General features: G+C 69.8%; 105 protein-coding genes and 4 tRNA genes (2 of these 109 only partly in view). 26 read left to right on the top strand and 83 right to left on the bottom strand.

The genetic code is table 11. The annotated features are described in order from the left end of the window. From pyk to F6A08_RS11570, 32 genes are all read right to left on the bottom strand, one after another. On the bottom strand, positions 1 to 83 hold the beginning of the coding sequence (pyk, locus tag F6A08_RS11415; RefSeq protein ID WP_017202130.1) for a pyruvate kinase. Its footprint begins 1,366 nt before the window's first position; only the first 83 of its 1,449 coding nucleotides appear in the window; its start codon is at positions 81 to 83; its stop codon lies beyond the left edge, outside the window. A gap of 57 nt (positions 84 to 140) precedes the next feature. Then, positions 141 to 1,607 (bottom strand): glutamate synthase subunit beta, encoded by a 1,467-nt coding sequence (locus F6A08_RS11420; protein WP_151459491.1) that lies wholly within the window; start codon positions 1,605 to 1,607, stop codon positions 141 to 143. Next, a complete protein-coding gene (gene gltB / locus F6A08_RS11425; protein ID WP_100248731.1) occupies positions 1,600 to 6,123 on the bottom strand; it encodes a glutamate synthase large subunit in 4,524 nt (1,507 codons plus the stop codon). The genes F6A08_RS11420 and gltB overlap by 8 nt, the downstream gene beginning before the upstream one ends. Before the next feature lie 143 nt (positions 6,124 to 6,266). Beyond that, complete coding sequence (lgt, locus tag F6A08_RS11430; protein WP_017202133.1) at positions 6,267 to 7,295, bottom strand: prolipoprotein diacylglyceryl transferase; 1,029 nt, start codon at positions 7,293 to 7,295, stop codon at positions 6,267 to 6,269. Positions 7,296 to 7,305: 10 nt separating this feature from the next. Continuing rightward, a complete protein-coding gene (gene trpA, locus F6A08_RS11435; RefSeq protein WP_017202134.1) occupies positions 7,306 to 8,109 on the bottom strand; it encodes a tryptophan synthase subunit alpha in 804 nt (267 codons plus the stop codon). Further along, positions 8,106 to 9,398, bottom strand: a complete 1,293-nt coding sequence (gene trpB, locus F6A08_RS11440) for a tryptophan synthase subunit beta (protein ID WP_225855841.1) — start codon at positions 9,396 to 9,398, stop codon at positions 8,106 to 8,108. Before trpB ends, trpA begins: the two co-directional genes overlap by 4 nt. Continuing rightward, on the bottom strand, positions 9,398 to 10,171 hold the full coding sequence (gene trpC, locus F6A08_RS11445) for an indole-3-glycerol phosphate synthase TrpC (RefSeq protein WP_151459492.1): 774 nt from the start codon (positions 10,169 to 10,171) through the stop codon (positions 9,398 to 9,400). The genes trpB and trpC overlap by 1 nt, the downstream gene beginning before the upstream one ends. Beyond that, positions 10,171 to 10,401, bottom strand: a complete 231-nt coding sequence (locus F6A08_RS11450; RefSeq protein WP_017202137.1) for an HGxxPAAW family protein — start codon at positions 10,399 to 10,401, stop codon at positions 10,171 to 10,173. The genes trpC and F6A08_RS11450 overlap by 1 nt, the downstream gene beginning before the upstream one ends. Positions 10,402 to 10,448: 47 nt before the next feature. Then, positions 10,449 to 11,036, bottom strand: coding sequence for a Trp biosynthesis-associated membrane protein (locus F6A08_RS11455; RefSeq protein WP_124895544.1), 588 nt, complete (start codon positions 11,034 to 11,036; stop codon positions 10,449 to 10,451). Then, positions 11,033 to 11,422 (bottom strand): phosphoribosyl-AMP cyclohydrolase, encoded by a 390-nt coding sequence (hisI, locus tag F6A08_RS11460; protein ID WP_225855814.1) that lies wholly within the window; start codon positions 11,420 to 11,422, stop codon positions 11,033 to 11,035. The genes F6A08_RS11455 and hisI overlap by 4 nt, the downstream gene beginning before the upstream one ends. Then, positions 11,419 to 12,180, bottom strand: coding sequence for an imidazole glycerol phosphate synthase subunit HisF (gene hisF, locus F6A08_RS11465; RefSeq protein ID WP_151459493.1), 762 nt, complete (start codon positions 12,178 to 12,180; stop codon positions 11,419 to 11,421). The genes hisI and hisF overlap by 4 nt, the downstream gene beginning before the upstream one ends. Further along, positions 12,180 to 13,022, bottom strand: a complete 843-nt coding sequence (gene hisG, locus F6A08_RS11470; protein WP_017202141.1) for an ATP phosphoribosyltransferase — start codon at positions 13,020 to 13,022, stop codon at positions 12,180 to 12,182. Before hisG ends, hisF begins: the two co-directional genes overlap by 1 nt. A gap of 38 nt (positions 13,023 to 13,060) precedes the next feature. Next, a complete protein-coding gene (locus tag F6A08_RS11475; RefSeq protein WP_017202142.1) occupies positions 13,061 to 13,324 on the bottom strand; it encodes a phosphoribosyl-ATP diphosphatase in 264 nt (87 codons plus the stop codon). Then, positions 13,321 to 14,001: a ribulose-phosphate 3-epimerase gene (rpe, locus tag F6A08_RS11480; protein WP_124895545.1), complete on the bottom strand. Its 681-nt coding sequence runs from the start codon at positions 13,999 to 14,001 to the stop codon at positions 13,321 to 13,323. The genes F6A08_RS11475 and rpe overlap by 4 nt, the downstream gene beginning before the upstream one ends. A 4-nt stretch (positions 14,002 to 14,005) precedes the next feature. Beyond that, positions 14,006 to 15,487 carry an RsmB/NOP family class I SAM-dependent RNA methyltransferase gene (locus F6A08_RS11485; protein ID WP_151459494.1) on the bottom strand — a complete coding sequence of 494 codons (1,482 nt, stop codon included), beginning with the start codon at positions 15,485 to 15,487 and terminating at the stop codon, positions 14,006 to 14,008. Next, positions 15,484 to 16,404 carry a methionyl-tRNA formyltransferase gene (gene fmt, locus F6A08_RS11490; RefSeq protein ID WP_151459495.1) on the bottom strand — a complete coding sequence of 307 codons (921 nt, stop codon included), beginning with the start codon at positions 16,402 to 16,404 and terminating at the stop codon, positions 15,484 to 15,486. Before fmt ends, F6A08_RS11485 begins: the two co-directional genes overlap by 4 nt. A gap of 18 nt (positions 16,405 to 16,422) precedes the next feature. Further along, entirely contained in the window at positions 16,423 to 18,381 is a 1,959-nt protein-coding gene (locus F6A08_RS11495; protein WP_151459496.1) for a primosomal protein N' family DNA-binding protein, read from the bottom strand. Between the two features lie 16 nt (positions 18,382 to 18,397). Further along, positions 18,398 to 19,591 carry a methionine adenosyltransferase gene (gene metK, locus F6A08_RS11500; protein ID WP_151459497.1) on the bottom strand — a complete coding sequence of 398 codons (1,194 nt, stop codon included), beginning with the start codon at positions 19,589 to 19,591 and terminating at the stop codon, positions 18,398 to 18,400. 88 nt (positions 19,592 to 19,679) lie between these two features. After that, entirely contained in the window at positions 19,680 to 19,934 is a 255-nt protein-coding gene (gene rpoZ, locus F6A08_RS11505; RefSeq protein ID WP_017204385.1) for a DNA-directed RNA polymerase subunit omega, read from the bottom strand. A gap of 65 nt (positions 19,935 to 19,999) precedes the next feature. Then, positions 20,000 to 20,911, bottom strand: coding sequence for a guanylate kinase (gene gmk, locus F6A08_RS11510; protein ID WP_017204384.1), 912 nt, complete (start codon positions 20,909 to 20,911; stop codon positions 20,000 to 20,002). Then, the gene (gene pyrF / locus F6A08_RS11515; RefSeq protein WP_151459498.1) at positions 20,904 to 21,749 is read right to left on the bottom strand and encodes an orotidine-5'-phosphate decarboxylase; all 846 of its coding nucleotides are present in this window, start codon (positions 21,747 to 21,749) and stop codon (positions 20,904 to 20,906) included. The genes gmk and pyrF overlap by 8 nt, the downstream gene beginning before the upstream one ends. Beyond that, positions 21,746 to 25,033 carry a carbamoyl-phosphate synthase large subunit gene (gene carB, locus F6A08_RS11520; protein ID WP_151459499.1) on the bottom strand — a complete coding sequence of 1,096 codons (3,288 nt, stop codon included), beginning with the start codon at positions 25,031 to 25,033 and terminating at the stop codon, positions 21,746 to 21,748. Before carB ends, pyrF begins: the two co-directional genes overlap by 4 nt. Next, positions 25,033 to 26,253: a glutamine-hydrolyzing carbamoyl-phosphate synthase small subunit gene (carA, locus tag F6A08_RS11525; RefSeq protein ID WP_151459500.1), complete on the bottom strand. Its 1,221-nt coding sequence runs from the start codon at positions 26,251 to 26,253 to the stop codon at positions 25,033 to 25,035. The genes carB and carA overlap by 1 nt, the downstream gene beginning before the upstream one ends. After that, positions 26,250 to 26,762 carry a PH-like domain-containing protein gene (locus F6A08_RS11530; RefSeq protein ID WP_017204380.1) on the bottom strand — a complete coding sequence of 171 codons (513 nt, stop codon included), beginning with the start codon at positions 26,760 to 26,762 and terminating at the stop codon, positions 26,250 to 26,252. The genes carA and F6A08_RS11530 overlap by 4 nt, the downstream gene beginning before the upstream one ends. Then, positions 26,759 to 28,063 (bottom strand): dihydroorotase, encoded by a 1,305-nt coding sequence (locus tag F6A08_RS11535; protein ID WP_017204379.1) that lies wholly within the window; start codon positions 28,061 to 28,063, stop codon positions 26,759 to 26,761. Before F6A08_RS11535 ends, F6A08_RS11530 begins: the two co-directional genes overlap by 4 nt. Beyond that, on the bottom strand, positions 28,060 to 29,025 hold the full coding sequence (locus tag F6A08_RS11540; protein ID WP_017204378.1) for an aspartate carbamoyltransferase catalytic subunit: 966 nt from the start codon (positions 29,023 to 29,025) through the stop codon (positions 28,060 to 28,062). Before F6A08_RS11540 ends, F6A08_RS11535 begins: the two co-directional genes overlap by 4 nt. Next, positions 29,022 to 29,552, bottom strand: a complete 531-nt coding sequence (pyrR, locus tag F6A08_RS11545; RefSeq protein ID WP_151459501.1) for a bifunctional pyr operon transcriptional regulator/uracil phosphoribosyltransferase PyrR — start codon at positions 29,550 to 29,552, stop codon at positions 29,022 to 29,024. The genes F6A08_RS11540 and pyrR overlap by 4 nt, the downstream gene beginning before the upstream one ends. An 84-nt stretch (positions 29,553 to 29,636) precedes the next feature. Next, the gene (locus F6A08_RS11550; protein WP_151459502.1) at positions 29,637 to 31,214 is read right to left on the bottom strand and encodes a Rieske 2Fe-2S domain-containing protein; all 1,578 of its coding nucleotides are present in this window, start codon (positions 31,212 to 31,214) and stop codon (positions 29,637 to 29,639) included. A gap of 81 nt (positions 31,215 to 31,295) precedes the next feature. Beyond that, a complete protein-coding gene (locus F6A08_RS11555; protein ID WP_151459503.1) occupies positions 31,296 to 34,253 on the bottom strand; it encodes a DEAD/DEAH box helicase in 2,958 nt (985 codons plus the stop codon). 47 nt (positions 34,254 to 34,300) lie between these two features. Further along, complete coding sequence (nusB, locus tag F6A08_RS11560) at positions 34,301 to 34,711, bottom strand: transcription antitermination factor NusB (protein ID WP_124895555.1); 411 nt, start codon at positions 34,709 to 34,711, stop codon at positions 34,301 to 34,303. A gap of 3 nt (positions 34,712 to 34,714) precedes the next feature. Beyond that, positions 34,715 to 35,275 (bottom strand): elongation factor P, encoded by a 561-nt coding sequence (efp, locus tag F6A08_RS11565; RefSeq protein WP_017204373.1) that lies wholly within the window; start codon positions 35,273 to 35,275, stop codon positions 34,715 to 34,717. Positions 35,276 to 35,388: 113 nt separating this feature from the next. Then, positions 35,389 to 35,742, bottom strand: a complete 354-nt coding sequence (locus F6A08_RS11570) for a hypothetical protein (protein ID WP_151459504.1) — start codon at positions 35,740 to 35,742, stop codon at positions 35,389 to 35,391. 205 nt (positions 35,743 to 35,947) lie between these two features. On the opposite strand from F6A08_RS11570, the gene F6A08_RS11575 reads away from it, so the two are divergent. Further along, entirely contained in the window at positions 35,948 to 36,259 is a 312-nt protein-coding gene (locus F6A08_RS11575; protein ID WP_151459505.1) for a hypothetical protein, read from the top strand. Between the two features lie 13 nt (positions 36,260 to 36,272). Here the strand turns inward: F6A08_RS11575 and aroQ are convergent, their stop codons facing one another. From aroQ to F6A08_RS11630, 11 genes are all read right to left on the bottom strand, one after another. Further along, positions 36,273 to 36,707, bottom strand: coding sequence for a type II 3-dehydroquinate dehydratase (gene aroQ / locus F6A08_RS11580; protein WP_151459506.1), 435 nt, complete (start codon positions 36,705 to 36,707; stop codon positions 36,273 to 36,275). Next, positions 36,704 to 37,792, bottom strand: coding sequence for a 3-dehydroquinate synthase (gene aroB / locus F6A08_RS11585; protein ID WP_017204369.1), 1,089 nt, complete (start codon positions 37,790 to 37,792; stop codon positions 36,704 to 36,706). The genes aroQ and aroB overlap by 4 nt, the downstream gene beginning before the upstream one ends. Beyond that, positions 37,789 to 38,307 (bottom strand): shikimate kinase, encoded by a 519-nt coding sequence (locus F6A08_RS11590; protein ID WP_151459507.1) that lies wholly within the window; start codon positions 38,305 to 38,307, stop codon positions 37,789 to 37,791. The genes aroB and F6A08_RS11590 overlap by 4 nt, the downstream gene beginning before the upstream one ends. After that, positions 38,291 to 39,520, bottom strand: coding sequence for a chorismate synthase (gene aroC / locus F6A08_RS11595; RefSeq protein WP_017204367.1), 1,230 nt, complete (start codon positions 39,518 to 39,520; stop codon positions 38,291 to 38,293). The genes F6A08_RS11590 and aroC overlap by 17 nt, the downstream gene beginning before the upstream one ends. A gap of 58 nt (positions 39,521 to 39,578) precedes the next feature. Continuing rightward, positions 39,579 to 40,409 carry a shikimate dehydrogenase gene (locus F6A08_RS11600; protein WP_151459508.1) on the bottom strand — a complete coding sequence of 277 codons (831 nt, stop codon included), beginning with the start codon at positions 40,407 to 40,409 and terminating at the stop codon, positions 39,579 to 39,581. Then, positions 40,396 to 41,886: an endolytic transglycosylase MltG gene (gene mltG / locus F6A08_RS11605; RefSeq protein WP_151459509.1), complete on the bottom strand. Its 1,491-nt coding sequence runs from the start codon at positions 41,884 to 41,886 to the stop codon at positions 40,396 to 40,398. Before mltG ends, F6A08_RS11600 begins: the two co-directional genes overlap by 14 nt. A gap of 2 nt (positions 41,887 to 41,888) precedes the next feature. Further along, positions 41,889 to 42,362 carry a Holliday junction resolvase RuvX gene (gene ruvX / locus F6A08_RS11610; RefSeq protein ID WP_151459510.1) on the bottom strand — a complete coding sequence of 158 codons (474 nt, stop codon included), beginning with the start codon at positions 42,360 to 42,362 and terminating at the stop codon, positions 41,889 to 41,891. Then, positions 42,359 to 45,019, bottom strand: coding sequence for an alanine--tRNA ligase (gene alaS, locus F6A08_RS11615; protein WP_151459511.1), 2,661 nt, complete (start codon positions 45,017 to 45,019; stop codon positions 42,359 to 42,361). Before alaS ends, ruvX begins: the two co-directional genes overlap by 4 nt. A 55-nt stretch (positions 45,020 to 45,074) precedes the next feature. After that, the gene (locus F6A08_RS11620) at positions 45,075 to 45,263 is read right to left on the bottom strand and encodes a hypothetical protein (RefSeq protein WP_017202147.1); all 189 of its coding nucleotides are present in this window, start codon (positions 45,261 to 45,263) and stop codon (positions 45,075 to 45,077) included. 111 nt (positions 45,264 to 45,374) lie between these two features. Next, positions 45,375 to 46,004, bottom strand: a complete 630-nt coding sequence (rpsD, locus tag F6A08_RS11625) for a 30S ribosomal protein S4 (protein WP_017202148.1) — start codon at positions 46,002 to 46,004, stop codon at positions 45,375 to 45,377. Positions 46,005 to 46,185: 181 nt separating this feature from the next. Further along, complete coding sequence (locus F6A08_RS11630) at positions 46,186 to 47,541, bottom strand: replication-associated recombination protein A (RefSeq protein WP_151459512.1); 1,356 nt, start codon at positions 47,539 to 47,541, stop codon at positions 46,186 to 46,188. A gap of 100 nt (positions 47,542 to 47,641) precedes the next feature. Between F6A08_RS11630 and F6A08_RS11635 the strand changes: the two genes are divergently transcribed. Beyond that, on the top strand, positions 47,642 to 47,932 hold the full coding sequence (locus F6A08_RS11635) for a hypothetical protein (protein WP_151459513.1): 291 nt from the start codon (positions 47,642 to 47,644) through the stop codon (positions 47,930 to 47,932). 16 nt (positions 47,933 to 47,948) lie between these two features. Here F6A08_RS11635 and F6A08_RS11640 read toward each other — a convergent pair whose 3' ends face one another. Beyond that, positions 47,949 to 49,187, bottom strand: a complete 1,239-nt coding sequence (locus F6A08_RS11640; RefSeq protein ID WP_151459514.1) for an NAD(P)/FAD-dependent oxidoreductase — start codon at positions 49,185 to 49,187, stop codon at positions 47,949 to 47,951. Positions 49,188 to 49,474: 287 nt separating this feature from the next. On the opposite strand from F6A08_RS11640, the gene F6A08_RS11645 reads away from it, so the two are divergent. Then, a complete protein-coding gene (locus tag F6A08_RS11645; RefSeq protein ID WP_151459515.1) occupies positions 49,475 to 50,398 on the top strand; it encodes a formate/nitrite transporter family protein in 924 nt (307 codons plus the stop codon). A gap of 66 nt (positions 50,399 to 50,464) precedes the next feature. On the opposite strand, the gene F6A08_RS11650 is transcribed toward F6A08_RS11645, so the two are convergent. From F6A08_RS11650 to nirB, 5 genes are read right to left on the bottom strand one after another with little or no spacing between them, the layout of a single operon-like run. Next, positions 50,465 to 51,142 carry a sirohydrochlorin chelatase gene (locus F6A08_RS11650; protein WP_151459516.1) on the bottom strand — a complete coding sequence of 226 codons (678 nt, stop codon included), beginning with the start codon at positions 51,140 to 51,142 and terminating at the stop codon, positions 50,465 to 50,467. Further along, complete coding sequence (locus tag F6A08_RS11655; protein ID WP_124895567.1) at positions 51,139 to 52,269, bottom strand: uroporphyrinogen-III synthase; 1,131 nt, start codon at positions 52,267 to 52,269, stop codon at positions 51,139 to 51,141. Before F6A08_RS11655 ends, F6A08_RS11650 begins: the two co-directional genes overlap by 4 nt. Further along, positions 52,266 to 53,501, bottom strand: coding sequence for a uroporphyrinogen-III C-methyltransferase (cobA, locus tag F6A08_RS11660; protein ID WP_151459517.1), 1,236 nt, complete (start codon positions 53,499 to 53,501; stop codon positions 52,266 to 52,268). Before cobA ends, F6A08_RS11655 begins: the two co-directional genes overlap by 4 nt. Continuing rightward, positions 53,498 to 53,854, bottom strand: coding sequence for a nitrite reductase small subunit NirD (gene nirD / locus F6A08_RS11665; RefSeq protein WP_151459518.1), 357 nt, complete (start codon positions 53,852 to 53,854; stop codon positions 53,498 to 53,500). Before nirD ends, cobA begins: the two co-directional genes overlap by 4 nt. Continuing rightward, entirely contained in the window at positions 53,851 to 56,430 is a 2,580-nt protein-coding gene (nirB, locus tag F6A08_RS11670; protein ID WP_151459519.1) for a nitrite reductase large subunit NirB, read from the bottom strand. Before nirB ends, nirD begins: the two co-directional genes overlap by 4 nt. Before the next feature lie 211 nt (positions 56,431 to 56,641). Between nirB and F6A08_RS11675 the strand changes: the two genes are divergently transcribed. Continuing rightward, a complete protein-coding gene (locus F6A08_RS11675; protein ID WP_192576756.1) occupies positions 56,642 to 57,994 on the top strand; it encodes a DUF349 domain-containing protein in 1,353 nt (450 codons plus the stop codon). Positions 57,995 to 58,058: 64 nt separating this feature from the next. Beyond that, complete coding sequence (locus tag F6A08_RS11680; protein ID WP_164479553.1) at positions 58,059 to 58,610, top strand: type IV toxin-antitoxin system AbiEi family antitoxin; 552 nt, start codon at positions 58,059 to 58,061, stop codon at positions 58,608 to 58,610. Here the strand turns inward: F6A08_RS11680 and F6A08_RS11685 are convergent. The 8 genes from F6A08_RS11685 to F6A08_RS11720 form a co-directional block, all read right to left on the bottom strand. After that, a complete protein-coding gene (locus F6A08_RS11685; RefSeq protein ID WP_017202159.1) occupies positions 58,597 to 60,849 on the bottom strand; it encodes a RelA/SpoT family protein in 2,253 nt (750 codons plus the stop codon). The two genes, F6A08_RS11680 and F6A08_RS11685, sit on opposite strands and share 14 nt — an antisense overlap. A gap of 68 nt (positions 60,850 to 60,917) precedes the next feature. Beyond that, positions 60,918 to 61,907 carry a protein translocase subunit SecF gene (gene secF / locus F6A08_RS11690; RefSeq protein WP_026049721.1) on the bottom strand — a complete coding sequence of 330 codons (990 nt, stop codon included), beginning with the start codon at positions 61,905 to 61,907 and terminating at the stop codon, positions 60,918 to 60,920. Continuing rightward, complete coding sequence (gene secD / locus F6A08_RS11695) at positions 61,907 to 63,655, bottom strand: protein translocase subunit SecD (RefSeq protein ID WP_124895573.1); 1,749 nt, start codon at positions 63,653 to 63,655, stop codon at positions 61,907 to 61,909. The genes secF and secD overlap by 1 nt, the downstream gene beginning before the upstream one ends. A 55-nt stretch (positions 63,656 to 63,710) precedes the next feature. Beyond that, complete coding sequence (locus F6A08_RS11700) at positions 63,711 to 64,112, bottom strand: preprotein translocase subunit YajC (RefSeq protein WP_420846039.1); 402 nt, start codon at positions 64,110 to 64,112, stop codon at positions 63,711 to 63,713. Positions 64,113 to 64,183: 71 nt separating this feature from the next. Continuing rightward, complete coding sequence (gene ruvB / locus F6A08_RS11705; RefSeq protein ID WP_017202163.1) at positions 64,184 to 65,209, bottom strand: Holliday junction branch migration DNA helicase RuvB; 1,026 nt, start codon at positions 65,207 to 65,209, stop codon at positions 64,184 to 64,186. Further along, a complete protein-coding gene (gene ruvA, locus F6A08_RS11710; RefSeq protein ID WP_017202164.1) occupies positions 65,202 to 65,822 on the bottom strand; it encodes a Holliday junction branch migration protein RuvA in 621 nt (206 codons plus the stop codon). The genes ruvB and ruvA overlap by 8 nt, the downstream gene beginning before the upstream one ends. A 9-nt stretch (positions 65,823 to 65,831) precedes the next feature. Next, entirely contained in the window at positions 65,832 to 66,416 is a 585-nt protein-coding gene (gene ruvC, locus F6A08_RS11715) for a crossover junction endodeoxyribonuclease RuvC (RefSeq protein ID WP_151459520.1), read from the bottom strand. Positions 66,417 to 66,461: 45 nt separating this feature from the next. Then, positions 66,462 to 67,223, bottom strand: a complete 762-nt coding sequence (locus F6A08_RS11720) for a YebC/PmpR family DNA-binding transcriptional regulator (RefSeq protein WP_151459521.1) — start codon at positions 67,221 to 67,223, stop codon at positions 66,462 to 66,464. A gap of 126 nt (positions 67,224 to 67,349) precedes the next feature. On the opposite strand from F6A08_RS11720, the gene F6A08_RS11725 reads away from it, so the two are divergent. Both F6A08_RS11725 and F6A08_RS11730 read left to right on the top strand, forming a co-directional pair. Next, complete coding sequence (locus tag F6A08_RS11725; protein ID WP_151459522.1) at positions 67,350 to 68,714, top strand: pyridoxal phosphate-dependent decarboxylase family protein; 1,365 nt, start codon at positions 67,350 to 67,352, stop codon at positions 68,712 to 68,714. An 81-nt stretch (positions 68,715 to 68,795) separates the two neighbouring features. Beyond that, a complete protein-coding gene (locus F6A08_RS11730) occupies positions 68,796 to 69,722 on the top strand; it encodes an aminoglycoside phosphotransferase family protein (protein WP_151459523.1) in 927 nt (308 codons plus the stop codon). Positions 69,723 to 69,754: 32 nt separating this feature from the next. Here the strand turns inward: F6A08_RS11730 and pdxT are convergent, their stop codons facing one another. Continuing rightward, positions 69,755 to 70,366 carry a pyridoxal 5'-phosphate synthase glutaminase subunit PdxT gene (pdxT, locus tag F6A08_RS11735; RefSeq protein ID WP_151459524.1) on the bottom strand — a complete coding sequence of 204 codons (612 nt, stop codon included), beginning with the start codon at positions 70,364 to 70,366 and terminating at the stop codon, positions 69,755 to 69,757. Beyond that, positions 70,356 to 71,246: a pyridoxal 5'-phosphate synthase lyase subunit PdxS gene (pdxS, locus tag F6A08_RS11740; RefSeq protein WP_017202170.1), complete on the bottom strand. Its 891-nt coding sequence runs from the start codon at positions 71,244 to 71,246 to the stop codon at positions 70,356 to 70,358. Before pdxS ends, pdxT begins: the two co-directional genes overlap by 11 nt. Before the next feature lie 89 nt (positions 71,247 to 71,335). Between pdxS and F6A08_RS11745 the strand changes: the two genes are divergently transcribed. Together F6A08_RS11745 and pdxY are read left to right on the top strand one after the other, a co-directional pair. Continuing rightward, complete coding sequence (locus tag F6A08_RS11745) at positions 71,336 to 72,643, top strand: aminotransferase class I/II-fold pyridoxal phosphate-dependent enzyme (RefSeq protein WP_164479554.1); 1,308 nt, start codon at positions 71,336 to 71,338, stop codon at positions 72,641 to 72,643. A gap of 46 nt (positions 72,644 to 72,689) precedes the next feature. Beyond that, positions 72,690 to 73,541 carry a pyridoxal kinase PdxY gene (gene pdxY, locus F6A08_RS11750; protein WP_151459525.1) on the top strand — a complete coding sequence of 284 codons (852 nt, stop codon included), beginning with the start codon at positions 72,690 to 72,692 and terminating at the stop codon, positions 73,539 to 73,541. Positions 73,542 to 74,025: 484 nt separating this feature from the next. On the opposite strand, the gene F6A08_RS11755 is transcribed toward pdxY, so the two are convergent. The 3 genes from F6A08_RS11755 to F6A08_RS11765 form a co-directional block, all read right to left on the bottom strand. Beyond that, on the bottom strand, positions 74,026 to 74,568 hold the full coding sequence (locus F6A08_RS11755) for an HIT family protein (RefSeq protein ID WP_151459526.1): 543 nt from the start codon (positions 74,566 to 74,568) through the stop codon (positions 74,026 to 74,028). 27 nt (positions 74,569 to 74,595) lie between these two features. Beyond that, positions 74,596 to 76,536, bottom strand: coding sequence for a threonine--tRNA ligase (thrS, locus tag F6A08_RS11760; protein ID WP_225855842.1), 1,941 nt, complete (start codon positions 76,534 to 76,536; stop codon positions 74,596 to 74,598). A 121-nt stretch (positions 76,537 to 76,657) separates the two neighbouring features. Next, positions 76,658 to 77,017, bottom strand: coding sequence for a YnfA family protein (locus F6A08_RS11765; protein ID WP_026049723.1), 360 nt, complete (start codon positions 77,015 to 77,017; stop codon positions 76,658 to 76,660). A 50-nt stretch (positions 77,018 to 77,067) separates the two neighbouring features. Here F6A08_RS11765 and F6A08_RS11770 point away from each other — a divergent pair, with 50 nt between their 5' ends. Then, on the top strand, positions 77,068 to 77,466 hold the full coding sequence (locus F6A08_RS11770) for a DoxX family protein (protein WP_151459528.1): 399 nt from the start codon (positions 77,068 to 77,070) through the stop codon (positions 77,464 to 77,466). Positions 77,467 to 77,557: 91 nt separating this feature from the next. After that, on the top strand, positions 77,558 to 78,913 hold the full coding sequence (locus F6A08_RS11775) for a cryptochrome/photolyase family protein (protein ID WP_151459529.1): 1,356 nt from the start codon (positions 77,558 to 77,560) through the stop codon (positions 78,911 to 78,913). 208 nt (positions 78,914 to 79,121) lie between these two features. Here the strand turns inward: F6A08_RS11775 and F6A08_RS11780 are convergent. The 3 genes from F6A08_RS11780 to F6A08_RS11790 form a co-directional block, all read right to left on the bottom strand. Next, positions 79,122 to 79,193, bottom strand: a tRNA-Val gene (locus F6A08_RS11780). 26 nt (positions 79,194 to 79,219) lie between these two features. Next, positions 79,220 to 79,290: transfer RNA gene (locus tag F6A08_RS11785), tRNA-Cys, on the bottom strand. Positions 79,291 to 79,344: 54 nt separating this feature from the next. Further along, a tRNA-Gly gene (locus tag F6A08_RS11790) sits at positions 79,345 to 79,417 on the bottom strand. Between the two features lie 151 nt (positions 79,418 to 79,568). Between F6A08_RS11790 and F6A08_RS11795 the strand changes: the two genes are divergently transcribed. After that, a tRNA-Val gene (locus tag F6A08_RS11795) sits at positions 79,569 to 79,644 on the top strand. A gap of 32 nt (positions 79,645 to 79,676) precedes the next feature. Here F6A08_RS11795 and F6A08_RS11800 read toward each other — a convergent pair. From F6A08_RS11800 to F6A08_RS11810, 3 genes are read right to left on the bottom strand one after another with little or no spacing between them, the layout of a single operon-like run. After that, the gene (locus F6A08_RS11800) at positions 79,677 to 81,341 is read right to left on the bottom strand and encodes an alpha-amylase family protein (protein ID WP_017202177.1); all 1,665 of its coding nucleotides are present in this window, start codon (positions 81,339 to 81,341) and stop codon (positions 79,677 to 79,679) included. Then, the gene (locus F6A08_RS11805; protein WP_124895583.1) at positions 81,338 to 82,303 is read right to left on the bottom strand and encodes a TIGR03885 family FMN-dependent LLM class oxidoreductase; all 966 of its coding nucleotides are present in this window, start codon (positions 82,301 to 82,303) and stop codon (positions 81,338 to 81,340) included. The genes F6A08_RS11800 and F6A08_RS11805 overlap by 4 nt, the downstream gene beginning before the upstream one ends. Beyond that, entirely contained in the window at positions 82,272 to 83,477 is a 1,206-nt protein-coding gene (locus tag F6A08_RS11810; RefSeq protein WP_017202179.1) for a PQQ-dependent sugar dehydrogenase, read from the bottom strand. The genes F6A08_RS11805 and F6A08_RS11810 overlap by 32 nt, the downstream gene beginning before the upstream one ends. Positions 83,478 to 83,607: 130 nt before the next feature. Between F6A08_RS11810 and F6A08_RS11815 the strand changes: the two genes are divergently transcribed. Next, complete coding sequence (locus tag F6A08_RS11815) at positions 83,608 to 84,033, top strand: GIY-YIG nuclease family protein (RefSeq protein WP_017202180.1); 426 nt, start codon at positions 83,608 to 83,610, stop codon at positions 84,031 to 84,033. Between the two features lie 114 nt (positions 84,034 to 84,147). Then, positions 84,148 to 84,330: a hypothetical protein gene (locus F6A08_RS11820; protein ID WP_124895586.1), complete on the top strand. Its 183-nt coding sequence runs from the start codon at positions 84,148 to 84,150 to the stop codon at positions 84,328 to 84,330. 58 nt (positions 84,331 to 84,388) lie between these two features. On the opposite strand, the gene F6A08_RS11825 is transcribed toward F6A08_RS11820, so the two are convergent. From F6A08_RS11825 to zapE, 4 genes are all read right to left on the bottom strand, one after another. Beyond that, entirely contained in the window at positions 84,389 to 84,775 is a 387-nt protein-coding gene (locus tag F6A08_RS11825; protein ID WP_017202182.1) for an SPW repeat domain-containing protein, read from the bottom strand. Between the two features lie 71 nt (positions 84,776 to 84,846). After that, on the bottom strand, positions 84,847 to 85,431 hold the full coding sequence (locus F6A08_RS11830) for a type II toxin-antitoxin system PemK/MazF family toxin (protein ID WP_017202183.1): 585 nt from the start codon (positions 85,429 to 85,431) through the stop codon (positions 84,847 to 84,849). Between the two features lie 20 nt (positions 85,432 to 85,451). Beyond that, positions 85,452 to 86,690: an ammonium transporter gene (locus tag F6A08_RS11835; protein WP_124895588.1), complete on the bottom strand. Its 1,239-nt coding sequence runs from the start codon at positions 86,688 to 86,690 to the stop codon at positions 85,452 to 85,454. 134 nt (positions 86,691 to 86,824) lie between these two features. After that, positions 86,825 to 87,862 carry a cell division protein ZapE gene (zapE, locus tag F6A08_RS11840; RefSeq protein ID WP_017202185.1) on the bottom strand — a complete coding sequence of 346 codons (1,038 nt, stop codon included), beginning with the start codon at positions 87,860 to 87,862 and terminating at the stop codon, positions 86,825 to 86,827. Positions 87,863 to 88,007: 145 nt separating this feature from the next. Here zapE and F6A08_RS11845 point away from each other — a divergent pair, with 145 nt between their 5' ends. Beyond that, positions 88,008 to 88,901 (top strand): sulfurtransferase, encoded by an 894-nt coding sequence (locus F6A08_RS11845; RefSeq protein ID WP_017202186.1) that lies wholly within the window; start codon positions 88,008 to 88,010, stop codon positions 88,899 to 88,901. An 18-nt stretch (positions 88,902 to 88,919) separates the two neighbouring features. Further along, complete coding sequence (locus F6A08_RS11850; RefSeq protein ID WP_017202187.1) at positions 88,920 to 89,351, top strand: SufE family protein; 432 nt, start codon at positions 88,920 to 88,922, stop codon at positions 89,349 to 89,351. Here the strand turns inward: F6A08_RS11850 and F6A08_RS11855 are convergent. After that, entirely contained in the window at positions 89,335 to 90,489 is a 1,155-nt protein-coding gene (locus tag F6A08_RS11855) for an alpha/beta hydrolase family protein (RefSeq protein ID WP_017202188.1), read from the bottom strand. The genes F6A08_RS11850 and F6A08_RS11855 overlap by 17 nt on opposite strands. A gap of 25 nt (positions 90,490 to 90,514) precedes the next feature. Here F6A08_RS11855 and F6A08_RS11860 point away from each other — a divergent pair, with 25 nt between their 5' ends. From F6A08_RS11860 to F6A08_RS11875, 4 genes are all read left to right on the top strand, one after another. Then, entirely contained in the window at positions 90,515 to 91,096 is a 582-nt protein-coding gene (locus F6A08_RS11860) for a DUF3000 domain-containing protein (RefSeq protein ID WP_017202189.1), read from the top strand. Next, positions 91,089 to 92,282, top strand: coding sequence for a ribonuclease D (locus tag F6A08_RS11865; protein WP_151459530.1), 1,194 nt, complete (start codon positions 91,089 to 91,091; stop codon positions 92,280 to 92,282). The genes F6A08_RS11860 and F6A08_RS11865 overlap by 8 nt, the downstream gene beginning before the upstream one ends. 72 nt (positions 92,283 to 92,354) lie before the next feature. Beyond that, positions 92,355 to 93,560: a thiolase family protein gene (locus F6A08_RS11870; protein ID WP_151459531.1), complete on the top strand. Its 1,206-nt coding sequence runs from the start codon at positions 92,355 to 92,357 to the stop codon at positions 93,558 to 93,560. Between the two features lie 8 nt (positions 93,561 to 93,568). Continuing rightward, on the top strand, positions 93,569 to 95,713 hold the full coding sequence (locus tag F6A08_RS11875) for a 3-hydroxyacyl-CoA dehydrogenase NAD-binding domain-containing protein (RefSeq protein ID WP_151459746.1): 2,145 nt from the start codon (positions 93,569 to 93,571) through the stop codon (positions 95,711 to 95,713). Positions 95,714 to 95,825: 112 nt separating this feature from the next. Here F6A08_RS11875 and F6A08_RS11880 read toward each other — a convergent pair whose 3' ends face one another. The 3 genes from F6A08_RS11880 to F6A08_RS11890 are packed head-to-tail and all read right to left on the bottom strand — an operon-like array spanning position 95,826 to position 99,979. Next, positions 95,826 to 97,457: a GMC oxidoreductase gene (locus tag F6A08_RS11880; protein ID WP_151459532.1), complete on the bottom strand. Its 1,632-nt coding sequence runs from the start codon at positions 97,455 to 97,457 to the stop codon at positions 95,826 to 95,828. After that, positions 97,450 to 98,355 carry a YegS/Rv2252/BmrU family lipid kinase gene (locus F6A08_RS11885; RefSeq protein WP_017202194.1) on the bottom strand — a complete coding sequence of 302 codons (906 nt, stop codon included), beginning with the start codon at positions 98,353 to 98,355 and terminating at the stop codon, positions 97,450 to 97,452. Before F6A08_RS11885 ends, F6A08_RS11880 begins: the two co-directional genes overlap by 8 nt. A 1-nt stretch (position 98,356) precedes the next feature. Further along, complete coding sequence (locus F6A08_RS11890) at positions 98,357 to 99,979, bottom strand: FAD-binding oxidoreductase (RefSeq protein WP_225855815.1); 1,623 nt, start codon at positions 99,977 to 99,979, stop codon at positions 98,357 to 98,359. 20 nt (positions 99,980 to 99,999) lie between these two features. On the opposite strand from F6A08_RS11890, the gene F6A08_RS11895 reads away from it, so the two are divergent. From F6A08_RS11895 to F6A08_RS11905, 3 genes are all read left to right on the top strand, one after another. After that, a complete protein-coding gene (locus F6A08_RS11895) occupies positions 100,000 to 100,578 on the top strand; it encodes a TetR/AcrR family transcriptional regulator (protein WP_017202196.1) in 579 nt (192 codons plus the stop codon). Further along, positions 100,575 to 102,026 carry a glycerol-3-phosphate dehydrogenase/oxidase gene (locus tag F6A08_RS11900; protein WP_017202197.1) on the top strand — a complete coding sequence of 484 codons (1,452 nt, stop codon included), beginning with the start codon at positions 100,575 to 100,577 and terminating at the stop codon, positions 102,024 to 102,026. The genes F6A08_RS11895 and F6A08_RS11900 overlap by 4 nt, the downstream gene beginning before the upstream one ends. A gap of 136 nt (positions 102,027 to 102,162) precedes the next feature. Next, positions 102,163 to 102,858: an SPFH domain-containing protein gene (locus F6A08_RS11905; protein ID WP_017202198.1), complete on the top strand. Its 696-nt coding sequence runs from the start codon at positions 102,163 to 102,165 to the stop codon at positions 102,856 to 102,858. Positions 102,859 to 102,889: 31 nt separating this feature from the next. Here the strand turns inward: F6A08_RS11905 and dxs are convergent, their stop codons facing one another. The 5 genes from dxs to dut all read right to left on the bottom strand — a co-directional run bounded on the left by dxs (position 102,890) and on the right by dut (position 109,759). Beyond that, entirely contained in the window at positions 102,890 to 104,830 is a 1,941-nt protein-coding gene (dxs, locus tag F6A08_RS11910) for a 1-deoxy-D-xylulose-5-phosphate synthase (RefSeq protein WP_151459533.1), read from the bottom strand. Between the two features lie 156 nt (positions 104,831 to 104,986). Continuing rightward, complete coding sequence (locus F6A08_RS11915; protein ID WP_017202200.1) at positions 104,987 to 107,821, bottom strand: aconitate hydratase; 2,835 nt, start codon at positions 107,819 to 107,821, stop codon at positions 104,987 to 104,989. 153 nt (positions 107,822 to 107,974) lie between these two features. Next, positions 107,975 to 108,709, bottom strand: a complete 735-nt coding sequence (locus F6A08_RS11920; RefSeq protein WP_017202201.1) for a DUF3159 domain-containing protein — start codon at positions 108,707 to 108,709, stop codon at positions 107,975 to 107,977. Continuing rightward, on the bottom strand, positions 108,706 to 109,293 hold the full coding sequence (locus tag F6A08_RS11925; protein WP_124895596.1) for a DUF3710 domain-containing protein: 588 nt from the start codon (positions 109,291 to 109,293) through the stop codon (positions 108,706 to 108,708). Before F6A08_RS11925 ends, F6A08_RS11920 begins: the two co-directional genes overlap by 4 nt. Continuing rightward, positions 109,286 to 109,759, bottom strand: a complete 474-nt coding sequence (gene dut, locus F6A08_RS11930) for a dUTP diphosphatase (RefSeq protein WP_026049727.1) — start codon at positions 109,757 to 109,759, stop codon at positions 109,286 to 109,288. The genes F6A08_RS11925 and dut overlap by 8 nt, the downstream gene beginning before the upstream one ends. 12 nt (positions 109,760 to 109,771) lie before the next feature. Here dut and F6A08_RS11935 point away from each other — a divergent pair, with 12 nt between their 5' ends. Continuing rightward, positions 109,772 to 110,236, top strand: a complete 465-nt coding sequence (locus tag F6A08_RS11935) for a DUF3093 domain-containing protein (protein WP_017202203.1) — start codon at positions 109,772 to 109,774, stop codon at positions 110,234 to 110,236. A 79-nt stretch (positions 110,237 to 110,315) separates the two neighbouring features. Here F6A08_RS11935 and F6A08_RS11940 read toward each other — a convergent pair whose 3' ends face one another. Then, positions 110,316 to 110,609 carry a DUF4193 domain-containing protein gene (locus tag F6A08_RS11940; RefSeq protein ID WP_026049728.1) on the bottom strand — a complete coding sequence of 98 codons (294 nt, stop codon included), beginning with the start codon at positions 110,607 to 110,609 and terminating at the stop codon, positions 110,316 to 110,318. Positions 110,610 to 110,807: 198 nt separating this feature from the next. Here F6A08_RS11940 and sepH point away from each other — a divergent pair, with 198 nt between their 5' ends. After that, positions 110,808 to 111,857, top strand: coding sequence for a septation protein SepH (gene sepH / locus F6A08_RS11945; RefSeq protein ID WP_017202205.1), 1,050 nt, complete (start codon positions 110,808 to 110,810; stop codon positions 111,855 to 111,857). Positions 111,858 to 111,887: 30 nt separating this feature from the next. Here sepH and F6A08_RS11950 read toward each other — a convergent pair whose 3' ends face one another. Beyond that, a complete protein-coding gene (locus tag F6A08_RS11950; protein ID WP_026049729.1) occupies positions 111,888 to 113,009 on the bottom strand; it encodes an alkaline phosphatase family protein in 1,122 nt (373 codons plus the stop codon). 44 nt (positions 113,010 to 113,053) lie between these two features. On the opposite strand from F6A08_RS11950, the gene F6A08_RS11955 reads away from it, so the two are divergent. After that, on the top strand, positions 113,054 to 113,654 hold the start of the coding sequence (locus F6A08_RS11955; RefSeq protein WP_017202207.1) for a DNA gyrase/topoisomerase IV subunit A. Its footprint extends 1,841 nt past the window's final position; only the first 601 of its 2,442 coding nucleotides appear in the window; the start codon lies at positions 113,054 to 113,056; its stop codon lies beyond the right edge, outside the window.

Genomic DNA, 113,654 nt, shown 5'->3' on the forward strand with positions numbered 1-113,654 from the left:
ACCCCCGCATCGATCAGTGCGCGCACCGTCTCATAGGTGGAGGTGGCGGGGCCCAGGGTGGCGACGATTTTCGCGCGTCTCAAAGATTGCTCCAGGGTAGAAGTGGGGGATGTAGATCAGGCGACGGTGCCGGCCTCAGCCTACGCGGGCTGGAGTCCGATCGCGACATCGCTGGGGCGCACCGGCTCCGGAAGCACGGTCGTGCCCATGAGGAACCGGTCGACGTTGGCGGCGGCCGCGCGGCCCTCGGCGATGGCCCAGACGATGAGCGACTGGCCGCGCCCTGCGTCGCCGGCGACGAACACGCCGGGGACCGTCGACTCGTACGACGCGTCGCGCCGGAACGAACCGCGCTCGGTCACCTGCGGACGCGTGTCCTCGGTGTACCCGTCCTGCTCCGGGCCGGTGAAGCCCATCGCGATCAGGACGAGGTCCGCGGGGATCTCGCGCTCGGTGCCGCTCTTCGGGACCCGACGTCCGTCGACGTACTCGGTCTCGGCCACGCGCAGGGCGCGGACCTCTCCGACCTCGTTCGCGAGGAACTCGACCGTGGACGCGAGGAACACCCGCTCCCCGCCCTCCTCGTGCGCGGAGGAGACCTCGAAGAGGGTCGGCATCATCGGCCACGGCTGGTGGTCAGGACGCGCGTCCCCCGGCTGCTTGCCGATCGCGAGGTTGGTCACGCTGAGCGCGCCCTGTCGGTGCGCCGTGCCGATGCAGTCCGCACCGGTGTCGCCGCCGCCGATCACGATGACGTGCTTGCCCTCGGCCGAGATCTGGTCGGGCACCTTGTCCCCCGCGACCGCGTGGTTGGACTCGACCAGGTACTCCATGGCGAAGTGGACGCCGTCCAGGTCGCGTCCGGGGATCGAGAGATCCCGCGGGACGGTCGAGCCCGTGGCGATGACGACCGCGTCGTAGCGGGCACGCAGGTCGGGCCAGGAGATGTCCTTGCCGATCTCGACGCCGGCGCGGAAGCGCGTGCCCTCCTCCTGCATCTGGCGAAGACGCGACTCCAGCTGGGCCTTCTCCATCTTGAAGTCGGGGATGCCGTAGCGGAGCAGCCCGCCGATCCGGTCGTCGCGCTCGAAGACGGCGACGGTGTGCCCCGCGCGCGTCAGCTGCTGCGCGGCGGCGAGCCCGGCAGGACCCGATCCGACGACGGCGACCGTCTTGCCGGTGAGGCGCTCCGGCGGCTCCGGCTCGACCCAGCCCTTGGCGAAGGCCTCATCGATGATGGAGACCTCGACCTGCTTGATCGTGACCGGCGGCTGGTTGATGCCGAGGACGCACGAGCTCTCGCAGGGCGCCGGGCACAGCCGCCCGGTGAACTCCGGGAAGTTGTTCGTGGCATGCAGCCGCTCGATGGCGGCGCGTCCTTCGCCGCGCCAGGTCAGATCGTTCCACTCCGGGATCAGGTTGCCCAGGGGGCATCCCTGATGGCAGAACGGCACCCCGCAGTCCATGCAGCGCCCCGCCTGACGGCGGAGGACCTGCTTGTCGCCCGGCTCGTAGACCTCTTTCCAGTCCATGATGCGCACCGGCACCGGACGTCGTGCGGGAAGCTCCCGCTCGGTCACCTTCAGAAAGCCTTTGGGATCAGCCACCGGTCACCTCCAGGATGCGGTTCCACACGATGTCGCCGTCGGGGTCGATCCCCTCGGCCAGCGCCTCCTCGCGCATGCTCCGCACAGCGGCGAAGTCGCGAGGGAGCACCTTCACGAACTCGGACGCGCTCTCCTCGAAGCTCTCCAGGAGAGCGGAGCCGCGCGGTGAGGCGGTGCGCTCGACGTGCGTGAGCAGCAGGCTCCGCAGCACCTCGAGATCCGCGCGGTCGAGCGGTTCGAGCCGGAGCTCTCCACTGCCGAGCGACTGCGCGTTGACCTTGCTCGGGTCGAGCGCGTGCACGTACGCCACTCCCCCGGACATGCCGGCGCCGAAGTTGCGGCCGGTCGAGCCGAGGATGACAGCCAGGCCACCGGTCATGTACTCGAGCGCATGGTCTCCCACGCCCTCCACGACCGCGGTGGCACCCGAGTTGCGCACGAGGAATCGCTCACCGACGACGCCGGACAGGAACATCGTCCCCGAGGTCGCCCCGTATCCGATCACATTGCCGGCGATGACGTTCTCGTGCGGCGCAATCGACGACCCGCGCGGCGGACGGACCGTGATGTCGCCACCGGAGAGGCCCTTGCCGACGTAGTCGTTCGCATCGCCCTCGAGCCGCAGGATGATGCCGGGCGGCAGGAACGCGCCGAGCGACTGCCCGGCGGTCCCGTGCAGCGTGACGTCGATCGTGCCCTGCGGCAGACCTGTCGCACCGTGGCGGGAGGTCACCTGGTGGCCGAGCATGGTGCCGACGGCGCGCTCGGTGTTCGCGATCGGCAGCTCGACGACCACGGGTTCGGCGTTCAGCAGGGCGCTCTTGGCGATGTCGATCAGCTGCACGTCGAAGTGCTTCTCGAGCTCGTGATCCTGCGACCGGGCGTTGCGACGCGCCTCGCCGGCCGGGAACGCCGGCCCCTCCAGCACGGGGCTCAGGTCGAGTCCCTCGGCCTTCCAGTGCTCGACCGCGGCGTCGACCTCGATGAGGTCCGCACGGCCGATGATCTCGTCGAGGGAGCGGTACCCGAGCTCCGACAGCAGCTCGCGCACCTCCTCGGCGATGAACTCCATGAAGTTCACGACGAACTCGGGCTTGCCCGTGAACCGGTCGCGCAGGACCGGGTTCTGGGTGGCGACGCCGACCGGGCACGTGTCCAGGTGGCACACGCGCATCATGATGCAGCCGCTGACCACGAGCGGAGCGGTCGCGAAACCGAACTCCTCCGCTCCGAGCAGGGCGCCGATGACGACGTCGCGCCCGGTCTTGAGCTGACCGTCGACCTGCACCACGACGCGGTCGCGCATCCCGTTGAGCATGAGCGTCTGCTGCGTCTCCGCGAGACCCAGCTCCCAGGGGGTGCCGGCGTGCTTGAGCGAGTTCAGCGGGCTCGCACCCGTGCCGCCGTCGTGGCCGGACACCAGGATCACGTCGCTGAGCGCCTTGGCGACGCCTGCGGAGACCGCGCCGATACCGGACTGGCTGACCAGCTTGGTGTGGATGCGCGCCTCGGGGTTCGCGCGTTTCAGGTCGAAGATGAGCTGCTTGAGGTCTTCGATCGAGTAGATGTCGTGATGCGGCGGCGGTGAGATGAGTCCGACGCCCGCCGTAGCGTGGCGGGTCCGCGCGACCCAGGGGTACACCTTCGTCGGCGGCAGCTGACCGCCCTCACCGGGCTTGGCACCCTGGGCGAGCTTGATCTGGATGTCGTCCGCCTCGGTGAGATACAGGCTCGTGACGCCGAACCGTCCGGACGCCACCTGTTTGATCGCGCTGCGCCGCTCGGGGTCGACCAGCCGGTCGGGGTCTTCGCCGCCCTCACCGGTGTTGGACTTGCCGCCGATGCGGTTCATCGCGATCGCCAGCGTCTCGTGCGCCTCCTTGGAGATCGAGCCGTAGCTCATGGCTCCGGTCGAGAAGCGCTTGACGATCGCCGACACCGGTTCGACCTCGTCCAGCGGGACGGGCTTGCGGGTGCCGGTCCGCAGCTGGAAGAGGCCGCGCAGCGTCTTCAGCTCCGCCGCCTGCTCGTCCACGAGCCTGGTGTACTCGCGGAAGATGTCGTACCGGCGGGTGCGGGTGGAGTGCTGCAGCTTGAACACCGTCTCCGGGTTGAACAGGTGCGGCGAGCCGTCACGACGCCACTGGTACTCGCCACCGGTCCAGAGCCGCTCGTGCGCGCGTGCCGCGGCGTCCTCCGGATAGGCGTAGTCGTGGCGCGCCTGGTTCTCGGCGAAGATCTCCTCGATCCCGATGCCGCCGAGCTTGGACTCGGTGCGCGTGAAGTAGGCGTCGATGAACTCCTGGCTGAGACCGATCGCCTCGAACACCTGGGCTCCCGCATACGACGACACGGTCGAGATGCCCATCTTCGACATGATCTTCAGCACGCCCTTGCCGAGCGCGTAGATCAGGTTCTTGACGGCCTTCTCCGGCGAGATGCCGGTGATGTAGCCGGTGCGCACGAGGTGCTCCACCGTCTCCATCGCGAGATACGGGTTCACCGCGGAGGCGCCGTAGCCGATCAGCGTCGCGACGTGGTGGACCTCGCGCACGTCTCCGGCCTCGACGATCAGACCGACCTTCATCCGGTTCTCGCGGCGGATGAGGTGGTGGTGGATCGCGGAGACCATGAGCAGCGACGGGATCGGGACGAGATCCTTGTTCGAGTCGCGGTCGGACAGGATGATGAACTCCGCGCCGTCCTCGATGGCCTGATCGACCTCGGCGCACATCTCGTCCAAGCGGCCGGCGAGAGTCTGAGGGCCGGCGTCGAAGTGGTACAGACCACGGATCGTCGCACTCGACCTTCCCGGCATCGCCTTGTCGATGTGCCGGATCTTCGCGAGCTCGTCGTTGTCGATCACGGGGAAGTCGAGCGACACCGTGCGTGTGTGCTCGGGACCCCAGGACAGCAGGTTGCTCTCCGGCCCGAGACCGAGCTTGAGGCTGGTGACGACCTCTTCGCGGATCGAGTCGAGCGGCGGGTTCGTCACCTGCGCGAACTGCTGGGTGAAGTAGTCGAACAGCAGCCGTGGACGCTTGCTGAGCACGGCGATCGGCGTGTCGGACCCCATCGCGCCGAGCGGCTCGACACCCGTCTGCCCCATCGGGGTCAGCAGGATGCGCACCTCCTCCTCCGTGTAGCCGAAGGTGCGCTGACGACGCGTGATGGATGCGGGCGGGTGCACGATGTGCTCGCGCTCCGGAAGGTCGGCGAGCCGCACGGCGCCGGCGTCGAGCCATTCCTGCCAGGGGTGCATCGTCGACAGCTCGCGCTTGATCTCCTCGTCCTCGACGATGCGACGCTGCGAGGTGTCGACCAGGAACATCTTGCCCGGCTGCAGCCGACCCCGACGCTTGATGCGCTCCGGCTCGAAGTGCAGGACTCCGGTCTCGGAGCCGATCACGACGAGGCCGTCGGTCGTCTCGGTCCAGCGCCCCGGGCGCAGACCGTTGCGGTCGAGGGTCGCGCCGACGAGGGTGCCGTCGGTGAAGATGAGGGCGGCCGGACCGTCCCACGGCTCCATCTGGTTGGAGTGGTACTCGTAGAACGAGCGCAGCTCGGGCGTGATGTCCGCCTGCTTCTCGTAGGCCTCGGGGACCATCATCATGATGGCGTGCGGCAGGCTGCGCCCGGTGAGCGTCAGCAGCTCCAGCACCTCGTCGAACGAGGCGGAGTCGCTCGCACCGTCGGTGCAGATCGGCAGCAGCGGCGTGATGTCGCCGAGCAGCTCGGACTCGAGCTGGGACTGTCGCGCCCGCATCCAGTTGCGGTTCCCGCCGACCGTGTTGATCTCACCGTTGTGCGCGAGCATCCGCAGCGGCTGCGCGAGCGGCCACGACGGGAAGGTGTTCGTCGAGTAGCGGGAGTGGACGACGGCCAGCTCGGAGGCGAAGCGCTCATCCTGCAGGTCGGGGTAGAACGGCTCCAACTGGAGCGTCGTGACCATGCCCTTGTAGCCGAGGGTGCGGCTCGACAGGGAGACGAAGTAGGCGCCGAGCTCGTGGCCGGCGCGCTTGCGCAGGCGATAGGCGACGCGGTCGAGGGCGATCCCGGTGAGCGGGGCCTCGGAGTGCGTGGATCCGCCGGCGCTGACGAACAGCTGCTCGAAGGCGGGACGGGCCTCATCGGCCAGCTTGCCCAGGTTCTCGTTGGCCGTGGGCACTTCGCGCCAGCCGAGGACCCGGAGCCCCTCTGAGCGGGCGATCTTCTCGATGCCGGCCTTCTGCTGGCGGCGCTCGCTCGAGTCGCGGGGCAGGAAGGCGAGTCCTGCGGCGTACTCCCCCACGGGCGGCAGTTCGAAGCCGGTGACCGCGCGGAGGAAATCGTCGGGCATCTGGGTCAGGATGCCGGCACCGTCTCCGGTGCCCGCGTCGGAGCCGATGGCCCCGCGGTGTTCCAGGTTGCGCAGGGCCTCGAGGGCCAGCGCGATGATGTCGTGCCCGGCTTCGCCGCGCAGCGTCGCGACCATGGCCAGGCCGCAGGCGTCCTTCTCGAACGCCGGGTTGTACATGCCCTGCTTCGGGGGGTATGCGCCGGAGGCGCCGTAAGGGGGCTGGAAGTACACCAGTTACCGTCCTCAGATCTTCGAGTGAAACCCGGGGACGTCGTCGGCCCGCTCGTTCAGTGCAATGGTTCTCCCGCCGCGAGGCGGCGTTATCGGGAGCCGTCCTCGCTCGTGGGAGCAGTGCTTGTGGCGGTGGCTCCTGCGGTGACTTCATCGGTCGGAGGCTCGCTCACGTCCACGAAATCAGAGGGATTGTCCTGCGATTGTACATCAGCGTCGGACAGGGTCTTCTCACGCCCGGGCTGGTACGGCGAGGGCTCGAGCCCGGGGTGGCGCCGCGTCTGGACGATCAGGATCACGATGCCGACCACGACGCCGAGGATCGCTGCCCACACGTTGCTGCGCAGGCCGAGGATGATCTCGCTCGGGTCGATGCGGATCGACTCCCAGACGATGCGTCCGGCGCTGTACCAGATGAGGTAGACCGCGAACAGACGCCCCCACTGGAAGAAGAGCTTGCGTCCCAGCCACAGCAGCACGAGCACCCCGAGACCGTTCCAGAGGACCTCGTAGAGGAAGGTCGGGTGGAACAGGGTGCCCTCGGGAAGACCGGGAGGGAAGGCGGAGTTGTCCGAGGGGATCTCCAGCCCCCAGGGCAGGTCGGTCGGCAGGCCGAAGAGCTCTTTGTTGAACCAGTTGCCGAAACGGCCCATGGCCTGGGCGAGCAGGAGTCCGGGCGCGAGTGCGTCCGCGAAGGTCCAGAAGCGGATGCCCGTCCAGCGGCAGCCCAGGTACGCGCCGATCGCGCCGCCGATCAGGGCGCCGAAGATCGCGATGCCGCCCTCCCAGATGGCCCACACCGAGCCAGGCTCGAACGGGTTCCAGGTGTTCCTGCCCTCGCCGAAGTAGAAGTTCGGGTGGGTGAGCACGTGGAAGATGCGCGCGCCGATGATCGCCAGCGGCACGGCCAGGATCGAGATGTCGATCACGACCCACGGCTCCGCCCCGCGCTTGGTGAGGCGTCGGTTGGTCAGCAGCGTCGCCGCGATGATGCCGGCGATGATGCACAGCGCGTAGATGTGGATGCGGATGCCGGGCCACACGTCGAAGTAGGAGACGGGCGGGCTCGGGATGCTGGCGAGCACGCCGGTGACGGTGCTGTGGAGCGCGAGTGACATGAGTGCGATTCTAGTTCTCGGTATCGGGGCGTGCCGACGCGGTGCCGGCGGCCAGGGTTCGGGTGACGTCGGCGAGGGCTTCCACCCCGCCGTCGCGGAGAGCGCGGACCAGGGCGGTTCCGACGATCGCGCCGTCGGCGTACTCGGAGACGCCGGCGATCTGCTCGGCGGTGGAGATCCCGATACCCACACAGGCCCGTCGGGCACCGTGCGCGCGCAGGCGACCGACGAGGGTGCGGGCGGCGCGGTCGAGTTCGGCCCGCTCCCCGGTGATGCCCATGGTCGAGACCGTGTAGACGAACCCGGTGGACGACTTCACCACCAGATCGAGGCGTTCATCCGACGAGGTGGGGGCGGCGAGGAACACGCGGTCCAGGCCGGTCCGCTCGCTGGCGGCGATCCACTCCGCCGCCGCGTCAGGCGTGATGTCCGGCGTGATGAGTCCGGCTCCCCCGGCGGCGAGCAGATCGTCGGCGTAGCGGTCGACGCCGTATTGCATCACGGGGTTCCAGTACGTCATGACGAGGACCGGGACGTCGGTCGCCGCCGTGATCGCGCGGATCGCGGTGAACAGATCGGCCATCCGGAATCCCGCGGCGAGAGCCTTGGTCGTCGCCTCCTGGATGATCGCGCCGTCCATCACCGGGTCGCTGTACGGCGGGCCCAGCTCGATGATGTCGACGCCGTTCTCCGCGAGGGCGATCGCCGCCTGGATGCTCGTCTCCAGGTCGGGGAAGCCGACGGGGAGGTAGCCGACGAAGGCGCTGCGACCGGCGTCCTGCGCCTTCTGGATCGCCTGTTCGATGCGGCTCACAGCTGCGGCTCCCCCTTCGATGCCGACGCCTCGGCGTCGCTCTCCTCGGACACGTCATGCGCGAGAGCGGCCTCGTCGTAGAGCTCGAAGTACCGAGCGGCGGTGTCCATGTCTTTGTCTCCGCGACCCGAGAGGCAGACGGCGATCAGTCCGTCCGGCCCGAGCTCCCGGCCGATCCGGAGCGCTCCGGCGAGGGCGTGGGCGGACTCGATCGCGGGGATGATCCCCTCGGTCCGGCTGAGCAGGCGCAGCGCCTGCATCGCCTCGTCGTCGGTCGCCGGGATGTACTGGGCGCGTCCGATGTCGGCCAGCCACGAGTGCTCGGGGCCGACGCCGGGATAGTCGAGACCGGCGGAGATCGAGTGCGACTCGATGGTCTGACCGTCCGCGTCCTGCAGCACGTAGGTCTTCGCGCCGTGCAGGACACCGGGGCGTCCGCGCTCGATCGACGCCGCGTGCTTCTCGGTGTCGACGCCGTCACCGGCAGCCTCGACGCCGTAGAGCGCGACGCCCTCGTCGTCGAGGAAGGCATCGAACATGCCGATGGCGTTGGAGCCGCCGCCCACACAGGCGACGACCGCGTCGGGAAGGCGTCCGACCTCATCGAGCAGCTGTGCCCTGGCCTCTTCGCCGATGATCTTCTGGAAGTCGCGGACCATCGCCGGGAAGGGGTGCGGGCCGGCCGCGGTGCCGAAGATGTAGTTCGTCGTCTCGACGGATGCCACCCAGTCGCGGTACGCGTCGTTGATCGCGTCCTTGAGCGTGCGGGACCCGGAGGTGACCGCCACGACCTCGGCGCCGAGCAGGCGCATCCGGGCGACGTTGAGCGCCTGGCGCTCCGTGTCGACCTCGCCCATGTAGATCGTGCAGTCCAGTCCGAACAGCGCCGCAGCCGTCGCCGTCGCGACGCCGTGCTGACCGGCGCCGGTCTCGGCGATCACCCGCGTCTTGCCGAGGCGCTTGGTGAGCAGCGCCTGGCCCAGGACGTTGTTGATCTTGTGGGATCCGGTGTGGTTCAGGTCCTCGCGCTTGAGGAAGATCCGGGCGCCGCCCGCGTGCTCCGCGAAACGCGGGACCTCGGTGATCGCCGAGGGGCGCCCCGCGTACGACGACAGCAGATGAGCGAGCTCGCCGCGGAACGCCGGATCGACGATGGCGTCCTCGTAGGCGGCTGTCAGCTCGTCGATCGCCGCGATCAGGGATTCGGGCATGTACCGCCCGCCGAATTCGCCGAAGAAGGGTCCGTGCTGATCGCGCAGACTCACCTCGCCGTGGTCGGTGGCTCGCATCATGCCTCCAGGAAGCTCTTGAGGGTGGCGACGGGATCGCCCGTGACCAGGGCCTCGCCGATCAGGACGACGTCGGCTCCGGCCGAGCGGTAGTGCGTGACGTCGGCGGGTGTGAGCACCGCGGACTCGGCGATCTTGATCGCGGTGTCCGGGATGCGCTCGACCAGTCGCCCGAACAGATCGCGGTCGAGCTCGAGCGTCTTCAGGTCGCGCGCGTTCACGCCGATCAGGGGGGCGCCGAGGTCGATCGCCGCCTCGAGCTCATCGGCGGAGTGCGTCTCGACGAGCGGGGTCATGCCCAGCTCGGTGATGAAGCCGAACAGGTCCCGCAGGACGGCCGGTTCGATGCCCGCCACGATGAGCAGCACCAGGTCGGCTCCGGCCGCGCGGGCCTCCAGCACCTGGTAGCGGGTCGCGATGAAGTCCTTGCGCAGGACGGGCAGCGAGACGCGGGCGGTGACGGCTTCCAGGTCGGCGAGGCTGCCGCCGAAGCGGCGCTCCTCGGTCAGGACGCTGATCGCGGAGGCACCGCCGATCTCGTACAGAGACGCCTGCAGCGCGGGATCGGGGATCTCCGCGAGAGCACCGCGGGAGGGAGAGGCGCGCTTCACCTCGGCGATGATCTTCACGCGATCGGCCGGTGCGAGGGCGGCGAGGGCGTCCTTCGCGGCAGGACGCGCGAGCGCCTGCCTCTCGACATCGGCCAGCGGGCGCGACAGAGCACGACGCTCGGCGTCTGCGACTGCGCCGGCCGTCAGGTCGGCGAGGACCATTAGTGCGCCTTCGGAGCGTACTTCGGACCCTTCACGCCGTAACCGGCCTTGGAAAGCACCCAGCCCACGATCGCGCCGATCGGGATGAGGGCGACGGACACCCAGACGAGAGCCGGCTGCTCGAAGCAGAACGCCACGGTCGCCGCCGCGAAGCCGACGAGCATGATGATGACGGCGGTCCAGGCTGCAGGCGAGTGTCCGTGGCCGGGGTCGGCGATGGGGTTGGTCATGTTCTCCTCCGGGGGACGGCGTGCAGTTCGGGTTCAGTCTATCGGGGTCAGCGCGTGGGATCGGTTCCGCGCGACAGCTCGTCCCAGGAATCGACCGCATCGACGGGGCCGTCGTGCGGCGTCTCGGCATGATCGGTGCGGTACCGTCGCCCGCCGGCCTTCCACCCGCGCCAGGTCACCAGCACCAGGATGGCGGCGGCGAGCAGGATCACCCAGCCCCCGAGCGCGATGTACGGCCACGCGGAGGGGACGATGGAGGCGACGACCTCGTGCGTGGCGTCGCTCCCGGCCAGACCGGTGACCTCCGTCACGGTCGCGGCGACCGCATCGAACGGTTCGGCGATCAGCAGCTGCAGCGTCGACCAGCCCAGGAACAGGGCGGTCGCCGCCGCGAGCACGCCGAAGACGAGGCGCACCGCCTTGCCGGCGATGGACATCGCGGCGCCGAGCGCCAGCACCGCGAGACTCAGCGGGGCGAGGAGCACCAGGGCGGAGGCTCCGGGCACCAGGATCGCCTCGCCCGCGTCGACCCGTTCGACCGTGAGCCACGTCTGCGTCGACGAGATGATGCCGATGGCACCCGCCAGGAGAAACCCGGAGACCGAGAGCGCGCGGCCGCGCCGAGCGATGGTCATGGCTGATCCGTCCCCTCGACCGCACCCAGGTCGGTCGTGTCGAAGCAGGTGCGCGTGCCCGTGTGGCAGGCAGGACCGGTCTGGGCGACCAGCAGCAGGATCGCATCGCCGTCGCAGTCGAGACGCGCCTCGTGCACCACCTGGATGTGCCCGGATGTGTCGCCCTTGCGCCAGTACTCCCGGCGCGAACGCGACCAGTACGTGGCTCGCCCGGACGTGAGGGTGCGCCGGAGCGCCTCCTGATCCACCCAGGCGAGCATCAGCACCTCGCGCGTGTCCCACTGCTGCACGATCACCGGGGCGAGGCCGTCGGCGTTGAACGCGACCTGTGCGATGCGCTCCTCCACGGAGCCGGCCGGATCCTCGGACATGTCCTTCGCGTTCATCGGACCACCACACCTTCCGCGCGGAGCGCGTCCTTGACGTCGCCGACCGTGAGCGCCCCCGTGTGGAACACACTCGCGGCGAGCACCGCATCCGCGCCCGCCTTGATCGCGGGCGCGAAGTCCGCGGCGCGACCGGCTCCGCCTGAGGCGATGACGGGCACGGAGGCCGCCTCGCGCATGAGACGCACGAGTTCGAGGTCGAACCCGTCGCGCGTGCCGTCCGCGTCGATCGAGTTCACGAGGAGCTCTCCCGCGCCGCGCTCGGCCGCCTCGCGGGCCCAGTCCAGCGCATCCAGCATGGTCTGGGTCCGACCGCCGTGCGTCGTGACGACGAATCCGGAGTGCGTGGTCGGCGCGCGCTTCACGTCGAGCGACAGCACGAGCACCTGCGCACCGAAGCGATCCGCGATCTCGCCGATCAGCTCGGGGCGCGCGATCGCCGCGGAGTTCACCCCGACCTTGTCCGCCCCGACGGAGAGCAGGCGGGCGACGTCGTCGACGCTGCGCACTCCCCCGCCGACGGTCAGCGGCACGAAGACCTGCTCGGCGGTGCGCTGCACGACGTCGTACGTCGTGGCTCTGGCATCGACCGTCGCGGTCACGTCGAGGAAGGTGATCTCGTCCGCGCCCTGCGCGGCATAGTGCCTGGCCAGTTCGACGGGGTCGCCCATGTCGCGCAGGTTCTCGAAGTTGACGCCCTTGACGACGCGGCCCTCAGCCACGTCCAGACACGGGATGACGCGGCTGGCGAGCGTCATCACAGCCTCGCGTTGTGGATCGCGGTGACGAGGATCGCCCGCGCGCCGAGCGCGTAGAGGGCGTCCATCACCGGATTGACCCGCGCGCGGGCCACCATGACGCGGACGGCGACCCATTCCGGATCGCGCAGCGGAGACACGGTCGGCGACTCCACGCCCCCCGCGATCTTCACGGCGTCGTCGAGGAGAGCGACAGGGAGGTCGTAGTCGATCATCACGTACCGGCGGGCGACCATGACGCCGCGCAGACGACGCAGCAGCGTCTCGGCTCCGTCGGCGTCCGCGGGGCCGGCGATCAGGACGGCCTCGGACTCGAGGATCACGGGGCCGAACACCTCGAGGCCCGCCTGCCGGAGCGTCGTCCCCGTCTCCACGACGTCGGCGACCGCATCGGCGACGCCCAGCTGCACGGCGGACTCCACGGCGCCGTCGAGGGGCACCAGATCGACGGCGATGCCGCGCTGATCCAGAAAGGCGTCCACGAGGCCGGGATACGAGGTCGCGATGCGCAGGCCGTCGAGCTCCTGCACGTCGGTGTAGCGTCCGGTGGGCGCCGCGAACCGGAACGTGGAGCCGGCGAAGCCGAGCGCCTCGATCTCCCTGGCACCAGGCATCCGCGCGTCCAGCAGCAGGTCACGACCCGTGATGCCGACGTCGATCGCGCCGGAGCCGACGTAGGTGGCGATGTCCTTGGGACGGAGGAAGAAGAACTCGACGTCGTTCTCGGCGTCGATCACATGGAGGGTCTTCGGGTCGCGTCTACCGGCGTAGCCGGCCTCGGCGAGCATGTCGGCGGCGGTCTCGGAGAGCGAGCCCTTGTTGGGAACGGCGATGCGCAGCATGGATGGCTTTCAGTTCGAGGAGATCGGAACGGAGCGCATCACAGATGTCGGTAGACGTCCTGCAGGCTGAGCCCCTTCGCGAGCATCATCACCTGCACGTGGTACAGCAGCTGCGAGATCTCCTCCGCGGCCGCCTCGTCGGACTCGTACTCCGAGGCCATCCACACCTCGGCGGCCTCTTCCACGATCTTCTTGCCGATCGTGTGCACGCCGCCGTCGAGCTCGGCCACGGTCCCCGATCCCTCAGGACGGGTCTCGGCCTTGACGCTGAGCTCGGCGAACAGCTCGTCGAAAGTCTTCACGATTCCAGGCTAGCGGCTCTGGCGAGGTCTCTGAGCCGGGAGACGGCCGCCTCGACGTCGTCGGCGCCGTAGATCGCCGAACCCGCCACGAACGTGTCGGCCCCCGCCTCGGCGGCCATCCCGATCGTCCGGTCCGAGATCCCGCCGTCGACCTGCAACCAGACCTGCGACCCCCGCCGCTTGGCCTCCTCGGCGAGAGCGCGCAGCTTGGGCATCGTCTCCGGCATGAACCCCTGCCCGCCGAAACCGGGCTCGACCGTCATCACGAGGATCTGGTCGAACTCGTCGAGGACCTGATAGAGCCCCTCGACAGGTGTCGCCGGCTTGACGGCGACACCGGCCCTGGAGCCGATGTCCCGGAGCCGTCGCGCGAGGGACACGGGATCGGCGGCTGCCTCGAGATGGAACGTCACGCTCGCGGCTCCGAGCTCCGCGTAGTCCGGCGCCCAGCGCTCGGGATCGGTGATCATCAGGTGGACGTCCAGCGGGATGGGGCTGGTCGCCTGGATCCGCTCGACCATCTGCGTGCCGAAGGTGAGGTTGGGCACGAAGTGGTTGTCCATGACGTCGACGTGCGCGAAGTCCGCCGTCGCGATGCGGGCGAGGTCGGCCTGCATGTTCACGAAGTCGGCGGCGAGGATGCTGGGGTTGATGCGCGGGGCGGGGGGCAGTTCCACGGTCCTAGTCTTCCTTCCCTGAGGCGTTCACGGGCTCGACGCGCTTGAGCAGCGCCAGGAACATCGCATCGGTGCCGTGGCGATGCGGCCACAGCTGCGCGCTGCCGGTGCCGGCGCGGCCTTCGTCCGCCAGATCGATCGGCGAGCGGGAGACGTCGGCGATCGTGGCGCGCGCGTCGAGCTCGACGATGTCGGAGCGGCCTCGGAGCACCTCCTGCACCACGCCGGTGGTCTCCGCGAGATGAGGCGAGCACGTCACGTAGGCGACGATCCCGCCCGGGGCGAGCGCGTCGAGGGCCGCGGACAGCAGGTCGGTCTGCAGCGGCACCAGCTCGGCGACATCGGCCGGCGACTTCCGCCACCGCGCTTCCGGGCGCCGTCGCAGCGCACCCAGACCGGTGCAGGGGGCATCGACGAGGATCCGGTCGAACTCGCCGGGGCGAGAAGCCGCGAGCTCGCGACCGTCCTGCTCGTGCACGACGATCTCACCGGGGACGGCGCGCAGAGCCTTGCGGACGAGACGCGCGCGCACCGGGACGATCTCGTTCGCCTCGAGAGTCGCCCCGTGCTGCCGGGCGATCGCGGCCAGCAGCGCCGTCTTCCCACCCGGCCCGGCACAGAGATCGAGCCACCGCTCCCCTGCGCCGATCGGGGAGGCTGCCGTCAGCGCCAGCGCGACCAGCTGGGATCCTTCGTCCTGCACCCGGATCGTGCCGCCGGAGGCCTCGACCGGGCCGCGGGGGTCCCCGCCGGGCGACGCGAACGCCGTCGGAGCGTACGGGAGCCGGGGCTCTCCCGGGTCGGCGAGACCAGGAAGTGCGACGAGAGTCACCTCGGGCGAGGCGTTGTCGGCTTCGAGCAGCGACTCCAGCTCCTCGCCGCGCCCTTCGGCGATCAGTGCCCGACGCAGGGCCCTGATGACCCAGACCGGATGCGCCGAACGGAGGGCCAGACGCTCGTCGTCGGACCGCGCCTGATCCTCGATGCGGGCCTGCCAGGTCTGCTCCGAGTCCCGCGTGATGCGGCGGAGGACGGCGTTGGTGAAGCTCGCGGCACCCCGTCCGGACACCGTCGCGACGAGGTTCACCGACTCGTTCACCGCCGCATGCGGGGCCACGCGCGTCGCGAGCAGCTGATGCACGGCGAGGCGCAGCGCGTCGAGGACGGCCGGATCGATGCTGTCGGTCGTGCGGTCGGCCGCCGCGGCGATGATCGCGTCGTACGTCCCCAGCCGCCGCAGCGTCCCATAGGTGAGCTCGGTCGCCAATGCGGCATCCTGTGCGTTCAGGCGCGCCTCGGCGATGGCCGGCGGAAGCACGAGGTTCGCGTAGGCATCCGTCTCCGACACAGCCCGCAGCACGTCGAAGGCGACGCGTCGAGCCGGCTGGACCGTGCGGGTCTGGCCGCGCTGCTCCGCGCGTCGTCCTTCGTGGGTCTTCCGTCCCTGCGCCCGAGGCGCTCGGCGTGTCCGGTCTTCGTTCCTCATGATCCCGCCCTCAGGTCGTCCGCGCCGCGCTGACCACGCCACCAGTCGACCGCGTTCATCGCCGCACGGCCGGCCGGCTGGACCCGCGTCACCGCGAGCGGTCCGGATGCGGTGCCGATCAGCACGGCCGACTTCGTCCCGCGGAGCTGCCCGGGAGCGAGCGGCTCCGCATCCGCTGCCGGCGCGGCCTCGAGCACCTTCAGGGACTGCCCGCCCACCGTCGTGTGCGCGCCCGGCTCCGGCGTGACGCCGCGGAACCGCGCGTACACGGCGTCGAGCGGCAGGTTCCAGTCCAGAAGGCCGTCGCCGTGGGAGAGCTTGCCGGCGAACGTCGGCTCTCCCGTCTGCGGCGCAGCTGCCGCTGTGCCGTCGGCGATCGCGGCGACCACATCGGCGGTGAGGTCCGCGCCGTCGGCGGCGAGGATCTCGAGGGCCTCCCCGGCGGTGGCCGTGTCCGGGACCGCGACGACCCGCCGGGCGAAAACGTCGCCGGCATCGAGCTCGGCGACGAGCTGGAAGACGCTCGCACCCAGCTCGCGGTCGCCCGCGATCAGGGCGCGCTGCACGGGAGCGGCGCCTCGCCACGCCGGCAGCAACGAGAAGTGCAGGTTGATCCAGCCCGAAGCGGGCACGGAGAGCAGGGGCTCACGGACCAGCCCGCCGTAGGCGACGATGACCCCCAGATCCGGCTGCAGCGCCGCGATCTCCGCCGTCGCGGCGTCGTCGAGCCGCGCCGTCCTGATGATCGGCAGGCCGAGTTCGACGGCGGCCTGCGCCACGGGCGACGGCGTCAGCACGCGCTTGCGGCCGAGCGGCGCATCGGGGCGCGTCACGACGGCGACGATCTCGTGAAGCGTGGCCAGACGGCGGAGGGTGGGCACGGCAGCAGCGGGCGTGCCGGCGAAGACGAGGCGCATGAAGGTTCTCCGGAAGGGTCAGAGCTCTGGATCGAGGATATCGAGACGAACCGAGAGAGTGCTCTTCGTCGCGCGGCCGCGCGCTCGCCGGCCGCTCACGGCTTCCGCGACGACGGCGGCGCGCAGCGCTGTCGCCACCCGGGGGCCCGCGCCGTAGTCGAACCGCACGAGAGCCCGCACCCGCGGGGGCACGTCGTCGGAGTCGACGGGGACGGGACCGAGCACGGCGTCCGGAGGGAGGCTGAGCTCGTCGAGGGCCGCGAGAGCCCGACCGACCGCGGGCACCGAGCCCTGCACGAGCGCGACCCTGGTCGTCGGCGGCATGTGCAGCGGCGCCCTGCTCTCGAGCTCCGAGCGGGCGTAGGCGGAATGATTCCACGTCGCCAGCGCCTTCGCGACCGCGCCGTTCACGCCGACCAGGTGGATCGGCGCTCCCGGGGCCGCGAGAGCAGCCGCGTTCGACCACCAGCGCAGGCACGACTCGCCGATCCGCAGGTCAGGGGCTTGCAGCATACGGGGACCGTCGAGCAGCACCACCGCGCGGTATCCGCCCTCGGCGAGCGGCTCCGCTCCCCTGGTCGCGACCACGAGTGCGGGCTTGCCGCCCACGCGCTCGACGGGATGCGCGCCGTCGGCGACGATCACGCGCACGCCGGGGAACGCCCGTCCCAGCTCGTCCGCGGTGCGTTCACTCCCCGACGATGCGAGGCGGACCTTCGTGGAGGAGCACACGGGGCAGGACCAGGAGCTCGCGCCGCGTCCGCACCACCCGCAGACGGGCACGGCTCCACGGTGTCGGGCGCCCAACGGGCCGCCGCAGTGCGCACACCGCGCCGGCGCCCGGCACTCCGCGCACACCAGGGAAGGCGCGAAACCCGGACGGGACACCTGGATGAGGACGGGCCCCTCGGCCGCGGCGTTGCGAGCGGCGAGGAAGGCCGAGGATGGCATGCGCTGGGCGGTCGGCTGCTCCATCTCCTGCGGAGTGCTCAGCAATACGCGCGGGAGGATACGACGCGCCGCCCTGACGTCGCGCAGCCACCCGATCTCCACCAGACGCTCCACCTCGGTCGTGCGGGTGTGCCCCGCGAACAGCAGCGCCGAGCCCTCGAGCTCCCGGCGGACGAGTGCGGCATCACGCGCGTGGACGTACGGAGCGAGCGGCTCGCCGAGCAGCGAGTCGCCGTCGTCCCAGATCGCCACCAGACCCGCACGCACGGGAGCGTAAACCGCGGACCGGTTGCCGACGACGATGCACGGCGCATCCTCGAGGGTGCGCAGGAAGGCGCGGTAGCGGTCCGGATTCGTCTGGCGGGAGTCGTGCCGAACGATCGCCTCGGCCGGGACGAGCGACGCGAGAGCGGCGAGCAGACGGTCCAGATCGCGATGATCCGGCACCACGAGGATCGACGACTTCCCCGCAGCGAGCATGCGCGCCGCCGTGGCTCCGAGCAGGCGCGTCCAGCCAGGCACGTCGTCGGAGAGCTGCGGGATCGCCTCGACGGCCGCACGACCTCCCTCGTCGAGCACCTCGTCCAGCCCGTCGTACGTGCCGGTGATCTCTGCGGCTGCCGCGAGTGCGTCCACAGAGGGGACGACCGCGGACGCGTCGGCGGTCCAGGCCTTCTCGACGCGCACCTGGCGTTTGGGGATCACGAGCCGGAGAACGTCCGAGGCCGAGCCGGCCGCCCGATCCGCGACCCGCCGCGCAAGGGTGTGCAGGCGCTCCGGGAGTACGGGCACAGGCGACACCACGCTCTCGACCTCGGACAGGGGGCGGTCGGCATCATCCTCGGTGTCGATGTCGACGATGTAGCCGTCGATCACCCGTCCGGCCGTGCGCAGCGGGACGCGCACGCGCACGCCGCGATCCACCTCGCCGAGCTCGGCGGGAAGCGCGTAGTCGAACAGACGGTCGAGCTGCGGCAGGGGCGAATCGAGGAGCACGCGCGCGATGCGCCGGCTCTCCGGGGACATCAGGACCGCGGCCCCATCAGAGCCCGGCAGCGCGGCGCAGCTCTTCGATGCGGTCGGTGCGCTCCCAGGTGAAGTCCGGCAGCTCGCGTCCGAAATGACCGTACGCGGCGGTCTGGGCGTAGATCGGGCGCAGGAGGTCGAGCTGCTCAATGATCGCCTGCGGACGCAGGTCGAACACCTCGGTGATCGCGCGCGTGATGGCCTCGTCGGACACCTTGCCGGTGCCGAACGTCTCGACGTAGAGCCCGACGGGACGCGCGACGCCGATCGCGTAGGCGACCTGCACCTCGAGCCGGTCGGCGAGCCCCGCGGCCACCGCGTTCTTCGCGACCCAGCGCGTCGCGTAGGCGCCGGAGCGGTCGACCTTCGACGGGTCCTTGCCGCTGAAGGCGCCGCCGCCGTGACGTGCCGCACCGCCGTAGGTGTCGATAATGATCTTGCGCCCGGTGAGTCCGGCGTCTCCCTTGGGACCGCCCGTGACGAAGGGTCCCGCGGGGTTGATGTAGTAGGTGACGTCCGCGAGGTCGAGGCCGGTCGTCTCGAGTACGGGATCGATCACGTGCTCGCGCACCTGCGCCTGCAGCTCGCGCTGCGAGATGTCGGGATGGTGCTGGGTGGAGACGACGACCGCGTCGATGGTCTTCGGTGTGAAGCCCTCGTAGCCCAGTGTCACCTGGGTCTTGCCGTCCGGACGAAGGAAGGGCAGCGCTCCGCTGCGGCGCACCTCTGTCAGCCGCTCCGCGATGCGGTGGGCCGTCCACGCCGCCATCGGCATCAGCTGCGGGGTCTCGTTGGTCGCGAAGCCGAACATGATGCCCTGGTCTCCGGCGCCGAGGCCGTCGAGCGGGTCGACGGATGAGCCGTCGCGGTGCTCCTGCGCGCTGTCGACCCCGTGCGCGATGTCGGTCGACTGCTCCCCCACCGAGACGCTGACTCCGCAGGAGTCACCGTCGAAGCCGGTCTCGCTCGACGTGTAGCCGATGCCGTTCACGACCTGTCGGACGATCGTGGGGATGTCGACGTATGCGTCGGTGCGGATCTCACCGGCGACGTGGACGAGTCCGGTGGTGACCAGCGTCTCCACGGCGACGCGAGAACCGCGGTCCTTGGCCAGGAGTCCGTCGAGGATGCTGTCCGAGATCTGGTCGCAGATCTTGTCCGGGTGCCCTTCGGTGACGGACTCGGACGTAAACAGACGCAGGGCGCTCATCGGTACTCCAGAACGGGATGGACAGAGGGAGGGTGTGAACCCATTCTGGACCGCGCCTCCGACAGGGCGGGAGGCGCGGTCTCGAATATCACTCCGCGTGACGCAGGCGGAGCTTGTCCTCGTTGATCTCGTGCAGCGCGATGGTGAGCGGCTTGTCCTCGACGGACGAGTCCACGAGCGGGCCCACGTTGTCGAAGAGGTTTCCCTCGTGCAGGTCGGAGTAGTAGTCGTTGATCTGACGGGCACGCTTGGCGGCGTAGATCACGAGCTCGTACTTCGAGTCGACGCGGTCGAGCAGGTTGTCGATGGGGGGATCGATGATTCCGTTGTTGTGTCCGGCCATGGTGAGACCTCCAGATCAGGCGACGTGATCGTCGCGAAGACGGTGCGATAGGCGCGCGAAGACGCTCAGCGCGCAGAGCTTGAAGACAATTCTACGACCTCGCGGGCCGCGGTGGCGACGTCCTCGTTCACGATGAGGTGGTCGAACTCGTTCTGCGAGGCGAGTTCCACCTTGGCGGTGCGCAGCCGACGAGCCCTCTCCTCGGCGTCCTCGGTGCCGCGCCCGACCAGGCGGTGCACGAGTTCGTCCCAGCTCGGCGGCAGCAGGAAGATGAGCGTGGCCGCCGGTTCTGCGGCACGCACCTGGCGCGCGCCCTGCAGGTCGATCTCCAGCAGCACGGTCTTGCCCTCCGCCAGAGCGGCGTCGATCGGCGCGCGAGGAGTGCCGTAGCGCGATCGGTTGTGCACGACGGCGTACTCGAGCAGCTCGCCCTCGGCGATCAGCCGATCGAACTCCGCATCGTCCACGAAGTAGTAGTGCACACCGTCCACCTCGCCCGGTCGCGGCGGTCTGGTCGTCGCCGACACCGACAGGTGGATCTCCGGATTGTGCTCGCGGATGTGGGCCGCGACCGTTCCCTTGCCCACGGCGGTCGGGCCCGCGAGGACGAGGAGGCGGCTGCGCGCACCACGGGGCGACGGCACGGGGAATCGGCTGTCGAGCCACTCCTCGAGCACACGGCGCTGACGGGCGCCCAGCCCGCCGAGACGCTTCACCGGGGAGATGTGCAGCTCCTCCAGCACGCGGTCGCGCTTTCCCGCGCCGATCGCGGGAAGAGCCAGGAGGAAGTCGGTGATGCGCATCGAGCCCTCGACCGAGTCGGGGTCGGCCGACGCACGGTGCAGGACGGTCTGCGGGGTCACCACGCGCATCGTCAGGTCGCGCTTGATCGACGCCCTCGCGCGGCGACGCTCGACGGCGCGGCGGGCGGCCGCGGCCCTGTCGACCTCGGGGACGGTGCGGCGGACGTCAGACATGTGCCACCTCGCGGTACTCGGCTGCGCGGGCGGAGACGACTCCCGCGAGATCGGCTGGCCCTGCGGCGAGGATGCTGCGGCTCTCGTTCGCGATGACCGCCTCGGACAGCGCGCCGAACCGGCCGCGCAGGTCGGCGGGACGCGCCCCCTGGGCTCCGAAGCCGGGCGCCAGGATCGGCGCGAGCGGTGCGAACGGGGCGATGCCCGCTTGCGTCCATTCGACCGTGGCGCCGATCACGAAGCCGAAGCTGCCCCATTCCTCGGCACGCGACCGTGCGGCGTTGCGCTGCGAGACCTCGGCGATCACCTGCGCCGACACGGTCTCCGATCGGGGATCGGTCGAGCGCTGGATCGAGGCGGCCTCGGGGTTGCTGGTCGCGGCGAGCACGAACAGGCCCTTCCCGTGCTGCTCCGCGAGGGTGAACGCGCCGTCGAGCGCGCCGACCCCGAGATACGGGTTCACCGTGAGGGCGTCCGCTTCCAGGGGCGAGCCGGGGGTGAGCCACGCCTTGGCGTAGTCGTCCATGGTGGAGCCGATGTCCCCGCGCTTCGCGTCCGCGATCACCAGGAGGTCGGCAGCCCGCGCGGCGGCGAGCACGTCCTCCAGTGCGGCGATGCCGCGAGATCCGAACCGCTCGAAGAACGACACCTGCGGCTTCACGAACGCCGCACGCCCGGCCGCCGCCTCGACCACGCGCAGGCCGAAGTCGCGGACTCCCCCGGCATCGTCGCGCAGACCCCAGTCGGCGAGCAGGGCGCCGTGCGGGTCGATGCCGACGCAGAGCGGACCCGCTCCGCGCAGTGCGGAGCGGACCCGTTCTCCGAAGCGTGCGGTCACAGTGCCGCCTTCCGGTCCAGTGCGTACTCCTGCAGACTCTTCACCTGGAAGCCCTCGTGGGCGGCGTCCATCCCGCTCACGGCAGCGCCGAGCACGGCGATGGTCGTGAAGAGCGCCTTGTCCGCGGCGACGGCCGCGGCGCGGATCTCGTAGCCGTCCGCTCGAGCCGCCCCGCCGGAGGGGGTGTTCACGACGATGTCGATCGCGCCCTCGTTGATGAGGTCGACGATGTTCTTCGCGCCGCTCTCCTGCGTCTCGCTGTACTTCTCCACGACCGTGACGGCGATGCCGTTGCGCGAGAGGATCTCCGCCGTCCCCTCGGTGGCGACGATCGTGAAGCCGAGCTGCTGCAGTCGGTGCGCCGGCAGGATGACCGCCCGCTTGTCGGAGTCAGCGACCGAGATGAAGACGGTCCCCGACGTCGGCATGCCTCCGTAGGCCGCCGCCTGGCTCTTCGCGAACGCCGTCGGGAAGTCGCGGTCGATGCCCATGACCTCGCCGGTCGAGCGCATCTCCGGGCCGAGGACCGAGTCGACGGTCTTGCCGTCCGCGGTGCGGAAGCGCTTGAACGGGAGCACGGCCTCTTTGACCGAGACCGGGGCGTCCAGCGGGACGCGGGAGCCGTCCTGCTCCGGCAGCATGCCCTCGGCCCGCAGCTCGGCGATCGTCGAGCCCGTCATCACGCGGCTCGCGGCCTTCGCCATCGGGATGCCGAGCGCCTTCGACACGAAGGGGACCGTGCGGCTGGCGCGCGGGTTCGCCTCGATCACGTACAGCACGCCGGCGCTGATCGCGAACTGCACGTTCAGCAGTCCGCGCACGCCGACGCCCTCGGCGATGGCCAGGGTGGCCTCGCGGACGCGGTCGACGTCGGTGCGGCCGAGCGAGACCGGCGGCAGGGTGCAGCTGGAGTCACCCGAGTGGATGCCCGCCTCCTCGAGGTGCTCCATGACGCCGCCGATGAACAGGTCGGTGCCGTCGTAGAGCGCGTCGACGTCGAGCTCGATGGCGTCGTCCAGGAAGCGGTCGACCAGAAGGGGCTTGCCCTCCTCGATGACGACCTCGCCGGCGGTGCGGACGAAGTAGTCGCGCAGCGAGGCGGTGTCGTACACGATCTCCATGCCGCGGCCGCCGAGCACGAAGCTCGGCCGCACCAGGACCGGGTAGCCGATCTCCTCCGCGATGCGGACGGCGCCCTCGACGTCGATCGCGGTGCCGTTGCGCGGGGCGAGCAGCCCGGCATCGTCGAGCAGCCGCGAGAAGAGCTCGCGCTCCTCGGCGAGGTCGATCGCCTCCGGGCTCGTCCCCAGCACCCTGTATCCGGCCGCCTCGATGCCCTTGGCGAGTCCGAGCGGGGTCTGTCCGCCGAGCTGGCAGACGACACCGAGGATCGTGCCGCTGGCCGCCTCGGCATCGAGCACCTCCAGCACGTCCTCGAGCGTCAGCGGCTCGAAGTACAGGCGGTCGGACGTGTCGTAGTCGGTCGAAACCGTCTCCGGGTTGCAGTTGACCATGACGGTTTCGAACCCGGCGTCGGACAGCGCGAACGAGGCGTGGACGCACGAGTAGTCGAACTCGACGCCCTGGCCGATGCGGTTCGGGCCCGATCCGATGATGACGACCTTGGTGCGCTCCGATGGGGCGACCTCGGTCTCGGCGTCATAGCTGGAGTAGTGGTAGGGCGTGAGAGCCGGGAACTCGCCGGCGCAGGTGTCGACCGTCTTGTAGACCGGACGCACACCGAGCGCGTGCCGGACTCCGCGGACCTCCGCCTCGGTCTCGCCGCGCAGCTGAGCCAGCTGTGCGTCCGAGAAGCCGTGCTCCTTGGCGTAGCGCAGGGTGGCTGCGTCCAGTTCCGGTGCGGTGCGGACGATCTCGGCGACCTCGTTGATCAGCACGATCTGGTCGAGGAACCAGGGGTCCATGGCCGTCGCGTCGAACGCCTGCTCGACGGTGGCGCCCTTGCGCAGCGCCTGCTGCAGCGTCACGATCCGTCCGTCCGTCGGAGTCTTCGCGATCTCGAGCAGCTCCTCCACGGAACGCTCCTCCGGGCCCCAGTGGAAGCTCGAACCGCGCTTCTCCAGCGAGCGGAGGGCCTTCTGCAGCGCCGTCGCGTAGTTGCGCCCGATCGCCATCGCCTCGCCGACCGACTTCATGGTCGTGGTCAGCGTCGCATCGGCGGCCGGGAACTTCTCGAACGCGAAGCGCGGCACCTTGACGACGACGTAGTCGAGCGTGGGCTCGAAGCTGGCAGGGGTCACGCCGGTGATGTCGTTCGGGATCTCGTCGAGACGGTAGCCGAGCGCCAGCTTGGCGGCGAGCTTCGCGATCGGGAAGCCCGTGGCCTTCGAGGCGAGGGCGCTGGAACGCGAGACGCGCGGGTTCATCTCGATCACGATGATGCGCCCGTTCGACGGGTCGACCGCGAACTGGATGTTGCAGCCGCCGGTGTCGACGCCGACGGCGCGGATGATGTCGATGCCGATGTCTCGCATCTTCTGGTACTCGCGGTCGGTGAGGGTGAGCGCCGGGGCCACCGTGATCGAGTCGCCCGTGTGCACGCCGACCGGATCGACGTTCTCGATGGAGCAGACGACGACCGTGTTGTCGGCCGTGTCGCGCATGAGCTCGAGCTCGTACTCCTTCCAGCCGAGGATCGACTCCTCCAGGAGCACCTCGGTGGTCGGCGAGTCGCGCAGGCCGGCGCCGGCGATCCGGCGCAGGTCCTCCTCGTCGTAGGCGAAGCCGGAACCGAGGCCGCCCATCGTGAAGCTCGGCCGGACCACCAACGGGTAGCCGAGCTCGTCGGCGGCGGCGAGCACCTCGTCCATCGTGTGCGCGATGCGGGAGTCCGCCACGTCGGCACCGGCGTCGAGGACCAGCTGCTTGAAGATCTGACGATCCTCGCCCTTGTTGATCGCCTCGAAGTTCGCGCCGATGAGCTCGACGTCGTACTTCTCGAGGATGCCGTGGTTGTGCAGCTGGATCGCGGCGTTCAGCGCGGTCTGTCCGCCGAGCGTCGGCAGGATCGCGTCGGGACGCTCCTTCGCGATGATCGTCTCGATGACCTGCCAGGTGATCGGCTCGATGTAGGTCGCGTCGGCGAAGTCGGGATCCGTCATGATGGTCGCCGGGTTGGAGTTGACCAGGATGACCCGGACGCCCTCCTCGCGCAGCACACGGCACGCCTGGGTGCCCGAGTAGTCGAACTCGCACGCCTGACCGATGACGATCGGACCGGAGCCGATGACGAGGACGGAGTTGATGTCGTCGCGCTTGGGCATTACTTTGCGTCTCCCTGGGTGGGTCCCTGCGCCTCGACGGGCGCGGCGACCGAAGTCTTGTTCGCGATGACCATGTCGCGGAACCGGTCGAAGAGGTAGTTGGCGTCGTGGGGTCCGGCCGCGGCTTCCGGGTGGTACTGCACCGAGAATGCCGGGATGTCGAGGGCGCGCAGGCCTTCCACGACGTTGTCGTTGAGGCCGACGTGGCTGACCTCGACCTTGCCGTAGCCGTGCGGGCTGTCGAACGAGCCCTCCAGGGGCGCCTCGACCGCGAAGCCGTGGTTGTGGGCCGTGATCTCGACCTTGCCCGTCTCCTTGTCGAGCACCGGCTGGTTGATGCCGCGGTGCCCGAACGGCAGCTTGTAGGTGCCGAGTCCCAGGGCGCGGCCGAGGAGCTGGTTCCCGAAGCAGATGCCGAAGAACGGGAGCCGATCGTCGAGCACAGCGCGCAGCAGCTCGACGTGGTCTCCCGAGGCCGCCGGATCGCCGGGGCCGTTGGAGTAGAACACCGCGACCGGATCGATCGCGCGGATCTCCTCGATCGTCACGCTCTGCGGGAGGACGTGCACGTCGAAGCCGCGGGCGGCGAGGTTGTCGATCGTCGCCTGCTTCACGCCGAGGTCGAGCACGGCGAGGTTGCCGATCCGCTCCCCCGTCGCCGCGGTCACGACCGCGTCGACCACGGAGACCTCGGCCGACAGGTTCCGGCCGGACATCTCCGGCGCCTCTCGCACGATGCGCACCTGCTCCTCGGGGTCGAGGGCAGCATCCTCACCCGAGAAGATGCCGCCACGCATCGAGCCGGCCGAACGGATGTGGCGGGTCACCGCACGCGTGTCGATGCCGCTGATCCCGACGATCCCGTCTTCCACGAGGACCTCGTCCAGCGAGGCGTTGGCCCGCCAGTTGGACACGACGCGGGAGGGGTCTCGCACGATGTAGCCGGCCACCCAGATGCGGCGCGATTCGGCGTCCTCATCGTTCATGCCGGTGTTGCCGATGTGCGGCGCGGTCTGCAGGACGATCTGACCCGCATACGACGGGTCCGTGATGGTCTCCTGGTATCCGGACATGCCGGTCGCGAAGACCACCTCGCCCAGGGTGCGTCCGCGCGCGCCGTAGGCGCGTCCGGCGTGGCGGGTGCCGTCCTCCAGGACGAGGACGGCGGGGTCGGGCAGCCGGGCGGCGGAGGCCGCTCCGGAGGAAGTCGAGAGAGTCATGACGTTGCTCCTGTGTCGGGGGCGGCGGGGACGAGCCGCCGCAGGTCGGAGATGAGGGGGGCGGGATCGCCGGTGGCGAGCCGCAGGTAGCTGTCGACGGGCGTGTCCTCGTCGATGTTCCACACGATGCGCACGAGCCCGCCGGGTTCGACCACACGGTCGATCGTGACGGTGGCCCGGTCGACCGCGACGAGCCGGTCGGCGGACAGGAAGACCGTCGGCGCACCGTCGAGGCAGAGTGCGATGCCGCGATCCGTGAGCGCGAGCTCACCGCGCGCCCGGAACGCGAGAGGTGAGACCGCCAACCGCTCGAGCGGCTGCTCGTGCCGAGTCGTCGACACGTACAGCACCTCGTCGCGGCGGGACACCTCTGCGTGCTCGGGGACGCCCAGTGGGGCCGTGAACGCGGAGTCGCGGCGCGTTCGTCGTCGCCAGGCGAACAGCATCACGAGCAGGACGAGGAGGGCGACGGCGATCGTGATCGCGACGGCGAGGTCGCGAGCGCTCATGCGCCGAGCTCCTCGACGAGGGCGCCGCCCGCGACCGTCAGCGTGCCGTCGTGGATCGTGTACTCCACCCGTCCGGGCAGAGCGCGTCCCAGGTACGGCGAGTTCACGCTGCGACCGTGCAGGTCCGCCTCCGTGAACACGCCGTCGACCGATGCGTCGTACAGCGTGAGCTGCGCCGGCTGACCGACCTCGAGCGGAGTGCCATGCCCGGAGAGCCGGCCGATCCGTGCCGGCGCGGCGCTCATCACGCGGGCGATGTCGGACCACTCGAGCAGACCGGTCTGCACCATCGACTGGTGCACGACGCGCAGCGCGCTCTCGAGGCCCACCATGCCGTTGGCCGCGGCCTGCCACTCGCACGCCTTGTGCTCGCTGGGGTGCGGCGCGTGGTCGGTGGCGACGATGTCGATCGTGCCGTCGGCGAGACCCTCGCGCACGGCGAGGACGTCCTCTTCCCGACGCAGGGGCGGGTTGACCTTGTAGCGCGCGTCGTAGCCGCGCACGAGCTCGTCGGTCAGCAGCAGGTGGTGCGGGGTGACCTCGGCCGTGACGTCGATGCCGCGCTTCTTGGCCCAGCGGATGATGTCGACCGATCCCGCCGTGGAGAGGTGGCAGACGTGCAGCCGCGAGCCGACGTGCTCGGCGAGGAGGACGTCGCGGGCGATGATCGATTCTTCGGCGACGGCGGGCCAGCCGGTCAGTCCGAGCTCAGCCGACACCGTCCCCTCGTTCATCTGCGCGCCCTCGGTGAGGCGGGGGTCCTGCGCGTGCTGGGCGATCACGCCGTCGAAGGACTTCACGTACTCCAGGGCGCGCCGCATGATGAGCGGGTCGAAGACGCAGAAGCCGTCGTCGCTGAAGACGCGCACCTGTGCGCGCGAGGTGGCCATCGCGCCCAGCTCGGCGAGGCGCTCGCCCTTCTGCCCCACGGTCACGGCGCCGATGGGCTGCACCGTGGCGTATCCGGCTGCTTCACCGAGGGCCAGCTCCTGCTCGACCACCCCGGCGGTGTCGGCGACGGGCGAGGTGTTCGGCATCGCGAAGACGGCCGTGAAGCCGCCGGCGGCTGCCGCCCGCGTGCCGGTGAGGATCGTCTCGGACGCTTCGTACCCGGGTTCGCGCAGGTGGGTGTGCAGGTCGACGAGGCCCGGCAGCGCGACCAGGCCCGCAGCGTCGATCACGCGGGCACCCGTGCGGGTGAGACCCGTCCCGATCTCGGCGATCCGGCCGTCTTCGATGATGATGTCGGCGCTCTCGGCGCCGAGCAGCTTCGCACCGGTGATGACGAGGGTCTCGCTCACAGGTCTCCCCCTCGTTCGTCGTCTCGTTCTCCTGCCAGCAGCAGGTACAGCACCGCCATGCGGACGGACACCCCGTTCGTGACCTGTTCCAGCACCGTCGAGCGGGGGGAATCGGCAGCTTCCGAGGAGATCTCCAGTCCCCGGTTCATGGGTCCGGGGTGCATCACAATGCTACCTGCCGGAAGGCCGGCCACGCGCCGTGCGTCCAGCCCCCACCGCCGGGAATACTCCCGCTCAGTCGGGAAATACGCGGCGTTCATGCGCTCGAGCTGGATGCGCAGCATCATCACGGCGTCCGGCTCCTCCGCCAGCGCCTCGTCGAGGTCGTAGACGACGCGGACCGGCCAGAGCGACACGTTCTGCGGAACCAGGGTCGGCGGCGCGACCAGGGTGACCTCGGCGCCGAGCGTGGCGAGCAGCCAGACGTTGGAGCGGGCGACGCGCGAGTGCAGCACGTCGCCGACGATCACGACCCGCATCCCGCTCAGATCGCGTCCGCGGCTGTCCCCGCCGAAACGGCGCTTGCGGATCGTGAAGGCGTCGAGCAGTGCCTGGGTCGGGTGCTCATGCGTGCCGTCGCCGGCATTGACCACGCCGGCGGAGATCCAGCCGCTGGTGGCGAGGGTCTGCGGGGCGCCGGAGCCCGGGTGCCTGACCACGACCGCATCGGCGCCGATCGCCTCGAGCGTCTGGGCCGTGTCCTTCAGGCTCTCGCCCTTCGAGACGCTGGAGCCCTTCGCAGCGAAGTTGATCACGTCGGCCGAGAGGCGCTTGGCGGCGGCCTCGAACGAGATGCGCGTGCGAGTGGAGTCCTCGAAGAAGAGGTTGACGACGGTCTTCCCGCGCAGCGTGGGGAGCTTCTTGACCTCGCGGGACTGCGTGTCGGACATGTCCTCGGCGACGTCGAGGATGCGCAGCGCGGTCGTCCTGTCGAGGGTGCGGGTGTCGAGGAGGTGTCTCATTCGCCGATCGTCACCTCCTCGGCGCCGTCGTTCTCGAACAGGCGCACGTTGACCCGCTCGGTGCGGGCGGAGGGGATGTTCTTGCCCACGAAGTCGGGGCGGATGGGCAGCTCGCGGTGCCCGCGGTCGACCAGGATCGCGAGGCGCACCACCGACGGACGGCCGATCGACTGGATCGCGTCCAGCGCGGCGCGGATGCTGCGGCCGGAGAAGAGCACGTCGTCGACGAGGACGACGGTCTTGCCGTCGATGCCGCCGACGGGGATCTCCGTGGGCTGTGGGGAGCGTGTGGGGTGCTTCGCCAGGTCGTCGCGGAACAGCGTGACGTCGAGGGAGCCGACCGGGACGGATTGCTGCGCGATCTCGCTGATCAGCAGGCCGAGGCGGTGGGCGAGAGTGACTCCGCGGGTCGGGATGCCCAGCAGGACGAGGTTCCCGGCTCCTCGATTGGACTCGAGGATCTCGTGCGCGATCCGGGTCAGCGCTCGTGAGATGTCGGCTTCTTGCAGCACGGTGCGCATGCTCATCGGCCGCTCCCTTCTCCGCCTCACAGGACGGTGTTAAAGGTTGCTTGTGATGTCAGTCTATCGGAGCGTGATGGCTCCGGCGGATCAGCTGGCCTCCTGCAGCACGGGGTCGGTCACGTCGTCGATCTTCGACGAACGGATCGGGTGGCCCGCCGTCGACAGGCAGCGGCCAGTCTTGAGGTCCCACTTCCAGTCGTGCATGCTGCACGTGAGGATGCCGTCCTCGTCGACCTTGCCGGTCTTGGTGAGGTCGGCGCGCAGGTGCGGGCAGCGGCGCTGCACGATCCAGTCGCCGATCTCGGCGTCCTCTGTCTGGTCGGTCTGCTCCTGGTACCAGTTCTCGACGTATTCGATGCGATCGACGGAGAGACACTTGAGGAACGTGGTGAGGAACTCGTTGAACTTGCCGCTGCGGCCCACCGAGAACTGCATCGAGAGGAAGATCGAGTTCGACCAGTCGATCTCGTGGTCGACGATGTTCGTCGAGACCAGATCGGCGGGGATCGTGTACCAGTAGATGCATTCCTCGCCCGCGTACTCGCGGACCTTCGCGCGGGGGAAGTCGACCACCATGTCCAGCTCGCCGATGCGGAAGCGGACGCATCCGCCGACACCGAGTCGGATCGTGCGGGACTTCTTCAGCAGCGGCTCCCACCACTCCTTGATCGCAGTCAGCATCTCGGCGGGAGGGATGATCTCGGCGCGGGAGGCCTCCTCGTCGCGGATCTCCTGCTGCCGGCTCGCACGCTGTTCTTCGAGGTACTCCCACTTCTCGTCGAAGATGTGCGCGATCTCGGCCTCGGTGTACAGGGTCTGCTCGCTCGTCACCTCGCCGCCCTCGACCGTGACGACCGTGCCCGGGATGAAGAGCTGTCCGTCGTACTGCGGAGCGAGCTCCTTCATGTGCGCGAGGAACTGCTTCTGATCCGTGAAGATCGATTCGCCGTTCTGGCCCGTGCCGTTGAACTGGAACAGTTCGTCGCGCAGGAACATGGGCGGCCCCGCCATGGGGAACACGTGCGGCGCGTCGACCTTCTCGATGTAGTACATCGCCCGCTTGTTCTGCGCCTCGCGCTTCAGACGCGCGAAGTTCTGCTTGGCGTCGAGCGGGAGGTCGTAGACCATGGGCCACCAGATCGCGCCCGACACCTGAGTGAAGTACGCGTCGGGCTTGCCGAAGTCGAGCAGCTTCTCGAGGTCGAGCGGGTGCGAGTCGTTCTGGTTCAGGATCGAGCCGGTGCCGTCGTCGACGCTCAGCGAGGAGTCCCCGATGGGGCCGTCGCTGGGCGCCCGGAGCGGCGTGATCATCATCTTCAGTTCGCCGCGCTGGATCACCTGGCCGGCCGGCGCGTAGGTGATGTTCGTGTACCCGAGAGCGCGGATGTCCTGCTCGAGGTCATCGGTCGGGTACTCGGGCAGCAGCACCTCGATGTCCTTGCGGATGTACCGCTCGAGGAGCTTCGGGTCGAAGTGGTCGCGGTGGCGGTGCGAGATCCACAGGAAGTCCGCCTCACGTCCGAGCCGTTCCCAGTCGAGGCCCCGGTTGTCGGGGAACGGGAACCACGAGCCGTAGAACGACGGCCCGAGGACCGGGTCGCAGATGATGTTCCCGCCCACCGTCTCGATGAACATCCCGGCGTGACCGAGTCCCGTGATCCGCATTGCATTCCTCCCGAAAGTGAACCGTTCGATTGTACCGAGGGCTCCCTGTGCGACCGGTCGACCCGGCCGGGACTATTCGGGTCAGCCCTCGAACAGGCCGCGGATGTCCTCGGCGGAGAGCGACTGCGCGAACAGGGCCTCGTCGTCCAGCACCGCGGTGAACAGCCGTGCCTTGCGGCGCTGCAGATCGAGCACCTTCTCCTCGATCGTGCCGGTGGCGATCATCCGGTAGACGAACACCTGGCTCTCCTGGCCGATGCGGTGCGTGCGGTCGACCGCCTGCGCCTCGGCCGCCGGATTCCACCACGGATCCAGGAGGAACACGTAGTCGGCCTCGGTCAGCGTCAGACCGAATCCGCCGGCCTTCAGGCTGATCAGGAAGACGGGCTGCTCCCCCGCGGTGAAGCCGTCGACGACCTTCTGGCGGTGGCGGGTCGAGCCGTCCAGATGCGCGTAGGGGATGCGCGCGGTGTCGAGACGCTCGGCCGCGAGGTCGAGGAACGAGGTGAACTGGCTGAAGACGAGCGCCCGGTGGCCCTCGGCCTGGAGCTCGACCACCCGTTCGAGCAGCACGTCGAGCTTGCGCGAGCCGATCCCCGCATCCGCCGGATCGACCAGCCCGGGGGCCAGACTGAGCATGCGCATCAACGTGAGCGAGCGGAACACGATGAAGCGGTTGCGATCGAGGTCTTCCAGCAGCCCGAGCACCTTCTGCCGTTCGCGCTGCAGGACGGTGTCGTAGAGCGCTCGGTGAGCGGAGCTGAGCTCGACCTCGAGGATCTGCTCCTGCTTCGCCGGGAGGTCAGGCGCGACGATCTCCTTCGTCCGCCGCAGGAGCAACGGGCGGATGCGCCGACGCAGCTGTTCGAGGCGCCGCTGCCGGTACGCGCCGCCCTCCTCGTTCTCGGGGACCTTGCCCTGCTCGATCGGCTGGATGTACTGCTCGCGGAACTTCCGTGCAGAGGCGAAGAGTCCCGGCGCGGTGAGCTTCAGCAGCGCCCAGAGCTCGCTGAGGCTGTTCTCCATCGGCGTCCCGGTCACGGCGAACGTCACATCCGCGCGGAAGGAGGCCACCGCACGATGGAGCTTCGTCGCCGGGTTCTTCACGAACTGCGCCTCATCGAGGATGAGTCCGGCCCAGTCGACGCGAGCGTACTCGGCTTCGTCGATCCGGGCGATCGCATAGCTCGTGATGACCACGTCGGCGTCCGCCACGGCCTCGGCCAGGGAAGGCCCCTGCGTGCTGTGGCGGACGTGGACGCGAAGGGACGGGACGAACCGGGCAGCCTCGTTGCGCCAGGTGGACAGCACCGAGGTGGGCGCGACGACCAGGAAGGGGCGCCGCTCCCCCTCCTCGCGGGCATGCATCAGGAGCGCGAGCAGCTGCAGCGTCTTGCCCAGCCCCATGTCGTCCGCCAGGATGCCGCCGAGACGATGACTCCAGAGGAACGCGAGCCAGTCCAACCCGTCCTTCTGGTACGGGCGGAGCTCCGCGCGCAGACCGCTCGGAACCGGGACAGCGGGCACCGACTCCGCCTGCCGGAGACCTTCCGCCGTCGCCCGCCAGGTCACCGCGGGCAGTGCCTCGTCGGCGAGGTCCTCGAACTCCTCCCAGAGGTCGGTCTGGTAGCGACTGATCCGCGGCCCGGTCTCCCATTCATCCAGTTCGCCGCATTCCTCGATCAGCTCCCGCAGACGATCCAGTGCCCGGTGGTTCAGGGAGAAGTAGCTGCCGTCCACCAGGAGGAGCTTCCTGCGCCCCTTGCTGAGCGCCGTGAACAGCGGTTCGAACGGGATCGTGCGTCCGTCGATCTTGACCAGGACGCCGAGGTCGAACCAGTCCGGGTCGCTGCTCTCGACGGTCGAGACAGTGATCTCCGGTACACCCGTCAGTTCGTGGTAATCCTTCCGGCGACCCGAGACGGCCACGGTCACGCCCTCCGTCTCGAGCGCCGGCACGGTGCGGGTCACGAACTCGGCGGCGGCGACATCGTGGAACGCGCCCGTCGCGGCGAGCTCCTCGCCGTGTCGCTCCGTCCAGACGGCCCGGATCCTGCCGCGGAGGAGATCTTCGGCAGCCGTGTCGCGGACGGCCTCGCCGCCGGCCGGGAACGGCACCCGCCCGAAGCCGGGATAGTCCCACTCGAACGCGTACCGGACGGTGTCGCCGCGCAGGAACGACAGGGCGAGCACGGCGCGGGGTGCCGGCAGCGTCGGGAGCTCGACGCGGCCGACGGCACGCACCGCGACCCGCCGCGCGAGCAGGGGGTACGCGTCGCGGAGGAACGCGGCTTCCTCGTGGGCCGGCACCTCGAGTCCGCTCCTCGCACCGAGGAGTGCGTGGACAGGCTCGCTGATCGCCGCCTCGGCCAGCGTCACCTCGAGCCGGGATCCGTGCTGCACGACCTCGTACACGCCGCTGTGACCGATCACGCGGACGTCGGCAGGGTCTGCGACGCGACCGTCGAGCGTGATCTCGGGACGGAGGACGAGTCCGCCGTCGTCACCCCTCCGGATCGCGGCACCGATCTCCGCCCGCTCGGCGAGCAGGACGGTCGTGCTCTTCTGGGCGGCGACGAGCGGGATCCCGGCCCCCTCGGCCGCGCGAAGATGCCCCCAGAGCAGGCCGGACTCGATGAGGTCGACGATCAGCCAGTCCCCGGCGGTGCCGGAGAGGAGCGTGTCCCTGGCGATGCTCAGCAGGTCGGCGAACCATCGTGAGCGTTCGCGGCCGTACTGCGTCGGCGAGCGTCTCACCGCGTCCCAGGTCGCCGTCCCCTGCACCCAGGCGCCGGTCGCGGTGCTCCGCTCCAGCGGGCGGATGCCGAGCAGGATGTCGCCGGTGCCCTTCGCGACGTCACGGGCGGTCGCCGTGCGCTGCGGGCGGGAAGCCCACGGGTTCGCACCGCGTCCGTCGCGGACCCGCAGCTCGATGCCGAGCGCGAGCCTCGCCTCGACGTCGACGGGAGGCGCCCCGAGGATCGCCCGCCAATCCGACGACGATCCCTCCGAGCGGGACGGATCGTGCGAGAGGGCCATGCGCCCATCCTCTCCGGCACCTCCGACAGCACCTGCTGACGGAGGGGTCAGGCGGCGCGTGCCACCCGCGCGAGCACCCCGTGCACGAAGGCGCCGGAGTCGTCGGTCGAGAACTCCTTGGCGAGCTCAACGGCCTCGTCGATCGCGACGGCCGTCGGGACCTCATCGTTGTAGAGGATCTCCCAGACCGCGATGCGCAGCAGGGCGCGGTCGACGGCGGGCATCCGCTCCAGCTTCCAGTCCCTGCTGTGTGTCGTGATCTGCTCGTCGATCTCGTCGCGCTGGTCGATGATGCCGTCGACGATCTCGCGCGCATAGAGCCACGAGGCCTCACGGGCGGGCTCGCTCGCCGCGCGCTTCGCCTCGGCTGCCAGGGTGACGGCGACGTCGTCACCGCGCACATCGGCGGAGAACAGGATGTCGAGAGCGCGCTTGCGCGCCTTCGTCCGGGCGCTCACGCCTTACTTCTCGCGGCCCAGGTAGTCACCCGTGCGGGTGTCGACCTTGACCTTGGTGCCCGCCTCGACGAACAGCGGCACCTGGATCTCGTAGCCGGTCTCGAGCGTGGCGGGCTTGGTGCCCGCCGACGAGCGGTCGCCCTGCAGGCCGGGCTCGGTGTACGTGATCTCGAGGACCACGGAGGCCGGGAGATCGATGTACAGCGGGTTGCCGTTGTTCAGGGCGATCGTGACGTTCTGGTTCTCGAGCAGGAAGTTCTTCGCGTCGCCGACCGTGGCCGCGCCGACCGTGATCTGGTCGAAGTCGCTCTGATCCATGAAGACGTAGCCGTCGCCGTCCGTGTACAGGTAGGTGTAGTCGCGGCGGTCGACGTTCTCGATCTCGATCTTCGCGCCGGCGTTGTAGGTGCGGTCGACGACCTTGCCCGAGACGACGTTCTTGAGCTTGGTGCGCACGAACGCACCGCCCTTGCCGGGCTTGACGTGCTGGAACTCGATGACGCTCCAGAGCTGCCCGTCGATGCTGAGGACGACGCCGTTCTTGATGTCTGCGGTAGATGCCATGCGCTGCGAGTTCCGTTCGTGAGTCTGCGGGGTCGGGCGGAGCCGACAGTCGATTCTAAGGGATCAGCGGCAAGACGCCCGCACGCGCGGGTGGCCGGGGACGACTGCGCGGCTCACGACCGGTCACCGTCGATGTCGGCGAGAAGCCCGCGGAGGGCGTTCTCGATCGACGTGTGGTCGTACTGTCCTGCGCGACTCTCCCCGGAGATGACGGCGCACCGGTGGACACTGCGGAAGTCGCCGTACGGGAACTTCAGCCGGCCCTTGGTTCCTTCGGTCTCGTCCGTGTCCTCGCCGAGGTGCCACTTCGCGAACTCCGCCATCCCGTGCTTCTCGATGAACGCGTTCTCGTCTGCCGTGCTCGGTGCGTGCTCGCTCCAGTCGTCGCGCTCGTCCCGCACCACCTCGCCGTCCTGCACCAGCTTGCGCGCGAGGGCGAGGGCGTCCTTGTTCAGTCGGACCGTCATGGGTGCCTCTTTCCTGCTCTTCGGCGTCGGACGGCCGCGAATGCGCCCGTCGCACCGGAACGTACGCCCGACTCCCGTCGGGGGACACCCCGTTGACGGCGGGCCCGTCGGCACTCATCCTGGGCGCAGAGGAGGTGCGCTCATGCCGGGAAGAGCAGCACGCAGGCGCAGAGCTGACCCCGGCGCGGGGCTGGATCCCACACTGGTGACCAGTCAGCCGTCGCTGCGGTCGTCATCCGGCACGATCTGGATCATCGTCGCCTCGCTGTTCGCGGCGATGAGCCTGGTGCCACTGGTCGGGATCATCGCGAACGGCGGTGCCGCCGCGTCCGTCGCCCTCGTGACGGCGACGCTCGTGGTGTGCGCGCTCATCGCGATGGTGGTGCTGCGATTCACCCTGCGCGACGGCCCGCCGCGTCTGCGCGCGCTCGCCGGCTGCTTCCTGGGCATGGCTCTGGTCGCGCTGCTCGGCATGGTGGTGTGCGTGATGATCGTGTGGGTTCCGCTGACCAGCTGAGATACGGACGCCCTCAGAGCAGCGAGACCAGCTCCCGCAGCGCTTCGGCGTAGCCCTCCAGGCCCCGTCCGATGACACGCACGGCTGCGACGTCGTGCAGGAACGAGTGGTGGCGGAACTCCTCGCGGGCGTAGACGTCCGAGATGTGCACCTCCGCGAACGGCAGCGACACCCCGGTGAGGGCGTCCCGGAGCACGACGGAGGTGTGCGTGAGGCCTGCCGGGTTGATCACGATGCCCTCGCACTCCCCGCGGGCGTCGTGGATCGCGTCGATCAGGACGCCCTCGTGGTTGCTCTGCACGGCGCGGATCTCGAAGCCGAGCGGCGCCGCGGCCTCCGCCGTGATTCGCTCCACGTCCGCGAGTGTCGCCGTGCCGTACACCTCGGGCTCCCTGGTGCCGAGCAGGTTGAGGTTCGGGCCGTTGACCAGCAGGATGCGGCGGGTCACTCCCCCACCTCCTGATACGCGGCGAACAGCAGCGACTCGTCGGGGGCTCGGAGCACCGTGGGCTTCGCGATGTCGTCGAGCAGGACGAAGCGGAGCATCCCCCCGCGGCTCTTCTTGTCGCGCTGCATCGTCGCGAGCAGCTGCGGCCACGCGCCGGCGCGGTAGGAGGTGGGAAGGCCGAGCGACTCCAGGATCGTGCGGTGGCGTTCCGCTGCGGTGTCGGACAGCCGTCCCGCCAGCCGGGACAGCTCGGCCGCATAGAGCATCCCGACCGAGATGGCAGCGCCATGCCGCCATCGGTACCGCTCCGCGTGCTCGATGGCGTGGCCGAGCGTGTGGCCGTAGTTGAGGATCTCGCGGAGCCCCGCCTCGCGGAAGTCGTCGGATACGACCTTCGCCTTCATGTCCACGGCCAGCTCGACGGCACGACGGAACTCCTCCGTCGTCGTGTCGACAGCGCGTGCCGGATCCGCCTCGATGATGTCGAGGATCTCCGGCGCCCAGATGAAACCGGCCTTCACCACCTCGGCGAAGCCGGCGGTGGCCTCGTTCGGGCTGAGGCTGGACAGCTCGTCCAGGTCGCCGATCACCGCGCTCGGAGCCCAGAACGCGCCCACCAGGTTCTTGCCCTCGGCGGTGTTCACGCCGGTCTTCCCTCCGACGGACGCGTCGACGAGGCCGAGGACCGTGGTGGGCACCTGCACCAGCTGGACGCCCCGGAGCCACGTGGCCGCCACGAAGCCGGCGAGGTCGGTCACGGCTCCCCCGCCGTACCCCACGACCGCATCGCTGCGCGTGAAGTCCGCCTGCCCCATGACCTGCCAGCAGAACGCCGCCACCTCGATGCGCTTGCCCTGCTCCGCGTCGGGGATCTCCGCGAGGAGCACCTCGCGCTGGCCGTTCGCCGTGTCGGCGAGCAGCCGGTCGCGGAGCTCGGCCGCCCGTGCGGCGAGCGTCGGCGGATGCACCACGAGGATCTTCCGCACCCCGGGAGCCAGCGCCTCGGAGACCCGATCGAGGACGCCACGTCCGATCGTGATGTCGTATGCGTCGTTCCCGGTGACGCTGATGGTGGTCGTGCTCATCGCTGTTCCCTCTTCCATGCCACGATCTCGTCGGCGATCCGCTGCATCGGCCGCCGTGAAGTGTCGAATGTCGTCGAGGCCACTTCCGTGTACCACGGACGCCGCTCCTCGTAGATCCTCTTCCAGCGCTCGATCGGATCCTCTCCGGCGAGGAGCGGCCGGTTGCCGCCGCGGATCCGATCGGCCACGGCCTCCGCGCTCACCGTGAGGAACACGACCGAGTGCGCCTTGAGGAGCTCGCGGGTCTCGGCATCCGTCACGGCACCCCCGCCAAGCGAGATGACGCCGCCGTCGGCGACGGCGACGGCGACGGCCTGCCGCTCGAGTTTCCGGAAGTACGCCTCGCCGTGCTCGGCGAAGAGGGCGGGGATCGGCCCGTGCGCGGCGACGATCCGCTTGTCGGTGTCGACGAAGTCGACCCCGAGTCGACGAGCGACCCGGCGTCCGACGCTGGTCTTGCCGGCCGCCATCGGACCGACGAGCACCAGCGTCAGCGGCTCAGTCTCGCTCGTCATGCGCGATGAGCGCCGCCTCGGACACCGGCGTCGTGCGCAGCTCGGCGGGGATCCCGTCCAGGTACCCGTCGAGGTTGCGGCGCGTCTCGCGGATGCTGTCGCCGCCGAACTTCTCCAGCACGGCGTTCGCGAGTTCGATCGCGACCATCGCCTCGGCGACCACGCCCGCGGCGGGGACCGCACAGACGTCCGACCGCTGGTGATGCGCCGTCGCGTCGTCTCCGGTCGCGACGTCGATCGTGCGCAGTGCGTGCGGCACGGTCGCGATGGGCTTCATCCCGGCGCGGACCCGGAGCACGGTGCCCGTGGACATCCCGCCCTCGGTGCCTCCGGCGCGGTCGGACCCGCGGGTGATGCCGTCGGCGGTGGCGAAGAGCTCGTCGTGCGCGGCCGAGCCGCGGCGCCGCGTGGTCTCGAAGCCGTCGCCGACCTCGACGCCCTTGATCGCCTGGATGCTCATGAGCGCCTGAGCGAGCCGGCCGTCGAGGCGGCGGTCCCAGTGCACGTGGGATCCGAGTCCCGGCGGAAGGCCGTACGCGAGGACCTCCACGATGCCGCCGAGCGTGTCGCCGTCCTTCTTGGCGTCGTCGACCTCCGCGACCATGAGCGCCGAGGTCGCGGGGTCGAAGCACCGGAGCGGGTCGGCGTCGAGGGCGTCCACATCGTCCGGCGTCGGCAGCGGCGATCCGTCGGGCACGCGGACGGGGCCGATCGACAGCGTGTGGCTGACGAGCCGGATGCCCAGCTCCGCGAGGAACGATCGCGCGATCGCCCCCAGCGCGACGCGCGCGGCGGTCTCCCGAGCGCTCGCGCGCTCCAGGATGGGCCGCGCCTCGTCGAAGTCGTACTTCTGCATGCCGACGAGGTCGGCGTGCCCGGGGCGGGGCCGCGTCAAGGGGGCGCCGCGTCCGCGGGACCGGTCCGTGAGCTCGACGGGCTCCGGGTTCATGACCTCGACCCACTTCGGCCACTCCGTGTTGCCGATGCGCAGCGCGATGGGGCTGCCGAGACTGCGGCCGTGCCGCACTCCGCCGGAGATCGTCAGCTCGTCCTGTTCGAACTTCATGCGCGAGCCGCGGCCGTAGCCGAGCTTGCGACGGGCGAGGTCGGTCTGGATCGCCTCGGAGGACACAGGGACGCCGGAGGGCAGGCCCTCCATGACGGCGATGAGTTCTGGGCCGTGCGATTCGCCGGCCGTGAGCACGCGGAGCATTGCTCCAGTCTCCCATGCGTCGGCCCCCGTGCCGCGCCGCGTTTCGCGTCCGGTCGCGTCAGAGTGCGTCGCGCATCGCCGAGAGCACGCGCTCCTCCTGCGGAAGCGCCGCCCCCGGGTCTCCGTGCGCGAAGATGCGGATCTGTCGCACGGCCTGGTGCAGCAGCATCCCGAGTCCGGAGATCACGGGGGCGTGCCCCCACGATGCGGCGAGAGCGGACGGCCACGGGGCGTACGCGGCGTCGAAGAGAGCGCCTCCGGTCGCGGCGAGCTGTGCGGCGGTCGCGGGCGGAAGCGCCGAGCCGCTGGGGAGCGTCGCGATCGTGAGATCGACGGGCGGATGCGGAGCATCGAAGGGAGCGACGTCGACGCCCACCCCGAGCCGGTCTCCCAGGCCGACGAGAACCGCGGCCCGCTCCGGCCGCCGTGCCGCGACCATCGCTCGGTCGGCCCCGATCTCCGCAGCCGCGACGAGTGCGGAGGCGGCCGTCGCGCCCGCGCCGAGGATGCGCACCCGCTCGACCGTCTCGATCCCGCCCTCGGACAGCGCGTCGACGATCCCGCCGACGTCGGTGTTGAAACCCGCAGGCCGCGGGCCGAGCAGAAGGGTGTTCACGGCGCCGGTCAGCTCCGCATGGCGATCGTGCGTGGACGCGGCGCGGAACGCCGGCTCCTTGAGCGGCATGGTCAGCGAGAGGCCGCGCCAGCTCGCGTCCAGCTCCCCCATCGCCGCCGAGAACCCGTCGGCCGGGACCTGACGGCGCTCGTAGGTCCAATCGAACCCGAGCACCGCGTACGCCGCCGCGTGCAGCTGCGGAGACCGGGAGTGCGCGATCGGATCCCCCCAGACCGCCAGCCGGGACCGCGTCACCGGCTCAGCAGCCGCCATCGGGGTTCGCCCGGCACCATTCGCGCCACTTCTCGATGCCCTGCTCATGTTCGGCGAGGGTCTCCGAGAACTGCGTCTCGCCCGTCGCGAGGTTGATCGTGACGAAGTACAGCCACGGACCGTCCGCCGGTTGCATGGCCGCCTTGATCGCGGCATCGCTGGAGGCGGCGATCGGCGTGACCGGCAGGCCCGTGTGCACGTATGTGTTCCACGGATTGTCGCTCTCGAGCGCCTCCTTGGAGCTGGACACGACCCCTTCGTGCAGCGAGCCGTACCCGTACTGCGCCGTCGAGTCCATCTGCAGCTTCATGTCGATGTCGAGACGGTTCTGGATGACGCGCGACACCTTCGGGAAGTCGTCCAGCCGGCCCTCGCGCTGGATGATCGATGCGATCGTGAGCACCCGCTCCTCATCACCCGCGGGGACCCCTGCTGCCGCGAGGGACTCCCGCGTGCGGTCCACCATCCGCTGGATCACCTGCGGTGCGGTCACGCCCGGGTCGAACTCGTACACCGCGGGGAACAGCCAGCCCTCGAGACTCGGCGCGTCGACGCCGTAGGCCGACGGGTCCTTCACGGCGGCCTCGAAGTCCTCGAGCGGGATCCCGAGGATCTCCGCCATCCCGGGCAGGGACGACACGATCGTGCTGCCCTCGGAGACGGACACGGTGTTGGCCATCTTGTTCTCGGGATTCTCGAGCGCGGCCAGGGCGGCTTCCGCGGTCATCTTCTTCTGCAGCCGGTACACGCCCGGATAGAACGTGACCGCGAGTCCTTCGTTGACGATGTAGTCGTAGACCACGTCCTCGGTCTTCGTGACCCCTGCCTCGTAGAGGGCGGTGGAGACCGGCTGACCCGTGTCGCCCGACTTGATCGTGACCAGGGCCTCTCCGTTCGCCTGGCCCGGTTCCCAATCCTTCGGCTCGCCCCAGCCGAGCGCCTCGCTGACCTTGTCGCCGTACGTGTTCCAGACCCAGACGCCCCCGGCGGCGAGACCGCCGACGATGGCGAGCACGATGATCAGCGCGATCAGGCAGCCCTTGCGGCGCCTCTTCTTCGGGTGCGCGTCGACATGCTCGTCCTGCGGCGCGAAGAGGTCGTCCAGGCCTCCGCCGAGGACCGGTTCCGCTTCCGCGGGAGCCCACTCGACGCGCGGATTGGCCCGGGTCGGGGTCTCGGCGGCGTCCGCCGAGGAACGGACCGGGGTCGGCGACGGCTGTCCTGCCGGTGCGGCATCCGCATCGTCCGCCGACGCACGGACGGGCACGGGCGACGGCGCGCTCGGATCGGCCGCCGGACGCGGCATCGCTCCGCCGTCGCCTGCCGCGGCTTCCCTGGCCGCCCGGCGCGTTCCCGGTGCGGGCGCGCTGGTGTCGGGAGTCGGCACCTGCCCTGAGGGCGCTGGCAGATTCTCGAACAGGTCGCCCAGGCGCGAATCGGGATCGTGCCGGGGTGTGGCGCTGTCGCGGTCAGACATCGTCAGGCGTGCTCCTCGTCGGGCGAGATGGCGGCTCCGGCCGGGTTTCCGGTGCTCTTCTCCATGTCGATCGCCTGCTGCAGAAGCACCACGGCGGCGACCTGATCCACAATGCTACGAGACTTCTTCTGAGATCGCCCGGAACTGCGCAGAGCGGCGTGCGCCGTCACGGTGCTGAGACGCTCGTCGACGAGCCGCACCGGGATGCCGCTGCGCTGCGCCAGAGCCGCAGCGAACTCGCGCGCGTCTGTCGTGGACGGCGTGTCGGCGCCCTGCATGTTCACGGGGAGCCCGACGACGAACTCCAGGGGCTCGTACTCGCCGGCCAGCCGGACGATGCGCTCGATCGACCCCTCGTCTCGCGGCACGGTCTCGACCGGGACGGCGAGCATGCCGTCGGGATCGCAGCGGGCGACGCCCACGCGCGCCCGCCCGACGTCGATGCCGAGCCGCACACCGCGACGGAAGCCGCTCACGCGACGTGCAGCTCCTGCGCGATGGCGTCGAGCGCAGCAGGAAGCGCTGCGACATCCGCACCGCCGCCCTGGGCGAGGTCGTCGCGACCTCCGCCACCGCCGCCGAGCACACCGGCGGCGCGCTTCGCGAGCGCACCGGCCTTGGCGCCGGCCGAGCGCGCGGCGTCGTTGGTGGCGACGACCACGACAGGGCGCCCGTTCACCACAGCGCCGAGTGCCACGACGGCGGCCCCCGTGCCGAGGCGCTCGCGGACGCCGTTCACCAGGTCGCGCACGTCATCCGCGGATGCGACCTCGCCGAGATTCTGCGCGGCGAGACGGAATCCGCCGACGCGGGAGGCGGCCTCGACGATCGCGGGGACCTGACCTGCGCGCTCCTTCGCCTCGAACTGCGCGATCCGCTTCTCCGCGGCCTTCAGGCTGGCGGTGAGATCCGCGATCCGCTCCGGCAGCTGCTCGCGCGGGGTCTTGAGCGCGCTCGTGAGCTGCGACACGATGGTGCGCTCCGCAGCCAGTTCGCGGAACGCGTCCGCGCCGACGAGGGCTTCGATGCGACGGTTCGACGCACCGACCGAGGACTCGCCGACGAGACTGACCAGCCCGATCTCGGCGCTCGTGCTCACGTGCGTTCCGGCGCACAGCTCGCGCGACCAGGGTCCGCCGATGTCGACCATGCGCACCACGTCGCCGTACTTCTCGCCGAAGAGCGCCATCGCGCCCGCTTCCTTCGCCTCGTCGAGCGACACGATCCGCGTGGTCACCTCGAGGGCTTCCTGCACGGCGCGGTTCGTGATCTCCTCGATCTCGCTGCGCGTGTCGGTGGAGAGGGGCTGCGACCAGGAGAAGTCGAACCGCATGTACCCGGCGCGGTTCAGCGAGCCGGCCTGGGTCGCCGTCGGGCCGAGCGTGTCCCGGAGCGCGGCGTGCACGAGGTGCGTGGCCGAGTGCGCCTGGCGCGCGGCGCGGCGGTTGGCGGCGTCCACGACGGTGGTCGCGATGTCGTCCACCGCGACGCTGCCGCGGCTGACCTCGACCGTGTGGCTGATCAGGCCGGGGACCGGCTTCTGGACATCCAGCACCTCGAGCGTGTAGCCGGGGCCGACGATGGTGCCCTTGTCGGCGACCTGTCCGCCGGACTCCGCGTACAGCGTGGTCTCGGCGAGGACGACCTCGGCGATCTGCCCTTCGGTCGCGGTGCGCACGGGCACGCCGTCGACGAGCAGGCCCAGGACGCGGGACTCCACCTCGAGGGCGGTGTAGCCGTCGAACCCGGTCTCGCCGAGAGCGCGCAGATCGCGGTAGACCGACACATCGGCGAGCTGCCGCTTGCGGTTCCTCGCATCGTCCTTGGCGCGCTGGCGCTGCTCCTGCATGAGCGCGTCGAACGCGGTGCGGTCGACGTCGAGACCCGCCTCCTCGGCGACCTCGAGAGTGAGATCGATCGGGAAGCCGTAGGTGTCGTGCAGCAGGAAGGCCTCGGGACCGCTGAGGGTCTTCCCTCCGCCCTTCTTCGTCTCATCCAGGGCCAGGTCGAGGATCGTGGACCCGGCGACGAGGGTGCGTCGGAAGGTCTCCTCCTCGGCGAAGGCGGAGGAGGACAGGACCGACCAGTCCTTCTCGAGCTCCGGGTAGGTCGCCTTCATGGCGTCGCGCGAGGCGGCGAACAGCTCGGGGAAGGTGGGGGCGTCGACTCCGAGGAGGCGCATGGCGCGCACCGTGCGACGCATCAGGCGGCGCAGGATGTAACCGCGACCCTCGTTCGACGGGCGGACGCCGTCGGAGAGGAGCATGAGCGAGGAGCGCACGTGGTCGGCGACCACACGGAAGCGCACGTCGTCCTCGTGCACGGCGCCGTACTTGCGGCCGGAGAGCTCGACGGCGCGGTCGAGGACCGGACGCACCTGGTCGGTCTCGTACATGTTCTCGACGCCCTGCTTCAGGAAGGCGACGCGCTCCAGGCCCATGCCGGTGTCGATGTTCTTCTGCGGAAGCTCGCCGACGATGTCGAACTCGGTCTTGCCGCGGATGTTCTCGATGAAGTCCTGCATGAACACGAGGTTCCAGATCTCGAGGAACCGCGAGTCGTCGACCGCCGGACCGCCGTCCCTGCCGTAGGCCGGGCCGCGATCGAAGAAGATCTCGGAGTCGGGGCCGCCGGGACCGGGCTGGCCGGTGTTCCAGTAGTTGTCCGCGCGGCCGAGGCGCTGGATGCGCTCCGGCTTCAGACCGATGATGTCGCGCCAGATCGACTCGGCCTCGTCGTCGGTCTCGTAGACCGTGACCCAGAGGTCCTTCTCGTCGAAGCCCATGCCGCCGTCGGCCTCGGAACTGGTGAGCAGCTCCCAGGCGTAGCGGATGGCGCCCTCCTTGAAGTAGTCGCCGAACGACCAGTTGCCCAGCATCTGGAAGAACGTGCCGTGGCGCGCGGTCCTGCCGACCTCTTCGATGTCGTTGGTGCGGATGCACTTCTGCAGATCCGCGATGCGGGGATGCGGCGCGGGGACGACTCCCGTGAGGTACGGGATCATCGGGACCATTCCGGCGACCGTGAACAGCAGCGACGGGTCGTCGCTCACCAGGGAGGCCGAGGGGACGATGAGGTGGTCGTTCTTCTCGAAGTAGTCGAGATAACGCTGCGCGATCTCCGCAGTTTTCATAGAGTGCCGGGTGTCCTTGCGTGAAGATGCCGCGCGGCTGCGCTGCGGCGGTGGATCAGTTGTCGCCCGGCTCCGTGAGCCGTGCCTCCTGCTCGCGGTAGGCGTCGCCGAGGATCGCGGTGAACCCGTTGATCCTGGCGTCGACCTCGGCGAGGATGTCGTGACCGCGCGGGTCCTTGTTCATGAAGTGAGCCGCGACGAAGCCGCCGATCACACCGATCAGGAACCACAGCACGTTCTTCATGTCGCCATCCTTGCCCTCGACCCGCGTAGGCGCGGTGTCTCCATCGTATGCGGAAACGACAGGAGGCGTCGGGAATCCCCGACGCCTCCTGCCTGATGCTCGTTCGCTGGATCAGCGAGCCGCGTAGTACTCGACGACGAGCTGCACTTCGCAGGTCACGGGGACCTCGGCGCGCTTCGGACGACGGACCAGACGGGCCTGGAGCTTGTCGAGCTCGACCTCGAGGTAGCCGGGAACGGGGGGAAGCACCTCGGCGTGACCGCCGGCTGCCGCCACCTGGAAGGGCTCGGTGCCCTCGCTCTTGGCCTTGACGTGGATGAGCTGGCCCGGCTTCACGCGGAACGACGGGCGGTCGACGAGCTGGCCGTCGACGAGGATGTGACGGTGCACGACGAGCTGGCGAGCCTGCGCGGTGGTGCGGGCGAAGCCCGAACGCAGCACGAGCGCGTCGAGACGCATCTCGAGCAGCTCGACCAGGTTCTCACCGGTCAGACCGTCGTGACGACGGGCCTCGTTGAACGTGTTGCGCATCTGCTTCTCGCGGATGCCGTACTGCTCGCGCAGACGCTGCTTCTCACGCAGACGAACCGCGTAGTCGCTGTCGGCCTTTCGCTTGGTGCGGCCGTGCTCGCCGGGAGCGTAGGGACGCTTCTCGAGGTAGCGGGCGGCCTTCGGGGTGAGAGCGACGCCGAGGGCGCGGCTGAGACGCACCTTGCGGCGGTCCTGGGACTTCGTGGTCACGAAGTTATCCTTCCGATGACGTGGTCGCGTCTTTCACGACTCACGGACGTATCGTCCGCGTTCTGCCTTGGAGCGCACGCCGGGGCGCCAGCAAGGTGTGGTGTGAACGAGGAGATGCCCGAAAACTCGGTTTCGAGCCGCTCAAGTCTAACAGATCGCGATTCCCGCCCCGGCCGAGGGCTCAGCGGTCGCCGAGGATCCGGCGGATGCGTTCCAGCCGCGCCGCGATGTCGCGCTCGGCGCCGAGGTTCTTGGGTTCGTAGTAGTGCTTGCCGTCGAGCTCGTCCGGCAGGTACTGCTGCGGGACGATGCCGTACTCGCTGTCGTGCGAGTAGCGGTACCCGCGACCGTGTCCGAGCCGCTTCGCGCCCGGGTAGTGCGCGTCGCGCAGATGCGGCGGCACGCGGCCGAAGCCGCCGGCGCGGATGTCGGCGATCGCCGCGTCGATGCCGACGTATGCGGCATTGGACTTTGCCGTCGTCGCGAGGTAGACCGTGGCCTCGGCGAGCGGGATCCGCCCCTCCGGCATCCCGATGAAAGCGACGGCGTCGGCGGCGGCCACCGCGATGCCGAGCGCCTGGGGGTCGGCGAGGCCGACGTCCTCGGATGCGGAGATCACCAGGCGCCGGGCGATGAAGCGCGGATCCTCCCCCGCCTCGATCATGCGGGCGAGGTAGTGCAGTGCAGCGTCCGGATCCGAGCCCCGGATGGACTTGATGAACGCGCTGATGACGTCGTAGTGCTCGTCGCCCTGCCGGTCGTAGCGCAGCAGCGCCTTGTCGACGGCCTGTGCCACATCATCGGCGGACACCTCGGGTATCGCCCCCGGCGCGGCGGCCTCGTCGGTCTCGGCCGCCGCGTGCGACAGGGCGACGGCGGCGCCCGCCTCGAGACCGGTGAGCGCACGTCTGGCGTCTCCCGACGCGAGCCGGATGAGGGCCGACCGTGCCTCGTCGCTGAGCGTGACCGCTCCCCCGAGTCCGCGCGCGTCGACGACGGCCCGGTCCACGAGCACCCCGATGTCGTCGTCGGTGAGCGGCTGGAGGGTCAGCAGCAGCGAGCGCGACAGCAGCGGCGAGATGACCGAGAACGACGGGTTCTCCGTGGTCGCGGCGATCAGGATGACCCACCCGTTCTCGACCCCGGGCAGCAGCGCGTCCTGCTGAGCCTTCGTGAACCGGTGGATCTCGTCGAGGAAGAGGATCGTGGTCTGCCCGTACAGATCGCGCTGGGTGATCGCCTCCTGCATGACCTCCCTGACGTCCTTGACGCCGGCGGTGATCGCGGAGAGCTCGACGAAACGTCGGCCGGAGGACCGGGCGATCGCTTGCGCGAGAGTCGTCTTGCCGGTGCCGGGAGGACCCCACAGGATGATCGAGACGGCACCGGGAGAGCTGGCCTCCGGGTCGGCGAGGGCGACGATCGGCGATCCGGCTCGGAGCAGATGCCGCTGGCCGGCCACCTCGTCGAGAGACACCGGGCGCATGCGCACGGCGAGGGGCGTCTGCCCGGAGAGCAGCGCAGCAGGGGACGTCATCCCTCCAGGCTAACCGCGGGCGCTGACACTTCGGCGGACGACGCGGGCCGGTAGGCTCTCAGGCGACGTCGAGGCGCGACGTCGGACGGGAGATCCAGGGATGGCCGCACGCGGTTCGAGAAACGCACAGGCGCGCACGTCGGCGGAGCGCGCACGACTGCACACTGCTCGCACCCGTTGGCATGAAGGCCAGATCCGCCGTCGCGCGCGCGACAACACGATCGCCGCCGTCGTCGGCGGCCTGATCGTCGTCGCGGCGATCGGCAGCCAGGTCGTCCACGCCCAGGTCACCGCACCGGAACCGACGCCGTCCGTCACGCCGACGAGCACTCCTTCGGATGCTCCGAGCGAGTCGCCGTCCCCGGACACCACGCAGACGCCGTCCGAGTGATGAGAGTCGCGTCGTCTCATCCGCGCGCGGGGAGGACGTAGGACGCGGGGTCGGCGCCGAGCTGGGCGCCCACGAGCTGGCGGAGTGAACCGTAGGCCGAGGCGTCGCCGACGAGGATGCCTCCCAGCAGGGTGTGCGCGTCCTCGGCCAGCACCAGCTTGCGATAGACGCCGGCGACCGGATCGGCGTAGAGCACGTCGACCGCATCCGGCGTCCGTGCGAGCGCATCCCCGAAACTCGCGACATCGACCCCGGCGAGAGTGACGGCCGCGGACTCGTCAGGGGGTGCGAACGACGGCGTCTCGCCGACGAGACGTCCGGCGGCGACGTCGGCCATGGCGTAGGCGGAGGCGAGGCGTCCGGCGCGACGGCCGGCGAAGCTCGCCGCCTCGCCGATCGCCAGCACCGCAGGGTCCGACGTCCGACAGCCCTCGTCGACGACGATCCCCCCGTACGGATGCACCGCGATGTCGGCGTTGCGCGCGAGTTCGTCGCGCGCCCGCATCCCCACCGTGAAGATCACGACATCCACACGCTGGAACGAACCGTCCTGGAACTCGATCGCCGTGACGGCCCCCGACTCGTCCGGGTCGATCCTCGTCACCCTGGTCCCCGTCCGGACCGCGATGCCCCGTGCCTGCAGATGCCGCTTCACGATGGTGCCGGCCGTCCCGTCCAGCTGGGCTTCCATCAGCCGATCGGCGTACTGCACCACCGTCGCGTCGATCCCCATGTCCTGCAGCGCCCCTGCCGCCTCGAGACCGAGCGGGCCGCCCCCGACGACCACGCCGCGCAGGTCGCGCTGCACCTCGCGACCGCGATCCCGGACGAAATCGCGCAATCCCTCGGCGTCGTCGATCGTCCGGTAGGAGAAGCACCCTGGGAGCCCGGCGCCCTCGACCGCGACCCTGGCGGCATACGCCCCGGTGGCCAGCACCAGAGCGTCATAGCGGAGAACCCGCCGCGAGCGGGTGCGAACGGTCTTGGCGCCGCGGTCGATGCGCAGCACCCTGTCGTCGGCGATCACCTCCACCCTCTCGTCGTCGAGCGCCGCGCAGGGCAGGGCCAGGTCCTCCGCGGCGCCGCCCTGGAACAGCTCCCGCAGTCGGGTGCGATCGTACGGGCCGCGATTCTCATCGCCGATGACCGTGATGCGCACGGAGGCGGAGGCGCGGGTGAGGAGCTGAGCCACGAAACGCTGCGCGGCCATTCCCGCTCCGACGACGAGGATCTCGGTCGGGAATGGTTCGATCATCCGGGCTGCTCCTGTCGGCGGCGTTCGTGCCGTACCGGTGACGCTAGAGCGCTCGTGTTTCCCGGAGGTGACGAGCCGTGTTTCGCACGGCGAACGATCGCATCACGGATGGGTAACGATGACGATGCCCACCCGCTGGCACGTCCCGATCGAAGCCCTCACACCGTGCCTTCGGTGAAGTGAGGGAAACGCTCCACATCCGTAACCTGCGGCGCGGTCGCCGGAAACGCCGCTCGTCCATGATCGAGGCAGTCGAGCACCCGTGCTCCCGTCCCCGTGGAGGTCCTGTGTCCTACGTCAAGCCTGCCGAGCTCGCGACCCGCATGGTCGATGCCGGCGCCTACAAACTCCAGCTGTCCACCCGCGACACCCTGATCCGCGCGTTCATGGGTGCCGCTCTCCTCACCATCGCCGCCGCGTTCGCCGTGACGGTGTCCACCCAGACCGGGCAGCCGCTCCTCGGAGCCGTCCTCTTCCCCGTCGGCTTCGTCATGCTCTACCTGCTGGGCTACGACCTGCTGACCGGCGTCTTCACCCTCGGGCCCCTCGCCGTGCTCGACCGACGCCCCGGCGCCACGCTGGGGGCGCTGATGCGCAACTGGGGCCTGGTGTTCCTCGGCAACTTCGGCGGCGCCTTCCTCGTCGCGATCCTGATGGCGATCTACTTCACCTACGGCTTCTCGACCGCGCCGAGCGCGGTGGGCGAGGCCATCAGCGAGATCGGACACGGACGCACGGTCGGATACGCCGATCACGGAGCAGCGGGCATGCTCACCCTCTTCATCCGCGGCGTTCTGTGTAACTGGATGGTCTCCACGGGAGTCGTGCTGGCGATGGTCTCGGACAGCACGATCGGGAAGATCGTCGCGATGTGGCTGCCCATCATGCTCTTCTTCTACATGGGGTTCGAGCACTCCATCGTCAACATGTTCCTGTTCCCGTCCGGACTGCTGATGGGGGCGGACTTCACCGTGTGGGACTACCTGATCTGGAACGAACTGCCCACGGTCGTCGGCAATCTCGTGGGCGGACTGCTCTTCGTCGGTCTGCCGATCTACCTGACGCACGGACGGCCGAAGGCGCGGAAGGGCCGCAGCGCGGGCCGGTTGGGACGACTCGGCCGGGCGCTCACCGTGGACACCGCTCTGACCTCCGACGAGAGGCGGCGCACCGAGGAGAGCACTCCCCTGCCGGAGCCGACGCACGTCTGACCGCGAGCAGCGTCGTGGGGTGGAGGCTACGGCCTCCACCCCACGGGCGTTCCGGGGACCGCGTCGTCACGCGGAGCGGAACCGTTCGACGACGACGTCCGCGACGCGCGCATCCGCCCCGAGGGGCGCGGTGACGATATCGGCTCCTGCGCGCTCCACCAACCCGGCGAAATAACCGGGAGCCAGCACGTGACTCACGGCGATGACCCTCGTCGCTCCGGCCGCACGCGCGGCGTGCACGGCATCGGCGATGCGGGGCTCGGCGGCGGAGGCGTAGCCGATCGTCACCGGGACCGGGATCAGCCTCCGAAGATGCGCCGCCGCGGTCTCGACGTCCGTCACCGCTGCCGGGTTGCTGGAGCCCGCGGCAGCGAAGACGACGTGATCTCCGGGAAGCCAGTCGCCAGGCACGACGGCGCGGAGCCGTGCCTCGTGCACCTCAGCGATCAGCGGATGAGTGCCCAGCGGTTGTCCCTGGCGCGCGTCGGGGTACGGGCGCACCGCACGAGCGATGTCGACAGCGGTGTGGAACCCGACGGACAGCAGGAGCGGAACGACGACCACCGCGGCGGTCGACTGCTCGCGGTCCACGATCTCCGCCACCGTCGGCTCCTGCACATCGACGAACGCCTGCACCACCCGCGTGTCCGGGATCCTGTCGCGCACGAGATCCACCAGCTCCTCGACGGTACGACGCCCCACGGGCGAGTCGGTGCCGTGCGAGCAGGCGACGAGAACGGTCATGCGGGTTCCTCCACGGCGAGTCGGTAGCCGCGCTTGACGATGGTCTGGATCACGCCGGTTCCGCCCAGCGCCTCCCGCAGTCGCGCGATCGCCATCTCCACCGCGTGCGCGCTCTCGCCGCCCCGCGGCAGCGCGAGGCCCAGCTGCTCCCGCGAGCGCACGCCGCCCGCCGCGTCGAAGAGTTCGCCGAGGATGCTCGCTCCCGCCCGGGACAGCGGCACGAAGGCGCCGTCGAGGAGGACTCCGCCGCTGCGCATCTCCATCGTGCCGTCGGGAGTGCGCAACCGAGGAGCCGAGCCGGATGCGTAGTGATCGACGACGCAGCGCACCAGTGATCCGAGGCGTCCGCGGGAGGCGAGTGTCACGCGCAATCCGGCTTCGTCGAGCGGGGTCGCGGTGATGGGCCCGACGGCCGCGAGCAGCAGGCGTCCCGAGGCCGCGCGGCGCCGGATCGCCTCGATGACGCCGGCGCGGACGGCCGTCCTGACCCACTCGGCGGCGCCGGGGGCCGACGTGAACAGCACCGCGTCCGCTTCGCCGGCACCGGCCTGGACGACGGAGCGATGCAGGAGCTGCGGGTCGGGCGGCGGTCCCCAGCGGTACACGGTGATGCTGACCACGTCCGCTCCGCGGGAGGACAGCAGGGTGTCGAGGCCGTCCGCACCGGCGCCGTGATGCTGGATCGCGATGCGCCGGCCGGCCACCCCGTCCGCCGTGAGGTACTCCCCCACCTCGGCGGATGTCTCCGACTCGGCCACCCAGTCGGCGGTGAACCCCGCCTGCTGGATAGCGCCATGCGCCTTCGGTCCGCGGGCGACGAACTGCGCGCGGCTGAGTGCGACCGTGAGCTGTTCGGCCAGGCCGTTCTCGTGCGCCGCGTCGATCCAGCCGCGGAATCCCACGCCGGTCGTCACGACGACGATGTCCGGAGGGCTCGCGATGAGCTCGCGCGTGCGTGCGATGAGGACGTCGTCGTCCTCGTTCGGGATGATGCTCAGGGCCGGAGCCCGGTATGCCTGTCCTCCTCGACGCTCGAGCGCCGAGACGAGGTCGCCGGAGCGCCGGTCCGCGGCGACGACGATGGTGCAGCCGGCCAGGACCGGGGTGAGCGCGGTGCCGGTCGTCACGCCGAGTCCGCTCCGACCGTCTCGACCGCGGGGAGCAACAGCCTCGCGCTCGCGACCTCCCCCACCACGATGACCGCGGGATTGCGCAGACCGATCCTCCGCGCGTCCGCGACGGCGTCCCCGAGGGTGGTGTGCGTGGTGCGCTGCCGGTCCGTGTGTCCGCTCTCGACGAAGGCCACGGGGCGGTCCGCCGGCACCCCGGCGTCGAGCGCTGTCGCGGCCAGGCGCTCGATCGCCGCGACGCCCATCAGCACGATCGTCGTGACGGTCGGATCGAGCATCGCCGCGCGCGTGGCCGCGCCGATGTCACCGTGCCCGTTCACGACGTGGAAGGCCGCCGCCGTCCCCCGATGCGTGACCGGGATGCCGGCCGACTGGGGAACGGCGATGGCGCTGGATATCCCGGGGGTGACGTCGACCGGGATCCCGGCGGAGAGACACGCCTGCATCTCCTCGCCACCGCGCCCGAACACGAACGGATCGCCGCCCTTGAGTCGGACCACACGGCTGCCCGCGGCGGCGCGGGCGACGATGATGCGGTTGATCTCGTCCTGGGGAACTGCATGCCGCCCGGGGAGTTTGCCCACGTCGATCACCTCCACGTCGGCATCCAGCCCGCGCACGACCTCCTCGGCCGGCCCGAGCCGATCGATCACGAGGACGTCGGCCTCCGCGATCAGACGTCGTGCGCGGACCGTCATCAGATCGACGGGGCCGGGACCGCCGCCGACGAGGTCGACGCGGCCGATGCGCCCGGGGCGGCGCCGTCGGAGCGGCAGCGAGCCCGCGGCGACGAGCTCGACGATCGCATCGCGCACCGCCACCGACCGCCGCGGGTCGGCGCCGACGGTGCTCGTCACCGCGACCGTGACATCCCCGATCTCCGCCTGCGCGGTGAGCCTGGTCGACCCGTGCGCACCGTCCGAGGCGTTGATGCACAGGATACGACGGCGCGCGCAGCGCTCCGCGATCCTCCGGTCGAGGCGAGCCTCGCCCGTCGCGACGTGCACCAGCCACGCGCCGGACAGATCTGCTCCGCGGAAGCGACGCGCAGCCCAGGCGACCCGTCCCTGCGCCACGAGGGCGGCGATGTCCCCGTGCACCTCGGGAGCGACCACCCGCACCCGAGCGCCCTCGCCGAGGAAGCGCCGGAGCCGCTTCGCCGCGACCGCACCGCCGCCCACCAGCAGAACATCTCGTCCTTCGAGGTCGACCCCGAGCATCACGGTCATCGGATCTCCTCCGCGTCCAACTCCACATTCCCGTCCACCACGGTCACGGTCCATACCCGGAGCGCAGCCGCGTCCCTGCCCTGCGTGTCGATGCAGACACCGGTGCGCAGATCGAACACCTGCTTGTGCATGGGCGAGGCCAGTGTCGGCACGTCGCCTCGGCTCCCCACGATGCCCCGTGACATCACGTGGGCGCCGCTGTACGGGTCGAGGTTGGAGACGGCACGCACCGAGCCGTCGGCGAGCAGGAACAGCGCGATCTGGACGGTCCCGAACAGCGCGGCCCTGCCGCGTTCCACCTCGAGGTCGCTCAGAGCGCACACCCGCACCCGTGCCGCCGTCTCGAGAGTCATCGGCGCACCTCCAGCGTGGTGCCGGCGATGCGGACGGCGCCGTCGGCGCGCTCCTCCGCCGTGGCCGGCCGCACCTGCCCGCGTTCGGCCACGTAGGCCAACGACGGGTCCGGGGTGTCGGTCGCGTTGACGAACGACTCGAACCGTCGGAGCTTGGCGGGGTCGCGGAGCGTCGCCGCCCACTCGTCCTCGTAGCGGTCGACGTGCCGACTCATGGCGGCGTCCAGATCGTCGCAGACCCCGAGACTGTCCTCGAAGATCACGGCCCGGAGCCCGTCGAGTCCGCCGTCGAGCTCCGCGCACCAGCCTGCGGTGCGCTGCAGCCGGTCGGCGGTCCGGATGTAGTACATGAAGAAGCGGTCGATCGCACGGATCAGCCCGTCGTCGTCCAGCCCCGAGGCGAGCAGCTCGGCGTGCCGCGGTGAGAATCCCCCGTTGCCGCCGACGTACATGTTCCAGCCGGTCTCGGTGGCGATGACGCCCACGTCCTTCGAGCGCGCCTCCGCACACTCCCGTGCGCACCCCGACACCCCGACCTTGAGCTTGTGCGGGGAGCGGAGGCCTCGGTACCGCAGTTCGAGGCGCACGGCCATCCCGACCGCGTCCAGGACCCCGTAGCGGCACCACGTCGACCCGACGCACGACTTCACGGTGCGCAGCGCCTTGCCGTAGGCCTGCCCCGATTCGAAGCCGGCGTCGACGAGTTCCCGCCAGATCTGCGGGAGCTGTTCGAGCCGGGCGCCGAACATGTCGATCCGCTGGCCGCCTGTGATCTTCGTGTAGAGCCCGTAGGACTCCGCGATGCTGCCGATCGCGATGAGTCCGGCAGGGGTGACCTCCCCGCCCGGCATGCGCGGCACGACCGAGTAGGTGCCGTCCTTCTGCATGTTGGCCATCACATGGTCGTTGGTGTCCTGCAGCGCCGCGTTCTCGCCGTCGAGGACGTGGTCGCCGACGAGCACAGCCAGGATGCTGGCGAGAGCGGGCTTGCAGACATCGCAGCCCCGCCCGGTGCCGAAGCGGGCGATGATCGCGCTGAACGTCGACAGTTCGGATACGCGAACGGCATCGAACAGCTGACGGCGTGACATCGCGAAGTGCTCGCACAGGGCGTCCGACGTCGCCTGGCCCAGCTTCGTGAGCTCCTGCCCCACGATCTTCTTGACGGTGAACAGGCAGGAGCCGCAGGTGGCACCGGCCTTGGTGCACGCCTTGACGGACGCGGCGTCCGCGCATCCGTCGCTGTGGACCGCGTCCCGGATGCGCCCGGCCGTCACATTCGAGCACGAGCACACGACGGCATCCGCGGGCAGCTCGTCATCCGGGAGGGCGACGCCGCCCTCGGGCATCAGGTAGGCCGCAGGGTCACCTCCGAGGGGGGCGCCCACGAGGGGGCGGAGCGATCCGTACGCTGACGCATCGCCGACCAGGATCCCTCCGAGCAGGGTCTTGGCGTCGTCGGAGAGGACGAGCTTCTTGTAGACGCCGTTGACCGGATCGGTGTAGACGACGTCGAGCGCGTTCGGCGTCACTGCCATGGCGTCGCCGAAGCTCGCGACGTCGACGCCGGAGAGTTTGAGCTTCGTCGAGTCGTCGAACCCGGGGAAGGTCGCGTCACCGCCGAGCAGCCGCGTCGCAGCGACCTCGGCCATCGCGTAGCCGGGCGCCACGAGCCCGACCGCGCGCCCCTCGAAATTCGCCACCTCCCCGATCGCCAGGATGTGCTCGTCCGCCGTGCGGCAGCGGGAGTCGATCAGCACTCCCCCGGACGGATGCACCGCGAGCTGCGCGTGCCGGGCGAGGGTGTCCTGCGGCCGCACGCCGACAGTGAAGACGACGATGTCGGTGGCGTGCATGCTGCCGTCCTGGAACTGGAGCGCCGCCACCGCTCCGGACGCATCCGGATCGAGGCGCGTCGTCCGAGCGTTCGTGCGCACGTCGATCCCCTTCGTCTCGATGAGACGGCGCAGGATCGTCCCACCGGCCAGGTCGAGCTGCGCGGACATCAGGCGGTCGGACGACTGGACGACGGTGCACGCGACGTCGAGCCCCTGCAGGGCCCCCGCCGCCTCCAGGCCGAGGAGGCCGCCGCCGATGACGGTCCCGCGCAGCGGACGGCCGAGGCGCTCCGCGCGTCGCGCGACGAACTCCTTGATCGCTGCGACATCGTCGAGCGTGCGGTAGACGAAGCAGCCGGGGAGTTCCGCGCCGTCGGCGGCCGGGCGCATCGCGTACGAGCCCGTCGCGAGGACGAGCGTCCCATAGGAGTGCACGACCCCGGACGCCGTGCGCACCGTCCGGCGCGACCGATCGATGCCGACCACACGGTCGTCGCCGAGGAAGCGCACCCGTTCGTCCGCGAGGATCCCGGTGTCGAGCGCGAGGTCCTCGTCGGTCGCGCCCGAGAACGACGAAGTCAGGGCGACCCGGTCGTACGGCGCGCGCGCCTCGTCCCCGATCACGGTCACGGTCGGGCTCGCCGCATCGCTGCGGAGCAGGCTCTCGACGAATCGATGCGCGACCATCCCCGCGCCCACCACGACGACATCCGACGATGTGCTCTCCCGAACGACCACGCGCCCTCCTCTGTCCGTGGACTCGACGCTAGAGATGCGGTGTTTCGCGGAAAGTCCGGCAGGTGTTACGCCGATCGAACGTTCTGCTCACAACTGCATAACGGTCTTGTGAGGTGCGCGTCGGAGACGGTCCGGCGCCGTCCCGCGACGCGTACTAGGCTGAGCCTCGTCCTTTCCGCCTCCCGCGGCCCGACCGCGCAAGGAGAATCACGTGTCTGCCAACGAGCCTTCGAAGCCGACTCCGCCCGTCCCCGCACCCCCCGCCGTGCCGATGCCGCGAAAGGCGCCCACGCCGGCGTCCGTCGCCCCGGCCGCGCCGGTGCCCTCGTCGTCGTCGACGTCCGCCGAATGGGGCCGCGTCTCCGAAGACGGCACCGTCGAGGTCAGGGAAGGTGAAGCCTGGCGTGTCGTCGGGCAGTATCCCGACGGGACCCCGGACGAGGCACTCGCCTACTTCGTCCGCAAGTTCGACGACATCGCGTTCAAGGTCACCGCGCTGGAGCAGCGCCACCAGGCCGGTGGAGCGTCCGCGAGCGACCTCGCCAAGCAGGCCGCCCACCTGATCGATGAGGCGACCGACGCCGCGGCCGTGGGCGACCTCGCCGGACTGCGCGACCGTCTGACCGCTCTCACCTCCTCGCTGTCGGAGGCCACCGAGCAGGAGGCCCAGCAGGCCAAGGAACTCCTCGACCGGGCGATCGCCGAGCGCACCGCCCTCGTCGAGCGGGCCGAGGCCATCGCCGCCCGGGACCTCAGCAAGGTGCAGTGGAAGCAGGTCACCGCCGAGATGGGCGAGCTGTTCGACACCTGGCAGGCGCAGCAGCAGACCGGACCTCGCCTCTCCAAGGGCGTCTCCCAGCAGCTCTGGAAGCGTTTCCGCGATGCACGCGCCGTGGTCGACAAGCAGCGCCGCGCCTTCTACTCGGAACTCGACGACGCCCACAAAGCGGCCCGCGACGCCAAGACGCGCCTCGTGGAGCGCGCCGAGGCTCTCGCCCCGCGTGGTACGGACGGCATCCCCGCCTACCGCAACCTGCTCGACGAATGGAAGGCATCCGGCCGGGCCGGCCGCAAGGCCGACGACGCGCTCTGGGCGCGGTTCAAGGCGGCAGGCGATGCGCTCTACGCCGCGCGCGCAGAGCAGGCCGCAGCCGAGGAGGCGGACTCCGCTCCGAAGATCGAGGCACGCGAAGCTCTCCTCGAGGAGGCCAAGGCGGTCGCCGACGAACCCAACATCAAGCGTGCCCGCGCTCTGCTGACGCGCATCCAGCGCCAGTGGGACGAGATCGGTCGCATCTTCCCCCGGGAGAAGGAGCGCGCGCTCGACGACCGGCTCCGCGCGATCGAGCAGGCGCTCAAGGGTCGTGAGGACGTCGACTGGAAGAAGAACAACCCCGAGACGAAGGCTCGTGCGAACGACATGAGCTCGCAGCTGCTCGAGGCCATCGAGAAGCTCGAAGCGGAGCTCGCGGCAGCTGAGAAGGCCGGCGACAAGAAGGCGGCCAAGGCCGCGGCGGACGCCCTCGAGGCGCGTCGTGCCTGGCTGAGCGCTCTCGGCGGCTGATCGGTTCTCCACAGCTCGTCCGCGACCGCGGAGGACGCGGGGTGGACTGCGCCAGACTGGCGTGGTGCACCCCGCGTTCCTGTATCTCCCCGGCGAGCGACTGAGCCTGCCCGAATTGAGTGCGGCCCGTCTCGACGGTCATGTCTTCGACCTGGGAGACGCGTACGTGCCCGCGGATCTCGTGGAGACCGCCGCACTCCGCGCCAGCACGATCGCGCGCCTGATCCCGGTCGGCGCCGCCGCGGCGGGGCCGTCGGCGGCCTGGGTCCACGGAGCGGGAGACGCGCCGCCGATCGTTCACCATGTGCGCCGCTGCGTCGAGCGTCGCATCCGTGTGTCGAGAACCGCTCGGGTCGTCTTCCACGACACGAGGGTGCCCGCCTCCGCGGTGACGCCTCTCGGCGGCGTCCTCGTGACCACGCCGACGCGGACCATGCTCGACCTCGCGACGGCACTGCACCGCGACCCGCGTGTGCTGTGGTGGATGGACCGCCTCGCCCTCGCGTGCCCCGGCACGCCCGACGGGGCGGCGGAAACTCTGCGCGCGATGCGTCGCGTACCGGGGAGCCGCGCGGGCTTGGCTGCGCTGGAGCGACTCGCCCTCAGGACGAGGTGACGCGGTACACGTCGTACACCGCGTCGATGCGTCGCACAGCGTTCAGCACGCGGTCCAGGTGCACGGCATCGCCCATCTCGAAGACGAAGCGGCTCAGCGCGAGGCGCTCGTCCGTCGTGGTGACCGTCGCCGAGAGGATGTTCACATGGTGCTCGCTCAGCACCCTGGTGACGTCGGACAGCAGTCCGGAGCGGTCGAGGGCCTCGACCTGGATCTGCACCCGGAAAACGCTCTTCTTCGTCGGTGCCCACGACACCTCGACGAAGCGGTCCTCCTCCGCGCTCAACGCCTTGACGTTGACGCAGTCCGAGCGGTGCACGGAGACCCCGCTGCCGCGCGTCACGAACCCGACGATGGGGTCACCCGGCACGGGCGTGCAGCACTTCGCGAGCTTGACGAGGATGTCATTGGCGCCACGGACGAGGACGCCGGAGTCGCCCGAACGGGGCTCGCGCGTCTGCACGCTCCCCGGCAGGTCGATGGGGCCGGTGGTCGGATCGTCGGCCGCCACGAGAGCGGTCACCTTCTCCAGCACGGACTGCGTGGAGACGTGCCCCTCGCCGACGGCGGCGTAGAGAGCCGACACATCCTCGTAGTGCATCCCGCGCGCGACTTCGGCGAACGAGTCCTGGCTCATCAGACGCTGCAGCGGAAGGTTCTGTCGGCGCATCGCGCGGGCGATCGCCTCCTTGCCCTGCTCGATCGCTTCCTCGCGACGCTCCTTGGTGAACCAGCCGCGGATCTTGTTGCGGGCGCGCGTGCTCGCGACGAAGCCGAGCCAATCCTGGCTCGGACCGGCGTCGGGGTTCTTCGACGTGAACACCTCGACGACGTCGCCGCTCTTCAGCTCCGACTCCAGGGGAACCAGGCGACCGTTCACCTTCGCGCCCATCGTGCGGTGACCGATCTCGGTGTGCACGGCGTACGCGAAGTCCACGGGAGTCGCGCCGGCGGGAAGCCCGATCACCCTGCCCTTGGGCGTGAAGACGTAGACCTCCTTCGCACCGATCTCGAACCGGAGCGAATCGAGGAACTCCCCCGGGTCGGCGGTCTCAGCCTGCCAGTCGGAGATGTGCGCGAGCCACGCCATGTCCGTGTCGGACGCGCGCACCTCGGTCTTGCCGCCGCCGTTCATCCGCTCCTTGTACATCCAGTGCGCGGCCACACCGTACTCGGCCTGCTGATGCATCTCGTGCGTGCGGATCTGGATCTCGACCGTCCGACCCGAGGGGCCGATCACGGTCGTGTGCAGCGACTGGTAGAGGTTGAACTTCGGGGTGGCGATGTAGTCCTTGAACCGGCCGGGCAACGGCGTCCAGCGCGCGTGGATGGCACCGAGCACGGCGTAGCAGTCGCGGACCGACCCGACGATCACACGGATCCCGATCAGGTCGTAGATGTCGTCGAACTCACGCCCTCGGATGACCATCTTCTGATACACCGAGTAGAGCTGCTTGGGGCGACCGACGACCTTGCCGCGGATGCGGAGATCGCGCAGGTCCTCGTCGATCTCCTCGACGACCTGGTTCAGGTACTTCTCGCGCTGCGGGGTGCGCTGCGCGATGAGGCTGTGGATCTCGTTGTAGATCTTGGGGTGCAGCACCGCGAACGACAGGTCCTCCAGCTCGGACTTGATCGCCTGGATACCGAGCCGGTTGGCCAAGGGCGCGTAGATCTCCAGCGTCTCCTTGGCCTTCTTCGAGGCCTTCTCGGGCGGGACGAAACCCCAGGTGCGGGCGTTGTGCAGGCGGTCGGCCAGCTTGATGAGCAGCACGCGGATGTCCTTCGACATCGCCACGATCATCTTGCGGACCGTCTCCGCCTGCGCGCTCTCGCCGTACTTGACCTTGTCGAGCTTCGTGACGCCATCGACGAGCATCGCGACCTCGTCGCCGAACTCGGCGGTCAGGTCGGTCAGCGCATAGCCGGTGTCCTCGACGGTGTCGTGCAGCAGCGCGGCGGCGATGGCCCGTGGTCCGAGTCCGAGTTCCGCCAGGATCTGGGCGACCGCGAGCGGGTGCGTGATGTACGGCTCGCCGCTCTGGCGCTTCTGGCCCTCGTGCTTCTCCTTCGCGACCGCGTAGGCGCGCGAGATCACCGAGAAATCGCCCTTGGGGTGGTTCGCACGCACGGTGCGGATCAGGTTGTCCAGATCGTTGATCCTGGACGCGCGGGAGAAGATGCGGGGAACCAGCCGTCGCAGACTCGAACCCTGCGTCGATGTCTGCGGTTCCGCCATCAACCCAACCTCCCGATCAGTTCATCCTACGCGTCCTGAGCGGGACGAGCTCCCGCTCAGGAGCTCGATCAGGCCTCGACCGAGGCCCGGCTGCGAGCCTCGCGGATGCGGGCGTCGCGTGCCTTGAGCTGCGGTTCGTTCTCGCGGAAGAGCGAGTACAACGGCGCCGCCACGAAGAGCGTCGAATACGTCGCCACGAGGATGCCGACGAAGATCGACAGCGAGATGTCGGTGAGCGACTCCGCACCCAGCCAGAAGGCGCCGATGAAGAGCACCGCGCCGACCGGGAGGGCAGCGACGACCGAGGTGTTGATCGATCGCACGAGGGTCTGGTTGACAGCGAGGTTCACCGATTCGCCGAACAGCCGCGCGGACTTCTCCCCGTCCTCCGTCGTGTTCTCCCGGATCTTGTCGAACACCACCGTCGTGTCGTACAGCGAGTACGCGAGGATCGTCAGGAAGCCGATCACCGCCGCCGGAGAGATCTCGAAGCCGGCCAGCGCGTACACGCCCACCGTGATGACGAGCACGTCGAGCAGGCCGATGATGGCCGCAGCCGACATCTTCCAGGTGCGGAAGTAGATGGCGAGGATCAGGAAGGTCAGCGCCAGGAAGATCGCGAGTCCCCAGAGGGACTGCTTGGTGACGTTCTCGCCCCAGGCCGGGCCGATGAACGACGAGGTGACGGCCGACGCCTCGACGCCGTACGCGTCGGCGAGGGCCTCGGCGACCTGCTGGGTCTCCTCGGCGCTCATCTGGTCGGTCTGGACGCGGATGTCCCGGTCGTTCACGACGACGACCTTGGTGGCCGCCCCAGGGACGACGGACTGCACGGCGGTCGTCGCGGTGTCCTGCTCGACGGTGTCGGGAGCCTGCACCGTGAACTGCGAACCGCCCGTGAACTCGATGGAGAACTGGACGGGACGGAAGAGCGGGACCAGGGCCGAGCCGACGACCAGGACGATCGCGATGATGAACCACAGGCGGCGCTTGCCGACGAACGGGAAGGAGGTCTTCCCCGAGTACAGGTTGTTGCCGAACTCATTCATGGAAGGCATCAGGCGTCTCCCTCACTTCCGGCGTTGTTCTGTCTCTCGCCCGCGAGGGCTTCCGCCCGCTTGCGTTCGGCGATGGTCTGTCTGCGGTCCGCCTCGCCACGGGAGCGCGCGTTCCGCGCTCCGCGACCGGCGGAGGTGGTGGCCACCTCGCGGTACTGCGACCGGCTGCGGTACACCGCGCCCAGCGCCTCCGGATCCAGACCCGAGAGCTTGTGCCCGCCGCCGAAGAAGCGGGTCCTGGCGAGCAGCTGCATCACCGGGTGCGTGAAGATCACGAAGATGAACACGTCGATGAGGGTGGTGAGTCCGAGGGTGAAGGCGAAGCCCTTCACGGTCGCGTCCGCGAGGATGTAGAGCACGACGGCCGCGAGGATGTTGATCGACTTGGAGATGTAGATCGTCCGCTTCGCGCGGCCCCAGCCGTCCTCCACCGCGGCGGTGATGGACTTGCCGTCGCGCAGCTCGTCTCGTATTCGCTCGAAGTACACGATGAACGAGTCGGCGGTGAATCCGATCGAGACGATCAGACCGGCGACGCCCGCGAGCGACAGACGGAACCCGATGCGCCAGGCCAGGATGCAGATGATGATGTAGGTCAGGATCGCCATCACCGCGATGGAGGCGATGATCACCGAACCGAGCGCGCGGTAGACGATCAGGGAGTAGATCGCCACGAGCGCGAGACCGATGAGCCCCGCGATCAGGCCGATCTGCAGCTGCTGCGTTCCCAGGGTCGCGGAGATCGTGTCGGAGCTCTGCACCGTGAAGCTGAGCGGCAGGGCGCCGAACTTCAGCTGGTCGGCGAGCGTGGTCGCGGTCTCCTGCGTGAAGCTGCCCGAGATGCTGGGACGGCCGTCGAGGATCTGCCCGTTCATGCGGGGCGCACTGATCACGTCGCCGTCGAGCACGAACGCGAACTGGTCGCGGGGCGAGAGCCCGTCGATGCGGTTCTGGTTCAGACGCGTGCTCACCTTGCCGAAGGCGTCGGCGCCCTCGCCGTTCATGGTCAGCTGCACGATCCAGGCGCCCGACTTCGGGTCGCGACCCGCGGTCGCGTCCGTGATGGCCGTGCCGTCGAGCTCGGCCGGGCCGAGGATGAACTTCTGCGTGTCGTCCGGCGAGCACGCGATGACCGGCTGATCCTTCGGCGCACGCGCGGGGTCGTTGTCCGGGTTCGCGCAGTCGTAGGCCTGGAACTCCGCAGCCAGCTTCTCGGTCACCCACGACAGGTCGCTCGCGTCCGTCGGCGTCGCCGTCGGCGTCGCGTTCAGCGAGGGGTCGGGGGTCGGGAACGGCGTCGAGTTGCCGTCCTCCCCGACGAACTCGGTGCTCGCCGCGTCGGTGAACAGCACCGGACGGAACTCCAGCTGCGCGCTGGACTGGATCCGCTCCCGGGTCTGCGCGTCCGCCTCGCCGGGGATCTGGACGACGATGTTCTGTCCGCCCTCGGTCGTGATGTCCGCCTCGGCGACACCGGACGCGTCGACGCGCTGACGGATGATGGCCGCCGCCTGGTCCAGCTGCTCCTGAGAGGGCGCTGCCCCGTCCTCCGTCTCCGCGCTGAGGACGATCTGGGTGCCGCCCTGGAGATCGAGCGCGAGCTCCGGTGTCCAGGAGCTCGCGGCCTCGCCGTTGCTGTCCTTGAAGACGTACACGCCCAGCGAGTTGATTCCGAAGAGCACGCCCGTCACGAGGAGCAGGCCGAGGAGGACCCGCCAGGCGTGGCGGACGGGAGAGGATGAAGCCACGTGTGTTCAGCTTTCTGGGAGGACGGAGATCCGAGAGGCCGCGGCGGCCGCGGGGTTACTTGTCGTCGGCGTCGCGCTCGAGGCGGGCGCGGGTCTCCTCCGGAGTCTCGACGGCCGGAGCGATCGCGTCATCCGCAACGGGCTCTTCGGTCTCGACGACCGGTGCGTCGACGACGGCGTCCTTGGGCTCGACGACGCGCAGGATGGCCTGGCTGTGGACGTCGATGATGGTGCCGGGGGCGATCTCCACCAGGGCCGGGGTGTCGAGGTCCTCGGGGTCGTACGAGACGATCGTTCCGTAGATGCCGCCCTGCAGGAGCACCTTGGCGCCGGGGACGGTCTTGGTCGCCTTCTCCTCCTGCTCGGCCTTCATCTGCTTCGTGCGCTTGCGCGTGTTGAAGATCATGAAGACGAGCAGGACGGCGAGAAGTCCGAAGAGGAGGAATTCCATGGGCATGGGGTAGCGCCTTTCTCAGGTGCACGCTCCAGCCTTTGGGCGCGCGAAGGTATCCGGGAAGTCTTCAGTGATTATAGGTCATCCAACTTAAGCATCCCGTCCGGATGCGCGACGCCGAGGTGCGTGTAGGCCTCGGGCATCGCCACGCGCCCGCGCGGCGTCCGGCCGAGGAAGCCGATGCGCACGAGATACGGCTCCACCACGCTCTCGACCGTCTCCGCTTCCTCGCCCACGGCGACGGCGAGCGTGCTGAGTCCGACCGGTCCTCCGCGGAAGCGGCGGACGAGCGCGTCGAGGACGGCCCTGTCCAGCCGGTCGAGTCCGATCGGGTCGACGTCGTACAGCTCGAGAGCTGCCCGCACGTCGCGGATGGTCGCCGCACCGCCGCCGTGCACCAGGGCGTAGTCGCGCACACGACGCAGGAGCCGGTTGGCGATCCGGGGGGTGCCCCTGGATCGCCGGGCGATCTCCGAGAGCGAGTCGGTCGGCAGGTCGACGCCCAGCACCGCGGCCGAGCGCGCGATCACCTGCTCCAACTCGGACTCCTCGTAGAACTCGAGGTGACCGGTGAATCCGAACCGGTCGCGGAGCGGGTTGGGCAGCAGGCCGGAGCGCGTCGTGGCACCCACGAGCGTGAAGGGCGAGAGCTCGAGCGGGATGCTCGTCGCCCCGGCGCCCTTGCCGACCATGATGTCGATCCGGTAGTCCTCCATCGCGAGGTACAGCATCTCCTCCGCGGAGCGGGCCATGCGGTGGATCTCGTCGATGAAGAGGACCTCGCCGGGCACCAGGCTCGACAGCAGGGCGGCGAGGTCGCCGGCGTGCTGGATCGCCGGGCCGCTGGACAGCCGGAGCGGCCGATCGCTCTCATGCGCGACGATCATCGCGAGAGTGGTCTTGCCGAGACCCGGAGGGCCCGCGAGGAGGATGTGGTCTGCGGGGCGTCCCTGGAGGCGTGCGGCTTCGAGCAGCAGCTGCAGCTGCCCGCGGACCTTCTGCTGACCGACGAACTCGCCGAGGCTCGTCGGGCGGAGCGCTCCCTCGATCGCGAGTTCGGTCTCGTCGGAGGGCTCGGAGGCATCGAGCGGATCAGACACGCGCCTGGCCTCCCTGCGCCGGGCCGAGCAGGGCGAGGGTGCGGCGCAGGAGCAGGGCCACCGACGCGCCTTCCGCCTCTGTCGCGTCCGCGGCGGTCTGCGCGGCCGCATCGGCGGCGACCTTCTCGGACCAGCCGAGACCCACGAGGGCTGCGGCGACCTGGGACACGACATCTCCTGCCCCGGCGGCCGCCGGCTTCGACGGAGCCGCCAGTGCCTGGACCTTGCCGGCGAGCTGGACGACGATCAGCTTCGCCGTCTTGGGCCCGATGCCGGACACCCGGCGGAAGGGCGCATCGTCTTCGGAGGTGACCGCTTCCGCGATCTGGTCGGCGGTCAGGTGCGAGAGCACGCCCAGGGCCGACTTGGGGCCGACGCCGGTGACGCTGATCAGCAGACCGAAGATCTCCAGCTCAGCGCGGTCCGCGAACCCGAAGAGCGACAGGGCGTCCTCCCGCACGATCAGGCTCGTGTGCAGGAGCATCCTCTCCCCCACGGTGGCCGTGTGCGCGACGTCGGCGGGGACGGCCACCGAGAACCCGACACCGCCCACATCGATGACGACCTGGTCCGAGGTCGTGTGCAGGACGACACCGTGCAGAGAAGAGATCATTCGACCAGCCTACGGCGTCGCTCGTAGATATGTTCGACCGACACGCTTCTCCGCTTCCGCCCAGGCGCGCTGCGCCGGGGTGGGCGCGTTCGCGCCGGAGGGTGCGGCCCCGCCGCGTCGCCAGGCGTGGCACAGGGCGATCGCCAGGGCGTCCGCGGCGTCCGCCGGCTGCGGGGGCACATCGAGCCGCAGGATCCGCGCGATCATGGCCTGGACCTGTCGCTTGTCGGCCGAGCCGTAGCCGGTGACGGCCGCCTTGACCTCGCTCGGCGTGTGGGTGGCGGCGGGGAGGCCGTGCTCGGACGCGATCAGCAGTGCAACGCCGCTGGCCTGCGCCGTGCCCATGACCGTGTGGGTGTTCTGCTGCGCGAAGACGCGCTCCACGGCGACGGCATCCGGACGGTGCTCGGCGATCACGGAACGGATGCCCGCCGCGACGATCGCGAGCCGGTCGCCGATCTCGGCATCGGGCGCCGAACGGATCACGCCGACGTGCACGAGGGTGCCACGGCGGGAGCGATCGACATCGACGATGCCGACTCCGCACCGGGTGAGGCCCGGATCGATGCCGAGCACACGCAGGGAGGAGGTCACTCCCCCAGGCTAGGCCGCGGTTGCGACAGCACGGCTCCGGCGCGCCTAGGCGTCGTCGTTCTCCAGCTCCGCCTGCACCTCGGGAGTCAGGTCGAAGTTCGTGAACACGTTCTGCACGTCCTCGCTGTCCTCGAGCGCATCGATGAGGCGGAAGATCTTGCGGGCCGTGTCGGCGTCGATCTCGACCTTGAGGTCCGGGACGAACTCCACGTCGGCCGACTCGTAGTCGATGCCGGCCTCCTGCAGCGCGCTGCGCACCGCCACGAGGTCGGTCGCCTCCGTGATGATCTCGAAGCCCTCGGCGTGGGGCTCGATCTCCTCGGCACCCGCCTCGAGCGCCGCCATCATCACGTCGTCTTCAGTCGTCCCCTCGGAGCCGACGACGATGACGCCCTTGCGGCTGAAGTTGTACGCGACGCTGCCGGGGTCGGCCAGCGTGCCGCCGTTGCGGCTGAGCGCCGTGCGGACCTCGGCGGCTGCGCGATTCTTGTTGTCGGTCAGACACTCGATCATGAGGGCCACGCCGTTGGGTCCGTAGCCTTCGTACATGATCGAGGTGTACTCGACGGCCTCGCCGCCGATGCCCGCACCGCGCTTCACCGCGCGGTCGATGTTGTCCTTCGGGACGGAGGTCTTCTTGGCCTTCTGCACCGCGTCGAAGAGCGTCGGGTTGCCTGCGAGGTCGGGGCCGCCGAGCTTGGCGGCGACCTCGATGTTCTTGATGAGCTTGGCCCAGGACTTCGCGCGCCTGGAGTCGATGATGGCCTTCTTGTGCTTCGTGGTCGCCCACTTGGAATGCCCGGACATAAGTCTCCGCTCGTCGTATCCGCCCCGGAGCCGTGTCCAGGGCGTCGTCCATTCTATAGAAACTCAGGAGCCGCCCGAACGGGAACCGCCTTGTCCGCCTCGATCCCCGGTGGGAGACTGACGCGCATGAACGATCGAGAGCGCGCTCTCGACGCCGCCCACCGCCGTGCGACGGAGTTCCTCGGGACTCTCGCCGATCGACCGGTCTGGCCGCGCGCGAGCCTGGACGACATGCTGTCGGCGTTCGACGGACCGCTGCCTGCACACGGGGCGGATGCCGCGGACGTCGTCGACGAGCTCGCCGCGAAAGCCGATCCCGGACTCGTCGCGATCCCCGGCGGCCGCTTCTTCGGGTTCGTGATCGGCGGCACGCTGCCCGCGGCGCTCGCGGCGGACTGGCTCGTGTCCGCCTGGGATCAGAACTCGGGATCCTCGGTGCTGACACCCGCCACCGTCGCCGTCGAGCGGATAGCCGGCCGATGGATGCTCGACCTCTTCTCCCTGCCGGAGACCGCGAGCGTGGGCTTCGTCACGGGCGGACAGCTCGCGAACTTCACCTGCCTCGCGACCGCACGCCACGCGGTGCTGGCGCGCATCGGGTGGGACGTCGCGGAGCAGGGCCTTCGCGCCGCACCGCCGATCCGCTTCGTTGTCGGCGCAGACCGGCACGGATCCATCGATCGCGCCGCGCGATTCCTCGGGATCGGGCGCGGCGAACTGATCGTCGTCGACTCCGACGACCAGGGCCGGATGCGAGCGGATGCGCTCGAGCGCACTCTCGCGGATGGGTCAGGTCCGCTCATCGTGTGCCTTCAGGCCGGCGAGGTGCACACCGGCGCCTTCGACGACTTCGGCCGCCTGATCGAGGTCGCCCGGCGACACGACGCCTGGGTGCACGTGGACGGCGCTTTCGGCCTCTGGGCCGCCGCGTCCCCCGCCCTGCGTCACCTGACGGCGGGCATGGAGGATGCGGACTCCTGGGCGACGGATGCGCACAAGACGTTGAATGTGCCCTACGACTGCGGCATGGCGATCGTTCGCGACCCCGCGGACTCGATCGCCGCCTTCCGCACCGGAGGCGACTACCTCATCTACTCCGGCCTCGATCCGTGGGACGTGACCCCCGAGCTGTCCCGACGTGCGCGGGGTGTGCCCGCATGGGCAGCACTGCGCAGTCTCGGCAGGTCCGGCGTCGCCGACCTGATCGATCGACTGCATGCGAACGCGGTGGCGATGACCACCGGCCTCAGATCGATCGCCGGCGTGCAGATCCTCAACGTCGTCGACTACACCCAGGTGATGTTCCGCGTCGGGTCGGACGACGACACGCGAGCCCTGGGGGCGGCGATCCTCGCCGAAGGCACGGCGGTGGTGACCGGCGCCGAATGGCGGGGGCACGCCGCGTTGCGCTGCTCGATGTCCTCATGGGCGACCACGACCCCCGACGTGGACCGCACCGTACAGGCGATCCGTAGTCTGATCGACCCCTGACCCTGCTGCCGGCCTCGCACACCCGCCCTGCTAACGTCGAGGCACCTCTGCACAGGGGGACGTCATGACCCGGAGGGCACGATGAAGGCAGGAGCAGACCGCCGCCGGCCCGCGTGGACGAGCCTTCCCGCCGCGCTCCGCACGCGGATCCTCCGTGCGGTCGGTGGGGAATACGTCCGGGACGAGCCCGCCCACGGCGGGTTCAGCGCCTCCTACGCCGGGGTCCTGACGACCACCACCGCTCGGGCGTTCGTCAAGGCGTGCGCCGCCGACGGGCACGCGGACTCACTGCGCTTCCTCCGCGCCGAGCTGCACACGCTCTCCCACCTGCCGGAGGGGATCGCCCCGCCCCTGCACGCCGCCATCGACGATGCGACGGGGGCCGCGCTCATCATCGATGCGATCGACGGACACCATCCAGGGAACCCCTGGACGCCCGAGGATCTGACGGCCGTCGCGCAGACGCTGCGCGCCGTGTCGGGCACGCGGGCACCGGTCGAGCTGCCGCGCGCGGAGGACGACATGGTGCCCGGCTTCACCCGCTGGAGAGAGATCGCTGTCGACTCCCGACTCCGCGCCGGCCTTCCTGACCGTCTTCGCGGCGCCCTCCCCGAGCTGCTCCGGATCGAGGACGGCTTCGCCCAGGCCGTGCACGGAGAAACCATCGTGCATGACGATGTGCGGGCCGACAACATCCTCATCAGCGACGGGCGCGCGCACCTGCTGGACTGGCCGCACGCGCGCAGGGGCGCCGCCTGGACGGATCTGCCCTGTCTGCTGCCGAGCATCGAGGCCGCGGGAGGACCGAGGTGCGAAGACGCATGGCGCACCTTCGAGGAGCACGGTGCGCCGTCGCAGACCGCGATGCTGCCCGTCATCTCCGGTTTCGCGTCGTTCCTGTGGTGCCAGCAGGCTCAGCCGGAGATCCCGCAGCTGCCGGGACTCCGCGCCTTCCAGCGGACACAGGCGCTCCCTGCACTGCGCTGGCTCGGCGGGTTGCTGCCCTGAGCCACGGCGCGGCGACGCCGCCCGATGCCGTGCTACCGCATCCCGGCGTCCGCCACCGCACGGGCCTTCGCGAGGAATCGCTCATGGAAGCGCGTCTCACCGTCGACCTCCGGATGGAAGCTCGTGCCGAGCAGACTCCCCTGCTCCACGGCGACGACCGTGCCGTCCGCGAGCGACGCGAGCACCTCGACGTCCGCGCCCACGCGCTCGACGATCGGCGCCCGGATGAAGGTGGCGCGCACCGGCGCCTGTCCGAGCGCCGGCACGCTGAGCTCGGTCTCGAACGACTCGGTCTGACGCCCGAAGGCGTTGCGCCGGACGTCGATGTCCATCCCGCCGAAGGACTCCTGTCCCTCGATGCCGTCCAGCACCGTGTCGGCGAGGAGGATCAGACCAGCGCACGTGCCGTACACCGGCAGACCCGCTTCGATCGCGTCGCGGATCGGCTGCTGCATCCCGAACGTCCGGGACAGCTTGTCGATCACGCTCGACTCCCCGCCGGGGATCACCAGTCCGTCGACAGAGGACAGCTCGCCGGGTCGACGCACCGGCACGACGTCGGCGCCGAGCCCGGACAGCAGGGCGGCATGCTCGCGCACGTCGCCCTGCAGCGCGAGAACGCCGACCCGTGTCCTACCAGCCACGCTCGGCGAGCCGGTGAGGTGCGGGCAGATCGCTCACGTTGATGCCGACCATCGCCTCACCGAGCCCGCGCGAGACCTCGGCGATCACCTTGGCGTCGTCGAAGAACGTCGTCGCCTTGACGATCGCCTTCGCGCGCTCGGCGGGGTTGCCCGACTTGAAGATCCCGGACCCGACGAACACGCCGTCCGCACCCAGCTGCATCATCATCGCGGCATCCGCCGGAGTGGCGACGCCTCCCGCGACGAACAGCACGACGGGCAGCTTGCCGGTCTCGGCGATCTCGGCCACGAGCTCGTACGGCGCCTGCAGCTCCTTGGCCGCGACGTAGAGCTCGTCCTTGGGCAGCGCGGCCAGGGCGGCGATCTCACCGCGGATCTTGCGGATGTGCTTCATCGCCTCGGAGACGTCACCCGTGCCGGCCTCGCCCTTGGAGCGGATCATCGCCGCGCCCTCGTTGATGCGGCGGAGTGCCTCACCGAGGTTGGTGGCACCGCACACGAACGGCACGGTGAAGTCGTACTTGTCGATGTGGTTGACGTAGTCCGCAGGCGAGAGCACCTCCGACTCGTCGATGTAGTCGACGCCCAGCTCCTGAAGCACCTGCGCCTCGACGAAGTGGCCGATGCGCGCCTTGGCCATCACCGGGATGGACACCGCATCGATGATGCTGTCGATCATGTCCGGGTCGCTCATGCGCGACACGCCCCCCTGTGCCCGGATGTCGGCCGGCACGCGCTCGAGCGCCATGACGGCGACGGCGCCCGCGTCCTCGGCGATCTTCGCCTGCTCGGCGGTGACGACGTCCATGATGACGCCGCCCTTGAGCATCTCGGCGAGGCCGCGCTTGACGCGCGAGGATCCGGTGGTGGTCTCGGTCATGGTGTGCTCCTGTGGATGATCCGAAGGCGTGTTTGATCTAGATCAAACTTAGCACTGTCGGATCCGACCTAGAATCGTCGAGGAGGATCATGAGCGACCAGATCACAGGGACCACCGCGTCGGACATCGCCGACAGCGTGCGCGCCCTGCGCGAGCGCGGAGTCCTCCGCCCGGGAAGCGTCCTTCCCCCGGTCCGAGAACTCGCGGCCACACTCGGCGTGAACCGCAACACGGCGGTCGCTGCGTATCGGCAGCTCGCACAGGCCGGCCTCGTGGTCTCCCGCGGGCGCGCCGGAACCGTGGTCGCCGGTCTGGAGACCGTGGCGCAGGAGGGGTACGCGCCGGACACCGTGCTCCGAGACATCGGCACCGGCAACCCGGATCCGCGCCTCATCCCGGATCCCGCTCCTGCCCTCATGACGATCGCCTCCCGCCCGGTGCTCTATGGCGAGCCGGTGATCGATCGCGGGCTCGAGGAATGGGCGCGGGACTGGATGTCCGGCGATCTGACCGACGTCGACTTCCGCATCACCGTGACCAGCGGTGCCGTCGATGCGGTCGAGCGCCTGCTCGCTCAGGCGCTCATGCGCGATGACGCGGTCGCGCTCGAGGACCCGTGCTTCCTCGCCAGCATCCACACCGTGCGACTGGGCGGATACCGCGCCGTCGCCGTGCCGGTCGACTCCCAGGGCATGACCGTGGACGGGCTGAAGGCGGCGCTGGAGGCGGGCGTCCGCGCCGTGATCTGCACTCCACGGGCGCAGAACCCCACGGGAGCGAGCCTCACGGCCGCTCGCGCAGCAGAACTGCGGGCGGTGCTCGCGGAGCACCCGTACGTGCTCATCATCGAGGACGATCACTTCTCGATGCTCTCGCAGCGCCCCTACGAATCGCTCATCGGCCCGGAGCACCGTCGCTTCGCCCTCGTGCGCTCGGTGTCGAAGTTCCTCGGGCCGGACATGTGCCTCGCGATCGCGGCGACGGATGCGGAGACCGCCGATCGCCTCGGTATGCGTCTGAGCCCCGGCACCACCTGGGTCAGCCACCTGCTGCAGCGCCTGGCCCTCACCCAGCTGACCGACGCGTCCGTCATGGCCGAGGTCGCCGACGCCGCCTCGCACTACGCGGAGAGGAACACCGCCTTCGCGGAACTGCTGCGCGACAGCGGCATCGCCGCCACCGCATCGGACGGTCTCAGTCTGTGGGTCGAGTTCCCGCTGCCGGCCCGCGCGATCGCGGAGCGCCTGATGCGGCGCGGCTGGCTCGCCAGGACGGGCGACGACTTCGCCCTCGACGAGCGCGCTGAGCCCTCCCACCACCTGCGCCTCACCGTGCACGACCTGTCCGACGACGACGCCGCGACCCTGGTCGCAGACCTCGTCGCGGCCGCGCGATGACCACCCGTCGCGGGCACCGGCCCGCCCCGAACGAAAGAGTCGGAGAATGAAGATCCTCTCCATCCAGTCCGCCGTCGCCTACGGCCATGTGGGCAACTCCGCCGCCGTGTTCCCGCTGCAGCGCATCGGCGTCGAAGTGCTTCCGGTGTACACGGTGAACTTCTCCAACCACACCGGCTACGGCGCCTGGCGCGGGCCGCTGATCGCGCCGGACGACGTGCGCGAGGTCATCACCGGCATCGAGGAGCGCGGCGTGTTCGGGCAGATCGACGCGATCCTCAGCGGCTACCAGGGCGGGGAGGGCATCGGCGACGTGATCATCGACGCCGTCGCCCGCGTGAAGGCCGCGAACCCGGACGCCGTCTACGCCTGCGACCCCGTGATGGGAAACGCCAAGTCCGGCTGCTTCGTGGCTCCGGCCATCCCGGTGCTGCTGCGGGAGCGCGTCGTGCCTGTCGCCGACATCATCACCCCGAACCAGTTCGAACTCGGCTTCCTCACCGACACCGAGCCGGACACGCTCGAGTCCACACTCGCCTCGGTCGATCTCGCGCACGCGATGGGACCGCGCACCGTGCTCGTGACCAGCGTCGAGCGCCCCGACCGCGAAGAGGGCACGATCGAGATGCTCGCCGCGGACGAGCATGGGGCGTGGCTCGTGCAGACCCCGCACCTGCCGATGAAGGCGAACGGATCCGGCGACGTGACGGCAGCCCTGTTCACGGCGCACTACGTCGAGACCGGCAGTGCGAAGGTCGCGCTCGAGCGCACGGCATCCAGCGTGTACGACCTGCTCAAGGCGACCCTCGAGTCCGGAGAGCGCGAACTGCAGCTCGTCGAGGCGCAGGAGTTCTACGCCCATCCGCGGATGCAGTTCACCGCGCGTCAGGTGCGCTGACCACCCCGCCCACCCCGGTCCCTGAGACCCTGGGTCCCGCCCACCCTGGGTCCCTGAGCTTGTCGAAGGGCCCACCCGGAGTCCCTGAGACCCTGGGTCCCTGAGACCCTGGGTCCCTGAGCTTGTCGAAGGGCCCACCCGGAGTCCCTCCGACCCTGGGTCCCTGAGCTTGTCGAAGGGCCCACCCGGAGTCCCTCCGACCCTGGGTCCCTGAGCTTGTCGAAGGGCCCTGCACAGGACGCTTCGACAAGCTCAGCGACCCAGTCGGGGTACGGCAAAGAAGCAGCTCAGCGACCCAATCGGGGTACGGCAAAGAAGCAGCTCAGCGACCCAATCGGGGTACGGCAAAGAAGCAGCTCAGCGACCCAATGGTGTACGGCAAGGAAGCAGCTCAGCGACCCAACCGGGGTACGGCGAAGAAGCAGCTCAGCGACCCAGTCGGGGTACGGCAAGGAAGCAGCTCAGCGGCCCGCCGAGCGGAAGGTCAGCGGTCGGAAGCGGGCCAGGCCGCAGAGACGGCCTCGCGCACCTCGCCGAGGAGCTGCGGGAGAGCCTTCGTCTTCGCGATGATCGGGAAGAAGTTCGCGTCCGAGCGCCACCGCGGCACCACGTGCTGGTGCAGATGCGCGTCGACGCCCGCGCCGGCGACCGCTCCCTGGTTCATCCCGAGGTTGAAGCCGTCGCAGTGCGACACCTCGCTCAGCACCCGCATCGCGGTCTGCGTGAGCGCGCCGATCTCGGCGACTTCCTCCGGAGTGGCCTGATCGTACGTCGCGATGTGACGGTAGGGGCAGACCAGCAGGTGCCCGGAGTTGTACGGGAACAGGTTGAGCAGCACGTACGCCGTCTCGCCGCGCGCCACGATCAGCCGCTCCGCATCGGGGAACTTCGGCGCCTCGCAGAAGGGGCACTCCTCGCGCAGCGGCTCGGGCCCCGCCTGGATGTACGCCATCCGATGCGGGGTCCACAGCCGCTGGAACTCGTCCGGCACTCCGGCGAGGTGCGCAGCGTCCTCCAGGTCAGCCACGGCGGGACTCCTGCGCTGGCCGGGGGATCACGCCAGGTCCTCCGCTTTCAGCACGAGAGCGTGCGAGGCGATCGCCGCTCCGATCCGTCGCACGGCATCGGCCACCGGCACGCCGTTCTCCTGCGTGCCGTCGCGGAAGCGGAACGACACGGTCCCCGCGGCACGATCCTGCTCGCCGACGATGAGGATCAGCGGGACCTTCGCGGTGGTGTGGTTGCGGATCTTCTTCTGCATCCGGTCGTCGGAGTGATCGACATCCGCTCGCACGCCCGCCGCGCGCAGCTGCGCGATGACGTCGTCGAGGTAGTCGCCGTACTGCTCCGCCACGGGCACGCCCACGACCTGGCTCGGCGCGAGCCACAGCGGGAAGTCGCCGGCATAGTGCTCGAGGAGGATCGCGAAGAAGCGCTCGACGGAGCCGAGGAGCGCCCGGTGGATCATCACGGGCCGGTGCTTCTGTCCGTCGGGACCGGTGTACTCCAGCTCGAAGCGGTCGGGCTGATTGAAGTCGAGCTGGATGGTCGACATCTGCCAGGTGCGGCCGATCGCGTCGCGCGCCTGCACCGAGATCTTCGGACCGTAGAAGGCCGCGCCGCCCGGGTCGGCGACGAGTTCGAGTCCGGACTCGATGGCGACCTCGCGCAGGGTGTCGATCGCCGTCGACCACTGCTCGGGCTCGCCGAGGAACTTCGGGTTGCCCTCCTCGTTCGTCGAGAGCTCGAGGTAGAAGTCGTTGAGCCCGTAGTCGCGGAGCAGGTCGAGCACGAGGTTCAGGTTGGTGGTGAGCTCCTCCTTGACCTGATCCTGGGCGACGTAGATGTGCGCGTCGTCCTGGGTCAGGCCGCGCACGCGGGTCAGCCCGGAGAGCGTGCCGGACTTCTCGTAGCGGTAGACCGTCCCGAACTCCGCCAACCGCAGCGGCAGCTCCCGGTAGGAGCGCCCGCGCGAACGGAAGATGAGGTTGTGGAACGGGCAGTTCATCGGCTTCAGGTAGTAGTCCTGGCCCTGGCGGGTGATGTTGCCCTCGTCGTCGACGATCTCGTCGAGGTGCATCGGGGGGAACATGCCGTCCGCGTAGGTCTGCAGGTGCCCCGACGTCATGAAGAGATCCTTCTTCGTGATGTGCGGGCTGTTGACGAGGTCGTAGCCGTTGCGCAGCAGGTGCTTGCGCAGGTTCTCCTCGATCTCGTAGCGGATGATGCCGCCCTTGGGATGGAACACGGCCAGTCCCGAGCCGATCTCGTCCGGGAACGAGAACAGGTCCATCTCGGCGCCGAGCTTGCGGTGATCACGGCGCTCGGCCTCGGCGATGCGCTCCTGGTAGGCGCGCAGCTCGTCCTTGGTCGGCCATGCGGTGCCGTAGATGCGCTGCAGCTGCGGGTTCTTCTCGCTCCCCCGCCAGTAGGCGGCGGCGATGCGGGTGAGGTCCCAGCCGTTGCCGACCATGCGCGTGTTGGGCAGGTGCGGGCCGCGGCAGAGGTCCTTCCAGACGACTTCGCCGTCGCGGGTGGTGTTGTCGTAGATCGTCAGCTCGCCCTCGCCGACTTCGACGGACGCGCCCTCGGCGATCTCCCCTTCGGCACCGGCCGAAGGGCCCTTGAGGCCGATGAGCTCCAGCTTGAACGGCTCGTCAGCGAGCTCGGCGCGCGCCTCTTCGTCGGTCACGACACGGCGGACGAAGCGCTGCCCCTCTCGGACGATGCGCTGCATCTCCTTCGTGATCGCCTTGAGGTCCTCCGGCGTGAAAGGGGTCTCGACGCCGAAGTCGTAGTAGAAGCCGTCGGTGATGGGCGGACCGATGCCGAGGTTCGCCTGCGGGTTGATGCGCTGCACCGCCTGCGCGAGCACGTGCGCGGCCGAGTGGCGCAGGATGTTCAGGCCGTCGGGGCTGTCGATCGTGACGGGCTCGACCTCGTCGGTCTCGGTGACCGTCGCGGCGAGGTCCTTGAGGACGCCGCCGACGCGCATGGCGACGACGTTTCGGTCAGAGAACAGGGCGAAGCCGTCGGTCGGCTGGGCGTTTTCAGGCACTGATCACTCCATCTGGGTCTGGATCTAGGCTACTCGCCCGCTCGGGGGCTGCTGACCGTCACCCGGCGGTCTCGGTCCCGGAGGATCCGGCGGTCGGCGCGAAGATGATGATGGCCGCTCCGGCCAGTGCCACGGCGGAGCCGATCACGTCCCAGGTCGTGGGGCGGAACCCGTCGACGATGACGCCCCAGGCGAGCGACCCGGCGATGAAGATCCCGCCGTACGCGGCCAGCACGCGACCGAAGTTCGCATCCGGCTGCAGAGCCGCAACGAACCCGTAGGCCCCGAGTGCCATGACGCCCAGGACCGCGAACAGCCAGCCGCGGTCCTCCTTCACCGCCTGCCAGATGAGCCAGGCCCCGCCGATCTCGGCGACGGCGGCCAGGAGGAAGAGCACGATGATGCGCAACACGGTCATCACCACAGTGTGTCAGCCGCGATCTCCGACGACGACGGTAGCGTGGGCGCATGACTCGGACGATCGGCCGCTGGCTCCTCGCTCTCGCCCTCGGCGCGATCGGGGTGCTGCACTTCATCCAGACCCGCGGCTTCCGGGTGGTCGTGCCCGATTGGGCATCGCGGATCACCCGGATGGACAAAGACGCCATCGTCATCGCATCCGGGGCCGCCGAGGTCTCCCTCGCCGCGGGACTGCTCACTCTGCCGAGGGAGCGACGCCGCATCGGCTGGGCGACTGCCGCGTTCTTCGTCGCCGTGTTCCCCGGCAATGTGCACCAGTGGCGGACGCAGCGGTCCACGCCGGGACTCGATACCGACGCGCGTCGACTCGGTCGCCTCTTCCTCCAACCGCTCCTGGTCGCATGGGCGTTGTGGGCGACGAACGCTCCATCCCGACCTCGCCGCTGACGCTGACGGCGCGTTCCCACGCCCCTACTCGTTGGCGGCGCACCGCGACAACCCCCGCGTGCTCCGGCATCCGGTCCCGCAGACTGAGTCCATGGCCTCTCCCTCGCTCGTCTGGTTCCGCGATGACCTCCGCCTCGCCGACAACCCGGCCCTGCACGCGGCTGCCGAGCGGGACGAGCCGCTCGTCGCCGTGTTCGCGCTGGACGAGGAATCGGAAGGGATGCGCCTTCTCGGCGGAGCCGCACGCTGGTGGCTGCATCATTCGCTGCACTCCCTCCGCGAGGGACTGCGAGAGCGTGGCGTCGCCCTGGTGCTGCGACGAGGCCCAGCCGGTCGGGTGATCGAGGAGCTCGCGCACGAGGTCGGTGCGGGCGCCGTGTACTGGAATCGTCGCTACGGCGCTCCGGCGCGCGCGGTGGACGCGGGACTCAAGTCGTCACTGCGTGCGGCCGGCATGGAGGTGTCCTCGTTCGCGGCCTCGCTGCTCCGCGAGCCGTGGACCGTCACGACGGGCAGCGGCACCCACTACTCCGTGTTCACGCCGTTCTGGCGCGCCTGCCTTTCCCTTCCCGCGCCGCGGTCGCCGCTTACCGAGCCCCGCACGCTCGCCGGGACGACGGCTGTCCCGGCATCCGATGCCCTGGACGATTGGGCACTCCTTCCGACCGCACCCGACTGGGCAGGCGGGCTCCGCGAGACCTGGGAGCCCGGCGAGCCCGCCGCGCGACGGCGTCTCCAGGAGTTCCTGGCGGAGGATCTCCCCTCCTACGACCGCGCACGGGACGAACCGGCAGCGGGGGCGACCTCTCTGCTCTCCCCGCGGCTGCGCTGGGGGGAGCTCAGTCCCTTCACGGTCTGGCACGAAGCCGTCGGCGTCGACGGCGCGGGCGGGTTCCTCTCCGAGCTCGGCTGGCGGGAGTTCGCCTGGCACACGCTCTTCCACTCCCCCGACCTGGCCACGAAGAACCTCCGCCCGGAGTTCGACGCCTTCCCCTGGCCGCCGCTCGACCCCGCGCACCTCGACGCCTGGCAGCACGGCGAGACGGGGGTGCCGCTCGTCGACGCCGGCATGCGGGAGCTCTGGCACACCGGTTACATGCACAACCGGGTCCGGATGGTCACCGCGTCCTTCCTCATCAAGAACCTGCTCATCGACTGGAGACTCGGAGAGGAGTGGTTCTGGGACACGCTCGTCGACGCCGATGAGGCGAACAACCCCTTCAACTGGCAGTGGGTGGCCGGGTCGGGGGCGGATGCGGCGCCCTACTTCCGCGTCTTCAACCCTGAGCTGCAGGCGAAGAAGTTCGATCCGCAGAACCTCTACGTCTCGCGCTGGGCCGGCGACGCGCCGACCGAGCCCATCGTCGACCTGGCCGCGACGCGCAAGGCCGCGCTCGCCGCCTACGACGAGGTCAAGCGCGCTCCCCGCCCGCCCGCCCGCGGCTGACGCCCGCATCCCGACCCCTCCTGCCCTCCCGTCCCTGGACTGTCCGACCCTTCCCGTCGTACGGATGTCGGAGGACGGGACGGATGCCGTGCGAAACCGGGCTCTTCGGCCCGACAGCCGTCCGGGCGCCCGACAGACGCCCGGCGGCAGGCCGTGAGCGACGGGGTCCGGGAACGAAAAAACCCCCGGAGAACCGGGGGTTTGTCTGTGCGCGATACTGGGATCGAACCAGTGACCTCTTCCGTGTCAGGGAAGCGCGCTACCGCTGCGCCAATCGCGCCCGTTGGGGCTATTCAGTTTTCCGCGAGGTGGCGACGGGATTCGAACCCGTGTAAACGGCTTTGCAGGCCGGTGCCTAGCCGCTCGGCCACGCCACCGTGTGGATTGACCCCACGTGCTGAAGGCCTTCCGAAGAAGACCCTCTGCACTCGAGCGGATGACGAGACTCGAACTCGCGACCCCAACCTTGGCAAGGTTGTGCGCTACCAACTGCGCTACATCCGCATTTCGTTCCCGGTTGTCCCGGGCACTCATGAAACATTAGCCGATGATCCCGCCTTCGCCAAACCGGTGGCGAATCTCGCGCGTGTCTCCCAGAGTGGTCAACACGGCCTCCGAGCGTCCGGTAGTATCGGGTGACGTACCCCACGGGTATGGGCGATTGGCGCAGTTGGTAGCGCGCTTCCTTCACACGGAAGAGGTCATCGGTTCGAGTCCGGTATCGCCCACCATCACTCCCCCTCCGAGGCCTCCTCGGCCTGGTTCAGGCGATGCGTCCGTCCCCGGGGCGTGCGACCCGGAGCCACCGGTATCCGTACGCCGGGACCTCCAGCACGACCTCGCCCTTCGCTCCCAGCGTCAGCCGCTCGGACTCCAGCAGTCCGACGAGGTCGGTCCCCTCCGGTTCCTCGGCGAGCCGGAAGGTCACGGTCGCCGGCACCTCCGCGAAGTTGTGCACCGCGACCAGCCGACCGACATCCGCCGTGAGCGAGTGCACGAGCACGGCATCGACCGGCTGCTCGATCACGGCGAACTCGCCCCAGCCGAGCTCAGGCGAGACACGGTAGCGGGAGGCGAGCTCGCGGATGAAGTGCAGCATCGATCCCCGGTCGTCGAGCTGATCGGCGACGTTGACATGCTCCGGTGCGTAGCCGTCCGCGGGCGGGCGGGCCGGAAGCCGGGACGGAGCGGCGTCCGAGAAGCCGCCGTTGCGTCCGGACGACCACTGCATCGGGGTCCGCACCGCCTCCCTCGCTTCGATCTCGGCGTTCTCCCCCATGCCGATCTCCTCCCCGTAGAAGAGCACGGGCGTCCCGGGAAGCGTGAACAGGAGGCTGTAGGCCATCCTGATGCGCCGCGGGTCTCCGTCGAGCATGGGCGGGAGGCGACGGGTGATCCCGCGACCGAACACGCGCTGCCGCTCGTCGGGAGCGAGGGCGTCGAAGACCTCCTGCCGCTCCGCGTCGTCCAGCTTGTCCAGGGTCAGCTCGTCGTGGTTGCGGAGGAAGTTCGCCCACTGCACCTCCGGACCGAGCACGGGGCGCGCAGTCAGCGCCTCCACGAGCGGGCCGGGTTCTCGCCGCACCAGCGACAGATACAGCGCCTGCATCGCCACGAAGTCGAACTGCATGGTCAGCTCGTCGCCGTCCGTGCCCCCGAAATAGTCGACCTGCTCGGCGTACGGGAGGTTCACCTCCCCCAGCAGGATCGCTTCGCTGGATCGCCGCTGGAGGAACCGCCGGATGTCGCGCAGGAGCTCGTGGGGATCGGGGATCTCCGCTCCGCGGGGCACCTCGAGGAGGAACGGCACCGCGTCCACCCGGAATCCCGAGACGCCCAGCTGCAGCCAGAATCCGATGACCTTCGCGATCTCGTCCCGCACCGCGGGGTTGGCGATGTTGAGGTCGGGCTGGTGCTCGTAGAAGCTGTGCTGGTACCACTGCCCCGACGCCTCGTCCTTCGTCCAGATGCCGTCGGCCTGTCCGGGGAACACCGCGTTCTGCTGCCCCTTCGGCGGGGCGTCGTCCCGCCACACGTAGTAGTCGCGGTACGGAGAGGACACGCTGCGCTTCGCCGCGAGGAACCAGGGATGCCGATCCGAGGTGTGATTGATCACGAGGTCGACGATCACACGGATCCCGCGGTCCCTGGCGGTGCGGATCACCTCCACGAAGTCGCCGTGGTCGCCGAGCCGGGGGTCGATTCCGTAGAAGTCGCTCACGTCGTAACCGTCGTCGCGGTCCGGCGTGGGATAGAACGGCATCAGCCAGAGGCACGTCACCCCGAGTTGCGCGAGATAGTCGATCCGCTGGGCGAGGCCGCGGAGGTCGCCCACGCCGTCGCCGTTCGTGTCGAGGAACGTCTCCACATCGAGGCAGTAGACGACCGCGGTCTTCCACCACAGGTCGCTCGTGTCGGTGATCTTCACAGTCGCTCCTTCAGTGCGGGGATGAGCTCGGATCCTGCGGCCCGGAGGAAGCCGGCCTGTTCTCTGCCGACATGATGCAGATAGACCCGGTCGAATCCGATCGTCACCAGCTCGGCGATGCGGTCGGCGAGGGACGCCGCATCGTGGTCGATCAGCACCGCGGCGCGGAGAGCAGCATCGTCCGGCGCGCCGATCGCGGCGTCGAACTCCTCCGGCTGCTCGATGTTCCAGGTGAGCGGCGGAGCCAGGACGCCGTTGCGCCACTGCTGACGGGCGAGGGCGAGGGCCTCGGCGTCGGTCGCCGCCCAGCTCAGGTGGACCTGGAGGCTGCAGGGCCCTGTGCCCCCGGCCGAGCGGTACTCGTCGATGACGCGCCGCAGCACCGACGGCGGCTGGGCCACCGTGACGAGACCGTCGGCCCATTCTGCGGACCAGGCTGCGGTCTCCGCGCTCACCGCCGTCGCGAACAACGGTAGCGGGGATGCGGGAAGACTCCAGATCCTGGCACGGTGCGCGCGGACCAGTCCGTCATGGCTGACCTCCTCGCCGGCGAGCAGACGGCGGATGACGTCGACGCTCTCCGCCAGACGCTCGTTGCGCACGGCCTTGGCCGGCCATCCGTCGCCCGTCACATGCTCGTTCATGGCCTCCCCGCTGCCCAGCGCCGCCCAGAACCGTCCGGGGAACATCTCCTCGAGCGTGGCGAAGGCCTGCGCGACCACGACGGGGTGGTAGCGCTGCCCAGGGGCGTTGACCATTCCGATCGAGAACGTCGTGCGCGCGAGCGCCGCGGCGATCCAGCTCAGGGCGAAGCCCGACTCCCCCTGCTCCGGGAGCCAGGGGGCGAGATGGTCCGAGCACATCGCCCCGTCGAAGCCGGCCTGCTCCGCCGCCGTGACGGCCTCCAGCAGTGCGCTCGGCGGGATCTGCTCATGTGAGGCGTGGAATCCGATGAACACCATGCGCCGAGTCTGCCAACCGCGCTGCCGCTGCGGCAGTGGTTGACACGAGCGCCGCCGGGATGGCAGACGCGCTTCCGTCCTCCCCGTCCGCGGTCGCACCGAGGGAGAGGCGGAGCACGCGGTCGTCCGCCGGCCGAGGGGTCCCCCGACCGTCCGTGTTGCCGGTGAGCACCCACAGCGTGCCGTCGGGTGCGGCCACGACGTCCCGCAGCCGGCCGTAGGTGCCGCTGAGATGCTCGACGGACGAGGCGAGGTCATCCAGCGGCACCTCTCGCAGCCGCTCGCCTCGGAGGTTCGCGAGGAAGAGATTGCCTCCAAGGATCGCGATTCCGCTCGGACTGGCCGCGGAGGGCGCCCACTGCTGCACGGGGTCGACGAACCCCGCCCTGTTCGCGCTGCCCTCCACCTGGGGCCAGCCGTAGTTCGCTCCGGGTTCGATCCGGTTCAGCTCGTCCCAGGTGTCCTGCCCGAACTCGCTCGCATACATCGTCCCTTCGTCATCCCACGCGAGGCCCTGCGGATTGCGGTGACCGTAGCTGAAGACGGCAGAAGCCTCGAAGGGGTTGTCCGCCGGAATCGCGCCGCGGGGCGTGAGCCGGAGGATCTTGCCACCGAGCGACGTCAGATCCTGCGCGCTCTCCCGATCACCGGCGTCCCCGGTCGCGACGTAGAGCATCCCGTCGGGTCCGAAGGCGATGCGTCCGCCGTTGTGGTTCGTCCCGGCGGGGATACCGGAGAGGATCGTCTGGCCTGCACCGAGTTCGAGCGCGCCTGGCTCACCGGAGAGCGGGAAGCGCCGCACGCTGTTGCCGTCGTCTCCCGTGGAGTAGGCGTAGAGCAGGTCGTCGTGCACGGCGATGCCCAGCAAGCCGCCCTCCCCCCGTGCCTCCACGTCGCTGATCCGGGCGACCTCGCGCGATCCGGCGTCCGTCACCTCGAGGATCCGTGCGGTGTCGCGTTCGCTGATCAGCGCGACGCCGTCGTGGAAGGCGAGCGACCACGGGGTGACCAGATCCTCCGCGATCGTGACGATCTCACCGGCGGGAGACGGACTGACCTCCGTCGACGGGCGCGCCGAGGTGCTCGGTGACGGTGCCGGAGCGCACGAGACCGCGAGGAACGCCAGGAGGAGCGCGGTGAGGCCGCCGAACGCCCGTGTGCCCGTGATCCTCATCCGACTCCCTCGCCTTCTCCGCTCCGCTCGCCCCTTCCCTCTCGACCCTAGGCGCGGGGCACCTCTCAGAGAAGGCTCACAGTGGCGGACGCCCTCCGTCGATGTCCGAGGCCCCCCGTAGCCTCGACACGTGCCGACCGAACGCCGCCTTCCGGGCCCCTGCCCGCTGTGCGGAAGCACCGCCGGCCGGCGCACGGACGGCGCCTGGCACTGCGCACTGTGCGGATGGCGCTACGGAGACGCCCCGGACTCCGACCTGCCTCTCCCCCGCGTCGACGTCGTCTACTACATCCGCTTCGACCAGCGCGTGAAGATCGGTACGAGCCGCCAACCGCGACGGCGTCTCGCCAGCATCCGCCATCAGGAACTGCTGGCTTTCGAACAGGGTGGCCGGTCGCTCGAGCAGCAGCGGCATCGCGAGTTCGCGGCGGTGCGGGAGGGCGGCGAGTGGTTCACTCTCAGCGACGACGTCCGGGCGCACATCGCCGTGCTCCAGCGGGCAGGCGATCCGTGGCAGCTCTACGCGCGGTGGCTGAGCACCGCGTTGCGGAGCTGACGTCCGCCGAGCTAGCACGACCGCCGCACGCAGGCCAGGGGGTGCAGAACCCGGCCGGCGGATCGGAGGATGGCCGTCACGGACGCGCACAGCGTCGAGACGAGAGGAGACGACATGTCCGGACGCGATGACATCCCCCAGGCGCCTGACGGCATCAGTGGCGAGGACGCGCTGCAGGGAGACGGCAGCGGCGACCCGAACAAGGATCGGGAGTTCCTGCAGGATCTTCCTCCCGCTCAGGTCGACCCCGAGCAGTCCGACGGCGAGGCGAGCGAGGGTCCCTACGCCGAGGAGTAGCCGGAGCACACGCGAAGGGCGGCCATCCGAGGATGGCCGCCCTTCGTCGTCCGAGCCGTCAGGCGGTCGCCGCGACCGGACGCGTGCGCGCCGGCTGCGGCTGCGAGAAGAGCACGACGACGATCACCGTGGCTCCGACCACGACGTGGGGCAGCCACACGTTGAGGGCTTCGCCCGCGAACCCGAAGATCCACGGGGACAGCGCGAGGAACAGGCTGGCGACGATGTCGAACACCAGGTGGACGGGCATCGGGATGAAGCCGAAGGGGCCCCATTCGTACTTCGTGAACAGGCTGTAGACGATCAGCCCGACACCGAGCACGATCGGGATGACGACGGCGGCGCCGCCGACGCTCGCGAAGCCGAACAGCCAGGGTGCAGCGATCAGGGCGATGCCCACGATGTAGTCGAGGACTCCGTGGACCTTGGTGGGGATGAAGCGCATGATTCCTCCTTGTGTGGCGCCGCGGAACGCGACTCACCACTCGTTCGCAGCCCTCCCCCGATCGGATTGCCTCAGCGCGCGACAGTCCATCCGTAGCGCCGTCCGAGAGCCGCGCTGACCCGGTCGTAGCGGCGCCGATCCAGCACCGCGGCCTCCCGACGCAGGCCCCGCTCGTGCACGCTGTACAGCTGCTCGATGTCGACCCACGACTCGCGGCCCTGCGAGTCCCACCCGCCGGTACCGATCGAGAGGTAGTCCCGCTCTCCGTCGTGCGGCTTGCTGGTCATGCGCACCGCGTACACGCGGTCGGCGGACTGCCGCCCGATCACCAGGACCGGTCGGTCCTTGCCGCGTCCGTCGTCCTCCTCGTAGGGGACCCAGGTCCATACGATCTCACCGGCGTCGGGAGCGCCGTCTCGCTGCGGTGCGTACGCGACGGCGAGGTCGCCGATCCGATCCGGATCGATGCGGAGCGTCTCCGTGCCCCTCGCGCGTCCGCGATCGGCTCCCCCGCCGGCGGGTGCGGTTCTCTCCGCAGACGGCCGCAGACGCGCGTCCGGGCGCCTCGGAGCTGATGTCCGAGACGCCCGGCCGGATCCCACCGCCTTGAGCAGGAGGTCCGCGAGTGCTGTCAGGATGCCGTTGGTCTTGCTCACACGGTCACCCTATGCGCAGATCACGCGTCTGCGAGTGCGTAGCCCTCCTCGCCATGCACGACCTGGTCGACACCCGCGATCTCGTCCTCGTTCGTGATGCGGAAGCCGATCGTCTTCTGGATGGCGAAGCCGATGATGAAGGCCACGACGAAGGAGTAGATCAGCACACCCAGCGCGGCGATGAGCTGCACCGCGAGCTGGCGGGCGTCCCCACCGACGAACAGTCCGGTCCCCGTGGCGAAGAAGCCGAGGTACAGGGTTCCGATGAGACCACCGACGAGGTGGATGCCGACGACGTCGAGCGAGTCGTCGAAGCCGAACCGGAACTTCAGCTCGACGGCCAGGGCGCAGACGATGCCGGCGACCGCACCGAGCAGCAGCGACCAGCCCGGGGTGAGGTTGGCGCATGCCGGGGTGATGGCGACCAGACCGGCGACCGCACCCGAGGCGGCACCGACCGAGGTCGCCTTGCCGTCCTTGATCCGCTCGATGAGGATCCAACCGAGGATCGCGGCGGCCGTGGCGCCGAGCGTGTTGAGTCCGATGAGTCCGACGCCGCCCATGTCCTCCGCGAGCCACTCCGCTCCGGCGTTGAAGCCGAACCAGCCGAACCACAGCAGCGCTGCGCCCAGCAGGGTCAGCGGGACGTTGTGGGGCTTGAGGATGCCCTTCTGGAAGCCGATGCGCTTGCCGAGGACCAGCGCGAGGGCCAGGGCTGCGGCTCCGGCGTTGATGTGCACCGCGGTACCGCCGGCGTAGTCGATCACGCCGATGCCGCTGTCCTCGCCGAACAACGTGGTGCCGAGGTTCATGATCCACCCTCCGCCCCACACCCACGCGGCCACAGGGAAGTAGCCGATGGTCGCGAAGATGCCGGCGAAGATCAGCCAGCTGCCGAACTTCGCGCGGTCGGCGATGGCGCCGGAGATCAGGGCGACGGTGATGATCGCGAAGGTGGCGCCGTAGGCGACGCCGAGCAGAGCGACGTTCGAGCCCTCACCGGCGGCCAGGTTCGACAGGCCGAAGTCGGCGAACGGGTTCCCCGCGAAGGCGGTGGGGCTGTCGACCGCGCTCATCGAGAAGCCGAAGAGAATCCACAGCACAGCGACGAGGCCGATCGAGCCGAAGCTCATCATCATCATGCTGACGACGCTCTTCGCCTTGACGAGTCCGCCGTAGAAGAAGGCGACGCCGGGCGTCATGAGCAGCACCAGCGCTGTCGCGGTGATCGCCCACGAGATGTTGCCGGGAGCATCCATAGGAAAACCTCACATCCGAAGTAATTGAGAGCTTCAGTGTGACGACGCGCCGTTTCACGGATGCGTGAGGTTTGTTTCCCCGGCGTTACAGCGTGGCTCCGGGTGTGAACATCGCGTTACGCGGGACTGCGGGCTTACGCAGAATGCGTGAGGGCGTTGAGCCGGGAGATGGCGCGAAGGTACTTCTTGCGGTATCCGCCGGCGAGCATCTCCTCGGAGAACACGCCGTCGAGACCGAGCCCGGTCGCCAGGATCGGCAGCTGCGCGTCGTAGACCCGGTCGACGAACGCCACGAAGCGCAGCGCCTCGGACTGATCGGTCAGTTGACGGACATCGCGCAGACCGACGCGGTGGATGCCGTCGATGAGACGGATGTACCGGGAAGGGTGCACCTGCGCGAGGTGACGGATGAGGTCGTCGAACCGGTCGTCCGACACCGCCCCCTCTGCGGAGGCCTCCGCGATCCCGGTCGCATACGCCTCATCGTCGAGCGTCACCGCGTGACCGTCGATGGCGCGCTGGCGGAAGTCGACGCCGTCGATGCGGAGCGTCTGGAAGCTGTCGGACATGGCGTGGATCTCGCGGAGGAAGTCTTGGGCGGCGAAGCGCCCCTCGCCGAGGGCGTTCGGCGGTGTGTTCGAGGTCGCGGCCAGGCGCGTGCCGGTGGGGACGAGTTCGCCGAGGAGTCGTGTCATCACCATGGTGTCACCCGGGTCGTCGAGCTCGAACTCGTCGATGCAGAGCAGATCGGCCCCCTTCAGGAGGTCGACCGTGTTCTTGTACCCGAGTGCACCAACGAGAGCCGTGTACTCGATGAACGACCCGAAGTACTTCCGGCGTGCGGGCATGGCGTGGTAGATCGAGGCGAGCAGGTGGGTCTTGCCGACGCCGAATCCGCCGTCGAGGTAGACGCCCGGCTTGAGCTCCGGCTCCTTCTTGGCCCGGCTGAACAGACCGCCGCGCTTGGCGGGAGTGCCGCGCCCGGCGAAGCGCATGAGCGTCTGCTTCGCATCCTCCTGGGACGGGTACGCGGGGTCGACCCGATAGCTCTCGAAGGTCGCGGAGTCGAACTGCGGCGGCGGCACCAGGCTCGCCAGCATCTCGGGTCCGCTGACGGTCGGCTGGCGCTCGGTGAGGTGCACGATTCCGGTGCGGCTGGTCGGGTCGGTCATCACGGTCCTGGATCGGGTGCCGGCCTGTGTCGAAGTCTTACGAATCGGGCGCAGGGGGCTCAGCGGGGATCTATCGTCGAAGGGGACGGATCAACACTACGCCGTCCGCACCCGCCCCTTCGCCCGCGCAATGCTTGGAGATCCCATGGCCGTCGAGTTCGATTCCTCCTCCCCGAAGTTCGCCGAGTACGCCGAGCCCGGCCGGCTCGTCACGACGGAGTGGCTCGCCGAACGACTGGGCACGCCGGGGCTGGTGGTCGTGGAATCCGACGAGGACGTGCTGCTGTACGAGACCGGGCACATCCCTGGCGCGGTCAAGGTGGACTGGCACACCGAGCTCAACGACCCCGTGGTGCGCGACTACGTCGACGGCGAAGGCTTCGCCGCACTGCTCAGCCGGAAGGGCATCGCCCGCGACGACACCGTGGTGATCTACGGCGACAAGAACAACTGGTGGGCCGCATACGCGCTGTGGGTCTTCTCCCTCTTCGGTCACGAAGACGTCCGTCTCCTGGACGGCGGCCGCGACCGCTGGATCGCCGAAGGCCGCGAGCTGACCCGCGAACCCGCGAACCGACCCGCGACCGAGTACCCGGTCGTCGAACGCGACGATGCGGCCATCCGCGCCTACAAGGAGGATGTGCTCGCGCACATCGGCAGCCCTCTGATCGACGTGCGCTCCCCCGAGGAGTACAGCGGAGAGCGCACCACCGCTCCTGCGTACCCCGAGGAGGGCACGCTGCGCGCCGGACACATCCCCACCGCGCAGAGCGTGCCGTGGGCGAAGGCCGTCGCCGAGGACGGCGGCTTCAAGACCCGCGCCGAGCTCGATGCCATCTACCGCGACGGCGCCGGACTCCGGGACGGCGACGACGTGGTGGCGTACTGCCGGATCGGTGAGCGCTCGAGCCACACCTGGTTCGTGCTCAAGCACCTCCTGGGGTTCGAGAACGTGCGCAACTACGACGGCTCCTGGACCGAGTGGGGCAGCGCTGTGCGCGTGCCCATCGTGACGGGGACAGAGCCCGGCTCCGTCTGACGTGTGACAATGACAGGGATGAGCACGAGCGACGTTCCTGAGACCCTGGCGGAGATCCGCGACAGCTTCCTGGAGACCCCGGAGGCCGATCGACTCCTGCTGCTGCTCGAGTTCTCGGATGAGCTGCCCCCGGTGTCCGACGACGTCGCGAGCCATCCAGAGATGTACGAGCGGGTCGCCGAGTGCCAGTCTCCTGTGTACATCCATGTCGAGGTGGACGACGGCATCGTCACGATGCACGCGACCGCGCCTCCGGAGGCGCCGACGACGAGGGGCTTCGCGAGCATCCTGGTGCAGGGCATCACGGGTCTCACTGTCGACGAGGTCCTCGCGATCCCGGAGGACTACCCGCAGTCGATCGGGCTCACCAAGGCGGTATCGCCCCTGCGGATCGGCGGCATGACGGGGATGCTCATGCGCGCGAAGAACCAGGTCAGGAAGAAGAGCTGAACCCCTGTGCCGCCAGCCAGTCGGTGATGGCGGACGTCCACCCCGTCTGGTCGTAGTTCCACAGCTTGGTGTGCCGCGCGACCGTGAAGCGCGGCATCGTCACGAGATCCGGGCGCGCCTCCTGCAGGGCATGCGAGGAGTCGGCGGGCACGAATCCGTCGTCGTCGCTGTGCAGGATGAGGATCGGTGCGACGAGTTCGTCCGCTCGGGCGACCATGTCCAGGCGGTCGAACGCGATCGGTTCGTCCGCCCCGCTGAGGCGCGCGGTGAGCGGACGCTGGAGAGCGCCCATAGCCAACTCGGGCAGCGGGGCCCTGACGCCGACCATCCGCGCCTGGAACCGCAGCACGGTGCGCCAGTCGACGACAGGCGATTCGAGGATGATCCCCGCGATGCGGTCGCGGAGACCGGAGTTGACGGCGGCCTGCAGGGAGATCGCGCCGCCCATCGACCACCCCATCAGGAGTACCCGTTCCGCGCCGTGGCGGAGGGCGTAGGCGATCGCCGCGTCCACGTCACGCCATTCCGAGGCTCCCAGCGCGTAGGCGCCCGCCCTGGTCCGCGGTGCTTCGCCGTCGTTGCGGTACGAGACCACGAGGTTCGGCAGGCCGGCCGCGTGCAGGACGGGGACCGCGCGCAGGCACTCCGCCCGTGTCGCCCCTCGGCCGTGCACCTGGATCACCCAGGTCGTCGACGAAGCCGGGAAGTACCAGGCCGGGCACGGTCCCGCAGGCGAGCCGATCAGCACGCTCTCCCAGCGCAGGTGGAGCTCGCTCGGCGACGAGTAGTAGTAGCCGCTGAACGAGGCGGCTCTGTCGACGCGCGCTCCCGGCTCGATCTGGGTCAGCAGCTTGCGTCGCACGGTGTGCGCATCCGCGGTCAGCACCGCGCCCAGCTTGACGTAGCCGTAGGTGCCGGTGGTGAAGAGTCCGTACCGGCCGGGGAGCTCCGTGTCGAGAGTGCGCCCCAGCTCGATGGTCTGCGCGCCGGTGTCGACGGAGAGGATCTCGGTGTCGGTGACGCGACGCATGGGCGTGACGACGCGCCGTGCGACGGCGAGCACGAGCAGCGCCAGCCCCGTTCCGAGAGCGAGCAGGGCGGGGACAAGGAGCGTAACGGCGTGCCTGAGACTCTTCATCGCTTCCTGACTCTAGCCTGTTGCCGTGACCGCACACCCCGAAGCCGGGACGCTCTTCGACAGCGCCGTGGCCGAACTGCGCGAGACCGAGTTCCGCGATGACATCTCGGTCCGCGAGATCGCCACGCCGCAGGGCCTCGCGCCCTTCGCCATCGCGCTCGCCGCCGATGTGCGGCCGGACGGCGACGGCGAGTCCGCGTACGGCACCGGCCGGTTCGTGCTCCTGCATGACCCCGACGAGCCGGGCGCGTGGGGCGGCGCGTGGAGGATCGTGCTGTTCGCGCAGGCCCCGCTGGAGACCGAGATCGGGACGGATCCCCTCCTCGCCGACGTGACCTGGTCCTGGCTCGTGGACGCGCTCGACTCCCGTGACGCGGTCTACCACTCCGCTTCGGGGACCTCGACGAAGACGCTGTCGAAGGGATTCGGTGGTCTCGCCGTCGAAGGCGACGGAGCGCAGATAGAATTGCGTGCGTCCTGGACACCGGAGGGCCCGTTCCGACCGCACGTCGAAGCATGGGCCGAGCTGGTCGGAATGCTGGCGGGACTTCCGCCCGGCTCCGAGGGCATCGCCGTGATCGGCGCGCGAAAGGCTGTACGTGACTGAATACTCCGTGATCTCGGATGCCGAGGAGTTCCGCGCGGCCTGCGCCGTGCTCGCCGCCGGCACCGGGCCCGTCGCCGTGGACGTCGAGCGCGCGTCCGGTTTCCGCTATTCGCAGCGGGCTTACCTCGTGCAGGTGTTCCGGCGCGACGCCGGGGTCTTCCTCTTCGACCCGCCGGCGATCGGCGACTTCGCCCCGCTGCAGGCGGCGATCGGCGACGTGGAGTGGGTTCCGCACGCCGCGAGCCAGGATCTGCCCTCGCTGCGCGAACTGCACCTCGAGCCGAACGAGATCTTCGACACCGAACTCGCCTCCCGGCTGCTCGGGCACGATCGGGTGGGTCTGGCCGCGGTCGTCGAGGACACCCTGGGCATCACGCTCAAGAAGGAGCACTCCGCCGCGGACTGGTCGACGCGTCCGCTGCCCGACTCCTGGCTCGAGTACGCCGCGCTCGACGTGCTGCACCTCATCGACGTCCGCGACGCCCTCGTCGCCGAGCTCGTCGAACAGGACAAGACCGAGTTCGCCGCACAGGAGTTCGCCGCCACACTCGCGCGGGCCCCGAAGCCGCCCAGGGAGGACCCCTGGCGTCGGCTGAGCGGACTGCACCAGGTGCGCGGAGCCCGTAACCTCGCGGTCGCCCGCGCGCTGTGGGAGGCGCGGGAGATGTATGCGCAGCAGCAGGACGTGTCCCCCGGCCGGCTCGTGCCCGACCGCTCGCTCGTCGCCGCAGTCATGGCCAACCCGACATCCAAGCAGGCACTGGCCGGCGTCAAGGAGTTCCAGGGGCGCGCGAGCCGCACGCAGCTCGACCGCTGGTGGCAGGCCATCGTCGATGGCCGCGCGGCGGAGAACCTGCCTCGCGAGCGCGTCCCGAGCGACACCCTCCCCCCGCCGCGCGCCTGGGCGGACCGGAATCCGGAGGCCGATGCCCGCCTGAAGGCCGCACGGCCCGTGGTGGAGGCCGTCGCGGAAGAGCTGGGGATGCCGACGGAGAATCTGCTCACGCCCGAGTACCTGCGCCGCATCGCCTGGGATCTGCCGGGCGAGACGGCCGAGGAGATCGCCGCCGCGCTGACAGCGCTCGGCGCACGGCCGTGGCAGATTGAACAGACCGCACAGAAGATCGCGGCGGCCTTTGTAGAGGCGGCGCAAGCGCCGGACACCACGTCCGCACCCGTTTCGTAGGTTCGATCCAACCGATTCCTCCCGGTTTCCGCGGCTTCCTAGACTGAGGTCACGCACTAACTTGGAGGCAGAGTGGCCGAGATCTCGGACGTCTTCTTCGTCGATGGAGTACGCACCCCCTTCGGGCGCGCCGGCGAAAAAGGCATGTACTGGAACACCCGCGCGGATGACCTCGCCGTGAAGGCGACCATCGGCCTGATGGAGCGCAACACCGCCGTCCCGGCTGACCGCATCGACGATGTCGCCATCGCCGCGACCAGCCAGACCGGCGACCAGGGGCTGACCCTCGGCCGTTCGGTGGCGATCCTCGCCGGACTCCCGCAGACCGTGCCGGGACTCGCGGTGGAGCGCATGTGCGCCGGCGCGATGACCAGCGTCACGACCATGGGCGCCTCGATCGGCGTCGGCATGTACGATCTGGCACTCGCCGGCGGCGTCGAGCACATGGGCCACCACCCGATCGGCGGGAACGCCGACCCGAACCCCCGTTTCGTCGCCGAGAAGATGGTCGACCCCGGCGCCCTCAACATGGGGGTGACCGCCGAGCGCATCTTCGATCGCTTCCCGCACCTGACGAAGGAGCGCTCCGACCGTTTCGGCATGCTGAGCCAGCACAAGGTGCAGGCGGCATACGACGCCGGCAAGATCCAGCCCGACCTCGTGCCCGTGGCCATCAAGGGTGCCGACGGCGCCTGGGGCCTTGCCACCGAGGACGAAGGGCGTCGTCCGCAGACGACGATGGAGGACCTGGCCGCTCTCAAGACGCCGTTCCGCCCGCACGGTCGCGTCACCGCAGGCACCTCATCGCCGCTGACCGACGGCGCGACGATGTCGCTGCTGGCCGGTGGCGGTGCGGTCAAGGAGCTCGGCCTCGCTCCGAAGATGCGGATGGTCTCGTTCGCGTTCGCCGGCGTGCAGCCGGAGATCATGGGCATCGGCCCGATCCCGTCGACCGAGAAGGCGCTGAAGAAGGCCGGCCTCACGATCGACGACATCGGCCTGTTCGAGCTCAACGAGGCCTTCGCCATCCAGGTGATCTCGCTCCTCGACCACTTCGGCATCGCCGACGACGACCCCCGCGTCAACCAGTGGGGCGGGGCGATCGCGGTCGGCCACCCGCTCGCCGCGTCTGGCGTGCGGCTCATGATCCAGCTCGCGGCGCAGTTCGCCGAGCGTCCCGACGTCCGTTACGGCCTGACCGCCATGTGCGTCGGTCTCGGACAGGGCGGTTCGGTCATCTGGGAGAACCCGCACTACGACGGCAAGAAGAAGAAGTGAGCGCCCCTGTGACGAACTACGACGACATCGACTTCTCCCCCATCCAGGCTCTCACGGAGGGCGAGGTCATCACGCACTCACCGGTGCGCGACATCCGTCTCGCCTCCGGCAAGGTGCTCGCCCTGATCACGCTCGACAACGGTCGTGATCACACCCGCCCGAACACGCTCGGCCCCGCGACGCTCACCCAGCTGGGTGAGACCCTCGACGGCCTCAAGGCCCGAGCCGACGCGGGCGAGATCCAGGCGGTCGGCATCACCGGCAAGCAGTACATCATGGCAGCCGGCGCCGACCTGTCCGACATCAGCAAGGTCGGCTCACGAGACAACGCGCGCCTGATCGCCCAGCTCGGCCACAAGGTGCTCGGCAAGCTGAGCGAGCTCGGCGTGCCGTCCTTCGCGTTCGTCAACGGTCTCGCTCTCGGCGGCGGACTGGAGATCGCGCTGAACTCCACGTACCGCACGGTCGACGCGTCCGCTGCGGCGGTGGCGCTGCCCGAGGTCTTCCTCGGCATAATCCCCGGCTGGGGCGGCGCCTACCTGCTGCCGAACCTGATCGGCATCGAGAACGCCCTCGAGGTCGTCATCTCGAACCCGCTCAAGCAGAACCGGATGCTGAAGCCGCAGCAGGCGTTCGATCTCGGTATCTTCGATGCGATCTTCCCTGCGGCGAACTATCTCGAGAACTCGCTGTCGTGGGCGGACGCCGTCCTCGGCGGCAAGAAGGTCGAGCGGAAGAACGAGCCGGGCAAGATCGAGCGTCTGACCAAGTGGCCGATCGCGATCAAGATGGCGCGCGGCATGCTGGAATCGAAGATCGGCACCATGCCGAAGTCGCCGTACGCAGCCCTCGAGCTCCTCGACAAGGCGAAGAGCGGCACGAAGGCGGAGGGCTTCGCCCGTGAGGACGAGGCGCTGGCGGAACTCGTGACCGGGGACCAGTTCGCGGCGTCGATGTACGCCTTCGACCTGGTGCAGAAGCGCGCGAAGCGTCCGGTCGGCGCGCCCGACAAGCAGCTCGCGAAGAAGGTCACCAAGGTCGGCATCATCGGCGCCGGTCTCATGGCGAGCCAGTTCGCCCTGCTGTTCGTGCGCAAGCTCCAGGTGCCCGTGCTCATCACCGACCTGGACCAGGCGCGCGTCGACAAGGGCGTCGCGTACATCCATGAGGAGATCGGGAAGCTCGAGGCCAAGGGCCGCGTGGACGCGGACACCGCGAACAAGCTGCGCGGTCTCGTCACCGGTACGACCGACAAGAGCCTCTATGCGGACTGCGACTTCGTGATCGAGGCGGTCTTCGAAGAGGTCGGCGTCAAGCAGCAGGTGTTCGGCGAGATCGAGAAGATCATCGCCGAGGACGCGATCCTCGCGACCAACACCTCGTCGCTGTCGGTCGAGGAGATCGGTGCGAAGCTCGCACACCCCGAGCGTCTGGTCGGCTTCCACTTCTTCAACCCGGTGGCGGTCATGCCGCTGATCGAGATCGTGAAGACTCCGACGACGGCGGACGCCGCGCTCTCCACAGCATTCGTGGTCGCGAAGAACCTGGGAAAGAACGCGGTGCTCACCGCCGACGCCCCCGGCTTCGTCGTGAACCGCCTGCTCGCGAAGGTCATGGGCGAAGCGGCCCGCGCGGTCTACGAGGGCACGCCGATCGCGGACGTCGAGAAGGCCTTCGGTCCGCTCGGCCTGCCGATGGGTCCGTTCCAGCTGATCGACCTGGTGGGCTGGAAGGTGGCCGCCCACGTGCAGGACACGATGGTGCGCGCCTTCCCCGACCGGTTCTACGCCAACGAGAACTTCCACGCGCTCGCGGAGCTCGACACGGTCGTGGAGAAGGACAAGGGCGGACGCGTCGTCGGCTGGAGCAAGCAGGCCGAGAAGGTCCTGAAGCCGGCGGTGGGAAAGACTCCGGCCTCGGCCGCGACGATCCTCCAGCGCGTGCAGGACGGCCTGGCGCAGGAGATCAAGCTCATGCTGGACGAGGGCGTCGTCCCGGAGGTCGAGGACATCGACCTCTGCCTGATCCTCGGCGCCGGCTGGCCGTTCATCGACGGTGGGGCCTCGCCCTACCTCGACCGCGAAGGGGCCTCCGAGCGCGCGTTCGGCGGTTCCTTCCACACCCCGCAGATCCGCGGCGTCGAGAGCCGCTGATCCCCGGACGCCATCACGCTCAGCGCCCCACCGGATTCCCGTGGATCCGGTGGGGCGCTGCGCATCGCCCACGGCTGGTACGGGACGGCGTCGCGAGCGCTGTCGCCGAGGTTCAGCTCGCCAGCTGAACCGGGCGCTCGTCGTCTTCGCCGCGACGAGGCCAGTACGACAGCGCCCGTTCCGCCAGTGCCGTGATCGTGAGAGACGGATTCACACCGGGATTGGCGGGCACGGCCGCACCGTCGACGACGTGCAGGCCGGGATGCCCCCAGACGCGGTGATACGCGTCGATGACACCGTCCGCGGGTGACGCCGAGATCACGGCACCGCCGAGGAAGTGCGCGGTGAGAGGGATGCCGAACACCTCCGGCCAGGATCCGCGTGCGGCGGCAGGCACCCCGCCGTCCGCCTCGACCCGCGCCGCGATCGCCGCCGCCGCCGTGTGGGCCTGGGGTAGATAGCTGGGGTTCGGCTCCCCGTGTCCCTGTGCGCTCGTCATCACCAGCCGGCCGAAGCGGCGACGCAGCGAGAGCGTGAGCGAGTTGTCCGCGGTCTGCATGACCAGCGCGATGATCCCCCGCTCGCTCCAGCGGCGGAGGTTCCCGAGACGGAACTGCCGCACCGGAGAGCGGAGGATCTGGGTCCCGAGGCTGCGCAGTCGCGCACTGAGCCGACGATCGCCCGGGACGAGTACCGTCGCCAGCGCCCCCATCAGGTTCGACCCCGGCCCGTAGCGGACGTTCTCGACGTGCGTACGGTCGTCGACGTGGAATGACGTGGTGATGGCGATGCCGTGCGCGAGCTGCAGGGGTTCCGGGACGGACACGGCCACTGCGCCGTCGAGTGCCTCCGAGTTCGTGCGCGTGAGGCGGCCGACGGCGTCGGAGACCCGTGGCAGCGCGCCGGACGCCTTCATCCGGTGCAGCAGTTGCTGAGTTCCCCAGGTGCCGGCGGCGAGCACGACCTGCCGCGCGGTCACTGTCTTCCGCGCGTGCCGGAACCAGGCGCCGCTGCGCTGCGTCGTCACGGCGAAACCGCCGTCCGGAAGCGCGCGCACCTCGGTCACGGTGCGCAGCGGAGAGACGACCACGCCTCGACGTTCGGCGAGGGCGAGGTAGTTCTTCATCAGCGTGTTCTTCGCGCCGACGCGGCAGCCGACCATGCAGTTGCCGCACAGCGTGCACCCCGTCCGCTCGGGCCCGTCACCACCGAAGAACGGGTCCGGTGTGCGCTCCCCCGGTTTGCCGAACCAGACTCCGACCGGTGCGTGCCGGAACGTCGAGCCGACGCCGAGGTCGTCCGCCGCGGCGGCCATGATCCGCTCCACCGGCCCGGTGTGCGGATAGCGCTCCACGACGCCGAGCATCCTCTTGGCGGTGGCGTAGTGCGGCGCCAGTTCGGGCTCCCACTCCGCGATGCCCCGCCACTGCGGGTCTTGGAAGAACGCACTGCCGGGCTGATACAGCGTGTTGGCGTAGTTGAGCGACCCGCCGCCCACTCCCGCGCCCGCCAGGATCATCACGTGCGGCAGGCGATGGATCCGCTGCACCCCGAAGCAGCCGAGCATCGGCGCCCACAGGTAGCGGCGGAGGTTCCAACTCGTTCTCGCGAAGTCCTCATCCTCGAAGCGACGGCCGGCCTCGTACACCTGCACGCGGTAGCCCTTCTCCGCGAGTCGCAGCGCGGCGACGGAACCGCCGAAACCCGATCCGACGACCACGACGTCCTCGTCGAAATCAGTCATGCTTCTCCTCCGGGACCATCAGGGTGAGCGCCCCGGGAAGCACCGACAGGGTGCACTCGTGTTCGCCGATCCGCTCCCCGTCGGCGTAGACGACCAGCCCGGGGGCGGAGACCGTCACAGTCCGCGCGCGCCGATGCGTGACCTCCCGCCGAACCAGGTGCGTGCCGCGCAGCAGCAGCGGGAACAGTCGCAGCAGACGCAGGCGGCCCAGCGGGGCGACATGCACGATGTCGAGCAGCCCGTCGTCGGGCACGGCGCCCACGCAGATCGGCATGCCGCCGCCGTAGCTCGCCGTGCTCCCCACGGCGATCAGCGTTCCCGGCTGTCGGCCCGCAGCGTCGCCATCGATCGCGAGGGTGAAGTCCATGGGACGCAGGCGCGCGAGTTCGACGAGCAGGGCGAGGTAGTAGCGCAGCGCGCCGTGCGGCCATCGGAGCCGGTTCGTGCGATCGCTGACCTTCGCATCGAACCCGAGAGCCGCGACCGTGAGGAACCTGCGCGTTCCGTCCGCTGTGCGGATCATGCCGACGTCGATCGAGCGAGGTACGCCCGTGACCGCCAGCTCCGCCGCCGCCGCGGAATCGCCGCGCGGCAGACCCAGCGCGCGAGCGAGGTCGTTGCCGGTGCCGGCGGCGACGAGGACCACGGGGACGGAGCCTTCGCACACCGTGTCGAGGATGCCGGCCAGGGTTCCGTCCCCGCCGACCACGACGAGCGCCCGTGGCCCGTCCGCCAAGGCCGCGACGGCGAGTCGCGCGGTGTCCGCCGCCGACCGTCCGATGAACACCTGCACCTCGGCGCCGCGCGCGCGGAGGTGCCCGATGGCCACCTCGGCCGAGCGGGCTCCCCGCCCCTTCCCGGCGAACGGGTTCGCGAGCACCGCGATGTGCTCCGCCATCTCAGCGCGTCCGCTCGAGAGGGATCACGGCACCCGGGTTGAGGATGCCGGCCGGGTCGAGTTCGCGCTTGATCGCGGCGAGGATCCGCACTCCGGTGTCGCCGATCTCCTCTGCCAGCCAGGGCGCGTGGTCCCGGCCGACCGCGTGGTGGTGGCTGATCGTCCCCCCGGCCGCCAGGATCGCGTCGTTCGCCCCCGCCTTCACTAATCCCCAGACGGTGAGCGGATCGGAGCGGATGCCGGCGAGCACGGTGAAGTACAGCGAGGCGCCGGTCGGATAGCCGTGGGAGACGTGGCACATGACGTACGACTTCGCGCCGGCCTCCGCGAAGCCCCGGGTCAGCGCATCCGCCACGGCCGACCGCAGAGCGTGCAGATTCGACCAGGTCGTCGCCGTCTCCAGCGTCTCGCAGAAGACTCCCGCGTCGAGCAGCGAGTCCCGCAGGTACGGCCCGTCGAAGCGGCCTTCGAGCCAGTCCTCAGCGGCCCCCTCCCCGGCCGACGATCCTCCCGCTGACGCGAGGTGGGCGCTCACACGCGCCCGCCGCTCGGCGATCCGCTCCCCCTCGTACACGGTCACCACGCTCGCCCCCTTCGCGAGAGCTTTCCCGATCCGACCGATCTGCGCCAGACTCACCGCGGTCTCCGCCTCGTCGGAGAGTCGGATGACGGTCGGACCGCCTCCGTGCTGCGCCACCCGACGCAGGCCCTCGACCCCGGCGGCGAAGTCCGGGAAGGTCCAGGATTCGAACACCCGGCCGCGCGGGATCGGATGCACCCGCACCCGCACCTCGGTGATGACGCCGAAGATCCCCTCCGAGCCCAGGAAGATCCTGACCAGGTCGGGGCCGGCCGCCGAACCCGGTGCGCGTCCCAGCTCGATGTCGCCGGTCGGCGTCGCGACCCGGATTCCGGTCACCATCGCGTCGAAGCGGCCGTTGCCTGCCGAGTTCTGACCCGAGGACCGCGCCGCCGCGAATCCGCCGATCGTGGCATAGCGGAAGCTCTGCGGGAAGTGCCCGAGTTCGAGACCGTGCGCGGCGAGCAGCGCCTCCGCCTCCGGCCCGCTCGTGCCGGCGGCCAGCACCGCTTCGCCGCTGATCTCATCGAGGCTGAGCAGTCCGTCGAGGCGTCGCAGGTCGAGGCTCACGACCGCACGGTGGCCGCCCCGCTCGGGGTCCAGCGCGCCCACGACGCTGGTCCCACCCCCGAACGGGATCAGCGCGATGCCGCGGTCGACCGCGACGTCCAGGCACGCCCGGACCTCGTCGTGGGTGCTCGGACGCACGACGGCGTCCGGAGCCGCCTGCTCGACCTGTCGTCGGCGCAGGAGATCGGGCGTCGAGCGGCCGCCGGCGTGGCGGATGCGCGACTCGGCGGAGTCGTCGACGTGCTGCGGGCCGACCGCTGCGCGGAAGGCCGCGAGGTCGTCCGCGGTCAGAGCAGACGGGGCCAGCTGCACCGCGTCCAGCGCGACCGGCGGCTCGGGTCGCCGGATGCGCCCGAGGAGCAACGGCAGCAATGTCCGGACCGCCAGCGGCAAGCCCTTCGCTCGGGAGGGATCGCCCCAGCCGTTCCACCTCATCGTCGGATCCGCATCGATCCTGCCATCCACTCGGCTCATGGGTTACAGTGTGACACATCATGGAAGAACGTCAACCACAATGGGATGCCACGCAGGAGCGGATCCTCGATGCCGCGGATGCGCTGATCGCCCGGCGAGGCGTCCGCGGTGTGACGATCGCCGAGCTCGCCCGCCGAGCCGAGCTCAGCCGGCCGACGATCTATCGCAGCTGGAGCGACGCCGACGATGTCGTCCGCGCCTCACTGCTGCGCCGCGTCGCCCGCATCCTCGCCACGTTCCCCGCGTCGCCGGGGAGTCGGTCCGAACTGGTCGACGACGTCCTGCGGTTCATCTCGCTCTTCCGCGAGGATCCGCTCTACGCGCATCTGCTCGCCGACGAACCCGAAGCCTTCACCCGTTACACGCTGGAGCGCGTCGGATCGAGCCAGCGGCTCATCCTGACCTGGCTCGCCGCAGCGATCGGTGCGGCCCAGGACGACGGATCCGTACGGAAGGGCGTGCCGGACGAGATCGCCGTGATGCTCCTGCTGATCGCGCAGTCCGCCGTCCTCTCGCACGGAACCGTGTCCGACCTCATTCCCGAGACCGCGTGGGAGCGGGAGCTTCGGGCCGCTCTCGACGGCCTGCTCCGACCATGACCGCCCACTCCTCCGCCCTCAACGCCGCCCGACGTCGGACCGACCTGGTGCTCGCGTCCGAGGAGACCGCCGACGTGCTCGTGGTCGGCGGCGGGATCACCGGGGCGGGGGTCGCCCTCGATGCGGCGTCACGAGGACTGCGCGTGACGCTGATCGAAGCGGAGGACCTCGCGTTCGGAACCAGCCGATTCAGTTCCAAGCTCGTCCACGGCGGTCTCCGTTACCTCGCCACCGGCGACGTCGCCACCGCGAGGGAGAGCGCGGCGGAACGCCATCTCCTGATGACGGCGATCGCACCGCACCTGATCCGCCCCCTCGGACAGCTGCTGCCCTTCAGCGCGGACGTCACGATGCGCCAGCGCGGAGCCGGAGCGGTCGGGATGGCCCTGGGCGACTTGCTGCGGGTGAAGGCACGGACGCCACGGACCGTGCTCCCCCGCCCGCACCTCGTCTCCACCAGGACGGCGATGCGGCTCGCCCCGGCGCTCGACCCGCCAGGCCTGAGGGGCGGGATGCTCTCCTACGACGGACAGCTGGTCGACGATGCCCGGCTGGTCGCCACGGTGGCTCGCACCGCGGCCGCTCGCGGCGCCCGTATCCTCACCCGCGTCCGCGCGATCACCCTCCGCGGAGACGGCGCCACGGTGCAGGACACGATGAGCGGCGAGAGGTTCGAGGTCAGGGCCCGCGCCGTCGTCAACGCGACCGGCGTCTGGGCCGGCGCCCTCGACGGGTCCATCCGGGTGCGCCCGAGCCGTGGCACCCACCTCGTGCTCGACGCGGCCGATCTCGGACAGCCGACGACCGCGCTGACGATCCCGCACGAGGGATCGATCAGCCGGTACGTCTTCGTGCTGCCCCAGGCCCACGGGCGCGTGCTCGTGGGCCTCACCGACGAGAACGCCCCCGGACCGGTCCCCCGCATCGCCCAGCCCACCGAGGCCGAGATCGACTTCCTGCTGCGCACGCTCAACCGGGTGCTGCGAGAGCCGATCGGGCGCGACCGGGTGCGAGGAGCGTTCGCGGGGCTGCGACCGCTCGTCGACAACGACACCGCGGCCACAGCGGACATCTCGCGGCGACACCTGGTCGCCGTCTCCGAGACAGGGTTCGTCACGGTTCTCGGGGGCAAGCTCACCACCTACCGGCGGATGGCGGAGGACGCGGTCGACCTGGTGGCGCAGACGCGACGACTCCGCGCCGCTCCGAGCCGGACCGCCTCGCTGCGGCTGGTCGACCGTGCCGTGCCTGCGGACGCTGCTCCGCTCGACGAGGCGACAGGGCTGAACGCGGCCGAGGTCGAGTTCGCGGTACGCAGCGAAGGGGCGATGACCGCGGACGACGTGCTCGATCGGCGCACGCGCATCGGACTCGTGGACACGGACCGCGAGCGATGCCTCCCGGTCGTCGAAGCACTCGTCGCCCGCACCCTCGCCGGCCTCGGCTGACCCGCCCCGCGGATCCGCGGCCGTCCGTATCCGGGGCGCGGCACAGCGGCGAACACGGAGCGAACAGCGGATGAACTCCGCTGCTCCGGGCTCCCGCGCGACGTCAGGACCGGTGCCGACCCGGCACAGTGGTGACATGGACATGCTCTTCACCATGCTGGGCGGCAAGGGGATGTCGGGGCTGCTGAAGACCGGCACGGCGATCCTCACCATGCTCCTGGTGCTGCCGGCCCTCCTGAAGCTCTTCGTCGTCACGGTCGACGAAGGATGGGCCGCGATCCGCACCCGCAACGGCAAACCCATCATCCGCAACCGTCCGCAGCGCCGCCCGAGCAACCGCGGCGGGGCCGTCGGCGAGGTGGTCGTGCTCGACCCCGGATCGCACGGGGCCTTCCCGCTGTTCTTCTGGTACCGCCTCATCGACGTGCGCTGCCGTGCCACCGATCTCCCTGTGCGTGAGCTGGCCGGAGCGACCGGGCACCAGCACCGCGTCCATGCCTCTTTCGAGTGGCGTCCGATACCCACGGGGCGAGACCTGAGGGTGTTCGAGCTCGACGTGGTGAACGTGACCGAGCGGGCCTCCAACATCGTCGGTGCAGCGCTGCGCGACGTGGTCCGTGGTCTCGACGGCCCCCAACTGCCGCACAACGACGAGATCAACACGCGCGTGATCGCCGCCAGCGCGGACGAGGTGCGGCGCGCCTGCGGCGTGGAGCTCGTCCGCGTCATGGTCACGGGCGACGCGCTCACCGACGGCTACCTGCTCTCCACGGCGCTGCGCGACACCGATCGCGGGGCGCAGGCCGTCGCGGCCCTGCACGCGCTGAACTGAACGCCCGGGGGCCGTGGACCCCGGGAACCGCTCAGCGGCGCTCGTGCAGGGGAAGGTCGATCGTGCCCGTCTCCCCGGCGTCGCGCGCCTTGGGGATGCGGGTGCCGAGCACCTGCGACACGATGTCCTGGGCGATCTTGGGGGCCGTGAGCCCGGCGTCGGCCAGGATCTGGTCGCGCGAGGCGTGGTCGATGAACTCGTCCGGCAGACCCAGCTCGTCCACCGCGGTGTCGATCCCCGCCTCACGGAGCACCTGACGCACGCGCGTGCCGATGCCGCCGACGCGGATGCCGTCCTCGAGGGTGATGACGAGACGGTGGTGGCGGGCGAGTTCGACGATCGACGGCTGCACCGGGATCGCCCAGCGCGGGTCGATGACGGTCGCCCCGATCCCCTGCGCCCGCAGGCGGTCGGCGACGTCCAGCGCCAGCTCGGCGAACGGGCCGATCGCGACGATGAGCACGTCCTCGGACTCGCCGCGGGCGAGCACGTCCACGCCGTCCTCCAGACGCTCGATGGCCGGGAGATCCGCGGCGACCTCGCCCTTCGGGAACCGGATCACGGTCGGCGCATCCGATACCGCGACGGCCTCGTCGAGCGCCTCGGTCAACCGGGCACCGTCACGCGGAGCGGCGATGCGGATGTGCGGCACGATCTGCAGCATCGCCAGATCCCACATCCCGTGGTGGCTGGGTCCATCCGGTCCGGTGACGCCGGCGCGGTCCAGGACGAAGGTCACACCGGCGCGGTGCAGCGCGACGTCCATCAGCACCTGGTCGAAGGCGCGGCCCATGAACGTGGCGTACAGGGCCACGACGGGGTGGAGCCCGCCGAACGCGAGTCCGGCCGCGGAGGCCACGGCGTGCTGCTCGGCGATGCCGACGTCGTACACCCGGTCGGGGAAGCGCTCGGCGAACGGTGCGAGCCCCGTGGGGCGGAGCATCGCCGCGGTCATGGCGATCACGTCCTCCCGCTGCTCGCCCACCGAGACCAGCGCCTCGGAGAACACGTCCGTCCAGCCGCGTCCCCCCGAAGACAGCGTCTCCCCCGTCGTCGGGTCGATGCGTCCGACCGCGTGGAACTGATCGGCGTCGTCGTCGCGCGCGGGCTGGTAACCCCGCCCCTTCTCCGTGATGGCGTGCACGATGACCGGCGCACCGTACGACTTCGCCAGCTCGAGGGTCTCCAGCAGCGCGGGGAGGTCGTGTCCGTCGACGGGGCCGAGGTACTTGATGTCGAGGTTGGAGTACAGCGCCTCGTTGTTCGTGAAACGCGACAGGAAGCCGTGCGTGCCCCCGCGGACACCTCGGAACACGGCCCGCCCGACGGGACCGAAGGCACGGAAGAGACGGTCGGACCTGTTGTGCAGGTCCTTGTAGGCGGCTGCCGTCCTGACGCGGTTGAGGTACCGCGACATGCCGCCGATCGTCGGGGCGTAGGAGCGGCCGTTGTCGTTGACGACGATCACGAGGTTGCGATCGTTGTCGTCGGAGATGTTGTTCAGCGCCTCCCAGGTCATGCCGCCGGTGAGTGCGCCATCGCCCACGACGGCGACCACGTGGCGGTCCGCGCGTCCGGTCGCGGTGAGGGCGCGTGAGACGCCGTCCGCCCAGCTGAGAGAGCTCGACGCATGCGAGGACTCCACGACGTCGTGCGGGCTCTCCGCGCGCTGGGGGTAGCCGGCCAGACCGCCGCGCACCCGCAGTCCGGAGAAGTCCTGACGGCCGGTGAGCAGCTTGTGCACGTAGGACTGGTGCCCGGTGTCGAAGATGAAGGGGTCCTCCGGCGAGGAGAACACGCGGTGCAGCGCGATCGTCAGCTCGACGACGCCCAGATTCGGTCCGAGGTGGCCCCCGGTGCGCGACACGTTCTCGACGAGGAACGCACGGATCTCCGTGGCGAGCTCCTCGAGCTGCTCGGTCGACAGCCCGTCCAGATCTCGGGGTCCTGAGATGCTCGGAAGAATGGGCATCTGCGCCTCCTCACAGGCTCCGCCGGAAGCGCCCGACGACGGTGCGGGCACCTCACGATCCTACCCCGCGACCCTCGGAGACCCCGGTGAGCGGACACCCCCTTGACACGACGGAGGGGCCCGTGTCCGAAGACCCGGGCCCCTCCGTCTGCGCGCTCAGACCAGCGAGCGCAGCACGTACTGCAGGATGCCGCCGTTGCGGTAGTAGTCCGCCTCACCGGGGGTGTCGATGCGGACGACCGCGTCGAACTCGATCGGCTGCTTGCCCTCGGGCGAGTGCTCGCTCGGGGTGGCGGTGACCTTGACGGTCTTCGGGGTGACGCCGTTGTTGAGCTCCTCGAGCCCCGTGATCGAGACGATCTCGGTGCCGTCGAGGCCCAGCGACTCCCAGCTCTCCCCGGCGGGGAACTGCAGGGGGACGACGCCCATGCCGATGAGGTTCGAGCGGTGGATGCGCTCGAAGCTCTCCGTGATCACGGCCTTGACGCCCAGGAGGCTCGTGCCCTTGGCCGCCCAGTCGCGCGACGAGCCGGAGCCGTACTCCTTGCCGCCGAAGACGACGAGCGGGGTGCCCTGCTCGGCGTAGTTCATGCACGCGTCGTAGATGTACGACTGCGGGCCGCCCGGCTGCGTGAAGTCGCGGGTGTAGCCGCCCTCGACGACCTGGCCGTCGTTGACGGCCGAGACCATGAGGTTCTTCAGGCGGATGTTCGCGAACGTGCCGCGGATCATGACCTCGTGGTTGCCACGGCGCGAGCCGAAGGAGTTGAAGTCCTTGCGGTCGACGCCGTGCTCGGTGAGGTACTGGGCCGCGGGCGTGCCGGGCTTGATGTTTCCGGCCGGCGAGATGTGGTCGGTGGTGACCGAGTCGCCGAGCGTCGCCATCACGCGCGCGCCCTCGATGTCCTTGACCGGAGTGAGCTCCATGGTCATGCCGTCGAAGTACGGCGCCTTGCGGACGTAGGTCGAGTTCTCGTCCCACTGGAACGTGTCGTCATCCGGCGTGGGCAGGTTGCGCCAGCGCTCGTCGCCGTCGAAGACGGTGGCGTACTGCTTGATGAACTGGTCGCGCGAGATCGACGAGTCGACGATCTCCTGCACCTCTTCCGGCGACGGCCAGATGTCCTTGAGGAAGACGTCGTTCCCGTCCGCGTCCTTGCCCAGGGCGTCGGTCTCGAAGTCGAAGTGCATCGACCCGGCCAGCGCGTAGGCGATGACCAGCGGCGGGCTCGCCAGGTAGTTCATCTTCACGTCGGGGCTGATGCGGCCCTCGAAGTTGCGGTTGCCCGAGAGGACGGCCGTCACGGCGAGGTCGTGCGAGTTGATCGCCTCGGAGACCTCTTCGATCAGCGGACCGGAGTTTCCGATGCAGATGGTGCAGCCGTAGCCGACCGTGTAGAAACCGAGGCCCTCGAGGTCCTTGTCGAGGCCGGACTTCTCGTAGTAGTCGGTGACGACCTTCGAGCCGGGGCCGAGCGTGGTCTTCACCCACGGCTTCTGCTTCAGGCCCTTCTGGAGCGCCTTCCGAGCCACGAGACCGGCGGCGATCATCACCGACGGGTTCGACGTGTTGGTGCACGAGGTGATCGCGGCGAGGGTGACCGCACCGTTGTCGAGGGTGTACTTCTCACCCTCGGGAGTCGTGACCGGAACCGGGTTGGAGACGTTGCTCGGCGCGCCGCTGCTGATGTGGACGGGACGCGTGGTCGGCTCCTCCTCGCCGGGGACCTGACCGGGATCGGACGCCGGGAAGGAGTGCTTCGACTCGAGGTCGACGATGTCCTCGCTCGTCGAGGGGGTGGCGTAGTTCAGGATGTCCTGCTCGAACTGCGTCTTGGCCTCGGAGAGGAGGATGCGGTCCTGCGGACGCTTCGGGCCGGCGATCGACGGCACGACCGTGCCGAGGTCGAGCTCGAGGTACTCGCTGAACACGGGCTCGTGCGACGCGTCGTGCCAGAGCTTCTGCTCCTTGGCGTACGCCTCGACGAGCGCGACGGCCTCTTCGCTGCGGCCGGTGAGGCGCAGGTACTCGAGGGTGACGTCGTCGATCGGGAAGATCGCGGCGGTGGAGCCGAACTCCGGCGACATGTTGCCGATCGTGGCGCGGTTCGCGAGCGGCACGGAGGCGACGCCCTCACCGTAGAACTCGACGAACTTGCCGACGACGCCGTGCTTGCGCAGCATGTCGGTGATGGTGAGCACGACGTCGGTCGCGGTGACGCCGGCGGGGATGTCGCCCGACAGCTTGAAGCCGACCACGCGCGGGATCAGCATGGAGACGGGCTGGCCGAGCATGGCCGCCTCGGCCTCGATGCCGCCGACGCCCCAGCCCAGCACGCCGAGGCCGTTGACCATCGTGGTGTGCGAGTCGGTGCCGACGCAGGTGTCGGGGTACGCCTGGAGGACGCCGCCGTTGGTGCGGTCGTAGATCACCTTCGCCAGGTGCTCGATGTTGACCTGGTGGACGATGCCGGTTCCGGGCGGCACGACCTTGAAGTCCTGGAACGCGGTCTGACCCCAGCGCAGGAACTGGTAGCGCTCGCCGTTGCGCTCGTACTCGATCTCGACGTTGCGCTCGAGAGCGTTCTCGGAGCCGAACAGATCGGCGATCACGGAGTGGTCGATCACCATCTCGGCGGGCGAGAGCGGGTTGATCTTGTTGGCATCGCCACCGAGCGCCGTCACGGCCTCGCGCATGGTGGCGAGGTCGACGATGCACGGGACACCCGTGAAGTCCTGCATGACCACGCGCGCCGGCGTGAACTGGATCTCGGTGTTGGGCTCTGCCGCGGCATCCCAGGACCCGAGCGCCTCGATCTGCGCCTTCGTCACGTTCGCGCCGTCCTCGGTGCGGAGCAGGTTCTCCAGGAGGACCTTGAGACTGAAGGGGAGCTTCTCGAAACCGGGCACCGTGTCGATGCGGAAGATCTCGTAGTCGGTGCTGCCGACTGTCAGGGTGCTCTTGGCACCGAAGCTGTTCACCGTGGACACGAATCCGTCTCCTTCTATTCGGATGGGAGCGACAGGCGCCTCCATCTTGCTCGCCAGCGAGCTCCTGCGGCTAGCAAGGCGCACCTAACCAGTCTGCTCCGCACAGCCCGCGGGCGAAAGCCTGCGATTTATCTTGATGTCAAGATAAATCTATCACGCCTCCGCGCGCTTCTCGTCCTCCGGCACGCGGGGGTGGAGTGCCCGTACGACGAGCCACGTGACGGCGATCAGGGGCGCGAACAGCGGCAGGCCCATGATGAGCTTGAGCGTTCCGAGCGCCGTCACGTCGCCGGACAGGTACAGCGGCAGCTGCACAGCGAGACGAGCGAAGAACAGCGCGGCCCAGGCGATCCCGAGCCAGAAGTACGCGCGGCGCTTGCGTCGATCCTGACGCCAGGTCGTGCCCTCCCCCATCAGGAAGCCGACGGCAAGGCCGATGAGCGACCAGCCGATCAGGGCGGAGACGAGGATGACCGTCCCGTACGCGGCGTTGGTGATGAGGCCGGGGACGAAGTTGTCGGCCCCGCGACCGGTCCACAGCGCCAGGGCGGCCGCGGCCACAGCGGCGATGAGCCCGCCGAGAGCGGCGGACGGCGGGGATTTCTGCAGGAGTCGGATGATCGTGAAGACGGCGGCCAGGCCGACCGAGACACCCAGGGAGAGGATGAGCGGCTTCGGCGCGATCGTGAACAGGACGACGAACGCGAGGCTCGGCAGCACGGATTCGAGGATGCCGCGCCAGCCGCCCATCGCGGACCACACGACCTTGTGGGTGCTCGCGCTCTCCGCCGGGTCGAGGCCGGCCCGGCGGGCTGCGGTGCCGAGCGCCTCGCCGAGGATGTCGGAGGCGCGCCTCTCCCGCTCGGCGTCGGACTCGGGGGTGCTCACGCGGAGCCCGGCGTCGCCGGCATCTTGAGGGGGATGAGATCGCGCGGCGGCATCGGGGCGCCGCCGCGGACGACCACGATCGAGCGGAACAGGTCTTCGACCTTCGCGGCGGCCTCGGGGTCGGACGCACCGGCGCCGCCGATCACGCCGCGCAGGAACCAGCGCGGCCCGTCGATGCCGATGAAACGCGCGAGCCGCAGCCCCGAGCCCTCGGCGGCGGTCGCGGGGACCTCGGCGAGGAGCTCCTTGCCGAGGGGGCCTTCGCGTTCCTCCACACGGCCGCCCTGCGCCTTGACCTGGTCGCGCAGCTGGACGCGGGTCTCGTCCCAGAGCCCACCCGTGCGCGGGGCGGCGAAGGGCTGCACCTGCAGCGAGGAGTCGGCGTAGTCGAGTCCGACTGCGACGATGCGCTTGGACTGCTCCTCGACCTCCAGGCGCAGGTTCAGCCCCTCGCGCGGGAGGATCTTGATCCCGCCGAGGTCGATGTACGGGCGGACGGGGTTCGCCTCGGAGTCGTCGAAGGGCCCTTCGACGGCCCGGTTCGCCGGCGCGGACTTCGACGGCGTCTCGTTGTTGTCAGTCATTGGCCTGCCCTGCTTCGTTCGGGATGTTCCCTGCCTGGTATCCGGTGGAGCCGAATCCGCCGGCACCGCGGACGCTCTCCGGCAGCTCGTCGACCGGGATGAACGTCGCACGCGTCACCGGCATGATGATCAGCTGCGCGATGCGATCGCCGACCGCCACATCGTACGCGCTGTTGTTGTCGGTGTTGATCAGGCTCACCTTGATCTCGCCGCGGTAGCCCGCGTCGACGGTGCCCGGCGAGTTCACGATCGAGATGCCGTGCTTGGCGGCGAGCCCGCTGCGCGGGACGACGAAGGCCGCATATCCGTCGGGGAGTGCGATCCGCACGCCGGTCGCGACGAGCGCCCGCTCCCCCGGCTCGAGGTGCACCGCCTCCGCGGCGACCAGATCGGCGCCGGCGTCACCCGGATGCGCGTACCCGGGCACCACTGCGGCGATAATGGGGACATCAACGGAATCGGTCACCCCATGAGGCTAATGCAGAACCCCGCCACAGACGCACGTCCCCGCTACCGCGAACGACTCGCCCCCAGCCTCTGGCTGCTGGTCACCGTCGCCGTCGCCGGGCCCATGGTCTCGCTCGTCTTCGTGCCGATCGGCTCGACGGTCGCCCTCGTGCTCGGGGCGGCGGTGTCGGCACTGCTCGTGCTGGGGTTCATCGCGGCGACGCCGGTGGTCTCGGTCGAGGGCACCGTGCTGCGCGCCGGCCGCGCGCACATCGACGTCCGGTTCCTCGGAGAACCGGTGGCGCTCACCGGCGAGGAGGCCAGGCAGGCGCGCGGCCCTGCTCTTCCCGCTCGGGGGTGGCACCTCATCCGCGGCGGCATCGACGGCGTGGTCGTGGTGCCGGACATCGATCAGGACGACCCGGTCGACACCTGGACGATCTCCAGCCGCACCCCGGATCGCCTGGCCGCGGCCATCCGCGCCGCACAGGGCTGAACGCGCCCCGCCCCGCAGACGACAGCGCGCCCCGGACCGCGGAGGTCGGGGGCGCGTGAGACGTCGCTCGGAGGACTGCTTACGCAGCGCACTCCTTGCAGATGGGCCCGGATGCGCCCTCGTGGTCGAGCTGCGAACGGTGCTTCACGAGGAAGCAGCTCATGCAGGTGAACTCGTCCTGCTGCGGGGGCAGCACGACGACGTCGAGCTCGAGATCGGAAAGGTCGGCACCCGGGAGGTCGAAGCTCGACGGGTTGTCGGAGTCTTCGTCCCCGCTTGAGCCGGAGAGCTTGTCCGGCACACGCTCCTTCAGGGCTTCGATCGACTCGGAGTCGTCTTCGCTCTTTCGGGGGGCGTCGTAATCGGTTGCCATGCGGTAGATCTCCACTTTCATGGTGCGAGTGGGTGGTGCGCCGTCGGGTATTCGGCGGCCATAGTTTGCACGACCGGGGAACATAACGCAAATGCTCGTCCGTGCGACAGACCAAACTCACGGCACGCCCAAGCTATTCCCGGTCGGGGCGCCGCGCGCGTGACACCATGAACGCACACCCATCAGAGGGGCATTCGCATGGAAAACGTCACCATCGTCGGCACAGAAGCAGGAGTCCTCGTACTCGCGACAGAGTCGGGCGAGCGGTTCGCGCTGCCCATCGACGACATGCTTCACCGCGAGATCCGCCGCGCGACCCGACAGGCAGAGCCGTCTGCGCAGAAGCTCGCCGCGAGCCCGCGTGACATCCAGGCGCAGATCCGCGCCGGACTCACCGCCGCCGAGGTCGCCGAACTGCTGGGCATCAGCGTCGAGGACGTCGCCCGCTTCGAGGGACCGGTTCTGGCCGAGCGCGAGCACGTGATCGGCCAGGCGCTCGCGGTGCCCGTGCTGATCGGCAACGAGGTCGAGCCCGACGCGCAGCCCACCTTCGGCGACGCCGTCCGCGCCAAGCTCGCCGAGGTCGCCGCGACCTCCGAGCGGTGGGCGAGCTGGAAGGAGGACTCGACCTGGACGATCAAGCTCGAGTTCACCGCCAACGACGTCGAGCACGATGCGCGCTGGAGCTTCGACCCCCGGCGCAGCGCGCTCTCCCCGCTCAACGCCGACGCCACGCAGCTGTCGCGACAGGGCTCCCTCCCCGAGGGCCTGATCCCCCGCCTGCGCGCGGTCGAGGCCGAGCGGGTCGCTTCTCCGTACAAGGACGACAGCCGATTCGACTCCGGAGCCTTCGGCCCTCGCCTGCTGCCCACGCCCGATGCGGAGCACGAGGACCCCTCGCTGCCGACGCGCTCGGATGTGGCAGCGCAGGATGCCGCGATCAAGCGCGCGCCCGCGGCCCAGACGACCAGCCCCGAGACGGCCGACCTCCTCGAAGCTCTCCGCCGCCGCCGCGGGCAGCGGGAGACGGCACCGATCCTCGACGAGATGGACGACGAGGAGCGCGCCGAGCAGAGCCCCATCGCGCTGTTCGACGCGCTCGAGCAGCCGGAGGAGCCGGAGCCCCCTCAGCCGGCCCCGCAGCAGCCCACCGCCGCCGAATCCGGGGAGTCGGGCGGGCGCAAGCGTCGTCGCAACGCCATGCCGTCGTGGGACGAGATCGTCTTCGGCGCACGCACCGACGAGTGAGTCGCGCGGCGCTGACCTCTCAGACCAGGCTCAGCGCGCGAAGGATCCGAGCCGGACGAGCGGGACCTGTCGCTCCTCGGGCGTCATAGCTCCGTGCTGACCGACCATGCCGCGTCCGCGCTGATCCGCCGCGGTGCCGTCGTACACGGCCCATGCGCCGCGGGCGACGGCCAGCACGTCACCGATCCGCGACTCCGCCGCCGCCGTGACCGTCGGGCCGAACAGCCCGGCGCGCACGGCCTCGTCCCGCGTCACGACATCCGCGATGCCGTCCAGATCCGAGCGCCAACGCGCCACGACCGCTGCAGCATCCGCATCCGGTTCGAGATAGGCGTGCAGCATCCGCGGCTCGCCGCCGATGTGACGGATGCCGTCGAGATGCTCCTCGTCGAGCACGGCCTGACGGCTCCCCGGCACATCGACCATGCCGTGATCGGATGTGACGAGCACCCCCACACCGGGTGGCACGCGCGCCGACAGGGCGGCGTCGACATCCTCCAGGGCTGCAACCCACTCCGCGGAGGCGACGCCGTGCTTGTGACCGGCCTTGTCGACCTCGGGCAGATAGCAGTAGACGAGCGAGCCGGGGTGGGCACGCGCGAGATCGTAGGCGGCTTCGATGCGCGCCGCCGCGGTCGTCGCCGGGACGAACTCCGCCCCGCGGAGCGTCGCCTTCGTGAAACCGCTGTGCGCGTATCCGGCGAAGCCGACGGCGAAGCTCTCATGTCCAGCGCGCTCCGCACGCTCGAAGACGGTCGGCGCGGCCTGCCATGTGAGCGGGTCGATGCCGTCGCTCTCCCACCCGCTGAGCTGGTTCACCAGCAGGTCGCGCGATCGGTCGAGCACGCGGTAGCCGACGAGCCCGTGCTCCCCCGGCCAGACGCCGGTCACGATGCTCGTGAGCGCGGCCGCGGTCGTGGAGGGGAACACCGACTGGGCGACATCCTTCTTCGCCATACCCGCCGTCAGCGCGCGGGCGTGTCCGGCGTGACCGCGGAGGCTGATCGCACCGAGGCCGTCGATCACGACGAGCACCGCCGACTCGGCCCTCGGCAGCAGCACGGATTCGCCGCGGAGCGCGGCGAGCAGGTCGTCCGCCACCCCGACGACGCTCCGGGTGCTGGGCGGCTCGGACGGTAGCATGAGGGACATCCGAGCCAGTCTGACACAGGCTCCCGTACGCCCTCAGGAAGTCCATGCCGAAAACCCCGCCGCCCGAGCCCGTCGAGGAGCGCATCCAGGACATCGACCTCTCCACGGAGATGCAGGGTTCGTTCCTCGAGTACGCCTACTCCGTGATCTACTCGCGAGCCCTCCCGGACGCACGCGATGGCCTGAAGCCGGTCCAGCGCCGCATCCTCTACCAGATGTCCGAGATGGGCCTCCGGCCCGACCGCGGTCACGTCAAGAGCGCGCGCGTCGTCGGCGAGGTGATGGGAAAGCTGCACCCGCACGGCGACTCGGCGATCTACGATGCGCTCGTCCGACTCGCCCAGGAGTGGGCGCTGCGCGTCCCCCTGGTCGACGGCCACGGCAACTTCGGCTCCCTCGACGATGGTCCCGCGGCCGCGCGGTACACCGAGGCGCGCCTCGCTGCCGCCGCCCTCGCCCTCACCGAGAACCTCGATGAGGACGTCGTCGACTTCATCCCCAACTACGACGGCCAGTTCCAGCAGCCGGCCGTGCTTCCCGCCGCCTTCCCGAACCTGCTGGTCAACGGCGCGAGCGGCATCGCGGTCGGCATGGCGACCAACATGGCGCCGCACAACCTCATCGAAGTCGTCGCGGCGGCCACGC

It is taken from the genome of Microbacterium algeriense (assembly GCF_008868005.1).
Classification (GTDB): domain Bacteria; phylum Actinomycetota; class Actinomycetes; order Actinomycetales; family Microbacteriaceae; genus Microbacterium; species Microbacterium algeriense.

What these genes read in the sequence shown, in the direction of transcription:
- gltB (WP_100248731.1), bottom strand. Translation starts at nt 6,123, where the DNA reads ATGTACAACCCGGCGTTCGAGAAGGACGCCTGCGGCCTGGCCATGGTC.
- lgt (WP_017202133.1), bottom strand. Translation starts at nt 7,295, where the DNA reads ATGTCACTCGCGCTCCACAGCACCGTCACCGGCGTGCTCGCCAGCATC.
- trpB (WP_225855841.1), bottom strand. Translation starts at nt 9,398, where the DNA reads ATGCGAGCCACCGACCACGGCGAGGTGAGTCTGCGCGATCAGCACGGA.
- trpC (WP_151459492.1), bottom strand. Translation starts at nt 10,171, where the DNA reads ATGGTCCTCGCCGACCTGACGGCCGGCGCAGTCGCAGACGCCGAGCGT.
- F6A08_RS11450 (WP_017202137.1), bottom strand. Translation starts at nt 10,401, where the DNA reads ATGACCAACCCCATCGCCGACCCCGGCCACGGACACTCGCCTGCAGCC.
- F6A08_RS11455 (WP_124895544.1), bottom strand. Translation starts at nt 11,036, where the DNA reads ATGACCATCGCTCGGCGCGGCCGCGCGCTCTCGGTCTCCGGGTTTCTC.
- hisI (WP_225855814.1), bottom strand. Translation starts at nt 11,422, where the DNA reads ATGAACGCGAAGGACATGTCCGAGGATCCGGCCGGCTCCGTGGAGGAG.
- hisF (WP_151459493.1), bottom strand. Translation starts at nt 12,180, where the DNA reads ATGACGCTCGCCAGCCGCGTCATCCCGTGTCTGGACGTGGCTGAGGGC.
- hisG (WP_017202141.1), bottom strand. Translation starts at nt 13,022, where the DNA reads ATGCTGCGCATCGCCGTTCCCAACAAGGGCTCGCTCTCCGAGACCGCC.
- F6A08_RS11485 (WP_151459494.1), bottom strand. Translation starts at nt 15,487, where the DNA reads ATGAGGAACGAAGACCGGACACGCCGAGCGCCTCGGGCGCAGGGACGG.
- fmt (WP_151459495.1), bottom strand. Translation starts at nt 16,404, where the DNA reads ATGCGCCTCGTCTTCGCCGGCACGCCCGCTGCTGCCGTGCCCACCCTC.
- F6A08_RS11495 (WP_151459496.1), bottom strand. Translation starts at nt 18,381, where the DNA reads ATGTCCCCGGAGAGCCGGCGCATCGCGCGCGTGCTCCTCGATTCGCCC.
- metK (WP_151459497.1), bottom strand. Translation starts at nt 19,591, where the DNA reads ATGAGCGCCCTGCGTCTGTTTACGTCCGAGTCCGTCACCGAAGGGCAC.
- rpoZ (WP_017204385.1), bottom strand. Translation starts at nt 19,934, where the DNA reads ATGGCCGGACACAACAACGGAATCATCGATCCCCCCATCGACAACCTG.
- gmk (WP_017204384.1), bottom strand. Translation starts at nt 20,911, where the DNA reads ATGTCTGACGTCCGCCGCACCGTCCCCGAGGTCGACAGGGCCGCGGCC.
- carB (WP_151459499.1), bottom strand. Translation starts at nt 25,033, where the DNA reads ATGCCCAAGCGCGACGACATCAACTCCGTCCTCGTCATCGGCTCCGGT.
- carA (WP_151459500.1), bottom strand. Translation starts at nt 26,253, where the DNA reads ATGACTCTCTCGACTTCCTCCGGAGCGGCCTCCGCCGCCCGGCTGCCC.
- F6A08_RS11530 (WP_017204380.1), bottom strand. Translation starts at nt 26,762, where the DNA reads ATGAGCGCTCGCGACCTCGCCGTCGCGATCACGATCGCCGTCGCCCTC.
- F6A08_RS11540 (WP_017204378.1), bottom strand. Translation starts at nt 29,025, where the DNA reads ATGAGACACCTCCTCGACACCCGCACCCTCGACAGGACGACCGCGCTG.
- pyrR (WP_151459501.1), bottom strand. Translation starts at nt 29,552, where the DNA reads ATGAGCATGCGCACCGTGCTGCAAGAAGCCGACATCTCACGAGCGCTG.
- F6A08_RS11550 (WP_151459502.1), bottom strand. Translation starts at nt 31,214, where the DNA reads ATGCGGATCACGGGACTCGGTCACGCCGGGATGTTCATCGAGACGGTG.
- F6A08_RS11555 (WP_151459503.1), bottom strand. Translation starts at nt 34,253, where the DNA reads ATGGCCCTCTCGCACGATCCGTCCCGCTCGGAGGGATCGTCGTCGGAT.
- efp (WP_017204373.1), bottom strand. Translation starts at nt 35,275, where the DNA reads ATGGCATCTACCGCAGACATCAAGAACGGCGTCGTCCTCAGCATCGAC.
- F6A08_RS11570 (WP_151459504.1), bottom strand. Translation starts at nt 35,742, where the DNA reads ATGACGGTCCGACTGAACAAGGACGCCCTCGCCCTCGCGCGCAAGCTG.
- aroB (WP_017204369.1), bottom strand. Translation starts at nt 37,792, where the DNA reads ATGAGCACGACCACCATCAGCGTCACCGGGAACGACGCATACGACATC.
- F6A08_RS11590 (WP_151459507.1), bottom strand. Translation starts at nt 38,307, where the DNA reads ATGACGAGCGAGACTGAGCCGCTGACGCTGGTGCTCGTCGGTCCGATG.
- aroC (WP_017204367.1), bottom strand. Translation starts at nt 39,520, where the DNA reads ATGCTCCGCGTGCTCACGGCCGGCGAATCGCACGGCCCAGAACTCATC.
- F6A08_RS11600 (WP_151459508.1), bottom strand. Translation starts at nt 40,409, where the DNA reads ATGGCGGCTGCTGAGCCGGTGACGCGGTCCCGGCTGGCGGTCTGGGGG.
- mltG (WP_151459509.1), bottom strand. Translation starts at nt 41,886, where the DNA reads ATGTCTGACCGCGACAGCGCCACACCCCGGCACGATCCCGATTCGCGC.
- alaS (WP_151459511.1), bottom strand. Translation starts at nt 45,019, where the DNA reads ATGAAAACTGCGGAGATCGCGCAGCGTTATCTCGACTACTTCGAGAAG.
- F6A08_RS11620 (WP_017202147.1), bottom strand. Translation starts at nt 45,263, where the DNA reads ATGAAGAACGTGCTGTGGTTCCTGATCGGTGTGATCGGCGGCTTCGTC.
- F6A08_RS11630 (WP_151459512.1), bottom strand. Translation starts at nt 47,541, where the DNA reads ATGACGTCCCCTGCTGCGCTGCTCTCCGGGCAGACGCCCCTCGCCGTG.
- F6A08_RS11635 (WP_151459513.1), top strand. Translation starts at nt 47,642, where the DNA reads ATGGCCGCACGCGGTTCGAGAAACGCACAGGCGCGCACGTCGGCGGAG.
- F6A08_RS11640 (WP_151459514.1), bottom strand. Translation starts at nt 49,187, where the DNA reads ATGATCGAACCATTCCCGACCGAGATCCTCGTCGTCGGAGCGGGAATG.
- F6A08_RS11650 (WP_151459516.1), bottom strand. Translation starts at nt 51,142, where the DNA reads ATGACCGTTCTCGTCGCCTGCTCGCACGGCACCGACTCGCCCGTGGGG.
- cobA (WP_151459517.1), bottom strand. Translation starts at nt 53,501, where the DNA reads ATGACCGTGATGCTCGGGGTCGACCTCGAAGGACGAGATGTTCTGCTG.
- nirD (WP_151459518.1), bottom strand. Translation starts at nt 53,854, where the DNA reads ATGACTCTCGAGACGGCGGCACGGGTGCGGGTGTGCGCTCTGAGCGAC.
- F6A08_RS11685 (WP_017202159.1), bottom strand. Translation starts at nt 60,849, where the DNA reads ATGGCGGAACCGCAGACATCGACGCAGGGTTCGAGTCTGCGACGGCTG.
- secF (WP_026049721.1), bottom strand. Translation starts at nt 61,907, where the DNA reads ATGCCTTCCATGAATGAGTTCGGCAACAACCTGTACTCGGGGAAGACC.
- F6A08_RS11700 (WP_420846039.1), bottom strand. Translation starts at nt 64,112, where the DNA reads ATGCCCATGGAATTCCTCCTCTTCGGACTTCTCGCCGTCCTGCTCGTC.
- ruvA (WP_017202164.1), bottom strand. Translation starts at nt 65,822, where the DNA reads ATGATCTCTTCTCTGCACGGTGTCGTCCTGCACACGACCTCGGACCAG.
- F6A08_RS11720 (WP_151459521.1), bottom strand. Translation starts at nt 67,223, where the DNA reads ATGTCCGGGCATTCCAAGTGGGCGACCACGAAGCACAAGAAGGCCATC.
- F6A08_RS11725 (WP_151459522.1), top strand. Translation starts at nt 67,350, where the DNA reads ATGAACGATCGAGAGCGCGCTCTCGACGCCGCCCACCGCCGTGCGACG.
- F6A08_RS11730 (WP_151459523.1), top strand. Translation starts at nt 68,796, where the DNA reads ATGAAGGCAGGAGCAGACCGCCGCCGGCCCGCGTGGACGAGCCTTCCC.
- pdxS (WP_017202170.1), bottom strand. Translation starts at nt 71,246, where the DNA reads ATGACCGAGACCACCACCGGATCCTCGCGCGTCAAGCGCGGCCTCGCC.
- F6A08_RS11745 (WP_164479554.1), top strand. Translation starts at nt 71,336, where the DNA reads ATGAGCGACCAGATCACAGGGACCACCGCGTCGGACATCGCCGACAGC.
- pdxY (WP_151459525.1), top strand. Translation starts at nt 72,690, where the DNA reads ATGAAGATCCTCTCCATCCAGTCCGCCGTCGCCTACGGCCATGTGGGC.
- thrS (WP_225855842.1), bottom strand. Translation starts at nt 76,536, where the DNA reads ATGCGCGTCGGCGGCGTCCTCAAGGACCTCGCCGCGACGGTCACCGAG.
- F6A08_RS11765 (WP_026049723.1), bottom strand. Translation starts at nt 77,017, where the DNA reads ATGACCGTGTTGCGCATCATCGTGCTCTTCCTCCTGGCCGCCGTCGCC.
- F6A08_RS11770 (WP_151459528.1), top strand. Translation starts at nt 77,068, where the DNA reads ATGACTCGGACGATCGGCCGCTGGCTCCTCGCTCTCGCCCTCGGCGCG.
- F6A08_RS11775 (WP_151459529.1), top strand. Translation starts at nt 77,558, where the DNA reads ATGGCCTCTCCCTCGCTCGTCTGGTTCCGCGATGACCTCCGCCTCGCC.
- F6A08_RS11805 (WP_124895583.1), bottom strand. Translation starts at nt 82,303, where the DNA reads ATGGTGTTCATCGGATTCCACGCCTCACATGAGCAGATCCCGCCGAGC.
- F6A08_RS11810 (WP_017202179.1), bottom strand. Translation starts at nt 83,477, where the DNA reads ATGAGGATCACGGGCACACGGGCGTTCGGCGGCCTCACCGCGCTCCTC.
- F6A08_RS11820 (WP_124895586.1), top strand. Translation starts at nt 84,148, where the DNA reads ATGTCCGGACGCGATGACATCCCCCAGGCGCCTGACGGCATCAGTGGC.
- F6A08_RS11825 (WP_017202182.1), bottom strand. Translation starts at nt 84,775, where the DNA reads ATGCGCTTCATCCCCACCAAGGTCCACGGAGTCCTCGACTACATCGTG.
- F6A08_RS11835 (WP_124895588.1), bottom strand. Translation starts at nt 86,690, where the DNA reads ATGGATGCTCCCGGCAACATCTCGTGGGCGATCACCGCGACAGCGCTG.
- zapE (WP_017202185.1), bottom strand. Translation starts at nt 87,862, where the DNA reads ATGACCGACCCGACCAGCCGCACCGGAATCGTGCACCTCACCGAGCGC.
- F6A08_RS11845 (WP_017202186.1), top strand. Translation starts at nt 88,008, where the DNA reads ATGGCCGTCGAGTTCGATTCCTCCTCCCCGAAGTTCGCCGAGTACGCC.
- F6A08_RS11850 (WP_017202187.1), top strand. Translation starts at nt 88,920, where the DNA reads ATGAGCACGAGCGACGTTCCTGAGACCCTGGCGGAGATCCGCGACAGC.
- F6A08_RS11855 (WP_017202188.1), bottom strand. Translation starts at nt 90,489, where the DNA reads ATGAAGAGTCTCAGGCACGCCGTTACGCTCCTTGTCCCCGCCCTGCTC.
- F6A08_RS11880 (WP_151459532.1), bottom strand. Translation starts at nt 97,457, where the DNA reads ATGACTGATTTCGACGAGGACGTCGTGGTCGTCGGATCGGGTTTCGGC.
- F6A08_RS11885 (WP_017202194.1), bottom strand. Translation starts at nt 98,355, where the DNA reads ATGGCGGAGCACATCGCGGTGCTCGCGAACCCGTTCGCCGGGAAGGGG.
- F6A08_RS11890 (WP_225855815.1), bottom strand. Translation starts at nt 99,979, where the DNA reads ATGAGCCGAGTGGATGGCAGGATCGATGCGGATCCGACGATGAGGTGG.
- F6A08_RS11895 (WP_017202196.1), top strand. Translation starts at nt 100,000, where the DNA reads ATGGAAGAACGTCAACCACAATGGGATGCCACGCAGGAGCGGATCCTC.
- F6A08_RS11900 (WP_017202197.1), top strand. Translation starts at nt 100,575, where the DNA reads ATGACCGCCCACTCCTCCGCCCTCAACGCCGCCCGACGTCGGACCGAC.
- F6A08_RS11905 (WP_017202198.1), top strand. Translation starts at nt 102,163, where the DNA reads ATGGACATGCTCTTCACCATGCTGGGCGGCAAGGGGATGTCGGGGCTG.
- dxs (WP_151459533.1), bottom strand. Translation starts at nt 104,830, where the DNA reads ATGCCCATTCTTCCGAGCATCTCAGGACCCCGAGATCTGGACGGGCTG.
- F6A08_RS11925 (WP_124895596.1), bottom strand. Translation starts at nt 109,293, where the DNA reads ATGACTGACAACAACGAGACGCCGTCGAAGTCCGCGCCGGCGAACCGG.
- F6A08_RS11935 (WP_017202203.1), top strand. Translation starts at nt 109,772, where the DNA reads ATGCAGAACCCCGCCACAGACGCACGTCCCCGCTACCGCGAACGACTC.
- F6A08_RS11940 (WP_026049728.1), bottom strand. Translation starts at nt 110,609, where the DNA reads ATGGCAACCGATTACGACGCCCCCCGAAAGAGCGAAGACGACTCCGAG.
- sepH (WP_017202205.1), top strand. Translation starts at nt 110,808, where the DNA reads ATGGAAAACGTCACCATCGTCGGCACAGAAGCAGGAGTCCTCGTACTC.
- F6A08_RS11950 (WP_026049729.1), bottom strand. Translation starts at nt 113,009, where the DNA reads ATGTCCCTCATGCTACCGTCCGAGCCGCCCAGCACCCGGAGCGTCGTC.